Source organism: Mobiluncus porci (genome assembly GCF_009695935.1).
Lineage (GTDB): Bacteria > Actinomycetota > Actinomycetes > Actinomycetales > Actinomycetaceae > Mobiluncus > Mobiluncus porci.
The window spans coordinates 1-82,464 of record NZ_VUMY01000014.1; the positions used below are offsets into that span (position 1 = coordinate 1).

The window sequence follows — 82,464 nt, forward strand, 5'->3', positions numbered from 1 at the left end:
TGTTTCGCAGTCCACCCAAGCTCTAACAACTCCAACGCATACTCACGCACAGCCGAACCAGACCACCTACCACCCAAGAGCGCAACTCCCTTCCAAAAAAACGTTGCACTCATCATCTGACACCGCAATAATGGCAGTGCGAGCCGTTTTCTCCTGGGTTAGGACTCTGACTTCCCGGACGCGGCAAAACACAAGCCATATTTTCGCGAAAGCGCGGGCGTGAAGTAAGATTGGAAAGCTGTAATCAACCGCGGAAAAGCCGCGGGCGCAAGCCGCGAGGACTAATGCGTGTGCGGGCGCAAGAGACTATTAAACGGAGAAACTGTGAAGAGCACTGTTGAAAACCTGAACCCGACCAAAGTGAAGTTGGCAATTGAGGTCCCCTACGAAGAGTTCAAGCCCGAGATGGACAAGGTTTTCAAGGAATACGCGGGACAAATCAACATCCCCGGGTTCCGTCGTGGACACGCCCCGGCGCGCGTAATCGAGTCCTACATCGGACGCGGCGCTGTTATTGAAGACGCCGTGAACCACGCCCTGCCAGAGTATTACGGCCAGGCTATTGAGGAAAACAAACTCGCCCCGATGGGTAAGCCCGAAGTCGATGTCACCGACACCCCGAATGTGGAAGGTCCCGCGGGTGGGGATCTCAAGTTCACCGTGGAGGTCGAGGTTCGCCCCGAAGTGAAGCTTCCCGATTTCTCCAAGCTGGAACTCGAAGTGGAGGCGGTTGACGTTGACGCCAAGGACGTCGAGGAGGAACTCAACAATCTGCGTCGCCGTTTTGCCACCTTGAAGTCTGTGGAACGCGCCGCCAAGAAAGATGACTTCGTGACGATTGACTTGGTCACCAAGGTTGACGGCGAGGAAATCGACAATCTGGCTCAGGTCTCCTACCACATCGGAGCCGGCGGGCTGGTAGAAGGGCTTGATGACGCCCTCAAAGGCATGAAAGCCGGAGCCTCCAAGGACTTCGAAACTCAGTTGAAGTCGGGCCCGCACGGCGGGGAGACCGCTACCGTGACCGTCACCCTTGACCAGGTCAAAGTCCAGGAACTTCCCGAAGCTGATGATGAGTTTGCGATGATGGTTTCCGACCACGACACCATCGGGGAGTTGAAGCAGGAACTAGAAGAAAACGCCGCGCGTCAAAAGCGTTCGGAACAGGCCATTGACGCTCGCGACAAGCTTGTGGAGAAACTCCGCGACGAGTTGGATTTCCCGCTCCCGGAAGGACTTTTGGAAGAGTCGATTGCGGCCCAGACCGCTGAGGACGCCAGTGACGAGGATAAGGCACGGGTACGCGAGTTGGTCGAGAAAGACCTCAAGGTCCAGATTATTCTCGACACGGTGGCCGAGCAGCGCCAGATGAATGTCACTCAGCAAGAGCTCCTCGAGTTCGTTTTGCAAACCGCTCAGGCTTACGGCATGGACCCGTCGATGCTGTTGCAGTCAGCGGAACAGAACAACCGCATTCCGGCTTTCATCCAGGAGATTGCCCGCAACAAGGCGATTGCTAACGCCTTGGGCGAGGTGAAGGTGAAGGACTCCCAGGGCAAGGCCGTGGACTTGAGCGACTTCGTTGGTGCTGATGATGAGGATGACGACGAGGAAGCTGAAGTCGAGAAGAAACCTGCTAAGAAGGCTGCTAAGAAGAAGGCTGAGTAAAGCGTAGCCGGTGGGTCAGACCTCTCCGACGTAATGAACGAAGTGAATGTAGTCGGAAGGGTCTGACCCTAGGGCGTAGCGAAAGCAAAGCCTTAAACCGGCTGCGCCGCCGGGGTCGCACCCTTCTGGCTACGTTGCTAGCGCAACTACGCCAGAGAGGTTCGACCCGCGTCGGCTACGCCTATGGACTCGACCCGCGTCGGCTACGCTCAGGTGACTCCGATTAGCCGATAGCGAAAAAAGCGAGGCCGGAGCGCCACTGGCGAGAGCAATCCACTAAGGTTAGAGTGACAACTTAGGAGGAAAAGTGCCCCAAAACGCGAAAGACGACGCTATCAGCGCGCCGATGAATGATTTCATCTACAAGCGCTTGTTGAAAGAACGCATTATCTGGCTCGGAACCCAGGTCGCCGAGGACAACGCCAACGCGATTTGTGCCCAGCTACTTTTACTGGCTGCCGAGGATCCCGATTCAGATATCTACCTTTACATCAATTCCCCTGGCGGTTCCGTTACCGCGGGTATGGCGATTTACGACACGATGCAATACATCAAGCCCGATGTCGTGACCGTGGCGATGGGGATGGCTGCTTCTATGGGGCAGTTCTTGCTGACCGCCGGGGCGAAGGGCAAACGATTCGCGACCCCGCACGCGCGCATTTTGATGCACCAGCCGCTTGGCGGCGTGTCAGGGACCGCCTCGGAGGTGCGGATTAATGCTGACCTCATTTTGGCGATGAAGAAGGAACTCGCGGAGATTACGGCCGAGCGTACGGGTCACACTTTGGAAGAAATCACCAAGGATGCTGACCGTGACCACTGGTACACAGCCCAGGAGGCTTTGGAATATGGTTTCATCGATGCGGTCGTGGAGAATGCTGATGCGGTTGGTGAGGCTCGTGACGCCGCGGAGAAGGGGGAATAACCAGTGAACTACCAAGGTGATTTTGCCGCCGCGGGCGGCTTGACTATGCCGGGAAACAGTGGACTCATGATGCCGATGAGCCGCTACGTTTTGCCGAGTTTTGAAGAGCGTACCGCTTACGGGTACAAGCGTCAAGACCCTTATGCGAAGCTGTTTGAAGATCGCATTGTTTTCCTCGGGGTCCAGGTTGATGATTCCTCGGCTGATGACGTGATGGCTCAGCTCTTGGTGCTGGAAAGCCAGGATCCCGATTCGCTTATCACGATGTACATCAACTCTCCCGGCGGATCTTTTACTGCGATGACAGCGATTTACGACACGATGCAGTACATCAAGCCAGAGATTCAGACTGTCTGTTTGGGTCAAGCGGCCTCCGCGGCGGCAGTTTTGCTTGCAGGTGGTGCCCCCGGGAAGCGTCTGGCGCTCCCGAACGCCCGAGTTCTGATTCACCAACCGGCCATCCAAGGCGCACAGGGACAGGCAACCGATTTGGCGATTATTGCCGAGGAAATCGACCGGATGCGTACTTGGCTCGAAGAGACTTTGTCGAAGCATTCCAACCGGACTCCGGAACAGATGCATGCAGACATCGACCGCGACAAGATTTTGACCGCCTCGCAGGCCAAGGAATACGGCCTTATTGACCAGGTTTTGAGCCCCCGCAAGGGCGTGACGTCGAATAACTAGCCTAGCCAACGGGTCAGACTCTCCGGCGTAATGAACGAAGTGAATGTAGTCGGAAGGGTCTGACCCAATGCTTGCAATTTTGCTTCGCAAAATTGCGCACCGCTTCCTTGGTCTCGGCAATGCTCGAGCGAACTCGGCATTGCTCTCGACCTGCATCGCGTTGGCGTAGCGAAAGCAAAGCCTTAAACCGGCTTCGCCGTCGGGGTCGCACCCTTCTGGCTACGTTGCTAGCGCAACTACGCGAGAGAGGTTCGACCCGCTCCGGCTCCGCCTTCCAATTCAGCCAAAAGGCCCGTTTCAACGCGAGTTTTCGCTCTTTTACCCTTAGAATCATTAGGTAACCGTTTCCAACCGAGGGGTGTTCATGTCTCGCCCAGCCGAGTCTGTTGATTTACTAAAATGTTCTTTCTGCGGGAAGTCACAGCGTCAGGTTCGCAAGTTGATTGCTGGACCCGGTGTCTATATCTGTGACGAATGTATCGAACTGTGCAATGAGATTATTGCCGAGGAACTCGAGGGAGATAATTCCCCTGGTCTGGAGGTTCTTCCCACCCCGCACGAAATCTTTGACTTCTTGGAGCAATACGTTATCGGCCAGGAAAACGCCAAGCGAGCCCTTTCTGTGGCGGTTTACAACCACTACAAGCGGGTTCGCGCCATGCGTCGTAATGAAGACACCGGTATGGAGATGACGAAGTCGAATATTCTCTTGCTCGGTCCGACCGGAACCGGAAAAACCCACCTGGCTCGTACGCTCGCACGCTTGCTGAAAGTCCCGTTCTGTATTGTTGACGCGACGGCCTTGACCGAAGCCGGATACGTGGGCGAGGATGTAGAAAACATCTTGCTGCGCCTTATCCAGGAGGCAGACGGCGACATCAAGAAGGCCGAACGCGGGATTATCTACATTGATGAAATCGACAAGATTTCCCGCAAGGGCGAAAACGCTTCGATTACTCGCGACGTCTCAGGCGAGGGGGTTCAGCAAGCTCTGTTGAAGATTATTGAGGGCACCACCGCCTCGGTGCCGCCCCAGGGGGGACGCAAGCATCCCCACCAGGACTTCATTGAAATCAACACCTCTTCGATTCTCTTTATCGCTGCCGGTGCTTTCGCGGGGCTGGACGAGATTGTAAAGGCTCGTCTCGGACAGCGTTCCACCGGTTTTGGCTCGGATTTGAAGTCAGTCAAAGAACACGGGGATTTGTTCGCGAAGGTAACGCCGGACGACCTGCACAAGTTTGGGTTAATTCCCGAGTTCATCGGGCGGCTTCCCGTGATTACGAACGTGTCGGCGCTGGATGTGGACGATTTGGCTCGCGTCCTGACCGAACCGAAGAACGCGATTTTGAAGCAATACCAGCACCTGTTCGAGCTCGACGGAGTGAAGCTGACCTTTACTGACGAGGCGATTCACGCAGTGGCGGAACTTGCGGAGAAACGCGGAACCGGAGCGCGGTCGCTGTCGACTTTGATGGAGCGGACCCTGGCGAGAACCATGTTTGACCTGCCGTCTCGAGATGACGTTGCCGAAGTCATTATCGAGCCCGAATGCGTTCTCGAGGGCGAGGCTCCCACCATTGTCCTGCGTGACCTGCGTGCCGAGGCGAAGTCGGCGTAGTGAAACGATGTGGGCGTGTTTTGTCGTTCCAGCGGAGAGGAAAAAATGGAAGCCGAAGGTATCTTGAGTAACCCGCCGCAGACGCCCGACGAGTTGAAAGAATATCGCGCCACCATCGATAACATTGATGCCGCCTTGGTGCATCTTCTGGCGGAACGGTTTCGCTGCACTCAAAAGGTGGGTGAGTTGAAAGCCCGACTCGATCTTCCCCCAGCGGATCCTAAACGTGAGGAACGCCAGGTGGAGCGCCTCCAGGCGTTAGCCGAAGAATCAGGACTTGACCCCGATTTCGCGAAAAAATTCCTTCGGTTTATCGTCGATGAGGTTATTCGGCATCACGTGGCTTTAAGGGGGTAGGCGTAGCGGGCGGGTCAGACCCTTCCGGCTACGTTCCCTGCGGTTACTACGCACAGTCGAAACCGTCCCTACAAGCCGCGTAACGAAAAAGACGAAACCGTCTCCCCTGCTGCGCTAATCCCCGGAATCCTCGCGATGCGGGAAGGTAAGCATATTCTTGAAATAGCCCGTAACCTTAGATAAGTCGGGCATAGAAGCTATTCCTGCCATCACGCCGGACTTTTCTTCGAGCTCGGGGGACTCTACGTCCTTATAGATGTCGGCGATCTCCGTAACGCATTTTTCTAGGACAACCGAACGGCGTATCTTCATCGAAGGAGTTAACATTCCATTGGCCTCAGTGAAATCGAACGGCAGGATACGGAATTCGCGAATAGATTCGGCGCGAGACACGCCGGCATTCGCCTTGTCAATCGCACGGGAAATCGAGGCTTGAACTGCGGGATGGTGGGAGGCAGAGGTGACATCCATCGGCTCGAGACCCTTCTTCTTGAGCCATCCCGGCAGCATTTCCGCGTCGAGTGTCACCAAAGCGCCGACGAAAGGTTTGCCTTCCCCGACAACCATGATCTGAGAAATCAAGGGGTGGGACTGCAACGGTTCCTCCAAAGTCGCCGGCACTACGTTCTTTCCGCCCGCGGTCACCAATATTTCTTTCGCGCGTCCGGTTATGGTAAGTAATCCTGACTTATCCATAGTCCCGAGATCTCCGGAATTCAACCAGCCATCGGCTTTGAAAACTCCATCATTCTTATCAGAGCGCAGGTATCCCGGACTCACCGTGGGGCCTTTGAGCCAAATCTCTGACTGGGGGGTAACTCGAACTGTTGCGGAACAAACCGGTGCCCCGACAGTACCGATACGGTTCAAATGTGTTGTGTTTACCGTAATCGGTCCGCAAGATTCAGTCATACCGTAGCCTTCAAGAACGCTTAGACCAATTCCACGATAGAAATGCCCCAGACGTTCCCCCAGCGCGCCTCCTCCGGAAATAACAAAGCTGCATTTCCCGCCCAGAAGCCCCATAATTGTGCGGTAAACCAGTTGCTCATAAAACGCGTGGCGCAGGCGAAGCCGCCGTGAGGGACCCTCCGGAGTATCGAGCGCCCTCGAATAGGCAATGGCGGTGTTAACAGCGCGTTTGAAAACCATATGCTTCGGTTTTGAAATGCCTGCCTGAGCGTCTGCAGAATTGTATATTTTTTCAAGCACGCGGGGGACAACTAAGAGGTAGGTCGGCTTGAACGAGCCAATGTCCGGAAGCAGGTTCTTAATATTTGGGGCATGTCCGAGAACTCCCTCCCCACTAAGCATGAAAACTTCCAGGAGTCGGGCATACACGTGAGCCAAAGGCAAAAACAACAGCAGCCTCGCCCGCGGATCCCTAGAAAATTCAGGCATCCACTCCATATTCGACCACACCAAAGTCGTGAAATTCCCGTGAGTGAGGACGGTTCCTTTCGGATCCCCAGACGTTCCCGAAGTGTAGATAATCGTGGCCGGTGAGTCCATGTTGAGCCCCTTGCGGGCTTCGTCGACCCGGACCTGCGCTACGGTTCGCCCCGCTTCGTGTAGGGCCGCAATTGCCCCGAGATCCAAAGATAAGACCTTGACCTGGCGGTTTACTTTGGCAGCGGCGGCTTCGATGGCTTCGGCGAGGCGCGCGTTTTCAGCAAAGGCTATCTTGATGTCAGCCTCCTTGATGACCACCCCGATCTGGTGGATTGAAGAAGTCTCGTACAGCGGCACATTGACCGCCCCCGCGCTCCAGCAGGCGTAATCGAGCAAAGTCCATTCATAAGAAGTGTGAGCCATAATCGCCATGTGCGACCCTGGTTCGAGACCGAGAGCAATGAGCCCGCGGGAGACGGAATCGACCTCATCAAGGAACTGCTTCGCGGAGATCTTTTGCCACTCGTGGCCGAGCCCGGCCTTGCGTTCAATAAGTGTCCCTTCGGGGTTGCGCTTTACCCGGTTCAACAAGAGCTTCACAATATTCCAGCTTCGCGGGATATCAACGGGGGAGGGGTTGTGAGCCTCCATCGTGCCGTCCGGCAGGGTCTTCACTTTGAGGGGAGAAATAAAGTCCTGGGCTTCCGCCATTTATGCTCCTTGCTAGAGTTTTTATCCCTTCTACTTTACCTTTGGTGGGCTGTCAGGTGGGAATCCTCATGGATTGGGGGTCTGTCTACGTCACTGGCGTGCCAAAAAACTACGATTTTTGAATTTATTGTCATATTAGGCAATAAATTCAAAAAAAGGAAGAGCTAGGTACGGGTCTCCGGTTATTTGGCCGGCTCCGCGATGTTACGTGGCGGCGACGGCGAAGCCGACACATCCGCCACGTAACATCGCGAAAACGTTAAGGGACGGCAATGATTTCTCGTCATAGGCGGAGCAGCGCAGGTTGTTACTTGACAGGTTTCGCGGGAGGCTCTCCGAGTTCAGACACTGCAACCTGCGGGCCTTCGACGGATGCGCCCACGAACTCAAGCGAGCCCTCAACGTGGTTGGCCGCGACAAGGTCTTCCCGTGATGCCTCCGCCAAAGCCGCATCCGCCTCGGGGAACTCCACGGTTGCCGAAACAAACGGCGTGCGCTGGGAGACCTTGGCATCGGACTTCACCTTGCGAAGCACTGACAGGGCTCCGCCGGCAACCCGCAGAATCTCGGGATTGCCCGCGGCTGCTTCGAGTGCGTCGGTGGTCGGCCAGGAGGCTAGATGTACGGATCCCTCGCGGTACCAAGACCAGACCTCTTCGCACGTAAACGGCAAGAACGGGGCGAGCAACCGAACAACGGCATCAATCGCCAAGGCCAGAGTCGCCCGCGCCGAAGTCACGCCCGCCTCATCGGCCCAGGAATCAACCCCGTAAGCGCGGTCTTTCACGAGCTCCAAATAGTCATCACACAGCGTCCAGAAGAAGCTTTCGGTCGTCTCGAGCGCCCTGGCGTGATCCATTGCGTCAAAAGCCTTGGTGGCACTTTTAATGACCTCCACCAGCGAGGCAATTAACGCTCGATCAACCTCAACGGTCACAAGCGAAGGATCAAGAGTCAGCTCACCGTCCCCGACCATCGACAACGCAAACTTCGAGGCGTTCAAAAGCTTAATCGCAAGCCGCCGCCCAACCTTCATCTGAGCCTCGTCAAAGGCCGCGTCCGTCCCGAGCCTTGCCGAAGCCGCCCAGTAACGCACCGCATCCGAGGAGTGCTTCTCGAGCAGCCCCATCGGGGTGACGACGTTGCCCTTGGATTTGGACATCTTCTTGTGGTCCGGGTCGAGAATCCAACCCGACAAGGCGGCTTGCCGCCACGGCAGCTCATCAAACTCGAGATGAGAGCGCACCACGGTCGAGAACAGCCAGGTTCGAATGATGTCTTGACCTTGGGGACGGAGATCCATCGGGAAAGTCGCGGCAAACAAAGCATCGTCAAAGAGGCAACCTGAATAAATCTCGGGCGTTAACGAAGAAGTCGCCCAGGTATCCATAATGTCAACCTCGGCCTCAAAACCGCCGGGTTTGCCCCGCTGGGATTCGTCAAAACCGGCGGGTACGTCAGTGGTGGGATCAATCGGCAAGACAGCTTCGGAAGGTATCAGCGGGTGGTTATAATCGGTTTCTCCCGATTCATCAATGGGATACCACAATGGCAGAGGCACCCCGAAGAAGCGTTGGCGAGAAATCAACCAATCGGAGTTCAACCCGTTCACCCAGTTCTCATAGCGAACCCGCATGAAGTCCGGCACAAAATCCAGTTCCCGCCCGCGAGCCAAAAACTCCTCGCGAAGTGTCCCGGACTTGCCCGGACGGGTGAAATCCGCGCCACCATTACGGATATACCACTGGCGAGAAGCCACAATCTCCAAGGGCTTGTCTCCCTTTTCATAGAAGTTCGTCATACGCTGGGTCGGTTTCGGCTCTCCCAGCATTTCCCCGGAAGCTTGGAGCGCCTCCACCACAGCCTTGCGGGCTGAGAACGTTGTCTTTCCGCAAGCCGACTCGAACAAAGCCCGGCCCCGCTCGGAAGTCACCCAGTCGGGAACCTCGGCGGTAATCCTCCCGTCTTTGCGGATAATGACGCGAGTCGGGAGCTGTAAATCCCTCCACCACTGCACGTCGACGAGGTCACCAAAGGTACAGCACATGGCAATACCCGATCCCTTGTCGATTTCCGCCATGGGGTGGGCCAAAACCGGCACGCGCACGTCAAATCCCGGCGAAGTCACAAAAGACCCGAAAACATCTTGGTAACGCTCATCATCGGGATGAGCCACCAAGGCACAACAGGCCCCCAGAAGCTCCGGACGGGTGGTCTCGATAACAATGTCGCCCTTCCCGTCTTCGCGGTGGAAAGCCAAGGAATGATAAGCCCCGGGATAGTCGCGAGCCTCGAGTTCCGCTTGGGCGACGGCCGTCTGGAACGTGACGTCCCAAAGTCCTGGGGCATCCGCTTGATAAGCCTCGCCGCGCGCGAGATTGCGCAAGAAGAAAGTCTGGGCAACCTTCTGGGCGCGGGCTCCAATGGTTTGCATCGTGTAGGACCAGTCGATGGAAAGCCCCAGGGTACGCCACAGTTCCTCAAACTGCTTCTCGTCCTCGGCGGTCAACTTCTCGCACAGTTCCACAAAATTCTTGCGGGAGATGGGAACCTGGTCGGCGTTCTTGATGGACTTGCCTTCCCCGCCCTCGTACGGCGGCTTGAAGTTGGGAACGTAGGGCAGCGACGGGTCGCAGCGCACCCCAAAATAGTTCTGGACCCGCCGCTCGGTTGGGAGCCCGTTATCGTCCCAGCCCATCGGGTAAAACACGTTCTTCCCGCGCATCCGCTGGTAGCGGGCTACGAGATCCGTGTGGGTATAAGAGAAAACGTGTCCGACGTGGAGCGACCCGGAAACTGTGGGCGGGGGAGTGTCAATAGAATAGACCGCCTCGCGGGTCGTTTCCGGATTGAAAGCGTAGGTCTTGTCCTCAGTCCAGCGAGCGCGCCACTTGTCTTCAATGCCGTCAAGAGTAGTTTTTGCCGGAACTTTCGGAGCCGGCAAAGTCGCCGGATAAGCAATCGTTTGCGTCATCGTTTTCTTTCTATCAGTGGGTTACCGTCACTAGTTTACCCGTTTGGGTCGGGTTCCTTTAGTCAGCAAGCTGACTCTCCCGACGTTAGCTTTTTGCCGCCTTGGCATCTTGAGCCATCGCGCCTTCAACCATGCGGACAACCGCCGCGGAGAAACCCGCGTCTTCGCCCGCGAGCAAGCCAGCGATGGTCGAGCCACCTGGTGAAGATACCGCGTCAACGAGCTGGCCAGGGTGCTGGCCCTTGCTGAGTCCGTCTTGAAGCATCAAGGCCGAGCCCAGGAGCATTTGCGTCGCTGACTCGACTGCCTGGGTCTTGGTGAGGCCCGCCGCCACTCCGGCCTTGGCCAGGGCTTCAACAAAGGTGAAGGCCCAGGCGGGGGCGCAACCCGCTAGGGCAGTGAAGGCGCCAAAAAGCGTTTCTTCAAGTTCAATCGCGTGCCCGACCGAGTTGAACAGGTCAAGAACAAACTCCTTGTCGGCTTCAATGGCGTTTTCTCCCGCACAAACCGCGCTCATGGAGGCTCCCACCAGGGCGTTGATATTGGGCATCACTCGAATCACTCGCGCACCTGATTTGAGGTCGCCCTCAAGGCTGGCCAGCGGCACCCCACCGGCAATCGAGATGAGGAGCTTGTTCCCGAGAAGCGGCTTAACCTCGGCGAGAACCGAGCCGATGTGTTTCGGTTTCACGGCGATAAGAACCGCGTCGACTTTTTCGAGGAGTTGTTCGTTGTCAGCGAGCTGCGTGGCGCCGAATTCGGTAGCGAGACGGTTTTTCCCCGGCGCGCCGTCCGTAAAGAACAGGTCGGCAGCCTTGATGAACCCTGCCTGCAACGCTCCCGAAGCAATCGCCGAGCCCATTGCCCCCATGCCAATAAATCCCAGCTTCATATTTTCGCCTTCCTAAAATGCTTACGTCGCCGCAGTCGGTACGTTTCTCAGTCGCGCAAGTGGGGTCCCGCTCTGTTTTTCTAAGGAACAAGTTCCTAAGAAAAACTACGAGCACCCACAGGCTCCTTCGAAACTGCCCTCTCTGCGGCTCAGCGGAAGTGTATTCTCTCTATAGGGTAAGTTTATTAGGGAAGGTAAAAACCCTGAAATTCGAAAGGCGAAAGATGATGAAACCTGGACCGGTTCAACCCGCGAAAGCACCTGCGGACACGCAAAGTTTTGGAATCAACTATCCCCAAGCGGCCAACCCGCGAAAGCCCGGGAGGGCGCTCGTGACCGGTGCCTCTACCGGAATCGGCTGGGAGACTGTGAAACAGCTTACTGAGGCAGGCTGGAAAGTGCTCGCCACCGCGAGGCGCGAGGATCGCTTGGCTGCGCTTGCCTACGAGACCGGCTGCGAGGCTTTCGCGGCTGACCTCTCCGAGCCGACCCACGTCGAGGCCTTGCGCGAGTGGGCTCTTGCTGACGGGGGCAAAGTAGATGCCGTGGTAAATAACGCCGGCGGGGCTCTCGGGATGGATAGCGTTCTCGACGCCGATCCGGAGCGCTGGCAGACCATGTACGACGTGAACGTTCTCGGAGCCTTGCGCGTCACCAAGGCGTTTTTGCCAGCTATGCTCGCAAACGGCGGAGGGGATGTCCTGTTCGTGACCTCGATTGCGGGACACGGCACCTATCCTGGGGGAGCCGGCTACACCGCGGCGAAACACGCGGAAGTGATGCTTCCCGAGACTCTGCGCCTCGAGCTTGTCGGCAAGCCGGTTCGGATTATCGAGATTGCTCCCGGTCTCGTCCAAACCCCAGAATTTTCGCTGAACCGCTTGGGCGACAAGAGCAAGGCCGAGGCAGTTTATGAAGGGGTGGATCACCCGCTCATCGGCGCAGATATCGCCCGCGCCATCGTCTGGGCGCTTTCGGTTCCGCCGCACATGAATATCGATTCGATGACCATCAAGCCCGTTGAGCAAGCGTCCTCGACTTTGAAGAAACGTCTTGAGCATTGATTTAAGGTTTTGTTTTAGTCAGTTGAACTTTCGGTTTATCAAAAGCAGCGAGCCGTCGCCGCAAAGCGGAGCGCACAACCGAGGAATCGGCGACCTCCCCCCATTAACGCAACCAGCCTAACCCACTGGTCGCCGCCCGGAGGTTGCAGCGTGCAGCGCAAGGCGACGGCGTTTACCAGATAAGGTTTAACACATGTCGAGGATTGTTGTTATTGGCGCCGGCATGGCTGGCCATGCCACTGCGCTCGGCCTCAAACACCGCCTCGGGGCAGACCACGAGGTCATCGTCGTGAGCCCGGGAGCGCAGTGGATTAACCCCGACTCCCTGCCGCATATTGCTACCGGTCTCCAGTCTCCCGAACACGAAACGGTGGCTCTGGGTTCGCTTTATCGCCACAAAGGGATTATTTATCATCAAGGGCTTGCCCGCACCGTCTACCCCCGAGGGTACCGTGATGACCCCCGTCCTCAAGTTGAGATCACCTTCACCGGTTCCCCGCTCGCGAGAGAAACTGCTCGAGTTCCCTACGATTTTCTCGTGGTGGCCACCGGCCACGATATTGACCGCGTCGCGGGAATCCCGAGCGAAGGCACAACCATAGCCACCTGCGTTATTGACCGACTCGACTCCGCAGTAGCCGGTGAATCTGAACTGCGCCGACTCATCTCTGAACTCCAAGATTCCCCGCCGGGCGACAAGCCACGCGTTATCGCCGTCGGGCGGTCGGCGCGAGGAATGGGCGGCTATTACGGGGCGTTGGAATACGCCCTCGCAGTTGATGGGGTGCTTCGCTCCGAGGGGCTGCGCAGCCGGGTTCAGCTACATTTCTTCGATGCGGGACGACCCTGGCTCTACCTCACCAGCGCGAATCCCGAAATGGAGGAGGCTACTCGCGAGGCAGTAGAGCGTTTAATGGAACGCTTCGGCATCTTGTTGCATCGTGGAAAACGTTTGACGAGCATTAACGGGACCCGCTTGAGATACGTATCCGCGCAGGGGGATGACGCCCCCGAAGAAATCGCCTGTGACCTGCTGGCGATTGAGGCCTCGCGGGTTTTGACTCCACTGGCGGTGAAGAGTCCGGCGGGGGAAGATTTGAGCGCTGAACTGTATGACGGGTGGGGACGATTTCGGGTGGACGCGACTCGGGAGGATCGCGCCGGCGGAGAAAGTATCTCCGGTCTTCCCCAAACATTTAGAAACCCGACTTTTCCGAAAATTTTCGGTATCGGCTCCGCCATCGCCCTGGATGCGAAGGCGGTGGGGGAGACGGACTCCCGCCAGGAAGTGCCGGAACCGAGCCAGACCCGAGATATGGCTCATCTAATGAGTCGCGAGGTCACCGCACAAATTGTTAGTGAACTGACCGAGGAACCGCGCTCCGACACCCCCGAGAATCTCGCGGAGATGGAGAATGTTTTGAGCCTGGAATGGGATTATTCCCTGTTTTCGCTGCGGGGTTTCTATGCCGAAATCGGTTTGACCAAGTCAAAGGAACCGAAACAAACCCTAATTGTCCACCAGGGCCTGTTTGCCTATTGGTCGGTTCGGATTGAGCGTTTCTTGGAGCGGTATCGCGCCAAAGGGCATCCGCTGTGGTGGCTATTGCCGAGCTGACGCGCGCGGCTACGCCTCGTCGTCCGCAACGGCCTTCGGGAACTTTTCGGCCAAGTGCTCAAAAAAATCCTCCGAAGCCTCGAGGGCACAACGCACGTGCTCGTCGAGTTGCGCGTCCGTGAGCCCGCTGCGGTAACTGATGGGGAGCTCGGTATGCACCATCAATTCGCGCTCATCAGTAACGCGGGCGTAGGTTTTCGGCCAGTAGTACTCCATATTCCAACGGTTGCAAAGGGAATTCACCAAGATGAAGTCATCCAGTTCTGGATTGGCTCTCCAGGTTCCGCGCACGCAAAGCACCGAGTCGTTCTCGCCGGTGACCTGGAAGTAATAGACGCCGTTTTGCCAAGCTCCGCCAATGTCTCCGTCGTGGTTAACCTGGTAGGACCAGCCGTGTTTTTCGAGAATCTTCTTGATACGGTCGCGGCTTAAAGGGGCTAGAGTGTTTCGCTCGACGCTGCGGAAAAAATCATTAAAATCAGTCAACCTGGCCCCTCCTTTCCCAGTTTCCTCCGATTTTACCTTTTCCAGGCGAAACATGCGAAATGTTTGTAAAGTGGTTTTGTGGGAAAAAGCCGTGTGGAACTCGTCTGGGCCGGTAAAACGTCCCCGACTTTCCCGCCCTCTGACCCGCCCGTTTATCGTGTGGCTGAATTTTATCGCGGTGCAAGTAAAGAGTCGGTGTCCCACAAGGATGATGCGGAAAATCCCGAGAAGTCCTTGGTGAAGCCGACTGGCTGTGAACCCGATTACGGGGTCGCCAATCGAATCTACGCCGGAGAAAACCTCGCAGTTTTGGGCGGACTTCACGCCGAGTTCGCGGGGAAAATCGATTGTGTTTACATTGATCCGCCCTTCAACTCCCAGGCCGATTACTCCCAAAAGATTTTCCTTCACGGGCGGGCGCGAAAAAGTATCACCTTGAAGCAATACGGCGATCGGTGGGACGACGCAGACTACCTCCAGAACATGTTCGAACGACTCACGGCCTTGCGGGAGATGTTGGCGAATACCGGATCGATTTTTGTCCATTGCGACTGGCATGCGGCCCCGGCGCTACGTCTCGTGTGTGACGAGGTTTTCGGGGCGGGCAACTTGTTGAACGAAATCGTGTGGGTTTACGGCTCCGGAGGGGGCTCGCGGCGGCGGTTCGGGAGGAAACACGACACGATTTTGTTCTATGCGCGAGACTCTCGTCACCATTACTTTGACCCCGATGCGGTAAGAGTGCCGTATCGGGCCACGATTGCCGCGAAACGTCGCGATTTATTTAATCCCGCGGGAATGGTGGCTCCGGATGTGTGGGAGATCTCTCGGCCCCCGAATCATTCCTCGTCTTGGGTGGGGTATCCGACCCAGAAGCCGCTTGCGGTCGTTGAGCGAGCCTTGAAAGCGGCGTGTCCGCCGGGGGGATTGGTGCTGGATTGTTTTTCCGGTTCGGGCTCGACTTTGGTCGCGGCCGCGGGACTGGGGATGCGGTTTATCGGGGTGGAGGAGAATCCTCTCGGAATACATCTAACTCGCAAGCGCTTGGTCTCGGGCGGCGTTCCCTTCGGGGTGTGGCGCGAAGAACCGATGGGGAAGGGTTTGGCCGCTTCATCTGCTGAAACGCTAAAGCACGACCCCATCGTTTCAGGGGAGATGATTGACTGGGTGGCGGTGGATCCGGACTATTTCAAGCGCGGAGACGGAGTTTTTGCCCCGACCTCGTTTGAGATCCCCCAGCGTGAAGACCTTGCTGCCATCCCTCCCACAGGTAGGGGACTCGCGATGATTACAGAAGTGACTGGTACGGACCATTTCGTTAGGCTGGAACCATGAGCAATAACGCGAAAGATCCTAGTGGTAATGAGCAAAGGGAAAACCTTGAGCCGGAAACCCCGCGGGTAAACCCCTACGAGGGCTGGCTTGGCTTCGGGAAAGACCGCGTCCAAACCGGACGCAGTGTGGCTCTCGTGATTTTCGCGGTCGTGATGATTATCGGCGTGGCACAGAGCCTGTTGGGAGACAAATTTCCGCTCGCTAATTTCCTCGGATCGTTTTCGGAGGGGAAATCCTCCGCCCAGCCCGCCCCCGACAAAACCGCTAAGGTAGGCACCGCGAAGACGGCGAATCCGACCGGAACTGCCCTGTCTGCTCTTGAGGACTTGAAGGTGAAAGACAAGGATCCTTTTAATGACTTCAACCGCAATCGGCTGTTTGGGGAAGGCTGGCTCGATCTTGATGGGGACGACTGCAACACGCGCAATGAGGTTCTCGCCCGCGACCTTAAAGACGTGGAATACCGCCAAGTGAATCCGCGAAATTGTGTCGTCCAGTCTGGAACTCTAGAAGATGATTACACCGGAAAAACCATCCAATTCCTGAGAGAAAAAGGCAGTTCTGACAAGGTTCAGATAGACCACGTGGTCGCGCTCGGAAACGTGTGGCGCACGGGAGGTCAGCACCTTGACCAGGAAACTCGGAAGAAAATCGCCAATGACCCGCTGAACCTGATAGCGGTGGACGGGGAAACAAACCAGGACAAGGAGTCCCAGGACGCCTCCGACTGGCTCCCCCCGAATGAGGCTTTTCACTGTGAATATGTCGCCCGCCAAATCGCGGTGAAGACGAAATACGGGCTGTGGGTGACTCCCGAGGAAAAGAAGGCGATGAGCGAAGTCCTTGCGGGTTGCCCGGATGAACCCCTCCCGGGGGAGTAAGCGACCAGCCGGCTATGCTCGACCCGCCGGATACGCTGGCGATTTTGAACACCTGTTGACAAGGTGGAGTTTGTATCAACACAACGATTGTATTGGTACAAACGTCAGCGAGTCTGGCAGTAGGTAGGACCTACATTGTTCCGTTGGGGAGGGGGGACCGGTCGGCTCGTTGGAGGGTGATTCAGTAAGTGCAGCGGTGTTAGCTCTTGAATTTGTAAAGGCGGATCGCGCCGAAAAGCTCAGCAAAACCGAAGCGCTCAATCTTGTGAAGAAAACCTGGCGCGGTTGAACGTGTGGCTACACCTCGATGACTTTGAGGGTGGAGACTTCAGCAATGGGGCTAAAGTCGGCGTCCTGGGTGAACAGAGGGAGATTGTTGGCCAGTGCGGTGGCGGCAATCCAGAGGTCGTTGACGTTGATGCGTCGACGTGACTCTCGGAGTTTTACCCGCAACTCCGCCCATAATTCCGCCACACGTCGATTCACTGGCAGCAGTTCCACATCTGCGAGAACTTGGAGGGTCCCCATGCGTCGCGCCCGCGTGTCCACGTCCAAGGCTGCCAAAACTCCGGCATAGAGCTCCGAATAGGTGATGGCGCTTACAAAAATTTCCTCGGGGAGGCGCTCTACATTGAGTGCGCGACCCGATTCGCTGGCGATAAAAACAGAGGTGTCCAACAGGCCGTGAGTCATCAGTCGATACCGCCCAGCTCGTCGAGGTCCTGGTCAAATTCATCGAGTTGGGCACGCAAGCCCGAATCGGCGGGTTGGAATCGGCGCAGGAATTCGGCGCGTGTGAGGTAAGCTCGTCCGCTCGTGGGGATGGGTCCAAGCATTGCCACGGGATGCCCGTTTACCGTTACCGCGAGACTTTCCCCATTTTCGGCGCGTTTGAGCGACTCGGAGGTGTGGTTGCGCAGATCTCGAGAAGCCAAAACTGCGGGTGTAGCATTCATGTCACAAGTGTAGCACTAATGTGATAGTCTTGGTCGCTACACCACTCTGGGTCGCTACGCCGTGGGGTCAGACCCTTTCGGCTACATTCGCTTCGCTCATTACGCCGAAGAGGTCTGACCCGCCGGCTGCGCCTTGCACCACGAGGGCTGACCCGCTCCGAAGAGATCTGACCCGCTCCGAGGAGGGCTGACCCGCCGGCTACGCGATGCGGACGCCCTTCGGGAGGCGCTTGACCGGCACGCGAAGGCGCGCCCAAGCCAGCCAAATCGCGCTGGCGGCCAAGACCGCGTGGAAAATCATGCCCCAATACCACGACTGTCCCAGGAACTTAGAGTAATTAGCGCCGAAAACCTCGTTATCTAGCTGGGCGGCTTCACGAATTGGAACCAATTCTATTTTTCCGTCTGGCCCGACATAGCAGTCGTCATAGACTGATAGTTGGGGCGGTTTCACGTCTTGAGCCCGGGCGAGGAATTCGGACCCGCTGGGAGATTCTAAACGCTGGCTGGCAATCCTGCCGGCTAAAAAACCGAGCATGGTATTTCCGCCAGGAACCCCGTATAGGGGGCCTTCTATAGAAGAATTGTGAGGTCCGGTGCCGATTGCGGCGTCGGAGAGAATCGCGACTGGCGAGCTTAGCAACAGCCACCAGGTGCGATTCGTGTGAGATAAGTATTTTTCGCTTTTTTCAACTTCGCACTTCCACCCAGGGTCTTTATTCAGCCCGGGATAGCGAGAGTCTTGATTGTAATCAGGATTAGACCACGGGTCGCTCGGCCCGTCATAGTTCATAGAGTGGAAATCAAATTCAACCCGTTCGGTCATCGCATTTGCGGTGAAGATGAAAGTGAGCGGCCCCCCAATCATGAGCAGTCCGACCAGGAGGTAAGTCGCCAAAACCGAGGCTACCGGACGGGAGTTTAGCGCGGAGGCCCCGATACCAATCGCACAAACGATAAACACTTCTGCGAGCATCACGGCTACGGCCTTGACAAACATGACCCACCCGAGTTGATTCGTCCCCACCAGAATCGCGAGCGGCACGGCTCCAACAAGGACGAACACCGCTCCAGAAATCCAGGCTGCCAGGAGCTTCCCCCACAAAAGTGCGCTCGGGGTTATCGGCGTGGCCTGGAGAATCGCCAGATTCGCGGTCTCGCGGTCCCCGTTAATGGTTGTGGAGGCTAGCGCGGGGGCAATCGCTAGGGACACACCCAAGGTAAACAGCAGCATTAACGCGAAACTCCACTGTTTCGCCTGGTATAGGGCGGTAGCCAAATCGGCGGGACTCATCCCGTTATGGCTCCCAAAGTTGGCGTAAACCGCCAACATGCCAATCCACATGAGCGTCAGGAGAATAACCCACACGACCATCGCTGCAATCCACTTCTTTGAGCGCGCCCGCCCAAGCAGCTCAAGTTTCATCACGGTCTCAACGGCGTTAAATGCGCCGGGGAGCCGGTGGGGCGCGGGTTCTCTTGGCCCGGTGGATGAGGTGGTCTGATTCAACAAGGAGTCTTCAACCATGTTCCCGCTCATTTGCGTTCCCCCATATCGACTTGGAGATAAATCTCTTCGAGGCTGGGTTTGCCTGGCGCCGCCCCGAAACCACTCACCTTCACCCCAGCCGCGACTATCCGCGCCAAAATATCGGCGGCCTCTTCGGGACCCGCGGCGTTGAACTCGTAATCGAGACAGCCCGCGGGGGTGAAAACGGTGAAATCTTCGGCCTCAATAAAAGCCCTAAACGCCGCCGAATCCAGCACCGAAAGGCGGTACCGCGACCCGACAGCTTGACCCTCGATGAGCTCAGACAAAGCAGAAGTGTCCACCACCCGACCTGCTTTCACGAACACGGCATCATCAATGGTGCCCTCGAGTTCGCTCAAAACATGGGAGGAAATCAGAACCGCCACTCCGTCATCGGCTTGCTCACGCAACAACTCTCGCAACTCGATGCGAGAACGCGGATCCATTCCCGCGGCGGGTTCGTCAAGCAGCAGCACACGGGGGTGGTTCAGTAAGGTTCTCGCCACCCCGAGACGCTGTTTTTGGCCGCGGGACAACACGTGGGCGAAACGATCCGACATATCTTCGAGGTGTACCTGCTCCAACAGCTCGGCCGAACGCTGTTTTGCCGTCGCCTTGTCGAGCCCGTAAAGCTGCCCGAAATAAGTCATGATTTCCTCGACGCGTAACTCGCCCCAAGAACCGAAGGTATCGGGGAGCCAACCAATCAGGGAGCGCGCTTCGCGGGCTTTAGTCCCAATGTCCAGCCCGGCCACGGAGACGGTGCCAGCATCTGGAGCCAGCATCCCTGAGAGCATCAGCATCAAAGTGGTTTTGCCAGCGCCATTGGGTCCGATCAGGCCGGTGATGGTGCCGGGACGCAAATGAATATCGATGCCATCAACCGCTCGGAAAGCCCCAAAATTTCGCACGAGTCCTTGCCCGCTTAATAATGCTTCCATGTATTCAGTATCCCCTAAGCCGCTTTGCGAGTTTAGTGTCATGATACTGGATTTGTTGAGCAAACAGTGACGGCAGCCAAGTTTGTTGAATGGAATCATTTTAGGCCGTACCTATCGACAAACCGTGTATCTATGGGTATGCCCGCGAATGCTAAAATAATTCTTGCGGAAATGACATGAATAAACCGTTTTCTGTTCCCGCGTTAGCGATTGAGGATCCGAACCTGGGTACAACCTGAAATCACAATGATTAAGGCTTTGTTGAATTATACTAGTAATGATTATCTATCTGGCAGAGATTTCTACACCAGGTAATCTGCTACTGCCGGAAAAGGGGGAGAAATATGAGATTTTCTTCTATGGTGAAGATGACCATGGCGGCGGTTATTGTCTTGGTCGTGCTGAGTCTAGCGGCTCAACTGAGCTCTATCATTGCCACTAACCAAGTCAGTCAAGCTCAATCAGAAGCCGCGCAGCGCCAGACTGCTATCAATGCGCTTAAGACCGCGAATACTACCCTGACAGGCAATGCTCGGGTTTATGTGGTTTCCGGTTTGACTGAATCCTTGAGTAATTATTTCAATGAACTCTACGTGGTGAGAAATCGGGACTTTGGAGAGAAACTTATCAAGGAGCACGGCGGCACTAAGGAACAAAACGATCTGGTGGCGGCGATGAAAGAAAGCGCCGAGGGAACCACCGAAATGGAAATCCACGCAATGGCTTTAGCAGCGCTCTCCCGCGGTGAAGATCGGGCACTACTTCCCTTAGATTTGCAAAACTATGCTTTCACTGCGGAAGAACAGGCGATGACCCCAGAAGTGGCGGGCGCGGCGGCTAGAAATATTGTCTTCGGTCAAACCTATATGAATGCAACGAAATCGGTGGAATCCCCCATAAATTCTTTGACCTTGGCAGAATCCAATACCGCCAGCGGCAACAACCAGATCGCGCGTGCTACCACCATACAAAAAATCGCCGTCTTTGCCCTGATTGGTCTGTCATTCCTGTTGGCGGTGGAAGTAATTGTCTTCCTCATTATTGTGTTGCGGACGGTAAATAGGCCTCTTTCCGGACACACCTTGGCTCTTCGCGAACACGACGCCTACGATCTTGGGTTCCGTCTGCGTGAAGATCGTGGGGTTCCGGAGATGCGCGAACTGGCTCAGGCTCTGAATTCTCAAAACGCGCGGGTGGCGAGCCTGATTGACTCGGTCGGTAGCACTGCCGGTGACTTGAACGACAATGCTGGTTCGTTGAATACCACCTCAACCGAACTCGATAAGACCGCCGAAGATACGCGTGAACGTGCGGCACAAGCGGCTAGGCAAGCCGGGGAGCTCGCTACCAACATGGATACTTTGAGCGCGGCCATGGAACAGATGCAGACAGCGATTCGCCAAATTTCCGAGTCCGCCACTTCAGCCTCCGAGGTGGCTCACGAGGCAGTAGAATCGGTGGCCTCCGCGACTAAGGTGATTGACACCTTGAGCGAGTCTTCTGCCGGCATTGGGGAAATCACCCAATCCATCACCTCCATTGCGGAACAGACCAATCTTTTGGCGTTGAATGCGACCATTGAAGCGGCCCGCGCGGGAGACGCTGGTAAAGGCTTTGCCGTTGTAGCCGGTGAAGTGAAGGATCTTGCCTCCCAAACGGGACAAGCCACTGCGGATATCTCCGAGCGGGTGGCCTCCATTCAGGAGGACTCCGCTAAGGCCGCTGAAGCTGTGGCGCAAATCTCGGAGATTATCCAGCGGATTAATGACTCTCAGGCAACCATAGCCTCGGCGGTGGAAGAACAAACCGCTACCACAAACGAGATGTTTGGGGTGGTGCGCGGGGCCGCGACCACGACCCAAGAAATCGTCGGCTCCATCGAGACTGTTTCTCAAACGGCGGAGAAATCTGCGCAAGCCTCCCGAGCCACCTTGGAGTCAAGTCAAGCAGTGGCGGCTTCTTCGGAGAGTCTTCACGAACTAGTCGGCAAGTACCATCAATAAGTTAAGGGCGGTGTAAATCATGAAGAAACTGGTCAACAATCCCTCGAACTCGAAGGCTTTCTTAAAGAAATCGAAACTGCTCTACCTGGGGCTAGCAACGTGTCTGGCGGTGTCACTAACGGCTTGCGGGGGAGGATCTAAGACTGGCACAGTGGTTTCCTATGACATTTCGAAGCTGAAAGCTGACCCCACCGTGGCGGCAATGGTTCCTGCCGAGAATAAGGACACGCTGAAGGTGGGAATGAATATTCCCTATACTCCAGCGGAGTTCTTTGATGAAAACAACAAACCTGTAGGCTACGAGGTGGATGCTTTAAACGCTTTGGCGAGGGTCATGGGAGTGAAGCAACTGGAGATTATACAAGAAGATGACTTTGATGCCCTCCTTCCCGAGGTTAATGCTGGAACCTACGATATGGTTGTGTCTGCTATGACCCTGACTAAAGAACGCATGAGGAGCACTAACATGGTTTCTTACGCGAACGCCGGTTATGTCTATGGAGCCAAAAGGGGTAATCCGAAACAATTCGACTACGCGAACCCCTGTGGCTTCAAGGTGGGAGCCCAGGCTGGCACCTCTCAAGCAGAAATGCTCCAGACCTCTAGCGATGCCTGCGTCACCGACGGTAAACAACCGCTGACGATTGTGACTGATGCGGATCAGGACAAACTGGTAGCACAGGTTGTCGATGGTAGCTTAGATGCTGTAATTGGGGAAAGCCCCATCATGAAATACGAGGAAGTGAACAACGAACAATTCTCTACAGTAGGCGAGATTCTTGGGGTTGCTCCGCAAGGAGTGATCACTGCGAAAAACAACGAAGCGCTCGCTAAAGCGGTACAGGCCGGTCTGCAAAAGATGATGGATGACGGGACTTTGAAGGAAGTCTTCAAACCCTGGGGTCAAGACAGCATTGTCCTGAATTTCGCCACTTTGAACCCGCCTATCATGTGAACGCTGAGGGCGTGTTTCACTGATCCACTTTTTGAGTAAGCCGTCCGCTGACAAGCGGATATTTAGAGGATCCCGACGAAGGTTCCACAAAGAATCTTCGTGATCATTGCGACCGGATACGCCATTGCGTAGCCGAGGGATACACGGGGATCATTATTGGTCTGGTCATTAGCGAAACCGAGAACCGCGGGCTGAGTTTGGGCTCCTCCCAAGAATCCGGCTAGTTTCGTTCCGCCCATCTTGGTCACGAAACGCATGGTAATAAAGAGAAGCAATCCGAATACGGTCGTGATGACAATGCCGAGAAGAAGGATCTTCCACCAGTCTCCTCCAGTGAAAGCGGTTTGGATGGAGCCTCCAGCATTAACTCCTGCTTGCGCTAAGAAGAGCAGCAGGCCGATTTCCCCGATAACCTGGCCGGTCGTGTAGGGCAAGGTGGTGACAAATGGTCCGATTCGTCCAATTCGTCCCATGATCAAACCCACAATGAGAATTCCTGCGGCGTAACCGACGCTGAAAGTCCCCCCAGCAGGGTTCGGAATTGGAATCTGGCCAACGAGGAACCCTAAGGTCATGCCAATCCCGAGAGCTACTGGATTTAGAGAAGTCAGACCGCGGGTGGAATCGCCAAGATATTTTGTGACTTCGGTTATGTTCGAGATGGGGGAAACTACCCGTAGACGGTCGCCAAGCTGTAAAACCAAATCGGGATACGCCACCATGTCCACGTCCCCGCGACGAACCCGCGATACGGTTGCTCCGAAACGATCTCCCATATTAAGCTCGGAGATGGTTTTACCCGCTTTAGAGACATCGGAAAGCGTAATGCGTCGGTAGTCAAGATAGGTACGATCAGTTTGCAAAGAGTGGGAAGAAGAATGACCGAGGTCGTTAATGATAGTCTGAACGGAAATGGCTTCCCCCACGATAGTCAAAAGATCCCCCTTGTTGAGAGTATCTGACATATTGGGTCGGGTGATGGGTCCGGTTTCGCCACGGCGTAGACGGGAAAAAGCCAGCTTCTCGTTAAACCGTTCGTAAATATCTCCCAGGCGTGGGCGGGAATCTGTTTCCACCCGAATGGTTTTTGACACTAATGGAGAGGGGGCATCTTTGTCGTTTTTCCCGCTCTTTAGAGCGAAGATGGAGAAAAGCAACATGCCAAGAACGCCGTAGAGATAGGAAATGGAATAGCCTACAGTAGCGGCGACCGAATCTCCTGATTTTTCTCCGACGGCTTCGAGCATAGGTGTGTTTGTGAGCGCTCCGGCCAGTGTGCCGCCGATTTGACTTATCGACATTCCAAGCAAGGAGCCTAACCCTACTGCCAGAGCGCTAACCGCTATATAAGCCGCTACTAGGACTAGAATTGATTTCCAGGCGGTTCGCATGGTGGCGAAGAAGCTAGTGCCGGAGCTGCAACCGATTGAAAAAGCGAACAGGGACAGTCCCAGCACGGCGATTTCTTTTGGGATAGAAAGCTCATATCCTTGGGATTTTCCCCAAGCTGAAATCGCGATTGCTAGGAAGAGCACAGCGGCGGCACCTAAAGAGACACCTTTAATTTTGATGTGGCCAATTGCCATCCCAATTCCGAGCAAAACTACGAGAAGCACAACGGGCTGTACCGCAAAATATGCAAACAAAAGCATCCTCCTGTAACTCTGTTGTCCTCCTGAACCGGCGGCGATTTGCTGCCAAGAGTCACTAATAGTCTAGCGGTTTTATCGCATGGTGAAGTCAGACTCGTCATTGTCTTTCAAAGCAGGGTGAGTTTCTACCAAGTCTCGATTTTCCAGCCAGTTCCGGTCGGTGAGCATTCTGGCCGCGGACAGGCCAATTCCGATTGCGAGTATCACTACAGAGACCTCTATCAGGGAGGAAGTCGCTTTGGTAAAATCACCTTGGTTCAAGTGAGTTAAAGCAGCGTAGAGTGGCACCCCAGGAATCATCAAGACAGCGGCGGGCACGGAAAGAGACACCCGGGAGTACGTGAAGTTTGACAAACGAGACACTAAATCTGCTGCCAAACCAATTGCCAGAGCCTCTAGGCCGACAGCAAACTGCCAGTCCATGCCGTTTTCCACCAGCAGAAACCGAAGAGGGTTGAATACTGCGCAAATCAGACCCGCATAAAAACATAGTGGTCTGGTGGAATTAAACAGCATGGCGAAACCTGCAGAGGCGACGAAAGAACACAATGTGCGCATGAGGTAAAGCCATTTACCCTCCAGAGGAGGAACGTTTGGGGGATCTACTGTCCAGTTAAATGCCAGAGAAACCAGCCAAACCGCCGCACCAGCGGATATGACCAGCATTACGGTGTAAACCATCCTGGATATTCCCGCAGAGAGATCCATTCGCAGTAAATCCAGCATGGAAGTTATGAGAGGAAAACCCGGAACCAGGAATAAAACTGCGGAAACGATTCCAGCGCGAAAACCGATGGTATCTCCGGAGATCCAAGGCGGCAAAGCGATAATTTCGTAACTATTCATGAATAGAAGTAAAAAGTGGTTTAGTGCTGTTGCGAGTCCTACGTAGACAGTGGCGCCAACGAATCCGGCTGCAAGCCAGACCCCGAAATGGTTCATCTGACGGTGCAGCATGACGCGGCGTAATAATTGACCAGAGGCTGCGGCGAAGCCGGCAATGAGACATTCGGCCAGACCTCCACGGTTGAGGAAACAGAAGCAAGCACAAGCGATTCCGGATGCTAATATATTTTCGAGGGATCCGTATTCAGGGGGATAGGCATCAATTCGATCCAGGATTCGATTTGCCTCTTGCGGTGTAGTCCCCGGTTCTAGGTTCTGCGTGAAAGAGCGTAGGCGGTCAAGTTTGGCGGCGTTAGTCCCAAAAATGCGTTGCTCAGAGATTTCGGTGCGGGAGAAAGGCCGAAGATAGACTGTGGAACTGATTTCGCCAAAGGTTACTAAAACGTGATGCTCTTCAGCACCCATAGCGGCAGCAAGCCGAGCCATGGATACTTTAATCCGATAGGCCGAAGCGCCGCAGGTCTGTAAAACGTGGCCGAGCCTCATGAGGACTTTAGACTGCTCAGTGAGCTGGATCCGGACGCGCTCGTATTCCACCAGGCGTTCAGAGTCTAAACCTAGAATCGGGTCGGCAGTGTAGGGAGTGGGTGCGAATGCTTGGTCTTTTTCGTGAGGGAAAAGGACGTTCAGCGTGCCTTGGATTCTGCGATTTATGGAGTTGAAAGTCGTTTCAATGCTACGTAGTCGTCTAAACATCATGTAACTAGTTAACCCTCTTGGAGGGGTTTTAAATAAGGACTTATGACCCCGGTGGCTCACTATTATGACAGCTATAGCGTCTCAAATAATGGCTCGTTATCCACTATGTGAGATTTTTCGATTTTTTTTTGGGTTCCTCCATGGAGGTCGTTACAGTTAACCCCATGAGTGCGAACCATCAAAAAACCCCCGGAGCCGCAGCCCCGGGAAGCAACTTTACGGAGAACCCGGAAAGCGGGGAAGTCATGACGGGCGCCCAAGCCGTCATCCGAACACTCGAAGAACTCGGGGTGGTCGATGTGTTTGGCATCCCCGGCGGTGCCATCCTCTCGACCTTTGACCCGCTGTACGACTCTAAAAAGTTGAACTTTATCCTCACCCGCCACGAGCAGGGAGCCGCCCACGCCGCGGAGGGCTACGCGAAATCAACCGGTAAAGTCGGAGTCGCTTTGGTGACCTCCGGACCAGCGGCGACGAACCTGCTGACGGGACTCGCCGATGCGATGATGGACTCGGTGCCTCTGGTGGCCATTACCGGCCAGGTCGGGAAGGAATCCATCGGCACGGACGCCTTCCAAGAGTCCGACATCGTGGGGGCCTCCATGCCGCTAACCAAGCACGGTTTCTTGGTGATGGATCCCCAGGAGGTTCCCGAGAAAATTGCTGAAGCCTTCCATATTGCCTCTACTGGACGCCCCGGGCCGGTTCTGGTGGATGTGTCGAAAACGGCTCAAGTCGGCAAGATGACTTTCAACTGGCCGCCAAAACTCAACCTTCCCGGCTACAAGGTTCCCGGCAAGCCCTCTCGTCAACAGATTTCCGCGGCAGCGGCAGAGATTGCGGCCGCGCGCCGTCCGGTGCTCTATGTGGGCGGTGGGATATTTTCGGCAAATGCTACCGATGAGCTCGCCCAACTCGCGGAAATGACCGGCGCGGCGGTGGTCACCACCTTGACCGCCCGCGGCGCTTATCCCGATGAGGACCCGAAACACATGGGAATGCCGGGGATGCATGGTTCGGTTTCCGCGGTACTGTCGATGCAACAAGCCGACCTCTTGGTGGCACTCGGCACCCGCTTTGATGACCGCGTCACCGGAGACACCTCGACCTTCGCCTCTCACGCGAAAGTCATCCACGTCGATATTGATGCCGCTGAAATCGGGAAGATTCGCGAAGCGGACGTCCCGATTGTGGGGGACTTGAAAGAGGTTCTCGGTGCGCTGTTGCGCGAACTCCCCGGAGCCTACAAACAGTACGGGAAACCGGATTTGTCCCCGTGGATTGCGAGCCTCACAAAGCTCAAGGATAAATACCCGCTGTATTTTGATGACGTACAAGACGGTCTCGTCACCCCGCAAAAGGCCATCAAGGTGCTGGGGGACATTGCTGACGAGGACACCATCTATGTCACCGGCGTCGGCCAGCACCAAATGTGGGCTTCCCAGTTCATCACCTACCGTCATCCTCGAACCTATATTTCCTCTTGTGGACTCGGCACGATGGGCTTCGGAGTGCCGGCCGCGATGGGCGCGAAAGTGGCCAACCCCGACCGGGAAGTGTGGCTGATTGACGGGGATGGTTCCTTCCAGATGACCAACCAGGAGCTCGCCACCTGCACTCAGTCGCACATTCCCATCAAGGTCATGATTATCAACAACTCCTCGCTCGGCATGGTGCGCCAGTGGCAAACCCTGTTCTACAACGAGAGATATTCCCAGACTGACCTCCACGACGGGGCGCGCGACGCCTCCGAATGCGGGAGAGTGGGGATTCCGGATTTCATGATGCTCGCGAAGGCCTACGGAGCCGAGGGGATTCGGATCACGAAGCCCGAAGAGCTGGAGGAGGGTCTGAAGAAGGCTCATGAAATCAACGACCGGCCGGTAGTGGTGGAGGTTCTGGTGAGCCCCGACGCCATGGTTTTCCCGATGGTTCCCGCCGGCCAGACTAATGACAAAGTTTTCTATACGGCTAACAAAGTCGTGACGTGGGAGGACTAAGAGAGATGAGTAACACACACACTTTGAGCGTGCTGGTAGAAAACAAACCCGGCGTTTTGACCCGCGTGGCGGCCCTGTTTGCGAGGCGCGCCTTCAACATCACCTCGCTCGCCGTGGGAGAGACCGAAAAGCCCGAGATTTCGCGGATCACGATTGTGGTCGATGTTTCCGAGGTTCCTTTGGAGCAGGTCACCAAGCAGTTGAACAAGCTCGTGAACGTTTTGAAGATTGTTGAACTCGAGCCGGAACGGGCGGTAGAGCGCGAGCTCATGCTTATCAAGGTGGCAGCCGACGATTCGAACCGCACCGCGGTTTTGCAGGTTGTGGAACTGTTCCGCGCCCACGTGGTTGATGTCGCCCGCGAGACCCTGGTTATCGAGTCTATCGGCTCGCCGTCCAAACACGCTGCCTTGCTGAGGGAACTCGGGCCTTACGGGGTACGCGAGATTGTTCAGTCCGGTAACGTGGCGATTGGGCGCGGCTCGCGTTCGATTACCGACCAGATTTGAGCGAGTCCTGAAAATGGGTTTTTGAGAGCAAGAAAAAACTCACCTAGAATTTGACAGTCGCCAACTATTAAAAGGAGAAAACCATGGCGGAAATTTATTACGAAGATGACGCGGATCTCTCGGTCATCCAGTCCAAGAAGGTTGCGGTTATCGGCTACGGCTCCCAGGGTCACGCCCACGCGCTGAACCTGCGCGATTCCGGGGTTGACGTGGTGGTCGGCTTGCGGGAGGGCTCGAGCTCGCGGGCGAAGGCCGAGGAGCAGGGCCTCACCGTGAAAAGCGTGGCTGATGCGGTCAAAGAGGCCGACGTCATCATGATTCTGTTGCCTGACCAGGTGCAGGGCGCGGTTTACCAGGCTGAAATCGAGCCGAACTTGAAGAGTGATGCCGCGCTGTTCTTCGCACACGGTTTCAACATTCGCTTCGGCTACATCAAGCCGGGTGCGGGCCACGACGTCTGCATGGTCGCCCCGAAGGGCCCCGGCCACGTGGTGCGCCGTACTTTCGTTGCTGGCCAGGGCGTTCCTGACGTTATTGCCGTGGAACAAGATGCCTCCGGTAACGCTTGGGAACTGACCAAGGCTTACGCCAAGGGTATCGGCGGAACCCGCGCCGGTGTCATCAAGACAACCTTCACCGAAGAGACTGAAACCGACCTGTTTGGCGAACAGGACGTCTTATGTGGCGGCGTGTCGAAACTGATTGAATACGGTTTCGAGACTTTGGTGGAGGCCGGCTACCAGCCGGAGATTGCCTACTTCGAGGTCTGCCACGAGTTGAAGCTCATCGTTGACCTCATCAATGAGGGCGGTCTTTCCAAGATGCGCTGGTCGATTTCCGACACCGCCGAATACGGCGATTACGTCTCCGGTCCGCGCGTGATTACCCCGGACGTGAAGACCCACATGAAGGAAGTTTTGTCCGACATTCAGGACGGGTCCTTTGCCAAGCGCTTCATGGACGACCAGGCTGCCGGAGCGCCGGAGTTCAAGAAGCTGCGCGCCGAGCACGAATCACACCAGATCGAGAAGGTCGGCGGGGAGCTTCGCAAGATGTTCACCTGGAACACGAACAAAGACACCGATTACGTCGAAGGACATGCCAGTCGCTGAGCGGTTAGGTGTGGCCGGCGCGGGTCTGACCCCAGCGGCTCTGACCCCAGCGGCGTAGTGTTTCAACAGCCCGTTCTGTCGGGCTCGCGTCGCTCGACCGGCTCGCGCGGGACGAAAGGGGAGGTTTCCCCTCGCGATGTGCGATTTTATTATCGCACATCGCTCACCCCTCAGTCCCGCGCCGAGTCCGGTCTTCCGCTCCGCGTTGCCCTGGTTGGGTGCAAACGTTGCGTTTGAGCGTAGCCAGAAGGGGCTGACCCCGACGGCGTAGCGACAGGCGAGCAGATGGAACGTAATCGGTGGTTTGAATAAAGGACGAGAGATGAAAAAGTTGATCCCCATTTTGGCGTTGACCTTGGTCACCGCCATGTGGGGTTCGACCTTTTTTATGATTCGCACGGATGCGCTAAGCGAGCTCTCTGCCTCCGATTTGCTCACCGTCAGGTTCTTCATGGCGGCGATTTTGGCCACTGTCATTTGGGGACGCGACCTCCTCAGAGCCGATCGAAAAACCCTGGCGCTCGGTTTTGGCTTGGGCCTCCTCTACGGGATTGCCCAACTCGTGCAAACCATCGGTCTCTACACCACTGATGCCTCGGTATCCGGTTTCATCACCGCGATGTATATCGTCATAGTTCCGGTGGTGGCTCTCGTGGTGTTTCGGGAACAGTTCAAGCCGATTACCTGGCTATGGGTAGCCTTGGCGGGGGTGGGGCTTGCTGCCTTGTCATTAAAAGGATGGAGTTTCGGAACCGGCGAGTTCCTGACTTTCGTAGGGGCAATATTTTTTGCAATCCAAGTTGCTGGTCTTTCCGTGGTGGCACCGGGCCGTTCCGCGGGGGCACTCACGACGCTGCAAATGTGGGGAACTGGCGCGGTGTCTTTCTTCCCGGCGGTATCTGACGGGATTCAACTTCCCCAAAGTGGTCTCGTCTGGGCGGAGCTCATCTACATGGCGACGGTCTGTTCGGTAGGGGCCATCTTCTTGGAGACCTGGGCCCAAGCGCGAATGTCATCCACGGAAGCCGCGCTGATAATGGCGACAGAGCCCCTGTTCGCGACCCTTTTCGCAGTCACGTTTGGCGGGGAAATCCTGACCTTACGCTTGGCTATCGGCGCCGCCTTCATCATGACCGCCATTGTTTCCGCCCAACTCACCGGCGTTAGACCCGACGGAATACTTGAAGATTCAACAAAAGATAAAGTAAGGATAGAAGTATGACAACGATTGATTTGGCGCTGATTCCGGGTGACGGCATCGGCCACGAGGTCGTCCCCGAAGCCGTGAAGGTCTTGAAAAAGGTCCTCGACGGGGCGGGGATCGAACTCAAAACCACCCAGTATGACCTCGGCGCGGCGCGCTATCACCGCGACGGCGTGGTCTTGGACGATGAAACCGAAGAGGCCCTGAAGCATCACGACGCGATTTTGCTTGGTGCGGTGGGCGACCCCTCGGTGCAATCCGGAGTGCTCGAGCGCGGGCTCTTGTTGAAACTCCGTTTTGACTTCGACCACTACGTGAACCTCCGGCCTTCCAAGTACTACCCCGGCGTCCCGACGCCTTTGGCGAACCCCGGCGACATCGACTTCGTGGTCGTGCGCGAGGGCACCGAAGGGCTCTATGCCGGCAACGGCGGCGTGGTTCGTGAAGGCACCCCGCACGAGATCGCGACCGAGGTTTCGGTAAACACCCGCTTCGGGGTGGAGCGCGTGGTCCGTTACGCTTTCGCCGAGGCGATGGCGCGGCACAAGCACCTCACCTACGTACACAAGCACAATGTCTTGGTAAACGCCGGTCACATGTGGCGGCGCACCGTCGAGGAAGTGGGCAAGGAGTTTCCTGAGGTCTCGGTGGATTACCTCCACGTCGATGCCGCCACGATTTTCTTGGTCACGAACCCGAGTCGCTTCGATGTGATTGTGACTGATAACTTGTTTGGTGACATTTTGACTGACGAAGCCGGTGCGATCACCGGTGGTATCGGGCTCGCAGCTTCGGGCAATATCAACCCGGACAAGACTTTCCCCTCCATGTTCGAGCCGGTTCACGGTTCCGCTCCGGATATTGCGGGTCAGGGTAAGGCCGACCCGACCGCGACGATTTCCTCGCTAGTTTTGATGCTGAACCACCTTGACCAGTCCGACCTCGCCGCCAAGGTGCAGGCCGCGGTCGACAAGGACATGGCCGCTCGCGCCCAGGCCGCCGAGACTGGAAGTCCGCTCGTTCGCTCGACTTCCGAGATTGGCGACGCGATCGCGGCTAATCTATAAGCAACCCTCAACTCGAAAGAAGAACAAAATGAGTAACCTCGAAGAACTCGCTACACAACCCCTGCCGCCAGCGGACGAACTCGCCGGACGCTGGGCCGCCCAAGCTCACGACCACAAAGCGAGCGACGGAGAATACCAGCGCATCATGAGCGATCTCGCCTTTGGCAAGGATTTTTCTGACTACATGGCTCACGCGATTTGGACCAAGGACGGCGGTTGGGGAGAGAAAACCCTGCAACCCTACGGGCCGCTGCCGGTGACGCCGGGAACTTCCGTCCTCCACTACGGTCAGGAAGTTTTTGAGGGCCTGAAAGCCTACCGCCGCGCGGATAACTCGCTGTGGCTGTTCCGTCCGGCTTTCAACGCGAACCGTTTCAACCAGTCGGCCCGCCGTCTGGCGTTGCCGGAACTTCCGGTAGAAGACTTTGTCGGTTCCTGCGTTGACCTGGTGCGCCAAGATGAACGCTGGGTTCCCTCTGAGGACGGGGCGACGTTGTACTTGCGTCCCTTCATGTATGCTTCCGAAGCGTTCCTCGGGGTACATCCGGCCGCGGAGGTCACCTACCTCAATATTGGTTCGCCTTCCGGCTCCTACTTCCAGGGCGGTTTCTCACCGGTGAGCATCTATGTTTCCGAGGACTATCACCGCGCGGGTCCCGGCGGCACCGGCGAGGCCAAGACTTCCGGCAACTACGCCGCGTCGCTTCAACCCCAGGAAATCGCTTACGAAAAAGGCTATGAGCAGGTCTGTTTCTTGGACGGTGAAACCAACACCTATATCGACGAGCTCGGGGGCATGAATGTCTTTGTGGTCTATAAAGACGGCCACGTTGCTACACCCGCCTTGACCGGCTGCATCCTCGAAGGCGGCACCCGCGGAGCCATCAAGCAACTGCTCGCTGAGGAAGGCGTGGACGTCCGTGAAGAGCGCATTGCGTTGCAAGAGCTTCTTGATGACATCAAGTCCGGTAAGATTTCGGAATTTTTTGCCTGCGGGACTGCCGCGGTCGTCACCCCGATCGGTAAGCTCGGCGGGGAGGGCTTCGTTGTCGACGTCCCGACCGGGCCGCTCACCAAGCATATCCACGACCGCATCACTGACATCCAGTGGGGGAGAGCTGAGGATACCCACGGCTGGTGCTACCGCGTGAAATAACACCGGTTATCGGAAAGATAGGCGCGATGGTAGCGCCTAGAACAGGCGATTTTTGAATTTATTGCCTAATAAGGCAATAAATTCAAAAATCGTAAGAGTTATGCGCGGCAATATCGGAATATAGTCCTCGCGCGGTTTGAAAAACCGCGCGAACTTGCCATATTCTAAATAAAGGGCAAAGTCGCCCAAGAACAGAAAGAAGTGAGGGTCTCAAGTGTTGGTAAATCTTTCCTCTTGCGGAATTCTTCCGGAACTAACCGCGCGATATGCGCCAGGAAGCGCCGAAACCACCGGAATAACCTACCAACCCTGGTCGATTATCCCCTTCGTCCTGATGTTGTTGGCCATCGCGATTTTCCCGCTGTGGCCGAAAGCCGCGAAATATTGGGAGCGCCACGCTTTCCAATTCGCCTGGTCTCTCATTCTCGGCGTTCCGGTCGCTATCTGGCTTGTAGCCGGTGGCGAAGGCGGTTTTGTCATTGAAAAAATGTGGGAATACGTCCAGTTCATCATCCTGTTGTTCTCGCTCTTTGTGGTCTCGGGTGGTATCTTCCTTGCTGGCGATATTCGCGCCACCCCGCGCAACAATACGATTTTCCTCGGTGTCGGCTCGGTTCTCGCCTCCTTTGTCGGTACGACCGGTGCAGCGATGCTCTTAATCCGACCGGTTTTGAACACCAACAAGGAGCGCACTCACAAGGCGCATACGGTGTTGTTCCTGATTTTCATCGTGGCAAACTGTGGCGGACTACTGACCCCTCTCGGTGACCCGCCGCTGTTCCTAGGTTTCTTGAACGGGGTACCCTTCGTTTGGACTTTCGGGCTGTGGAAAGAATGGTTGTTTGTCAACGGACTCTTGTTGTTGAGTTTCTGGGCTATCGACACGAAGTTCTACGCCATGGAGCCGAAAAAAGCCATTGTTGCCGACGAAACCGAGCGTCAGCCGCTTTCCGTCCGTGGAGGGCTGAACTTTCTGTGGCTCGCGGTCATCGTCGCGGCTGTGGCCGCAGCGCCTTCCATCGATCTCGCGGCCATTGAACAAGGCGCGGCCAGCGGTCTCGACTTCGTGCCGCTAAGAGAAATCCTCATGCTCGCCGCCGCGGGAGCGTCCTATGCTCTGACCAAGAAATCAGTGCGTTTCGGGGACAACGAGTTCGAGTGGGGGCCGATTATCGAGGTCGCCGCGCTCTTTATCGGGATCTTCTTAACCATGATGCCGGCGCTGCGCTACCTCGCCCAAGTCGCCCCGCATCTGCCACTAAACCGCGTGACGTTCTTCGCGTTCTCCGGTTCGCTTTCCTCTGTCCTCGACAACACCCCGACCTACCTGACGTTCTTCGAGATGGCGCGCACCTTGGAAATTCCGGGCGCGCCGGTCGTGGCGGGGGTTCCCGAACCGTACCTGGTGGCCATCTCTCTCGGGTCAGTTTTCTGCGGGGCCATGACCTATATCGGCAACGGGCCGAACTTCATGGTGAAATCGGTGGCGGATTCCCGCGGAGTCAAGATGCCGAGTTTCGGAGGTTACATCTTGAAATCTCTCGAACATCTGCTTCCGATTCTTCTCGCCATGTGCCTCCTGTTCATTGCTGAGGGCCTAGTGGCGAAACTCTTCGGTGTGCTCTGCATCGTCTTCGTTCTCGGGATTGCAGCGAAGGACCTCGTCAAGGCGCGGCAAGTGAAATCTGCTGCTGCCTAAGTAAAACACAGCGTCGCGCTACCCGCGGGTTCACGCGTCAGAAAGCTGCTGGGTTTTAGCGACTGGTGAAATTCCACGTAATATAGGGACATGGCAAACACGCTTGATAATCCGGTGGAAATCTACGACACGACCCTGCGCGACGGGGCCCAAATGGAGGGAATTTCCCTGTCCATTAAGGACAAGCTCCAGATTGCGGGGGCCCTTGATGACCTCGGGGTTTGGTTCATCGAAGGCGGCTGGCCGGGCGCTATCCCGAAAGACACGGAGTTTTTTGCGATGGCTCAAACCCAGCTCAGCTTGAAGAACGCCACCTTGGCGGCTTTCGGGTCCACCCGCAAGGTCGGGACGAAAGCAGACGCGGACCCCCAGGTCAAAGCGCTTTTGGATTCGGGGGCTCCCGTCGTGACCCTTGTGGCGAAGTCAGACCTGCGCCACGTGGAGCAGGCACTCAAAACTACCGCGGAAGAAAACCTCCAGATGGTTAGCGACACGGTGGAGTTCCTCACGAAACAAGGACGGCGCGTCTTCCTCGATCCGGAACACTACTTTGACGGCATCAACTTTGACCCGAAATATGGCCTCGAAGTCTTGAAAGCCGCGGGCGAGGCCGGAGCCGAAACCGTGGTTCTTTGCGACACGAACGGCGGCAGCCTCCCGCACTCCATCCATGAACGCGTCTTGGAAGCCCGCGCTTTCCTTGACGAGGCCGGGTTAAAAGGTCTCAAAATCGGGATCCACACCCACAATGACACGGGTTGCGCGGTCGCAAACGCGCTTGCCGCGGTCCGGGCCGGTGCCGTCCAGGTGCAAGGGTGTGTCAATGGATATGGCGAAAGAACCGGTAACGCCGACTTGCTGACCCTGATTGGGAATATCGAGATTAAGCTCGGACGGAAATCCCTCCTTGGTGAAAACGGTCTGGCGGAGCTCACCCGCACGTCCCACCGCGTCGCGGAGATCACGAATTTGAAGCCGAGCCGGCGCCTGCCCTATGTCGGCGACTCCTCCTTTGCTCACAAGGCGGGTTTGCACGCCTCGGCGATTCGCGTCGACCCGAACCTCTACCAGCACATTGACCCAAGCATTGTAGGCAACGACATCCGGATGCTCGTCTCCGAGATGGCCGGTCGCGCGAGTGTGGAATTGAAGGCCAAAGAGATGGGAATCGACCTTTCCGGCACGCCGTTCCTCACGGGACGGGTCGTGGAAGCAGTGAAAGAGAAAGAAGCCCACGGCTATGTTTTCGACGCGGCTGATGCTTCTTTCGAGTTGCTGGTGCGTTCCCAAGGTGGGGACCTGCCGAGTTATTTCGAAGTCGAAACCTGGCGAACCCTGGTTCAAGCGGGAGGGACTTGCGAAACCAGCAAGGGCCAAGCCCTGGCAGAAGCCACCGTGAAACTCCACACCGCCGCGGGACGTAGGGTCGTGACCGGAGAAGGTAACGGCCCGGTTAATGCCCTGGACCATGCGCTTCGCGGGGCGCTGATGGATGTGTATCCGGCGCTGGCAGACTTCCAACTGACTGACTACAAGGTCCGGATTCTCGACACAACTTCCGGAACGGACGCGGTCACCCGCGTCTTAATCACCACGACGAACGGGGAGCGCGAGTGGACTACGGTCGGGGTCGGGGAGGACATCATTGAGGCCTCCTGGGAGGCGATGGTGGAATCCGTGACGTGGGGGCTCATGAAACTCGGGGTGCGACCGGTAGCCTAATTTCTGTAACATTTTGTTGAAATACCAATCACAAGCAAATTTGCCAGACAATCCTTCCAAAAATCAGGACTAAAGTCCCAGACAATTGCGGGGGAAATGCCGATAATCTCTAGGGATAACATGCACACGTATAGCTACTGTTCAGGGCCTTAGACTCGAGTGGAACTGCCATCGGGGTCACTCGACCCCCTCGGGTTTCGAAAGGCTCAGGGTAGCAAGCGATAACAAAGGAAGTGGGCTATGGCAGAGAAAACGGCACCCGCAGAGGTGACAACTGCAAAAGCAGACAAAAAATTTCCCCTAGCGAAGAAGATTCTTCTAATTAATTTGTCCTCTGTCCTGGCGCTGGTCATAATTACGTCAGTTTTTTGGGGAAGTGTTGCTGTTACAAGCGGATACACCGATCAAAAACTGGCATCCGCTGGAACCTCAGATTCCATCACCACCTTGGAACGCGACTGGCAACAAGTCGGTTATTTGAAGACTGGCGGTCTCTATGCAGTGCATCGTCAAGATCCTTCAACTCCGGCAATATTCGAAAAGTACACCAAGGCAATGGCCGTTTTCAAGGAAAAGCTCCAAAATCTTGACACCAGCGCTATGAACCAAAATCAACTAGTGAAACTGGAGGAGGTTAAAGCTGCCTTCAGCGAACTTCAGACCCTTAGTGATGAAGTTTCTTCGGCATCCGCTGCTTCCCCCACTGGTCTTTACGAGGCTGCGCTTGCTAACGAAGAACAGATTAATGCCACTTCCAAAAAAATCAACGAAGCAGTGCTGGATATACGCACGGATTTGCGTAAGCAAAATGAAGCGATGACTTCCCAAACGAGAGCTATTGAACCTATGGTTTATGCCTTCCTTGTGGTGTTTACCAGCTTGTTTATAGCCATCTTGTTAGTTCTGTATGTGACATTCTCGAAAGGGGTTTCTCGCGCTGCAGGAGAGTCTTCCCAAGCTCTTCACCGGTTTAGTGAAAAAGATTTGACTCCCACTCCAAAACGCTATACTAACGACGAAGTTGGTCGACTAGCAGACAAACTCAGACATGCCTCCACGAGCCTGAGTTCTGTTTTCAGCGAAGTAGCCGCTACAGCCCAAGAAGTGAATGCTACCACAGCTAAAATGTCCCAAGATGGCCAGATGATTGTAGACGAGATCACTAACGCAGGGGATATGGCTCAGTCCGTGGCTGCCGCCGCAGAACAAGTCTCTTCCAATATCGCTACTGTCGCCGCTGGAGCTGAAGAAATGGGAGCCTCCATCCGCGAAATCGCCTCGAATGCCAACGAGGCGGCTCGGGTCGCTGCTGAAGCCACGGAAGTGGCGCAGCGGACAAATGAAACCGTGGTTAAACTTGGTGAATCCTCTCAGGAAATCGGAGAAGTTATCGAGACGATTACCGCGGTGGCAGAACAGACCAACCTGTTGGCCTTGAATGCGACTATCGAAGCGGCCCGCGCCGGAGATGCCGGTAAAGGCTTCGCCGTGGTTGCCTCCGAAGTGAAGGATCTTGCGGCAGAAACCCAAAGTGCGACTTCGAAAGTTGCCGAACAAATCCAACAGATTCAAGCCGACACCGGTCATGCTGTGGAGGCAATCAGCCAGATTAGTGACATCATCTCCCAGATCAACGACTTCCAGTCCACCATTGCGGCCGCGGTAGAAGAACAAACCGCGACGACTAACGAGATGAGCAAATCGGTCCAGGAAGCCTCCCAAGGATCCACCGAAATCGCCGCCAACATCAGCGAAATCGCAGATAATACAACCAAGGCTTCTGACAACCTACGTGACGCCGTGGAACGCGCTTCTGGGCTCACCGCCCAGACTAACCACCTCAATAGCCAGCTTGGCGAGTTCACATACTAAGGGGTAAGACCATGACTGACGGAAGAAAAACATTGAACAAGACTGAAAACAGCACTACTCAAAAACCTGCCAAAGAACATCGTCGCACCACCCTACTAAAACGTATGCTACTAGGTTCTTTGCCAATAATTATTGGCGTCGTGTCTTTATCCGTGCTGATGATCCTATCGGGTCGAATCATTTTTTCCCAGGTTAATAGCTTTCTGAATGCTGCCACCTCAGTAGAAAGAATGTCAGTCATCGAATCTGAAACCTACCAGGTCGGAAAGTACCAGTATGCGTATGCGCAGTCAGTTTTAATGGGGCAAGCTAACGATAATTATGCGCAGCTCCGCGACGAGAATCTCAAATTGATAGAAGAATCTCTTCAGCTGGTGGGTTCTTTCACTACCAATCCTGACGACCAAGCAATGCTTGATGATCTTATGGCTTCGACTGAGAAACTGGGAGAACTCATCGAGACCTCCAATACAGAGTTAAACTCTTCGAAAGGCTCCAACTCCGACACTTTGAACAACGTTCTGACTAAAGAAATTAGCGCTCTTGTTGCGAAGTTGGACGAATTCAAACCGTCTTTGCTCGCCGCTCGGGAGGAAGCGAAAAGCACCTTGGATGCCGCCATCATCCGAAACATTATTATCCAGGTTATTGCCATCTTGGTGCAAGGAGGAATCGCTGTCGTCCTGATGGGACGAATCCGACGCAGTATTGTGAGGTCTGTGACCTCGGTGGAGGATTCTGTGAGAGCCTTATCACAAGGTGATTTGACTCATGACGCGGAAGTGCTGTCAAACGATGAAGTCGGGGATATGTCTAGAGCTATGAATCTGACAGGTGCGACCCTGCGAGAAGCTTTCAGAGCGTCGGCTGAAGCATCCCAAAACGTCAGTAGCCAATCTGCTGAGGTGACGGAGTTGACTGCGGACACGGAAGGTTTGGCGAGAGAAGCGACGGAACAAGCTGCAGTCGTAGCGGGAGCCGCGGAGCAAGTTTCTCAAAGTATTCAGACTATAGCGGCAGGTTCTGAACAAATGGGTGCATCCATTCGGGAAATCTCGTCAAACGCCAACGAGGCGGCTCGAGTTTCCCAAGAGGCTACCGCCGTGGCTGCTTCCACGACAGAAACGGTGGATAAACTCGGAAAGTCCTCGAAAGCAATTGATGAAGTTGTCCATACGATTACCGGCATTGCTGAACAAACGAATCTGTTGGCTCTTAACGCCACCATCGAGGCCGCTCGCGCGGGAGATGCCGGTAAAGGCTTCGCGGTTGTGGCCGGCGAGGTGAAGGATCTGGCCTCGGAAACCGCGAAAGCAACTGAAGAAATCACGGTGAAGATTGCGAAAATTCAGGAAGACACCGAGGGTGCTATCGCGGCGATGAAGCGGATTAGTGAAATCATTTCCCAGATTAATGATTTCCAGACCACTATCGCTGCCGCTGTGGAGGAACAAACTGCGACAACTCAAGAAATGTCGCGTTCCGTCTCGGAAGCAGCAGCGGGTTCCGCAAACGTAGCAGCAAATATAACCACCTATGCGGAAAGTTCTGCGGGAGCAATTGAGCCGCTCAAGATGCTGGGTGCTACAGCAACCGAGTTGAAGACTAAGGCCGAGGCGCTGACGGGGAAGATCAACCAGTTCAAATATGAGTAGGGGTTGGTCTATAGCCCTGCCTGAGACTTAGGTCTTAGGCGAGGAATCTCGAAACGGCGAGTTTGAGCAAGTTGCTGAACTCGCCGTTTCGCGTTTTTAGGGTTTGACCGGCAACTCACTCAGCGTAGCAGAGCCAAAATTTCCCCTGGTGCACTAAACTAAATAACAGGTCGAGTTTCGGAAAGGAGGCGCTCGTGATTGGTTCGGTGCAAGAATTCGCCGATTTGATTGCTTCGGAGAATGAAGACGATTTTCTCCGCGCCACCACCGATATCGCGCCGACTTTCGTGTGGGAAGAAATTATCCGGAAACGCCCGGATCTGGCCGAATTTGTCACTCAATCCGCGACGATTCCCGACTCTGTTTTGGAAACCGTCGCCTTAGCCGCGCCGTGGCGGGCGCGCTACCTGGTGGCTACCCAAGAACGAACCCCGCCGAGTATTCTCGCGAAACTGGCTCATGATGGGGATTCGCGGGTGCAAAGAGCCGCCTTGGCCAATGACGCAACCCCGCTGAAGGTTGTGGCGCAGCTGCGCGATGACCGCCACGAGGAGATTGCCAAACTGGCGAAGCTAATTTGGGAGGATCGTGCTGAAAAACGGGCTGGTAAACATTCCTCCAAGGGAGACCGCCTGTGGGACGTTCCTCACGATGAGGCCGGAAAGAACCAAGCCACAGCGGTGGCCTACCGAACTTATTTTGATGAACTAGTGGCTGCTAAAGGAATGACGTCTGCGGACGTGGTGCGCGGCTTTGACCCGCGCGACCCCGAGCTGCCACTTGCTCCCGAAGATCCGTGGGTGGTGGCGCCGTGGGGAGACGAAGAGTATGTAGTCGGCTCTCAACGAGGCAGCGAATTTGCAATCTACGATATGGTTGATTCCCTCGAAGAAGCGGTTGACCTCGTATATCGACTTTGTACAGAAGTTCTTCCGGTGGGGGAGCTGCCCGCGGATGCACCCCAGCGGGGCCAGAAAACCGGAATCGGGATTGACGCGCGGACAATTTCTCGCGGTGGAAAGCCAGGATCGAATGAGCTCCACACCGGGGATTTGCTCGACTGCTTTGATGATGACAAGGCTCAGTTTTTGTTTGCCCTCGGAACGCCGCTCGCAGCGCGGGGAATGAAACTTGACCAAGCCAAACCTTACCGAGTTTTTGAAGTGCGAGCGCCCCTGCCGATGGCGGTGTTGGAAGGACTCACCGCTGAGACTAACGGCAACCCAGGTGGAGGGGCAATTGTAGTCCTCGATCGGCCACTGCGATGGTATTTGGATCAAGGCTTTCTCCTGGAATTAAAATAGGCAGATATGTATGTCTTAACATATAGAGCTATCTGTATTTACGGTATTTATCCAGGCTGTAAGGTGTAAATTATTTTTCGACTGACTGTACTAATTCAAGAAAGGAAGCTGAGTCATGTCGGAAAAAGAGAAAGTTGCCCTAGCTGATGGACAGCAGTTTCGCCCCGGATTGGGTTTGCGAATCAAGATTATAGCAACAATTGTTTTGGTGGCATTGGGTGCTATTATAGTTTCGTCCGCCGCTACCATCGGGATTAGCTCATATCGAGCCAATTCCACGGCACTGACGGAAACCACCTTGCGTGGGACCGATTTTGAGGACAAATTGCGTTTCTCCCAAGAGTGGGCGAGAATTCTCTTCTCCATGGTGGGAACCGTGCATGACCAGGAAACCCTTGACAATTTGGTGGGTCAGTTGGAACAGGCCAGGGCAGATCGCGTCAAACTCATCGAAGAGGCTGAAGCTCGCGGGGTGCCCCAGCAGCTTCCTACCTGGAACAAGTACAAAGAAGACTATGACAAGTGGATGGATCATGTGATGAATACCATGATTCCGGCGGCTAATCCGAATGACATGACCGCTTATTCCAATATGCTGTGGGATACTTCCCCGACTGGTTCCAGAACTTTGATTAAAAACTTCGTTGCGGATTACGAACAAATTCGCGTCGAATTCAACGACATGATTAAAGCTAAAAATGCTGAAATTGCAGCTCAAGGTATGACGATTATCATAATCTGCATCGTGGTTACCGTCTTAGTTTTCGCGCTGGGATTGATCATTGCTTTCGTCTTTGCGGGACGAATCGAAAAGAGCGTCAAGAATATTCAAAATGCGTTGCAGATTGTGGCGGAAGGGGACTTGACCCAAGAGGACAAGATCTTGAGCAGCGACGAGCTGGGCGCAGCCACAGTAGAGCTCCAGCGGGCAAAAGAATCATTGCGTCACCTCATCAGCGCCGCCGATGAAGCGGCTGCGGGAGTAGTGGGACAAGCCGAGCAAGTGTCTAAGCAGTCCGCTGATGTTACCGAGGCTGCGAGTGCTTCGGCAGAACAATCCATCACGGTTGCCGCCGCCGCGGAGCAGGTCTCGAACTCGATTGACTCGGTGGCTGCCGGCGCTGAAGAGATGGGTGCCTCCATTCGCGAGATTTCTTCCAACGCCAACGAGGCGGCCCGTGTTTCTCAGCAGGCCACCGAGGCAGCCGCGCGGACTAACGAAGTCGTGTCTCGCCTCGGGACTTCTTCTCAGGAAATTGGGGAAGTCATTAAGTCCATTACTTCCATTGCGGAGCAAACTAACCTTTTGGCCTTGAACGCTACCATTGAGGCGGCTCGCGCTGGAGAAGCCGGCAAGGGCTTCGCCGTGGTCGCTGGGGAAGTGAAGGACCTGGCTGCGGAGACGGGAACCGCTACGGAGGAGATTTCCAAGCGGATTGAAACCATCCAGTCCGATGTGGCTGATGCCGTAAGTGCCATTGATGAAATCAGCAATATCATCTCCCAGATTAACGACTTCCAGACCACAATTGCCGCCGCGGTAGAGGAACAAACCGCTACCACGAACGAAATGTCGCGGTCGGTGTCGGAAGCTGCCGAAGGTGCGCAATCCATCGCTGGCTCGATCCACACGATTGCTGGCGGCGCACAAAAAGCCGGTGAAATGATTGTTGACATGTCTTCACGCATTCAAGACATCAACAGTGGTGCCTCCAACCTGCTCAGCCGTATCGAGTCCTTCAAGTACTAGGTCTCGACCCGCGACTCGGGTTACTCGCCAGGAGTCGCGCAGGGGACGATCGCTCGGAGCCGCCTGGGGGTTGGCCCGTAAGGTACTCACTAGGGCGACGCGGAGACGCGATGGGGGAGGGTGCTCCCTCGTAGCTGCGAGAGCCTTCCCGAGCGACGACGTGAAGTCACGCCCACCTCAAGAGTAGATACGGATTACCGCTGGGCGCGGTTGATGGCGGAGATGACGGCCTTGTAGGCGGCGCGAATCGTTGAGGGGTCGATTCCCACGCCCCACAGCACCTCCCCATCCACAACCGCCTCCACATACGCGGCGGCGCTCGCGTCGCGTCCGGCGCTCATGGCGTGCTCTACATAGTCCAGAATCCGCACCTCCAGACCCATCTTCTCGAAGGCATGGACGAAAGCATCGACCGGCCCGTTGCCGACCGATTCCATCTGGACTTTCGCGCCGCGATCATTTAAGGAGATAGAGACCTCAGTGTCGCCGCCTTCTGCGGTGGGAACGCTCGACACGTGCGCGCCGTCGAGGAAGAAACGACCCCAGTGTTTCCCATCGATGCCGGCCTCCGAGGCGGGGAGGTATTCGTCTGCGAAAATCTTCCACAGGTTGTCCGCGGTGAGTTCCCCGCCGAACTTGTCGGTGGTCTTTTGGACGATCCTGGAAAACTCGATCTGGAGTCGACGCGGCAGGTCGAGGTGGTGCTTTTCTTTCATCAAGTAGGCGACCCCGCCCTTGCCGGACTGGGAATTGACGCGCACGACCGCCTCGTAGTTGCGCCCCACATCGTGGGGGTCAATCGGGAGATAGGGGAGTTCCCAGATGACCGCGTTTTCGTCTCCACCAGCGGCCTTGACCTTTTCTTCGCGGGCGGCGAAGCCTTTCTTGATGGCATCTTGATGAGATCCGGAGAACGAGGTATAGACGAGTTCGCCGACATAGGGCAAGCGCTGCGGGGTTGACATCCGGGTGCAGTGTTCCACCGTATCGCGGACCTCGTCGAGGTTCGAGAGGTCAAGTTGTGGGTCAATACCTTGACTAAACAGGTTAAGCGCGAGAGTGACTAGGTCAACGTTTCCGGTGCGTTCGCCCTGCCCGAGCAAGCAGCCCTCGACGCGGTCCGCGCCCGCCATCTGGGCAAGCTCCGCGGTGGCGATGCCGGTGCCGCGGTCGTTGTGGTTGTGGGCGGAGATACAAACGAATTCGCGTCGGGAGATGTTTCTCGAGAAGTATTCGATCTGGTCGGCGTAAATATTCGGCGTGCAGCGTTCCACGGTTGTGGGAAGGTTCAAGATGATTTCGCGCTCAGAGCTCGGCTGCCAGACATCCATGACGGCTTCGCAAACTTCGAGGGCGAAATCGAGTTCGGTGTCAACAAAGATTTCCGGAGAATATTCGAGGCCGAAAATCGTCTCGTCATCAAGGATTTTTTCCGCCTGGGCCACGACCTCGCGGGTGCCTGCTACCGCCAACTCCACGGTCTGCGGCTTGTCATTGTGGAAGACAATGTCGCGGAAAACCGGCGCGGTCGCGTTATAGATATGTACGGTAGCGCGCGGGAAGCCCTTGATGGCCTCGATGGTTTTCCCAATCAAGTCTGAGCGGGACTGGGTGAGAACCGAAACCGTCACATCCTCTGGGACCGCGTCGTCTTCAATTAGGGAACGCACGAAGTCAAAGTCCGTTTGGGACGCTGAGGGGAAGCCAATCTCAATTTCCTTGAAGCCAATCTTTACGAGGAGGTCGAACATGGCGCGTTTCCGGGCGGGATCCATGGGCTCGATGAGGGCCTGATTGCCGTCGCGAAGGTCGGTCGACAGCCAACGCGGCGCTTTCGTGATGCGGTTTCCTGGCCAAGTCCGGTCGGGGAGAGACACGGGATTGGTTTCCAGGAAGGGGCGGTATTTCCCAAAAGGCATACCGGAAGTTTGTTGACGGTTGGAAAATCCAGAGGTGCGCATTTATATATCCTTTTCTACTGTTGCAAGACCTTTTTCCTGCCGAGCATAGGTTTTAGCCGCGCAGGTGGTCTCGGCATTAGAGCCCTACGCGGCAAAGCAACAGCAGCAGGTTTTGCGACATGCTTGCATAGTATCACGAAAACTGGGGACACTGTTTCTTGGAGAAACTATGGGGTCGGGCCTCGGCGCCGCGGGTGCAGGCGTAGCCGACGGGTCAGACCTCGGTGGCGTAACGAAGTGTAGCCAGCAGGGTCTGACCCCGGCGTAGCGTCGTAAATGTGGCGCGGACTAAGCGGCTAAGATAGAGGGCAAAAAAAGGGGTAAAAATGTTTGTTCCTGATGTTGAGTCGGTGGGTAGCCTCTTGTGGCTCACCGCACTTGTCGCAACCCTGCCAATTGTGGGGTTCTTCGCCCTGGTGGGGGCGATGCGGATGCGCTCCCACCTAGCCGGCTTGATCGCCTTGGTACTTGGGATTTTGCTGGCGATTGTGGCCTTCCGGATGCCGGTGGACATGGCCCTTTCCGCCGCCGCGCTTGGCGCCTTGAACGGTCTTATCCCCATCGTGATCATCGTGATTGCCGCGGTGTGGCTCCACAAGTTGATGGAAGCCACGGGGCGGGAAGTGGACTTACAGAAAGTTTTTTCCGCGGTAGGAAGCGGGGATCTTCGCCTCCAAGCGATGCTGATTGCGCTGTGTTTCGGGGGACTCCTCGAGGGGCTCGCGGGCTTCGGAGTGCCGGTCGCGATTGTGGCGGCGCTGTTGATGGGGCTCGGTTTTGAGCCGAAAAAAGCCGCGGTGATTGCCCTCGTCGCAAATACTTCCCCCGTGGCTTACGCGGCTTTCGGAGTGCCGATAACGACCGCTGCCTCCTTAATGACCAGCGGAACCCCGACTGAGAATGCCGCGGATATTGCGACCTATGTTTCCGTGCTGGAGCCCGGGATTGCCTTCGTGATGCCTTTCATGCTGACGTTGCTGATTGATAAAAACCACTTCAGCCAGATGTTTCCCCTCGCTTTCATTATGGGGGTAACCGAAGGCGCGGGACAGTTCCTGACCTTGCGTTTTATCTCTTTTGAGCTCGGGGGAGTCCTCCCGCCGATTGTGACTTTCCTCGTGATTGCGCTGTTGGTGAGGCTCTATCAGCCGGACACTCCAGAGGAATTCCTCACCGCGCGCCCCGGCGATCTGCGCCTCGACAGAGTCGCTTTGGCGGTTATGCCTTACGCGCTCGTTATCCTTGTTTTGTCCGTGGGGAGGCTTGTGCCGGTGGTGGCGGGTGCCCTGTCTGCAACAGACCTGCGGGTGGCGTGGCCGGGACTGGCCGGGAGGGTGGCTTCCGCCGTCGAACCGGAAACCGCCACCAACACCGGCAACGTGGTGATTCCGATTCTTTCCCAGCCGGGTGTCTTGATTGCTGTGGCCGCCATCGTTACCGGCATTGTGTTCACTTTTGCCAACGAAGGCGGGAAATATGCGCTGGGGTGGCGGCGAGTGCTGGGGGAACTCGGAGCGGCGATTTACTCCATGCGTTTTTCCGCGGCCACGATTGTTGAAGTCATCGCCTTGGCCTATGTCATGAATATTTCGGGTATGGTCTTGACGATTGGGACCTTACTGGCCCGCACGGGCATTGCCTTCTTGGTCTTGTCCCCAATGATTGGCTACCTCGGAACCGCTGTCTCCGGCTCCGCGACTTCCGCCAACGCGCTGTTCGCAGCCCTCCAAGAAACCACCGCTTTACAAATCGGCTTGCCCGGGGCCTTCGCAGTCGCGGTCAACACGGCCGGGGGAGTTATCGGGAAACTCATCGCGCCGCAGTCGCTCGCGATTGCGGCCGCGGCCATGGGGGAGCCGGAAAAAGAAGGCGAACTCTTGGGTGAGGTTATCGGCTGGTCGCTTTATCTTCTGCTTTTCGCCGTGTTCTTCTGTGTCGTCTTCGGGCTGCTTTTACTCGGGTGATACACCCCGGATAATCTTTACTTATTGCTACAAGTAACCTATTATAAAGTAAAGATTGGGGGTGGGGGATGTACGATTACAGCGGACTGGAAAAGCAACTGCGGGGGCTCGACCTAAACCGGTCTGGCCTGGGGAAACGCCTCGGGATTTCCTCTCGCACCATTGCAAAGATTGCCAAAGGAGAGAAACTTTCTCGAAAGGTGTTGGAACGAATCGCTGGGTTCTTGGGGGTCGCTCCCGGGGATCTGTACGAAGAGAAATCCGATAACCCACTGCTCCAGGTGTTGCGTGAGGAAAAGTCGGCAGGAATTTCCGGAGGCATATATCACGAGCTCCAGGTGAGGCTCACCTATAACTCCAACCACATCGAGGGGAGTCAGCTTACCGAGAGTCAAACCCGACTGATTTTTGAAACCAACACAGTTGGTCTGGACGAGGCGATTTCGGTTGATGACATTTTGGAGACAGTGCACCATTTCCGCGCGATCGATTACTGCATTGACCACGCGGAAGAGCCCCTGACCGCGGATTTCATCAAGGAGTTGCACCGCATTTTGAAGCATGACACCACGGCGTCTCGACTCGGCTGGTTTGCGGTGGGCGATTACAAGACTCGACCGAATGTGGTTGGCGGGAGGGAAACCACCCCTCCACGGGATGTCGCTGGCGAGATGCGGAAGTTGCTCGAGTGGTATGGCACGCTCCCATCGGCGAATATTCACGACATCATCGCTTTTCACGGCCGTTTTGAGCGGATTCATCCCTTCCAAGACGGAAACGGGAGGGTCGGGCGGCTGATTGCTTTTTGGCAGTGCCTCGCCGAGGGTATTGTGCCATTTCTGATAGATGATTCAAAAAAGAGGTTCTATTACCGCGGCCTCGCGAACTGGGACGAAGAAACAGTATGGCTCACTGACACCTGTCTCGATGGGCAGGACACCATGCGTGCCATCCTTGAGGCCTTCGACATTCCGATGGGGGATGAGTAGTCGACGGAGTCGGCGCAGAAAGTGCAGTTATGCTCAGAGCGCCGGCGTATTTGGCAGTGCGCTGAGCATAGCTACGTTTTAGGTTTCTATTTATAGAAATTCGTGAAGGTGGTGTGTTTGAAAACTTCGCCGCTGACGCAGTCGAGGCAACCGAGAACGAAGCGCATCTGATGCCTGGATTGATATGGCTATTAGCTGTATAATAGCAATATGGGGACTCTGCGGTTTTCCTGAGATGAGGACAAAGCAAAGACGAACATTGCCAAGCACGGTGTGAGTTTCGATGAGGCTTGAAGCGTTTTTTGGGATGTTTTCGCCTTGGTCATACCTGATCCGGACCAATCCATTATCGAGGAAAGGTTTGTAATCCTGGGTTTGAGTGAGAAGACACGGCTCCTGGTTGTTTATCGTTGTTACCTTGAGAATAATGGGGTGATTCGCGTTATTTCGGCGCGGAAAGCCACCAAGTGTGAATCGAAACAGTATGAAAGGCGAGAAAAATGCGTAAAGAATATGATTTTTCCAAAGCCAAGGCGAATCCTTATGCGAAGCAGTTGCGCAAGTCGATAACCATGCAGGTCAGCGTGGAGGCGATTGATTATTTCAAGGAGCTGGCTGCGAAAACTGGCGTGCCTTACCAGAATCTCATCAACCTTTACCTCACTCAATGTGCTCATGAGCGCAAGGTCCCCGAATTCGTTTAGGAAGCGTCGATGTATCTCGGATCCTGTTTCTAGAAATTTACCATTGGGGACGGGCAAGAATGGTAAATTTTTTTACCATTCTTGCCCGTCCTCAATGGAAAATGAGTCAAAATGCACGTCCCCATGACTCATTTATAGAAGCTCGAGAAACTGGTCATTGCAGCATAAGACGGGCAAACGGCCAATGGTTGATGAGCCAGGTGTCGTGGCTGGCAAGGATTAGCGTGCCGTTCCAGGAGGTTAGAGCGTTTTCCAGGACTTGCACGAAATCCAGGTCGAGATAGTTTGTGGGTTCATCCACAATCAGCGCGGCGTTTTGTGAGGCAATCCTCGATAGCGCCAGCGCGAACTGGGCGCGTCGCAGGTTACCCGCGGATAACTTCCCCAGGGGGATATTCCAAAACTTCGGATGCAAGATACCTTTACCCGCCACGCCAACGCCTTTCTCCCAACAGTCTGCAGGGATGGCTGTGTCAGTCCGTTCGGGAAGGTCTTGCCCGATCAACACCGTCTTGCAGTTGCAGTTCACCAGCCCCGATGCGTCATCTGTGGGCGGCGCACCCGCTGCTATCCAGTCCAACAGGGTCGTTTTCCCGCTCCCGTTGGGTCCAGTGACAAGGAGTTTCTCGCCAGAGGCGAGTTCCAGGTTCACAACGGCAAGACGTCCCGGGACACTCGCCTCGCGGACACTCAAAGCAATTCCGGCGCCGAGGTGAACCGGGGGAATCTCAATCCCGAAGTGTGCGAACCTGGGCTTCATTACCTCGCGTCTCGACAGTTGCTCCAGCCGGGTGCGGTCATCGTTTTTGCGCCGAGTTGAGACCTTGGTAGCTCGGTCGGCAAAGAAGTTTTGGGCTGCTCCAATCTCGGTGCGCGGCTTGAACTTTATGTGCCCGACCACCTCGGAAGCCTCTCGGTGTGCGCTTAGTTTGCGTTTTTCTTCTTGCTGGGACTCGTAAATGCGCTGGTAGCTCTGCCGCGCCCTCTCCTTTTCTCGCAGGTAGTCGCTGTAACCACCGCGAGTCTCCCAGACGCCTTGCTGATTCTCACCCCGAGCCAGAGCCAGCCCTTGCCAAACCGCTGAATCAAGATCAATCACGGAAGTGGCGACCTGTTCAATAAAATCCCGGTCGTGACTGACGAAAAGCACCTCGGCGGGCCACTTGACCAGAGTCTCGATAAGCGTCTCGCGGCTGACGGCGTCAAGGTGGTTGGTGGGTTCATCGAGAACCAGCGCGGCGTCGTGGTCATTGAGGATTCCAGTCAATGCCAGGCGAGCGAGCGTACCCGGGCTCAAGGTTCGCATTGGGCACGAGGTGTCCAAATCGGCAAGTCCGAACTGTCCCAACAATTCGCGTTGGGTGCTTTCGTAATCCCAAGCGTTCAAGGCGGTTAGCTCCTCGAGTAAGAGGGAATATTCCTCGGGGATTTTCGCGCCTGGGTTGTCTGCAAGCTGGCCAGAAAGTTCCTCGAAACGCTTGAGTTTCGCACTTATTGAACCGGATTGTTGGTCAAGATAATTCGCCACAGAAGCATCAGACTCTGGAAGTTTGAAGAGACACCGCGCCCGGCTTGGTTGCGTCACCGAACCGGCTTGCGGTTCCAAGTCACCAGCTGCGAGGCGCAGCAAAGTGGTCTTCCCACACCCATTCGGCCCCACAACCGCCAGGCGCTGACCCGGTGAACAGCGCAAAGACACACGGCTCAACAGGGGAGTGGCGGTAAAAGAAAAGGAAATGTTATCAAGTAAAAAGGGCACAGTAACTCCAATCGCAAAGTCTGACTTCGATAAAGAGTTACTTTGTCATGGGGCTATTTTACCGGATAATGCCAGGACCGGTGGCTAATTAATCAAGTCCAAGCTCGGAGTGGGATCCAGTGCGGCTGAGTGTCAAGACAAGAACATCTTCATAGATGCGGTAAATCAGCACCCAGTCCGGCTCGATGTGGCAGTCACGGAAGCCTTTCCAATTTCCGGTGAGCGCATGGTCGAGGTATTTCCTGTCGAGTGCTTTGCCCTGTATTTCCTGTCGAGTACTTTGCCCTGGGCGAGTGTGTCGACAACGACTTCCAACGCGGCAAGGCTCTTACCTTGTTTCTTCAGTCGCTTCAGGTCGCGTTTGAAAGCTCCTGTCGGTTTGATGATGTATCTACTCATCAGCCTCGTCATCGTCCAAGTTGAGGTCAGTGAGCATTTCTTTGAAGCTTCCGTAGCCCTTCACGCTCTCGTCGTGGGCAATGCGCTCGGATTCTTCCAGGGCTTCGCGGGTCTCGGGATTGGTCAGCCGCACCGAGAAGGGGATACCGCCGACTTGGATAATCTTGGCGAAATACATGCGGATGGCGGTCGGCACGTCAAGTCCGTTGCCTTCAAGGATTGACTCCACGTTGGATTTTACCTGCGGATCGATTCGCGCCTGCACCAAAGATGTATTCATTTCAACCACCTCCACGTACGTATGTATTAATTATACATCGATTTAGGTGTGGTGGTGTGGTGAATTAAGGGATAAGGAGGGTCATTGTTTGAGTCTTGCCGCCGAAAACGTAGTTATGCTCAGAGCACCGGCAGAAAAAACGGTGCTCTGAGCATAACTACGTTTTCGGTTCCTACTTGTAGGAGTTCGCGCAAAAATGAGTCAAAAAGCACGTCCCCATGACTCATTTGTAGAAGTTCGCGAAGGTGGTGTGTTTGAAGATCTCGCCAATCACGCAGCCGAGGCGCCCCAAAGCAATCCGCGAAGCGTGGAGGTCGATAATCTCAATCAGGTTCCCGTCAGGGTCGCGGAAGAACGCCCAGTCTGCCCCGGAAGAGTGAACTGGCTCGTTCATGAACTCCACGCCCTCCCGCTTCAAACGCGACACCCAGCCGGGAACGTTAGTCACATTGAAAGCGATGTGGGTATATCCCGGACGGTTCCAATCCTCGCGATAGGCTCCTGGCAGTTCCGGGTCGAACTCGAAAGGATTGGGCTTGTCCGAGCCCGGCAAGGGCGGATCAAACTCGAAAACTTCCAAGACATTCCCGGACCGCGAAGCCATGAATCCCAGCCGAACGAGCCGCAAGCCCTCGGTATGATAGAGCCTCTCCACGGGCTTCAAATCGTCTCCGGTAATCTCGAGGTAGTTCATCAACTTCATCCCGAACACGCGGTTATACCACTGCACCGACTTCTCAAAGTCTGTCACGGTAACCCCGCAGTGTCCCAGGCCCCAGTTGATGCCCCGACCTTCCCACAGGGCTCGCAACTCGCGCTCTTTGCGGACAAGCCACTCTTCCTTGCCGACTTCACGCAGTTCGCCCACGTTCTTGACGGCCTCGGAAATAGCCCAGCCGGTTCCAGCCAGAACCGCGACTTTTGCGCCGGTTTTGACGCCAAAACGCAACAGTTTACTTAGCATAATCACCCACCGCCATCATTAGTGCGCCGAGCTCCGCGCCGTATTCGGGGGAGCCCTCCATCGTGAGCCGACCTGCGGCGGTCGCCTCCAACATGTCATCAGTTTGCAACAGCGTCCCGAGAGCGGAGAGAACCGAGTCGAAACGCATCGTGAAGAACGCCGCCGCGCGGGTGTATTCTCCGCGGAAAGCCTTGGATTTACCGGCTTTGATGCGGATATAGGCCCCGAGTTCCGGATGTCCGTCCACCGAGTAGGCGTAAACGCGATCGGGGGAGGGCTCAGTCCACTTGCGGACGTCGGGATGTCCGGCCTTGTTGAGCTGGCTAATGCCGGTCGTCAACAGGTAGAACATACATTTCGTCAGCAAGTCTCTTTCGGCCACGGTTGCGGGAGCCGAGGTTGAACCGAGCAAGCTCGACATCGCCAACAGCGCTTTCACTGTCGCGACCAGCAGCTTGCCGTTCGAAAGCGCCCCGCGCATCTTCGGGAGATTGACCTTGCCCTTGAAGAAGTCGTTGAACTTCTCGGGGCTCGGGAACTCAATCTCGAGATTCGGAGCGGGATGCGCGCCCAAGTGCGGCTGCAGGTCAGCGCCATCCACCACGAGGTGAGTGGCGTACCGTTTCGGCCGCCCATCAATGCTCGACCCCGCCTCGGTCAGGCAAGAAATCTGAACCACCCCGCGCTTTCCCGCGAAAGCCCGTCGTAGCTCCGGTTTCTCGGCCACAATAGGCTTCAGCAAGGGGACAACGGCGTTGAGGAACACGACACTGGTGTAGCGAACCTCGTCATCAATCGCCGGATTCGGTCCCATCGGGAAAGGCTTCTTCGCAGGTTTCTTCTCCGAATCCTTTACCTGATTCTTCGTCTGTCCCGCTCGCGCCTTGGCCCCAGCCTTGGGCTCAGCTTTCGCCTCGTCTTTAGCGGAGGACTTCTTCTCAGACTTAGGGCTAGCGGGCGCAGGCTTCTCAGCAGGCGCCTTGGGAGCCGTAGCCTTGGTCTCGGCCTCCTGCTCCTGGCTCGCCTTACCGTCTTTGGCCTTCTCCGGTGGGGTTTCTTTTGTCTTAGTTTCCGACATTGTTCCCCCTTAGAACTCGTCTTCCCAGTCGTCGTCCTCCTCGAAGTCCATGTGCATGACTTCGCGAGCCGCGGCGACACAGCCGTTTTCGTCCCAGCCGTAGTAGGAATACAAATCCTCGGGCTGGCCGATAACGGAGAACTCGTCGGGGATACCCAGCTTCTTCAAGACGTATCCCTTGCGGGTGGTGGCGCCCACATCAGCCACGGCCGTCCCGAGACCGCCGATGATGTTGTGGTCCTCAACCGTGATGATGCGCCGGGTTTCGGTAATCGCCTTGGTGATGGCCTCTTCATCAATGGGTTTCAAGGTGTGAATGTCCAAGACGCGAACCGAAAGGCCGTCCTCTTTAGCCAAGATGTCGGCGGCCTGGAGCGCACGCCACACGCCCGAACCGGTCGCAATAAAGGTCAAGTCTGTGCCTTCGCGCAAGGTGTTGGCCTTCCCGAACTCGAAAGTCGGGATTTCGTCGCGGTAAACTACCTGGTCAAAGCCGCGGTTCAAGCGAATATAGACCGGACCCTCATGTTCGTAAGCGGCCTGGACACAGTAGGCCGCTTCGAGGCCGTCCGCCGGACACATCAAGACGAGGTTCGCAAAGGACCGCAAGATAGCGATATCCTCCGTGACGTGGTGGGTGGTTCCGGCCGCGCCGAAAGACAGCCCTGAGTGGGTCCCGATAATCTTCACATTCAGGTTCTGGTAACAGATATCGGTACGCACCTGTTCACAAGCACGCATCGAAGCAAAAGCCCCGAAAGTGGAGACGAAAGGAATCAATCCTGCCTTCGCCAGCCCCGCGGAAACCCCGAAGAGGTTTTGTTCCGCGATTCCCACGTTATAGAAACGATCGGGGAATTCCTTGGCGAAAACCGCAATCTTCGTGGATTTCGCGAGGTCTCCGGAAAGCCCCACAATCTTCGGGTCTTGTCTCCCGAGTTCGACCATGGTTTGACCGTAGACTTCCGCCGTCGTCAAGTTCACGGCATCAATAGAGGTGTATGTCAGTCCGCCTGCCATTGTTTTCTCCTTTCCCCTTATTTCCCAGCCTGGACCATCGCGAGACGTTTCTCGTGATGTCTCTTCAGAGAATCTTGGGCTCGCTGGTATTTGTCGTCATCAAAAGCGCCGTAGTGCCAGGTGTAGTCGCCTTCCATATAGTCAATGCCTTCGCCTTTGACCGTATCGAGAAGGAGCATTGTCGGTTTGCCCTTGATGGTTCGGGCCTTATCAAAGGCATCCACGATGTCTGGCATGGAAGAGCCCTTGACGTTGATGACTTCCCAGTTGAAGGCCCGCCACTTGTCTTCGAAAGGCTCGAGTCCCATAACATCGGCGGTCATGCCGTCAATCATGGCGTGGTTGACATCAACCATGCCGACGAGATTATCGAGCTCCCAGTTACCGGCGCTCATCGCGGCTTCCCACACGGAGCCCTCATTGCATTCCCCGTCGCCCATCAGGCAGTAGGTGCGCCAGTCTTGGCCGAGTTGGCGCGCCCCCAGAGCCATCCCGACGGCGATGGCGAGGCCGTGGCCGAGGGAACCGGTCGAGGCTTCGAGGCCCGGAACTTTCTTTGCATCAAGGTGCATCCCGAGGTGGGATTGGATATGGGAATAGGTTTCCAGCCATTCCTTCGGGAAACAACCCAGGTCAGCCAGGACCGGCGCCATGCCGACCCCGATATGGCCCTTGGACAGCACGAAGCGATCGCGAGCGGGATCGTCCATCTTTTCGGCCGAGAAATTCATCTCGTGGTGGTACAGGGCAATCAGGGCATCCATTGCTGACATGGAACCGCCGATGTGGCCGCCTCCGGCCCAGCGCACGGTGTCTAGGGTCAGCATCCTGACGCGATAGGCATCGTCTTCAAGTTGCTTCCATTCATCTTTGCTCAGTGGCATTTTTCACTCCTCTTTGAGTCTTAGTAGTTTCTGGGGCGCAGCCGACGGATCGGACCTCTTTGGTGTAGTGACCAAAGGAAACGGAACCAAAAGTGATCCGGCCCAGACGGCGTAGCCTTTTTAGGCCTGGGCGAGAATCTCGCGGGACTTGTTGCGAACCACGCCCATCGCCTCGTCAGCAACCTCACCGATGAAGTCCACATCGGCATCGGTTAAGGCTGTGTTGGTGAAGTGGTTATGGTGGTTGGTCATAAACACGCCCCGTTTCACACACTCTCCCACAAAAGCTTGGTGGAGCAGGAAGTTCGGATCTTCCTTGCCGTCCAAACCGGCAATGCGGTGGTAGAACAGGGAAGGTTCACCGCTGAAACGATAGTCGAAACCGTGTTTCTTTGCGACTTCCGTGAGGCGGTCAATGATCTTCACCCCGTAATCGTGGCAAATCTTGGGCGCATCAATGGTTTTCATCTTGTTGATGCAGGCAATAGCCGCGGCCATCTGCGGGGCACTCATCCAGTAGGAACCGGTGCACATGACCGAAGCGGCTGCATCCTTCAAGGATTCGACACCGCAAAGGGCAGAAATGTTGTGGCCGTTGGCGAGTGCCTTACAGAAGCACTCCAAGTCGGCTTTGAAACCGAAGTGGTAGTCGGAGCCTTTGACGTCCAACCGCCAGCCGCAACGTACGTCGTCCACAATCAACACGATGCCTTCGCGGTCGCAAATCCGGCGGATCTTCTCCCAGTAGCCAGCGGGCGGCAGGACGTTGTCCTCAAACACCGGATGGTGGTAGGGAGTGGCGATGAAGGCTGCAATCTCGCCTTTGTATTCGCTAGCGAGTTTCTCTACCGCCGCCACGTCGCCCCAGTTCACCATGAGTTTGGGTAAGACTTCGGCCTTGGCGACGCCAGGGGCGCCGTAGCCTTGGGTCCAGCCGATTACCCCGTGGTATCCGCCGTTGACCGCAATAAACTTGTCGCGACCCGTTGCCGCGCGGGCGACCATCAAGGCGAAGTTGGTCACGTCGCCGCCGTTCTTGGCGAAGAAGGCCCAATCGGCCATCTCGACGGTGTCAACCAGGAGTTCCGCCAGGTCAACCATCAAAGTGCCCGGTTGAACCGCGCAGTTGAGCGTTTTCATCTGTTCGATGGCCGCGTTGTCGACGTCGGGGTCGTTGTACCCGAGAATCATCGGGCCGTAGGCGCACATCAAGTCGATGTAGCGGTTGCCGTCCACGTCCCAGAAGTACGCCCCGTCTGCCTTGGAGGCAAACAGCGGGTAGGCGCTCATCGGCATGAAACAGCCCTCGGCGGGTCCGAGGTGTCCGTAAACGCCACCGGGAATCACCTCCACGGCTTTCTCGTACCATTCGTGGCTCTTAGTGTGTTCATAAATTGGCATCATTTGTGTATTCCTTCCCCTAGCTCAAGTAGAACGGCACCAGGCCGAGCAGTTTGTTCATGTTGTCGAGCAGCGGGACGAAACCGCCGAGTTTGATGAGTTCGCGGCCGATTGCCGGATAGGACGCGAGTTCCCCGCGTAGAACCTGGCCGGTAGTGTCGAGGTCGGCGAAGCTCATGAAAGCGTGGCGTCCGTCTGGGCCAGCGGCCTTGGGGTGATCTCCATCGAGAACATGGGTCTTATGGTCTTTGATGACCAGGGTCAAAACCGGACCGTTTTCGATCTTTAACGCCACCGTTCCGTCGCGCATTCCTTTCGCGACGCTCTTGCCTTTCGGGTCGAAGTTCGCGATTTCCGCCAAGGCATAACCCGCGACGTGGAGGGTCAACAGCGAGTTGACGCGCTTGAAGTCCTCGTCAGCCAGGAGGGCAGGAGTGGGACGCAAGTAGTAGGACAAGCGATCTGTGAGTTTAGTAAAGGTGCCGGTCAAGTACTTCAACTTGGTGAAGCCTTTCATCGGCACGGGAATCCCAGAACCGGCAAACATCTTGTTGACCATCACTGGAACGGGGAAACCCAAAGTCATATCGGAAGGACCACCTCCTTCGAAGAACTCGACCTTCCCGTCACCAAGCTTCAGGCGAACCGAGCCAACCCCGGTGGCCTTGAATTGGATGGTGAGCGGGGCGTGATTGAGCAGCGCCCGAGACTTTTCGTCCAGTTCAGGCAGCTTCCCAAGCGTGCGTAATACGGCGCGTAGATTGACGCTAGCCAGTGCTGTTTGATTCATAAACCCACCTCGTCGTGTGTTTGTAAGTGAACTTTCGAATCAATTATACGTTCAACTCGTGACGAAGAAAGGTACTTTGGTCCCGATTTTTTTAAGATTTCTTTGCCGAGGATGTTCATTCGTGATGTTTGAGCCGTTTTTGGAAGCAGGGGCGGAGGAGCGGAGGAAATTCATTTCGGGCGCGCCGGAAGTTAGAATGGAGATTCAGCGGCTCTGATTCCGGTTAGTGAATCCATTAGCAGCCAGTTAATGAACACGAAGAAAGAGGAGAAACCCCAGTGGCATCACAACTCGAACAAGTCATCTCTTTGGCGAAACGGCGCGGATTCGTCTATCCCTGTGGCGAGATTTACGGCGGGACGCGCGCCGCTTGGGATTACGGCCCGCTCGGGGTAGAGCTGAAGGAAAACATAAAAAAGGCCTGGTGGACGTACATGGTTCGTTCCCGCGAAGACGTGGTTGGGCTCGATTCTTCGGTGATCTTGCCGCCGAAGGTGTGGGAGGCCTCCGGACACTTGAAGGCCTTTACTGACCCCCTGATTGAATGCCTTAGCTGCCACAAGCGCCTGCGCCAAGATGAGCTCCAGGAACAATACGCGGCGAAACACGGCATCGAGAACCCCGACGAGGTGGACATGGCAGAGGTGCCCTGCCCGAACTGTGGGGTGAAAGGCAAGTGGACCGAGCCGCGGGCGTTTTCGGGCTTGTTGAAAACCTACCTCGGACCAGTTGATGACGAGTCGGGGTTGCACTTCTTGCGCCCCGAGACTGCGCAAGGCATTTTCATCAACTTTGCCAACGTGATGACCACTGCGCGGATGCGTCCGCCTTTCGGGATTGGCCAGATTGGAAAGTCTTTCCGAAACGAAATCACCCCGGGGAACTTCATCTTCCGGACTCGCGAGTTTGAACAGATGGAGCTCGAGTTCTTTGTCGAGCCCGGGACAGACGAGGAATGGCACCAGTACTGGATTGACCACCGTTTTGCCTGGTACACGGATTTGGGGATTGCGGCGGAGAACTTGCGGTTCTATGAACACCCGAAAGAGAAGCTTTCGCATTACTCCAAGCGCACCGTGGACATCGAGTATGCTTTTGGTTTTGAGAACTCGAAGTGGGGCGAGCTCGAGGGAATCGCGAACCGTACCGACTATGACCTCGGGGTTCACATGAAGGCTAGCGGCCAGAAACTCGACTATTACGATCAGGCCAAGGACGAGCGGTGGGTCCCGTATGTGATTGAGCCTTCGGCGGGGCTGACCAGGTCTTTGATGGCGTTCCTGGTGGAAGCCTACACCGAGGACGAGGCGCCGAACACTAAAGGCGGGGTGGATAAGCGCACGGTTTTGCGCCTAGACCCGCGCTTGGCTCCGGTGAAGGTCGCGGTTTTCCCCTTGTCGCGCAAGGACACCTTGCCGGATGTGGCGCGCTCGATTGCTGCGGATTTGCGTAAGTTCTGGAACGTGGAGTACGACGATGCCGGAGCGGTGGGGCGGCGTTATCGTCGCCAAGATGAGATCGGGACGCCATACTGTGTCACGGTGGATTTCGATTCCTTGGAGGACCACGCCGTCACCGTGCGCGAGCGTGACACCATGACCCAGGAGCGCATCCCGATGGAAGGTTTGACGGCTTATCTGCGAGACCGGCTTCCGCTTTGCTAGTTTGGGACGACAAAGCACGCCCCCATCGTCCCACTTAGGGGTTTATGTGGCCGTTTGTAAAGTTCCACAGCTGCGAATCGGCGGGTTGACGTTTGCTACCCCAGTGGCTTTGGCGCCGATGGCGGATGTGACGAATGCGCCGTTTCGGGATTTGTGCCTAAAGTTTTCCCGCGAAGGATTACCGGTTGATTTTGCTCAGGCGAGCCACGAGAGGGTGGACTCGGATTCGGCTGGCTCCTTTAATCAGGACGTCCCCAGCCCGCTGACACAGCTCGAAGGTATGTTTGTCGGCGAAATGGTCACGGCCAAAGCCCTGCGTATGGGATCGGCGCGATCCTGGGTGATGGTGAAATCAGGGCCTCTGCAGGCGATTCGGTCAATTCAGTTATATGGGGTTGTCGCTGCGGATTTGGCTTGGGCGGCTAGAGAGCTGGTGCGCCGCAATTTCGCCGATCATATCGACCTGAATTTCGGATGTCCCGTTCCGAAGGTAACCCGAAAAGGCGGAGGCTCGGCTCTGCCATGGAAAACCTCGTATTTCGGGGAGATTGTGGCTGCAGTTGTTGAAGCCACTTCGCGAACTGCGGAGGAATCAGGGCGGACGAGGGCGGTTCCGGTGACAGTCAAAATCCGCACCGGCATCGACGCGGAGCACCTCACTTACCTCGATGCGGCGCGCACCGCCGAGGACAATGGTGCGGCCGCGGTGACACTTCACGCCCGAACGACCTCGGAATATTATGGTGGCCACTCACACTGGGAGGCGATTGCTCGGCTGGTTGAGGCTGTGGATATTCCAGTTCTCGGTAACGGCGACGTATTTAGCGCGGCGGACGCGGTTGAGATGTTCGAGCAAACCGGATGTGCGGGAATCCAAGTGGGTCGTGCGGTCCAGGGTAGGCCCTGGATTTTTCGTGAAATTACCGCCGCTCTGTGGGGCGAGCCGGTACCTCCCGGCCCCACCCTTGGTGAAATCGTTGCGGTGGCTCAAGAACACGCCGCGGGGCTGGTGGAACATTACGGCAACGAACTGGCTGCTTTGCGGGATATGCGAAAACACTTGGGGTGGTATTTTCGTGGTTTCGGGCTCGGCGGAGAGACCAGGTCTCGGCTGGCGAAAGTGGAGACGTTGGGCGACCTCGAGATGGCACTTACTGAACTCGTGGATCGGCTCTCCCCGGACACTCCCTATCCACAAGCGGCTACCGGGACTCACGGGAGATCACGCACCCAGCGCAAAGTCCGGCTCCCCGAAGGGTGGCTGGATTCTCGGGAAATCGACGATGCTGCCCGGGAGATACTGCATCTGGATGACGGCTCGGATCCGTATGCGAGCTAGCTGCCTGCCGACATAAAAGTATTCCCGCAGGTAAACTAGTTTTCCCTATTTTGGTTCAGAGGTTCTTCACGAAGTTGTAGTCGACCTTGCTGATGTAACTCGGGTGATTTTGGCAATCGCTGCCATATATGGCAGCGATGCCCGAATTTTCCCGACTTACGTCGTCGCCCCGAGTTAGACGGGCTCTTTATAGCGAGGAAAAGGTAAAGTTGAGACGTGAGTGAGACCGGCATTTATCCCCCCGAGGTGCATGAGCGTTTTGTGACGGAGACCCACAAACGCGGTAATCGCACCGATTTCGAACGAGATCGGGCGCGGATTCTCCATTCTTCGGCGCTTAGAAGGCTGGGTGAAAAAACCCAGGTTCTCGGACCTATCCAAAACGATTTTTCCCGGACTCGTCTCACCCACTCCCTCGAAGTCGCCCAGGTCGGTCGCGAACTCGGTAAAGGACTCGGGTGCGATCCGGATGTGGTGGACGCGGCGTGTTTGGCTCATGACCTGGGGCATCCCCCCTTCGGTCACTCGGGGGAGCGCGTACTGGACGGGCTAGCAAAAGACATCGGGGGCTTCGAGGGTAACGCCCAGACCCTGCGGTTGGTGACGAGGCTGGAACCGAAAGTGGTGACTGACGCAGGCGAACCGGCGGGCTTGAATCTTACTAGGGCCACCTTGGACGCGATTGCGAAATACCCGTGGTGTCGCGGGGAAGGACCGAGCGGCACAGCGAGCCCCAAATTCGGGGTATACAGCGAAGACACAACAGTTTTCGAGTGGCTACGCGCCGGCGCTCCGGAAGGGTGGCGCTGCCTGGAGGCTCAGGTAATGGATCTTTCCGATGACATTGCTTACTCGGTCCACGACGTGGAGGACGCGGTTGCGCTCGGAACCGCGAGCCTGGGTGACCTAGAGAAAGACCCTGTTCTCGGCGCGGTAGTGGAGGCCACTGAGCAATGGTATACCGTGGCTTTCGATCCGGCTCGTTCTGGGGCGTTCACGACTGACGACATTGCGGCGGCCTACCAGCGGCTGCGCCAGATGCCGTTTTGGCTTGAAGATCCCGTCACGGACTACCGCTCCCAGGCAGCCTTGAAAGACATGACCTCCCAGCTCATCGGCCGTTTTTGCTGGGCGACCCACGAGGCGACCCGCGAGCAATACGGGGAAGACCCGCTAAGTCGCTACGAAGCAAATCTCGTCGTGCCGCGAGACACCCGCGCGGAAATCCTCTTGCTCAAAGGGATCGCGGTCTTCTATGTGATGGCACCTAGGGAAACCACCCACGACCATCTGTCCCAAAAACAGCTCCTGTCTGATTTGGTGTGGGCTTTGTTGGAGCGTCAGGAAAATGCGGGCAGTGGGGAAGGTGTGTTGCAAGAGCCATTTTTGTCCGCGTGGCGCCGCGCCGAAGACCACCCGCGGGGTCGAGATGCCGGCAGGCTGCGGGCAGTGATTGACCAGGTGGCGAGCCTGACTGATGTTTCGGCGAGTGCTTGGCATGCGCGACTGGTCGGGATGTTCACCGAACCGGTCTAGATTGTCCCTCGCGCACCGGCTCTGACGAGTTTTCGCGGCGTGTCGCGCGGGTCATCAAAATTCAATAAAATGCCCCTATGGCTTCCCTCTTTGATCGCAACGACATTCAGAAAGTGCGCGAAGCTAACCCTATTGAACAAATTGTGGGCGATTACGTGACTTTGCAACGCGCCGGCGTGAATTCCATGAAGGGGCTCTGTCCTTTCCATGACGAGAAAACCCCGTCTTTCAACGTCACCCTGGGATCTAACCTCTGGCATTGCTTCGGTTGTGGTCTCGGTGGGGATGTCATTGATTTCGTGATGCGGATAGAGGGCTTGACTTTCCCAGAAGCAGTCGAGTTCCTGGCGCATAAATCTGGCGTCACCTTGCACTACGTGGAGGGAGCTCAGGCCAGCCGGCCCCGCGTCGAGCCCGGAACCCGCCAGCGTTTGCTGGAATGCAATCGGATCGCTCAAGAGTTCTTCACCTCCCAGCTGTTGACCCCGGGCGCCGAGGCGGCGCGGGCTTTCGTGGAGGGGCGCGCGTTTACTTCCCAGGATGCCATGAGCTTTGGGATGGGATATGCGCCTGCCGGATGGGATAATATCCTGCGCCACCTGCGCGGACGCGGGTTTACCGATGAGGAAATCCGGACCGTGGGACTTGCGAAATACGGCCAGCACGGGTTCTACGACGTGTTTCGAGACCGCGTGACCTGGCCCATTAAGGACACTACCGGGGCGGTGCTGGGTTTTGGGGCGCGGCGCCTTGATGACTCCAACAAGGAGAATCCGAAATATATCAACACGCCGGAATCCCCGATTTACCACAAATCTCAGGTTCTGTACGGTCTGGATTTGGCGCGGAAGGCGATTGGTGAACAGCGGCGCTGTGTCATCGTGGAGGGCTACACCGATGTTATGGCCGCGCATTTATCGGGAGTGACCTGCGCAGTGGCGACTTGCGGGACCGCGTTTACGGACGAGCACGCCCGAATCGTGAGGCGCCTGATTGGGGCGGCCGCGGACGGAGCCTCTTCTTTGAAGATGCCCGACGGTTCGGCTCCTCGCGGGGGGGAGGTTATTTTCACTTTTGATGGGGACGCCGCGGGGCAAAAGGCGGCCTTGAAGGCTTTCCGAACCGACCAGGATTTCGCCGCCCAGGCTTTTGTGGCCGTGGCCGCAGGGGGTCTTGACCCCTGTGACCTGCGGATTCAACGCGGACCCGGTGCGGTGCGAGAGCTCGTGGCGGGACGTAAACCGTTGTTCGAGTTCGTTTTGAAAACCATTATTGGTGGTTTTGACCTTGATAATCCCGCCGGACGGGTGGAGGCCTTACGGGCTGCGGCGCCGATTGTGGCGGAGATTCGCGATGTGGCGCTGCGTCGCGAATATGTGACGCGACTCGCGGGTTGGCTTGGAATCGGGAATCGGGAGGCTTGGGAGACCGTGAAGGCTGCCGGCAATTGGCTGCGTTCTCAAGGAAGGGATAGCTTCGCTGGTGAGTCAGTGACCGCCGCGGCCTCGGGTCAGCTTCCGGCGCGGCTGGACGCTCGAGTCGAAACCGATCCGGTGTGTCGGGCAGAGCGAGATGTGTTGGTGGCGGCCTTGCATTTTCCAGGACTCGCGGTTTCGACCCATTTTGATTCGCTTCCACCCGAGAGTTTTACCCAGCCAACTTTGCGGGAGATTTTTGCGGTTCTGTTGGCGGTCGGTGGGGTAGGGGAGTATGCGCGACTGTTGGAAGCCTCCGCGGCGGAGGGAGTCGCGAATCCGCCACGGGTAGCGCTAAACCGCTGGGCCGCGGCAGTAAAAACCCAGGCCGGAAGGCTTTTAGGTGGGGTGTTGACCGAGTTGGCGACGCGTCCGGTGCCGGTTCGCTCCGAGGAAGAGGCCGCGCCGTGGGTTACGAGCGCGGTGGAGTCCCTAGAGCGCATGTATTTGAATCGGGAAATGGCGGGATTACGGGCCAAACTCAATCGCCTCGACAAGGGTGATCCGGGGAAGGCTGCGGTTTTTGCCGAGTTGATGGAACTGGAGAATCGGGTTCGGGCCTTGGATCCGGAGTATTGAAGACTGGGTTTGCGGGCCTGTGGCGGGGATTCGTGTCGGGTTTTCCCCTGATGCTTTTTGCCTAACAATTACGATTTTTGAATTTATTGCCTAATAAGGCAATAAATTCAAAAATCGTAAGCTGTAGGCGCGATACTTGGAATAGGAGACCCTATCCTACGCTCGGATAACGAAGTTCCAACTCTGCCAGGGGGAGCTGACCTGGCGCAGAGGCAGGTCCGCCTACGGTCACGAAAGTGCCCCAGTTCCCGGCCTGCGGTCCGGCAAGGCGCGTGGGCTTGCCGAGCGCACCCATGCCAATCAGGATCGTGGGAATATGGACGAGCTCATAGGCAAGGCGACCGGCTTGCTGGAGGGTGGCGAGCTCCGCGGGTGTCGTCGGGGTGTAAGCCGCTTTCGCCACATCGGCACCGAGCGCGGCGTGGAGTTTGAGGAGATCAACAACCGCTTCGACCGACTCCGGAGAAGGCTCCCAGAAGTGGCGCGAAAGAATCACCTTGGCACCCCCACGGTGGAGCTCAGCCACAAGCTTCGAAACCCGCTTCGCGTTGTCTTCCTGGATTTGGGGGTTGGCTGCTACCTGGACAAGAGTCTCCGCTGTGGCGCCAATCAAGGGATAGTTAGATTCCACGTCAACAAAATCGCTGACTGTTCCGAGGTGTTTCAAGAGATTCTCATAGGCATCTTGGGAAATCGGAACCTGACCGCCCTCGGTTCGGAACGTCGCCAGGACCGGGCGGTGCGCCAAAGAGCGGGCATGTTTCATTATCGCCTCGGCGCGGGCAAAATCCTCTTTTTTGCCCATAAACGCACCATTCGCGGCCCAGGCGCCGTCAAGCCGAATCTCGACGAGTTCGATGCGGGGGTGCAGGTCAGCAAGAAGCCGGTCATAGCCCAGCAACCCCGGGTTCAACGAGGTGATAAACGTGGGCCTTCGCCAATCGGCAAACAGTTCGGACATATCTCAAGTTTAACCGCGCCCGTGTCGGTTCAAGGGATTTCTGACCCAGCGTGTGGATTCGTCTAAATTTAGTTTTCAAAAAGTTCCTTGGGAATCTCGGTCAAAGGCTTCCCCCAATTCTGCTCTCCAGCGCGCGAACTCCAGGATCTTGCAAAGTAGAGAGATTCGTGGGGGTTATCGGAAAGACGGTAGCACTGGTGTCTTTTGAGGTGCTCCTTAAGATTGTCAATGGCTGTCTTGGCGTTTTTTTTGATATTTTTCCCTTTTACATTTTTTACATTTCCCCAACAACACACAACAGGAGCTGATTCATATTTTTTATCATCTAAAATTTCGACTGCAATTTTGTGGGCTGAGTCTTCCATCAACTCTTCGTCACCGAGCCTAGTACTGTTCCCCTCCACCGTTAAGAAAAGGTTGCAAATCAGAATGTGTTGATGCTCGGTCGGAGTAAATCCTTTAAAATCATCCTTGAATTTCCCTGTTACAAAATCGATAAATTTATCAATTGTTCGATCTGAAGGCTTCTCGGTGCCACCTTTACTTGGGTTGAGACCAATAAAAATAATTGGCTTAGATTCTTGATTTTTTATCAGGTCGTATCGATAACGAAATCTTCCATCTGAGAATGGAATACACTTAAAACCTCGGTGTTCCATAATTACTCTCCTATTGTTGTTTCTTCTTCAAAGTCATCTTCGGGGACAATTTCCTGCCACCAGTTTTTCCCAAACGGAACAAGGCCGCTTACACGAAACCGTTCGGAGAGGCTAGAGACGGAACCTGACGTGAAAGACGGGTCGGCCAGTTCATAGACATAGCCGTGATATTCCTCGAGCATGGTAGCAAGCTCCTGGAAAGCTAACAGTTTCCAGGGCGCCTCTCCGATCCGTCCAAAACCGAGCACCACCAGTGGGTTTAGCCACGCAAGTTTCGTGAGCAGCCCGTGGAGGAACAGCATGTTATAGGCGAGGGCCTCCCTCTCGAATCGTGCGTTGACCAGGTCGGTTCGTTCCTGTGCCAGGGGTAGAGGTTGACGCGAATCACCCGCCGTACCGGAATAGGCCAATAGGTGTCTTTGAGCCGAAGCCGCAGGGCTGTCCGTCCTTTGCTGCTGATCATCTTGAGGCGGTTCATTTCAAAATCGGGGATGAGGAAGTCTTCCAGCTCTATCTCGTCGGTAAACCATTTGTTGTGGTTGGCCTCGCCTTGGTGTGGCTCAACATACACGAGGTCCAGTGCCCCGGCAGGTGCTCCGGCAAGACGCTCGCTTTGCACGAGGCAATAATGCTCGTCGGCCCGGTTGAAGCGCAGGTCGGTGTGTTTTTGATAGGCTTCCATATCCTCGATTTCGGTTACGAGCGTGCCCGAGGTGCGACTTCCGTAGAGCCAGGCATCGACAGCCTGGAGCACCTCGGCGCCAAGTCGGGTGTTTTCTATGTTCACCTCTTTCAAAATATGTGGCTTTGCGAGCTCGAAAGAGTACGCAGCGGGGTTGGGATAGTTACGTGGAAAATCTTTAAAATATTTCATGCTTTCTAGTGTTAGCCCCAGGTGCGTGAGAGTTCAACTGACATACCCCGCGATTTTTCCCACCGGATCCGTGAGCGTTTTTCCAGGTTAGGTTCACCTTACCGGGCTCTTCCGAATGGGGTTTCCCTGGATCGAAAAAAATCCCGCCCTTTTCCGTGTGTGTCTTATGGGTGGCAATTGACAGAGTAAAAGCGTGCAGCCTGTTAAGCTGTGCGCGAACAGAAGGCTACGCTGAGACGTGTTGGACTCGTCGTAATCGTTATCAAACCAGCGGGTGCGGAGGCTGCGAAACGGATAGAATAAAGAAAAAACACCAAGCAAAGGGGCAATTGTGGCCGAATTTTTTTACACTGATATGCTCGCCCACGGCGAGGACACCTATACCTACCGCAAACTGACCAGTGACGGCGTTGAGGAGGTGGAAGGCCCTGACGGTCGTAAGTTCCTCAAGGTGGCTCCCGAAGCCTTGACACTGCTCGCTGAAACCGCCTTCCACGACATCTCCCACTACCTGCGCACCGCCCACCTCGAGCAACTCCAAAAGATCCTGAACGACCCGGAGGCCTCCGGAAACGACAAGTTCGTGGCGATGGACTTGCTCCGTAACGCGAATATCGCCGCGGCAGGCGTGCTGCCGATGTGCCAGGACACCGGCACAGCTATTATTAAAGGCGAGCGTGGCCAGCACGTTCTCACTCCGGGACCTGACGAGGAGGCGCTGTCGCGCGGCGTCTACAACGCCTACACCAAGCTGAACCTGCGTTATTCCCAAAATGCGCCCTTGTCTATGTACGAGGAAAAGAACACCGGCTGCAACCTCCCGGCGCAAGTTGAGCTGTATTCCGAAACTGAGCAAGACCGCGCCAATGAGTACCGTTTCTTGTTCATGGCGAAGGGCGGCGGTTCGGCGAATAAGTCTTACCTTTACCAGATGACCAAGGCGATTCTCGATCCGGAGCACATGATGCAGTTCCTGGAGGAAAAAATCCGCTCACTTGGGACCGCAGCCTGCCCGCCGTATCACCTGGCGATTGTGATTGGTGGCACTTCGGCGGAATTCACCTTGAAAACCGCGAAATACGCTTCGGCGCACTACCTCGACGGGCTGCCCACGACTGGCGGGGAAGATGCCCACGGTTTCCGCGATCTCGAGATGGAAGAAGAAGTCCTCGAACTCACCCGCAAGATGGGGATCGGCGCCCAGTTTGGCGGCAAATACTTCTGTCACGACGTGCGCGTGGTGCGCTTGCCGCGCCACGGCGCGTCCCTGCCGGTCGCGATTGCAGTGTCCTGTTCGGCTGACCGCCAGTGTGTCGCGAAAATCAACAAGGATGGCGTCTTTATTGAGCAACTTGACATGGACCCGGGTCGCTTCTTGCCGGAACCGAGCGAGGCTGAGGTCGGGGCTGCGGATGAGGCCGTGAAGATCGACCTAAACCGCCCGATGAAGGATGTCCTTGCTGAACTCAGCAAGTACCCCATCAAGACCCGCCTGTCCTTGACCGGCACGCTTGTTGTCGCGCGCGACCTAGCACACGCGAAGTTGCGGGAACGCCTGGAAGCGGGCGAGGAACTTCCCGATTACTTCAAGAACCATCCGGTCTATTACGCCGGTCCTGCTAAGACCCCGGAAGGAATGCCTTCGGGATCTTTCGGGCCGACGACCGCCTCGCGCATGGATCCCTACGTGGATCTCTTCCAGGCGCATGGCGGCTCGATGATTATGCTCGCGAAGGGTAACCGCTCCGCCGAAGTCACGGAGGCCTGCCAGAAATACGGCGGGTTCTATCTCGGTTCCATCGGGGGGCCGGCGGCGGAACTTGCGGCCCACTCCATCAAGCATGTCGAGGTTTTGGAATACCCCGAGCTCGGGATGGAAGCAATTTGGAAGATTGACGTTGAGGACTTCCCGGCCTTCATAGTGGTCGACGACAAGGGCAACAACTTCTTTGAAGGACTCGACAAGGTGGTGCTGACGATTAAGATGCCGCCGAAGAAAGCCTAAACGCTCCTATTGAATCGGGGGACGTGCTCTTTGATGCAAAAATGAGTCAAAAAGCACGTCCCTTTGACTCACCAGGGGATTGAGCCTAAAAGATGAACTTTTTTAAGAGTAAAAACCCCGACTAAATACACTTTCAAAAACAACTCGTTTGCGCTACACTTTTAATGTCCAACTCATGAACCCATGAGCTGTTTACAACGATGTATGCACACGGAGGGTTTTTACAATGATTATCGGTGTACCCAGGGAAATCATGCATGGCGAAGATCGCGTCGCGGCCACCCCTGAAACAGTCAAAGAAATGGTCGATGCCGGACTCACGGTCCTGGTCGAAGCCGGAGCAGGGGAGGGATCCTTCTTCCATGACCCCGAATATGCGGCGGCTGGTGCCGAGATGGTGGCGGACTGCGAGGAAGTTTTCCGTCGCGCCGACCTTATCTTGAAAGTCAAGGAGCCGCTGTTTAATGAAGCCAAAGGTCGCTCCGAGATTTCGATGATGCACCAAGGCCAATACCTCATCACCTTTATCCACCCGGCCGCCCCCGCGAACCACGAGATGGTCAAGGAAATGGCCTCCCAGGGCGTTATTTCGCTGACTCTCGACGGCGTGCCGCGCATCTCGCGGGCTCAAAACCTCGACGCGCTCACCTCCATGAGTACTTGCGCGGGCTACAAGGGCATCATCATGGCAGCCGACCGCCACCCGGCTTTCCTGCCGATGATTCACTCTGCGATCGGGCGCATTGATCCGCTACACGTCCTTGTGATTGGCGTCGGCGTGGGCGGTCTTCAAGCGCTTGCCACCGCGAAGCGTCTCGGTGCGGTAGTTCACGCCGCGGACATTCGCCCCATGGCTGCCGAACAGGCGACCTCTCTTGGGGCTAAGCCGGTTGACCTCCATGTGGATCCAGCAAAGGCCATCGGGGAAGGTGGCTATGCTCTCGAACTCCCTGAAGAGGAACTCGAAAAGGAGCGCGCGGCTCTGGCTGAAGTCTTGCCGGATATGGACATTGTCTTCTGTTCCGCGCTGGTGCCGGGCTGTCTCGCGCCGAATCTCATCAGCGAAGACATGGTGAAAACCATGAAACCAGGCTCAGTTATTGTCGATATCTCCATTGACCAAGGCGGCAACTGCGCCATCACGCCTCCCGGTGAGATTGAAGTGAAACATCATGTGACCTGCATCGGCATCAAGAACATTCCGGGGATGCTCCCGAAGAGCTCCACACTCATGTTCGCGAAGAACATTGCAAACTTCGTTAACTTCCTCGTTCACGACGGCCAGATTGTCCTCGACCGAAACGATGAAATCATCGCGAAGACGCTCACCACCATCGATGGGCAAATCGTCCACGCCGGAGCGCGCGAAGCGATGGGCCTCGACTAAACGATTAACACTTCAATCAGCGGGCTGGCTCGGAATCTCGGAAATCTTTGAGGAGCCGCGCCAGCCCGCCACAATTAAGGAGGATAAGATGAGTGTTTTCCAAGGGATTCTCTTGGTTATTCTGATTGTTTTCACCCTCGTCGGCTACAAGCTCATTTCCCAGGTCCCGAGCCTGTTGCACACGCCCTTAATGAGCGGAATGAACGCCTTTTCCGGCGTGACCATTCTCGGTTGTCTCTCCGCGACCGGAGCGGCCGTTGCGATGGGGTCGAAAGCGCTCGGGATTCTCGCGATTATCTTGGCGATGGTGAATATCGTCGGCGGCTTCGGGGTGACCGACCGGATGCTTCGGATGTTCGACAAGAAGAAGCCAGCAGGGGAGGCGAAGTAGCCATGACAATGATTCTTCCTTTAGTCGCAGCCGAGACCTCCGGCACCGCGAGCCTCTTTGCGGGGCCGAACTCCCCGGCCTACTATGTCATCTCTGCCGTCCTCGTGATTCTCGTCCTAGTGGGCTTGAAAATGCTCTCCTCCGTGAAAACCGCAGTAAACGGCAACCTCCTCGGGGCCTTCGCGATGCTCGCGGCGATTGTGGCGACACTGTGGAATTTCGGGCTGCTCTCCGCAGTCGAGCTCTACGTGGCGATGCTCATCGGAGCCGGCTTGGGTGCGATTATCTGGCGGAAAACTAAGATGATCCGGATGCCCCAAACCGTGGCGCTTCTAAACGGCTTCGGCGGCATGGCCTCGATGATTGCTGGCATCCTGACCCTGGTCCTCCACCCCGATAACAACACCTTCGCCCTAGTCACCGCCGGTTTGGCCGTGGCCGTCGGCGGGGCGACCTTTTTCGGGTCAATGATTGCTGCCGGAAAACTTCAACAGATTCTCGCCCAGCGTCCCGTGGTTCTTCCCGCGCATTCAATCTGGGTCGCTTTGACTTTGGTTTTGAGCCTCGGCGCGACGGTCGCCTTTGCCTTCCCGCCGTTCAATGTGCCGGGCGTGGCCCAGACCGTTCTCATCGTGGTTGAGGTTATCGCCGCGAATCTCTTCGGATATTTGCTGGCGGTGCGTGTTGGCGGGGCGGATATGCCCATCACCATCTCCTTGCTGAACTCGCTTTCTGGCGTGGCCGGAGCCATCGCCGGGCTCGCAATCTCGGACCTGCTCCTGGTTGCGATCGGAGCGATTGTCGGGGCGTCGGGGCTCTTGTTGACCCAGATTATGTGCCGCGCCATGAACCGGCATTTGCTCGACATTCTGCTCGGGAAGACTTCGGTCGGCTCGGGCTCGGCTGAGGCCAGTTCGGCTGAGGCCGGTGCCGTTCCGCCAGATGCAACCCAGCAAGAGCCATCTGTTCAACAAGGCGCATCCGAAAGCATCGCTGCTGGTGAACCCGGGGAGATGCCAGATTCGGGAGTCGAGGCGGAAAAACCGGAATCCCTTGCTGAAACCGCCGCACCCGCGACACCCGCTGCGACTTTGGAGCCTACGGATGGGGGCGCGCCCGCCGAACCCACAACCGCCACCGCTGAAACCGACCCGCAGGAAACCATCGCTGGCTGGATCGGCGAGGCCTCGCGAGTCATCATTGTCCCGGGCTACGGCATGGCTCTGGCTCAGGCTCAAGAGGAAGTCAAGCGGCTCTATGACTTCATGGAGCGGGCCGGAAAGACGGTTGACTTCGCGATTCACCCCGTGGCGGGACGGATGCCCGGACACATGAACGTGCTTTTGGCGGAGGTCGATGTCGATTATGACAAGCTGCGGGAGATGCAGGAGATTAACGATGAATTCGCTAGTGCCGACCTTACAATCGTCGTGGGTGCCAACGACGTCATCAATCCGGCAGCCAACACTGCAGAGGGAACGCCGATTTACGGGATGCCGGTGTTGCGCGTGGGGGAGTGCCGGCGCGTAGCCATCTTCAACTTCGATTTGAAACCCGGTTACGCCGGAGTCGACAATCCGCTCTATGCCAGGGCCAAGACCAATCCGGAAGCGGTGGCGCTGGCCCTAGGCGATGCCGCGGAGACGCTGGCGGGACTGAACGCTCGTCTTGCTGGCTGAGCCACTCTGGGACGATGGGGGCGTGCTTTACCGTCCCACGGGACGGTAAAGCACGCCCCCATCGTCCCATAAACCTGAAAGGTTCCTGGGGGTTTCCGAAAGAGAGCGTGCCCAGGTCGGCTGTCACGGCGCGCAGTGTGTAATAATCGGGACGATGAGAACTTTCCGAGATGAGGCGATTGTGCTTAGAACCCAGGATTTGGGTGAAGCCGATCGTATCGTGACCTTGCTTACCGCGCGAAACGGGTTGATTCGCGCGGTAGGGCGCGGAGTTCGCAAGACCAGCTCGCGCATCGGGGCGCGTCTCGAACCTTTCGGAGTCGTCGACATCCAGGTTCGCCGCGGCAAAGGCGGGCTGCACTCTATTGAACAAGTCGAAACCATCGCCCCCTACGGGCGCTCGATTGCCCACGATTATGCGCTTTTCACGACCGCAAACTTGATGGTAGAGACGCTCGAACGGGTCAGCGAGGAAGCCTGGGCGACCGACCGCTATTACGGGCTCACGATCGGAGCCTTGCACGCCTTGGCTCTGGGACGCCACGAGCCTTCACTGGTTTTGGATTCTTATTTGCTGCGCCTGCTGGGACTGGCGGGCTGGGCCGCGAGCTGCTGGGATTGTGCGACTTGCGGAGCGGCTGGCCCCCACCCTTATTTCAATCCTTCCGCAGGTGGCGCAGTGTGTGTCAATTGCAAGCCAAACGGGGCTGTGACGGTTGAGGAAGATACCATGCTGCTTTTGGCGGCGCTGTCGGTCGGAGACTGGGCCCGCGCGGATGCGAGCGAGTGGTCGGCACGTGCCGAAGCACATGTCCTCACCACGACGTTTGTCCAGTGGCATATTGAACGGCGGCTGAAGTCGCTTTCGGTGTTGGAAATTGCGTAAGCGCTATGAACGAAAAATCTTGGGTACGCGAGATTCCGGCTCCTTTTGCTCCGGAAGCGCCAGCTTTGCCCGCGGAACTCGAAGTTGGTGCAGTGGGGCACGTCGCCATCATTATGGACGGCAACGGTCGCTGGGCGAACGCGCGAGGGCTTGATAGGACAAGTGGCCATGAGGCGGGAGAGTATGCGCTGATGGACACGGTTGCCGGCGCGGTCGCGGCCGGAGTACGTCACTTGTCCGTTTACGCATTTTCCACCGAAAACTGGAAGCGAACACCGACGGAAGTGCGGTTTTTGATGGGGTACTCTCGCCGGGTGTTGCGGGCGCGGCGCGATGAATTGAACGAGTGGAACGTGCGGGTGCGCTGGAGTGGGCGCGAAGGTCGATTGTGGAAATCTGTGCTCGCCGAGCTTCGCGAGGCCGAGCGGCTGACCGCGGAGAACACCGGAACTGAGCTCATTATGTGCCTCAACTATGGCGGTCGCGCCGAGCTTACCGACGCGACAAGGGCCGTCGCAGCGCGGGTGGCGCGTGGCGAGCTGCGACCCGAGCACGTGACCGAAAAGACCCTAGCCCGTGAGCTTTACTTGCCTGATCTTCCGGACGTGGATTTGCTCATTCGCACGTCTGGCGAGCAGCGCACCTCGAATTTCTTGCCGTGGCAGGCAGCCTATGCCGAGCTGGTTTTCGCGCCGGAGGACTGGCCGGACTACGGGCGCATGCAACTGTGGCGGGATTTGCTGGCTTTTCAGTCACGTGACCGGCGTTTCGGTGGGGCGGTGAACCGGCCTGCCGAGCGGGGAAGCTGGGTTATTTAATGAATGAGTGTGCATGAATGTACGGCGAAAACCCGCAACACTGTAGCAAACCGCTTCCGCTTTTGCATTACCCCAGTTCACGGGCTCGATAAAATTTCTAGTTGACCGCAGGAGGTCTATAACCGTACATTCGTGCACGCCTCTGCGAAAATCGCGGCCCGATTTTACCGGTTTGGGTCTCGGTCATGACTCTCTCGGGTTTAGGGTGGAGTTATGGACAATGAAGTTTTAGTTTTTGTAAATGGCAATTCGGTTGACATCCCGCGGCTAGTCGAGTGGACGCCTAAGGACCTGTTCGTGGGCGGCGCCTGGGAAGCTGGCGCTGGTGGTGAGCGCTTTGCGGTTATAAACCCGGCGACCGGTGCGGTCTTGGCGAAAGTGGCCTCGGCGGGTGTCGAAGATGCCGCGGTGGCGCTTGACCGAGCCGACGCGGTGCAAGAGAAATGGGCTGCGACCGCCCCGCGGGAGCGCGCCGAAATCCTGCGCCGGGCTTTTGAGCTGATGGACGGGAAATATCGTCCGGTTTTGGCCGCAACCATGACCCTTGAGATGGGTAAGCCACTCGGTCAGGCGAACGGCGAGGTCACCTATGGGGCGGAATTTTTCCGCTGGTTCTCCGAGGAAGCCTGTCGGGTGCGGGGGGACTATTACCGTTTGCCCGAAGGCGCGCTCCAGGCGATGGTGGTGAAACGCCCGGTGGGACCTTGCGTGTTTGTCACCCCGTGGAATTTCCCGCTGGCCATGGGGACCAGGAAGATCGGTCCGGCTTTGGCGGCGGGCTGTGTGTGTCTGTGGAAGCCGGCACGGGATACACCTTTGACCGCGTTGCTCTTGGCACGAATCATGGAGGAGGCCGGCTTGCCCGCGGGGGTTTTGTCGGTGTTGCCGACCACCCATTCCGGGGAGGTAACCGAGAAATTGTTGCATGATCCGCGGGTGAGGAAGCTCTCTTTTACGGGGTCAACAGAAGTCGGTAAGTCTTTGCTGAAACTCGCCGCTGATCAGGTGCTCCGCACCTCGATGGAGCTCGGTGGAAACGCACCCTTCGTGGTTTTCGACGACGCGGATATTGACCGCGCGGTAGAGTCGGCGATGGCCACCAAGATGCGCAACATGGGTGAGGCCTGCAACGCCGGGGATCACTTCTTTGTGCAAGACGGGATTTACGACGAGTTCGTGTCGAAGTTTTCCGCCGCGATGCAGGCGCAAAAAGTCGGCGACGGACTGGACGACGGAGTGGAAGTTGGCCCTCTCGTCAACCGGTCGCAGCTTGAGAAAGTGTCCGGGATGGTCGAGCGTGCCGTGGCTGCGGGAGCGAAAGTCGCTGGTGAACCCAATGTTCCCCAAGGCTACGGCTTCTTCTTCCCGCCCACCGTCCTGACCGACGTTTCGCCGGATTCGGAAATTGTGACCGAGGAAATCTTCGGGCCGGTCGCCCCTGTCGTCCGTTTCGATACAGAAGAAAACCTGGTGCGGATGGTGAACTCCGACAAGATGGGTCTTGGTGGTTACATCCACACGAGTTCCTGGGAGCGGATTATGCGGCTTGCCGAGAAAATCGAGATCGGGATGATTGGGTTCAACGCCGGCACCATCTCCAATGCTGGCGCGCCTTTCGGGGGAGTCAAGCAATCCGGTCTCGGGCGCGAAGGCTCGACAGAAGGAATCGAGGAATACCTCGAGACAATTTATATCGGTTTGCCTGCGCCGAAACTGGCTTGAGAACTGGGCGGCGACCCTAACTCGAGTGTGCCATACCGAAATCGTAGTTATATTCAGAGCACTGCCATATGCTCCGGTGCCCTGATTATAGCTACGTTTTAGGAGCGAGAATTCCTTGACTCGCGACTATACAGGGCACGTCTAGATGAACAAGGACGGGTCGATGTTCATGTCCGGGCTCACTTCGCGCTTCGCCTTGCGGAGCTTCGCCGGCACACCAATCGCAATGCCACCTGCGGGAACGTCCTTGACAACGACCGCGTTCGCACCAATCTTGGCGTCATCACCAACCGTGATGGCGCCAAGCACCTTCGCGCCGGCACCAATCATGACCCGGTCGCCGACCGTGGGATGACGCTTGCCCTTGACCATGCGCTGACCCCCCAAAGTCACGCCGTGGAAAATCAGACAATCCTCTCCCACAACTGCGGTTTCGCCAATCACCACGCCGGTGGCATGATCAATAAACAGCCGCCTACCGATACTGGCTGCGGGGTGAATATCGACGCCGGTCATGGTGCGTGTCGCTTGCTGAATCAGACGCGCCACAATCCGTAAACCCGCCTTCCACAGCCGATTCGCGAGTCGGTGGGCCCAAAGTGCGTGAACCCCTGGGTATGACAGAGCCACCTCGAGGCGATTGCGCGCGGCAGGGTCGCGCTCCATAGCGGTATCGAGGTCTTCCAAAATCAAATCCCACACCCGCATCCGTGTTGCGGGTATATGCGATGGGGGGACAGGGTGGCTAGCAAGAAAATTCATCGATTTTACTTTACCTGAGTTTTGGGTTTGGTGCCGCCACGCCGTTTGTTTTCGGGGTTTTGATTTGGGGTTTGGCGGGTCAGACCTCTTCGGCGTAATGAGCGAAGCGAATGTAGCCGAAAGGGTCTGGCCCCGACTGCTAAACCGGCTGAAACCTTCCCGCTACGCCACGAGGGTCAGACCCTTCTGGCTCCGCTTCGTTACGCCACCGCGACGAAGGTCGAGTGAAGTGCCGAGCTCGCTCGAGCATTGCCGAGGCCAAGGAAGCGGTGCGCAACTTTGCGAAGCAAAGTTGCAAGCAGAGAGGTCTGACACGGTGGCTTCGCTTCGAGGTCTGACCCGGTGCCTACGCCTTATTCGCCGATTCCCTCAAAAAGCACTGTCGACAAATACCTCTCGCCCGTATCCGGCAAAACGGTCACAATCGTCTTTCCGGCGTTTTCCGGACGCCCCGCCAACTCAGCCGCGGCGGCCAGATTCGCGCCGGAAGAAATCCCGACCAGCAGGCCTTCTTTCGAGGCCGCATACCGAGCGGTTGAAATCGCGACTTCCGAAGGAATGGTAAGATATTCATCCACCACGGAGCGGTCAAAGTTGCCGGGAACAAAGTTAGCGCCGATTCCCTGAATCTTGTGGCCCCCGGCTTTACCGTTCGCCAGGAGTGATGATTCGGCAGGTTCCACCGCGATAATCTGGACGGCAGGGTTCTTTTCCTTCAGAAACTTCCCCACTCCCGAAATCGTCCCGGCGGAGCCTACGCCGGCGACAAAAATGTCGACCTTGCCGCCCGTCTGCTCCCAAATCTCGGGACCGGTAGTGCGATAGTGCGAATCCGGATTTGCGGGATTGTCGAACTGAGCGGCATAAACCGAACCGGGATGCTCCGCGAGGTACTTCTCCGCCGCATCCTTGGCCGCCTGCATCCCGCCCGCGGCGTCGGTCAGCAAGAGCTCCGCCCCAAATGCGGCCATCAACTTGCGCCGCTCGATGCTCATCGATGCAGGCATGGAAATCACGACTTTATATCCGAGAGCAGTCCCAACCATGGCCAGAGCTACGCCCGTGTTTCCCGAGGTGGCCTCGACAATCGTCCCACCGGGCTGTAACTTTCCGGAGGCCTCAGCGGCGCGGATAATGGCAAGTCCGGGGCGGTCTTTCACGGATCCGCCGGGATTGGCTGCCTCGTACTTGGCGAGAACCATGCAGTTGTCGCCAGCGATTTTGTTGATGCGAACCAGCGGGGTGTTTCCGATGAGCTCGGTAATGTCTTTAGCGATGTGCATGATTCCTCCTTTATAGAATCTCGATTAGTGTATTTCGCAACGTGAATGTTGCGTAAACATTATGACGCAATAATTGAGATTTTTAAAATTCTCGGAGTTCAAGCCGGTTTTTCCACGGTTTGGATGCCGTCGGGCGTGAGGGTAATCGCGGTGGCGAGTTGCTCGGAAAGAGCGGTAGCGAGTGCGGTTTCGTCGATGTCAGCAAGGGCTATCCGGAAAGTGGCGCGCTCTTTCCACTCGATTGATAATGGCACTAAACCGCGAGACCGCAGCCATGATTCCAGCGCGGGCGCCTTGCTGAGTTCCACTTGAAAAGAAACCACCGGAAGTTGCGAAACCTGCAGGCGTGGCGCCCCGTCAAGCACCGCGGAAACCGCGCCGGAATAAGCCCGTACCAGTCCGCCGGTACCGAGCTTAATCCCACCGAAATACCTTGTCACTACGACACAGGCATTACTTAATCCGGATCCGACCAGGACATCCAACATGGGTCGTCCCGCGGTTCCGCTGGGTTCCCCGTCATCCGAAGAACGCGTGACCGGCATGGCCCCTGATTCCCAGCCTTCGGGAAGGAAAGTGAAGGCCGAACAATGATGCCGCGCGTCGGGGTATTTCCGCCGCTCAGCCTCGATAACCTCCCTTGCGGTTCCCTCCGAATCCGCGCGCGCCGCGAGGGCAATAAACCGCGAACGCTGGATCTCGAGCTCCGCGCTCATTGTTTTGTCTAGGGTTGTAAAGTCCATGAATTCAGGTTACCAATTTGCGTCGTTGAAAAGAGATGTCGTAGCAGCTCACAGCTCTGTCCTGGGCGGCCACTTTGGTGTCTTTCTTTTGAGAGGAAGCTTTAAATCAAATCGTTTTGAACTGGGATTATAAAAATTGAGCGCGGAAAAATACTTTTCAAAGTGGCCACCCAGGACGCGACGACCTAAACCGGTTTGGTGAAAACAGACGAAAGTTGCTATTATTGAACGTCTTGTGATGATTGACAAATGAAAGGAGCGCAGGGCGATGGCAGTTCCCAAGCGCAAAATGTCCCGCGCCAACACTCGTACTCGTCGTTCCGCATGGAAGGCGAAGTTGACGCAACTTGATAATGTAAAGGTGCAAGGCCAGGAGGTCGCGATTCCGCGCCGTTTGGTCAAGGCCTACCAGACTGGTCGTTTGACCGTCGAAGACTAGAACGTCTCATCCGCGTGTCGCCTGGCTTGCTGCCGGGCGTTACGTGTTTAAACGACTAGGAGGAAGTCACCCAATGAATGTTCAGCAAGAGGCCAGCCTCCGTCCTGAGGCGGTTATTTTCGATTTGGATGGCACCCTAGTCAACTCCGCGCCGCTGGTGATGGAGTGTTTTCGCCTTATGGTTCGCGACCTGTTCGACCCCGAGAGAGAAGCGGAGTTAACAGACGCGCAGTTGCTGACCTATCTCGGCCCGCCCCTGATGGATTCCATGTATGACATTGATCCCGCTGCTAGCGAGGAGAAGGCCGCCGCAATGGTGGCGAAATATCGGGAATATTACCTGCCTCGGGCCGAGGAATCTCCGTTATTTGAGGGAATTCCGGAGCTGCTTGAGTCCTTGAAGGGGCGAGGAATTCGCCTCGCGGTGGCGACTTCAAAACTCGAAAAACCCGCCCGGAAGATTCTCGACCACCACGGGGTGTTGGAGGCGTTCGAGACCGTGGGCGGGGCGAGTTCTGATTTGCGGCTTTCAACAAAGGCAGAGGTTCTGGAGGAGACTCTCGCGCGCCTGGGGCTCGGAGAGACTCCCGAGCGGGCTTTGATGATTGGTGACCGGTTCTATGACATTGAAGGAGCTGCGGCTTGCGGAGTTCCGGCCGTGCTCGTCACCTGGGGGAAGACCGCTGGCCAGGGAGAGGAACAAGGCGCGGTTGCGGTTGTCGGAACAACCGAAGAATTGTCAGAGCTTCTTAGCGAACAGTAGCTGGGAGAAGCGAGATGACGAGTAAGCAGCCTACCGGATGGTGGGACGAAGAGGGCCCGAACCTGGTCATTCAAGGCGATAATCTTCCGGTCTTGCGTGAACTTCCCGATGAATCTTTCCAGCTTATTTATATTGATCCCCCTTTTAACACGGGTAAAGTACAGTCCCGAGTTTCGCTAAAAACCCGGAGGATTGACAATCTGGGGGAAGGCTCTCGAGTCGGTTTCAAAGGCCAGACTTATGAGACTATCCGAGGAGCCGCGACTTCCTATAATGACGAGTTTGCGGATTACTGGGGCTTTCTCAGTCCGCGTCTCGAACAGGCCTATCGGGTGCTCGCGCCAACCGGAACCCTGTATCTTCACCTGGACTATCGCGAAGTCCATTACGCGAAAGTGGCTCTGGACGGGATTTTTGGGCGCGAGAGTTTCTTGAATGAGATTATCTGGGCCTATGACTACGGGGCGCGTGCGAAACGCAAATGGCCCGCGAAGCATGACAATATCTTGGTCTATGTCAAAGACCCGAAGCATTATTACTTTGACTCGACCTCAGTGGATCGGGAACCATATATGGCTCCGGGGCTCGTAACTCCCGAGAAGGCGGCGCGCGGGAAACTGCCGACCGACGTGTGGTGGCACACGATTGTTTCCCCCACTGGCAAGGAAAAGACCGGATATGCGACCCAAAAACCGGAGGGGATTCTGCGCCGGATTATCGAGGCTTCTTCTCGAGAAGGAGACTGGGTCTTGGATTTCTTCGCCGGATCGGGGACGAGTGGGGCAGTGGCGGGAAAACTCGGGCGGCGCTTTGTGATGATTGACGAAAACCCCGAGGCCGTGGCGATTCAGCGGGAGCGGCTCGCGGCGATTTCGGGGCTCGGGACGGTCGAATACCTGGGTATTGCCCTGTAACTCGTGCGATTTAGGCCATCGGTGGCAATAGTGGCAGCAAGGCCCAAAATCTTCCGAGTTCCAGAGACACCGGCGAGTATTGATTGCCGCCGCCGTTTCGCTATGCTTGACGAGTGAATGAGAAAACCCAAGTAAAACCCGAGGTCTTAGCGCCGGCCGGAAATCTCGAGGTGCTGCGGGCCGCCGTGGATTTCGGCGCCGATGCCGTCTATGCGGGCGGGAAAGACTTCGGGATGCGTTCGCGGGCCAAGAATTTCTCCCTTGATGACTTCCAAGCGGGGCTGTCCTATGCCCACGCCCGCGGAGCGCGCGTTTATGCCACCGTGAATATCGTCCCGGACAATGACGAGATTGCGCCGATGAATGACTACATGGCGGCGCTCGCGGACCTCGGAATTGATGCGCTTATAGTCTCCGACATCGGGGTGTTGATGTCTGCCCGCCAAGTCGCTCCCGAAGTCGAGATCCATATTTCCACCCAAACTGGGGTGATGAACTTTCAGGCCGCGAGGGCGCTCTCTGAGCTCGGTGCCACACGGGTCGTGCTCGCCCGCGAGATGAGCTTGTCGGCGATTCGGGAGCTGCGCGCGCAGACCCCGGAAGACCTTGAGATTGAGGCCTTCGTCCACGGGTCAATGTGTATGGCCTTCTCCGGACGCTGTATGCTCTCGAAATACCTCATCAACCGCGACGCAAACCACGGGGATTGCGCGCAAAGCTGCCGCTGGAAATATCACGTGGTGGAGGAAAAACGCCCTGGACAGTTGTTTGGAATCGAAGAGGACTCGCGTGGGACGTATCTGTTTAACTCCCAGGATATGAACATGATCGAGCACGTCGATGACCTTCTTGATGCCGGAGTGTCGAGTCTCAAAATCGAGGGTCGCGCCAAGGGGGCGTACTATTCTGCAGCAATGAGCAATGCCTATAAGTTCGCGGCCGAGGCGTGGTGGGAGCAGCGCGCCGCCGAGGTCGCGCACGGTCTCGCACCCGCACCGGTGGAACTCCCGCAATGGGTGAAGGATGAGCCTTTCAAAGTCACCCACCGGGAATATTCCACGGGTTTCTATTATCCGGAGGCCCCCGCGAGGGAGTCGCTCACGCGCGGAAGTTACATCAGCGATTGGCTCTGGCTCGCCACTGTGACCGCGTATGATGCGGTTTCCGGTCGAGTGACGGTGATGGCGCGCAACAAGATAGTGCCGGGAACCGAGACCGAGATTTTGGCTCCCGAGCGTCCTCCGATTCGGTTTACAGTCCCGAGCGAAGGAATTCGGGATGCGGCGGGGCGAGACATACTGGAAATCAACAATCCGGCTAACGAGTTTTCTTTGCCTTGTCCGGAGCCAATCCCTGTCGGTGCCATGCTCCGCGCCCGCGCGTGAGAAGATGCTCGGTTCTTAGAAATGGAGCGAACGACGGGAATCGAACCCGCGTAATCTGCTTGGAAGGCAGAGGCTCTACCATTGAGCTACGTTCGCGTGCCCAACAAGTTTACCTGTTTTGTTCGGTTTCGTTCAAGTCGAAGTTTCGGTTAAGATGGAATGTACCTTTTACGGGGTGTAGCGCAGCTTGGTAGCGCGCCTGCTTTGGGAGCAGGATGTCGCAGGTTCAAATCCTGTCACCCCGACGAGTGAGCACCCGCGAAAGTTTACTTTCGTGAGGTGCGAGCGAGGATGGGGTGCGCAATCACAAAGAGGTTGCTAGCACCCCGACTTTTTGGGGTTAAAGGACAAATTGTGTGTTTTTTATCCGGGATTTTTGTTGTTGTAGAGCCTTAAAGTCGGGTTGAAAGTTGGTTTGGCTGAACTTTGGGGTCGGTCAAATTGTGTGTCTGTTTTCCCGGGTTTTGCTTGTGTTGGCGGGGGAAAGTCGGGTTGAAAGTTGGCTGGTTCATGCTGAGGGCATGAACATGATGAAATGCCCGGAGTGTGGCACTCCTTTGAAACGTAATGGAAAGACTGAAGCGTCCTGGGTTTTGTTCCTACCTGTTTTTGAGAGGATAGGAACATGCCTAGAAGGTATTCACAAGAGTTTAAGGATCGCGCGGTGCGGATGGTCGTGGATCGTTTGGCTGATGATCCCTCC

The 82,464-nt window shown here is 56.3% G+C and carries 68 protein-coding genes, 2 tRNA genes and 2 pseudogenes; 43 read left to right on the forward strand and 29 right to left on the reverse strand.

All coding sequences use genetic code 11. The features are described from left to right. Positions 1 to 324 precede the first annotated feature (324 nt). The 5 genes from tig (at position 325) to FYJ63_RS07935 (ending at position 5,258) form a co-directional block, all read left to right on the forward strand. Positions 325 to 1,668, forward strand: a complete 1,344-nt coding sequence (tig, locus tag FYJ63_RS07915) for a trigger factor (protein WP_338106883.1) — start codon at positions 325 to 327, stop codon at positions 1,666 to 1,668. A 346-nt stretch (positions 1,669 to 2,014) separates the two neighbouring features. Then, entirely contained in the window at positions 2,015 to 2,593 is a 579-nt protein-coding gene (locus tag FYJ63_RS07920; protein WP_154545627.1) for an ATP-dependent Clp protease proteolytic subunit, read from the forward strand. Positions 2,594 to 2,638: 45 nt separating this feature from the next. Then, positions 2,639 to 3,280 (forward strand): ATP-dependent Clp protease proteolytic subunit, encoded by a 642-nt coding sequence (locus tag FYJ63_RS07925; protein ID WP_154545629.1) that lies wholly within the window; start codon positions 2,639 to 2,641, stop codon positions 3,278 to 3,280. A gap of 364 nt (positions 3,281 to 3,644) precedes the next feature. Next, complete coding sequence (gene clpX / locus FYJ63_RS07930) at positions 3,645 to 4,901, forward strand: ATP-dependent Clp protease ATP-binding subunit ClpX (protein WP_154545524.1); 1,257 nt, start codon at positions 3,645 to 3,647, stop codon at positions 4,899 to 4,901. Between the two features lie 45 nt (positions 4,902 to 4,946). Further along, entirely contained in the window at positions 4,947 to 5,258 is a 312-nt protein-coding gene (locus FYJ63_RS07935) for a chorismate mutase (protein WP_154545526.1), read from the forward strand. A 114-nt stretch (positions 5,259 to 5,372) separates the two neighbouring features. Here FYJ63_RS07935 and FYJ63_RS07940 read toward each other — a convergent pair whose 3' ends face one another. The 3 genes from FYJ63_RS07940 to proC all read right to left on the reverse strand — a co-directional run bounded on the left by FYJ63_RS07940 (position 5,373) and on the right by proC (position 11,227). Then, positions 5,373 to 7,361: an AMP-dependent synthetase/ligase gene (locus tag FYJ63_RS07940; protein ID WP_154545528.1), complete on the reverse strand. Its 1,989-nt coding sequence runs from the start codon at positions 7,359 to 7,361 to the stop codon at positions 5,373 to 5,375. Positions 7,362 to 7,668: 307 nt separating this feature from the next. Beyond that, the gene (gene valS / locus FYJ63_RS07945) at positions 7,669 to 10,335 is read right to left on the reverse strand and encodes a valine--tRNA ligase (RefSeq protein ID WP_154545529.1); all 2,667 of its coding nucleotides are present in this window, start codon (positions 10,333 to 10,335) and stop codon (positions 7,669 to 7,671) included. Positions 10,336 to 10,420: 85 nt separating this feature from the next. Further along, the gene (gene proC / locus FYJ63_RS07950) at positions 10,421 to 11,227 is read right to left on the reverse strand and encodes a pyrroline-5-carboxylate reductase (protein ID WP_154545531.1); all 807 of its coding nucleotides are present in this window, start codon (positions 11,225 to 11,227) and stop codon (positions 10,421 to 10,423) included. A gap of 227 nt (positions 11,228 to 11,454) precedes the next feature. Between proC and FYJ63_RS07955 the strand changes: the two genes are divergently transcribed. Both FYJ63_RS07955 and FYJ63_RS07960 read left to right on the forward strand, forming a co-directional pair. After that, entirely contained in the window at positions 11,455 to 12,291 is an 837-nt protein-coding gene (locus tag FYJ63_RS07955) for an SDR family oxidoreductase (RefSeq protein WP_407717229.1), read from the forward strand. A gap of 193 nt (positions 12,292 to 12,484) precedes the next feature. Beyond that, positions 12,485 to 13,909 (forward strand): FAD-dependent oxidoreductase, encoded by a 1,425-nt coding sequence (locus FYJ63_RS07960; protein WP_154545535.1) that lies wholly within the window; start codon positions 12,485 to 12,487, stop codon positions 13,907 to 13,909. A gap of 9 nt (positions 13,910 to 13,918) precedes the next feature. Here the strand turns inward: FYJ63_RS07960 and FYJ63_RS07965 are convergent, their stop codons facing one another. Beyond that, complete coding sequence (locus FYJ63_RS07965) at positions 13,919 to 14,395, reverse strand: type III secretion system chaperone family protein (RefSeq protein ID WP_195839366.1); 477 nt, start codon at positions 14,393 to 14,395, stop codon at positions 13,919 to 13,921. 78 nt (positions 14,396 to 14,473) lie between these two features. Here FYJ63_RS07965 and FYJ63_RS07970 point away from each other — a divergent pair, with 78 nt between their 5' ends. Then, a complete protein-coding gene (locus FYJ63_RS07970) occupies positions 14,474 to 15,730 on the forward strand; it encodes a DNA-methyltransferase (RefSeq protein ID WP_338106884.1) in 1,257 nt (418 codons plus the stop codon). After that, complete coding sequence (locus tag FYJ63_RS07975) at positions 15,727 to 16,611, forward strand: HNH endonuclease family protein (RefSeq protein WP_154545539.1); 885 nt, start codon at positions 15,727 to 15,729, stop codon at positions 16,609 to 16,611. The genes FYJ63_RS07970 and FYJ63_RS07975 overlap by 4 nt, the downstream gene beginning before the upstream one ends. A 297-nt stretch (positions 16,612 to 16,908) precedes the next feature. On the opposite strand, the gene FYJ63_RS07980 is transcribed toward FYJ63_RS07975, so the two are convergent. The 4 genes from FYJ63_RS07980 to FYJ63_RS07995 form a co-directional block, all read right to left on the reverse strand. Beyond that, positions 16,909 to 17,304: a type II toxin-antitoxin system VapC family toxin gene (locus tag FYJ63_RS07980; RefSeq protein ID WP_195839367.1), complete on the reverse strand. Its 396-nt coding sequence runs from the start codon at positions 17,302 to 17,304 to the stop codon at positions 16,909 to 16,911. Then, the gene (locus FYJ63_RS07985; protein ID WP_154545541.1) at positions 17,304 to 17,567 is read right to left on the reverse strand and encodes a type II toxin-antitoxin system Phd/YefM family antitoxin; all 264 of its coding nucleotides are present in this window, start codon (positions 17,565 to 17,567) and stop codon (positions 17,304 to 17,306) included. Before FYJ63_RS07985 ends, FYJ63_RS07980 begins: the two co-directional genes overlap by 1 nt. A gap of 199 nt (positions 17,568 to 17,766) precedes the next feature. Next, positions 17,767 to 19,107, reverse strand: coding sequence for an ABC transporter permease (locus FYJ63_RS07990; RefSeq protein ID WP_154545543.1), 1,341 nt, complete (start codon positions 19,105 to 19,107; stop codon positions 17,767 to 17,769). Continuing rightward, a complete protein-coding gene (locus FYJ63_RS07995; protein WP_154545545.1) occupies positions 19,104 to 20,039 on the reverse strand; it encodes an ABC transporter ATP-binding protein in 936 nt (311 codons plus the stop codon). The genes FYJ63_RS07990 and FYJ63_RS07995 overlap by 4 nt, the downstream gene beginning before the upstream one ends. A 344-nt stretch (positions 20,040 to 20,383) precedes the next feature. On the opposite strand from FYJ63_RS07995, the gene FYJ63_RS08000 reads away from it, so the two are divergent. Both FYJ63_RS08000 and FYJ63_RS08005 read left to right on the forward strand, forming a co-directional pair. After that, entirely contained in the window at positions 20,384 to 22,042 is a 1,659-nt protein-coding gene (locus tag FYJ63_RS08000; RefSeq protein ID WP_154545547.1) for a methyl-accepting chemotaxis protein, read from the forward strand. A 19-nt stretch (positions 22,043 to 22,061) separates the two neighbouring features. Beyond that, positions 22,062 to 22,997, forward strand: a complete 936-nt coding sequence (locus FYJ63_RS08005) for a transporter substrate-binding domain-containing protein (protein ID WP_154545549.1) — start codon at positions 22,062 to 22,064, stop codon at positions 22,995 to 22,997. Between the two features lie 62 nt (positions 22,998 to 23,059). Here FYJ63_RS08005 and FYJ63_RS08010 read toward each other — a convergent pair whose 3' ends face one another. Together FYJ63_RS08010 and FYJ63_RS08015 are read right to left on the reverse strand one after the other, a co-directional pair. Beyond that, the gene (locus FYJ63_RS08010; protein WP_154545551.1) at positions 23,060 to 24,643 is read right to left on the reverse strand and encodes an aspartate:alanine exchanger family transporter; all 1,584 of its coding nucleotides are present in this window, start codon (positions 24,641 to 24,643) and stop codon (positions 23,060 to 23,062) included. Between the two features lie 78 nt (positions 24,644 to 24,721). Beyond that, on the reverse strand, positions 24,722 to 26,254 hold the full coding sequence (locus tag FYJ63_RS08015) for a threonine/serine exporter family protein (protein ID WP_229770071.1): 1,533 nt from the start codon (positions 26,252 to 26,254) through the stop codon (positions 24,722 to 24,724). Between the two features lie 164 nt (positions 26,255 to 26,418). Here FYJ63_RS08015 and FYJ63_RS08020 point away from each other — a divergent pair, with 164 nt between their 5' ends. From FYJ63_RS08020 to FYJ63_RS08075, 12 genes are all read left to right on the forward strand, one after another. Next, positions 26,419 to 28,254, forward strand: coding sequence for an acetolactate synthase large subunit (locus tag FYJ63_RS08020; protein ID WP_154545553.1), 1,836 nt, complete (start codon positions 26,419 to 26,421; stop codon positions 28,252 to 28,254). A gap of 5 nt (positions 28,255 to 28,259) precedes the next feature. Continuing rightward, the gene (gene ilvN, locus FYJ63_RS08025) at positions 28,260 to 28,763 is read left to right on the forward strand and encodes an acetolactate synthase small subunit (protein ID WP_154545555.1); all 504 of its coding nucleotides are present in this window, start codon (positions 28,260 to 28,262) and stop codon (positions 28,761 to 28,763) included. Positions 28,764 to 28,846: 83 nt separating this feature from the next. Continuing rightward, on the forward strand, positions 28,847 to 29,875 hold the full coding sequence (gene ilvC / locus FYJ63_RS08030) for a ketol-acid reductoisomerase (protein WP_154545557.1): 1,029 nt from the start codon (positions 28,847 to 28,849) through the stop codon (positions 29,873 to 29,875). 322 nt (positions 29,876 to 30,197) lie between these two features. Next, positions 30,198 to 31,097 (forward strand): DMT family transporter, encoded by a 900-nt coding sequence (locus FYJ63_RS08035; RefSeq protein WP_154545559.1) that lies wholly within the window; start codon positions 30,198 to 30,200, stop codon positions 31,095 to 31,097. Next, complete coding sequence (locus tag FYJ63_RS08040) at positions 31,094 to 32,146, forward strand: 3-isopropylmalate dehydrogenase (protein ID WP_154545561.1); 1,053 nt, start codon at positions 31,094 to 31,096, stop codon at positions 32,144 to 32,146. The genes FYJ63_RS08035 and FYJ63_RS08040 overlap by 4 nt, the downstream gene beginning before the upstream one ends. A gap of 28 nt (positions 32,147 to 32,174) precedes the next feature. Beyond that, positions 32,175 to 33,302: a branched-chain amino acid aminotransferase gene (locus FYJ63_RS08045; protein WP_154545563.1), complete on the forward strand. Its 1,128-nt coding sequence runs from the start codon at positions 32,175 to 32,177 to the stop codon at positions 33,300 to 33,302. 295 nt (positions 33,303 to 33,597) lie between these two features. Beyond that, complete coding sequence (locus FYJ63_RS08050; protein ID WP_277026239.1) at positions 33,598 to 35,001, forward strand: sodium:proton antiporter; 1,404 nt, start codon at positions 33,598 to 33,600, stop codon at positions 34,999 to 35,001. A gap of 90 nt (positions 35,002 to 35,091) precedes the next feature. After that, positions 35,092 to 36,723 (forward strand): citramalate synthase, encoded by a 1,632-nt coding sequence (gene cimA / locus FYJ63_RS08055; RefSeq protein WP_154545565.1) that lies wholly within the window; start codon positions 35,092 to 35,094, stop codon positions 36,721 to 36,723. Positions 36,724 to 36,963: 240 nt separating this feature from the next. After that, positions 36,964 to 38,595 (forward strand): methyl-accepting chemotaxis protein, encoded by a 1,632-nt coding sequence (locus tag FYJ63_RS11215; protein ID WP_229770072.1) that lies wholly within the window; start codon positions 36,964 to 36,966, stop codon positions 38,593 to 38,595. Positions 38,596 to 38,606: 11 nt separating this feature from the next. After that, the gene (locus tag FYJ63_RS08065; protein WP_154545567.1) at positions 38,607 to 40,250 is read left to right on the forward strand and encodes a methyl-accepting chemotaxis protein; all 1,644 of its coding nucleotides are present in this window, start codon (positions 38,607 to 38,609) and stop codon (positions 40,248 to 40,250) included. Between the two features lie 194 nt (positions 40,251 to 40,444). Continuing rightward, positions 40,445 to 41,554 (forward strand): TNT domain-containing protein, encoded by a 1,110-nt coding sequence (locus tag FYJ63_RS08070; protein WP_287847784.1) that lies wholly within the window; start codon positions 40,445 to 40,447, stop codon positions 41,552 to 41,554. Between the two features lie 115 nt (positions 41,555 to 41,669). After that, the gene (locus tag FYJ63_RS08075; RefSeq protein ID WP_154545569.1) at positions 41,670 to 43,304 is read left to right on the forward strand and encodes a methyl-accepting chemotaxis protein; all 1,635 of its coding nucleotides are present in this window, start codon (positions 41,670 to 41,672) and stop codon (positions 43,302 to 43,304) included. 194 nt (positions 43,305 to 43,498) lie between these two features. Here FYJ63_RS08075 and leuA read toward each other — a convergent pair whose 3' ends face one another. Continuing rightward, positions 43,499 to 45,265, reverse strand: coding sequence for a 2-isopropylmalate synthase (gene leuA / locus FYJ63_RS08080; protein WP_154545571.1), 1,767 nt, complete (start codon positions 45,263 to 45,265; stop codon positions 43,499 to 43,501). Between the two features lie 326 nt (positions 45,266 to 45,591). Between leuA and FYJ63_RS08085 the strand changes: the two genes are divergently transcribed. The 4 genes and pseudogenes from FYJ63_RS08085 (at position 45,592) to FYJ63_RS08100 (ending at position 48,922) form a co-directional block, all read left to right on the forward strand. Then, positions 45,592 to 47,229: an L-lactate permease gene (locus tag FYJ63_RS08085; protein ID WP_154545573.1), complete on the forward strand. Its 1,638-nt coding sequence runs from the start codon at positions 45,592 to 45,594 to the stop codon at positions 47,227 to 47,229. A 68-nt stretch (positions 47,230 to 47,297) separates the two neighbouring features. Then, entirely contained in the window at positions 47,298 to 48,218 is a 921-nt protein-coding gene (locus FYJ63_RS08090; protein ID WP_154545575.1) for a Fic family protein, read from the forward strand. 309 nt (positions 48,219 to 48,527) lie between these two features. Beyond that, positions 48,528 to 48,788: pseudogene (locus FYJ63_RS11505) on the forward strand (BrnT family toxin); the annotation flags it as partial. Next, positions 48,719 to 48,922, forward strand: coding sequence for a CopG family antitoxin (locus tag FYJ63_RS08100; protein WP_154545577.1), 204 nt, complete (start codon positions 48,719 to 48,721; stop codon positions 48,920 to 48,922). The pseudogene FYJ63_RS11505 and the gene FYJ63_RS08100, both read left to right, overlap by 70 nt. A 154-nt stretch (positions 48,923 to 49,076) precedes the next feature. On the opposite strand, the gene FYJ63_RS08105 is transcribed toward FYJ63_RS08100, so the two are convergent. The 10 genes and pseudogenes from FYJ63_RS08105 to FYJ63_RS08145 all read right to left on the reverse strand — a co-directional run bounded on the left by FYJ63_RS08105 (position 49,077) and on the right by FYJ63_RS08145 (position 57,497). Further along, entirely contained in the window at positions 49,077 to 50,681 is a 1,605-nt protein-coding gene (locus FYJ63_RS08105; RefSeq protein WP_338106885.1) for an ATP-binding cassette domain-containing protein, read from the reverse strand. An 88-nt stretch (positions 50,682 to 50,769) separates the two neighbouring features. Then, positions 50,770 to 50,946, reverse strand: coding sequence for a type II toxin-antitoxin system YafQ family toxin (locus tag FYJ63_RS11510; protein WP_407717246.1), 177 nt, complete (start codon positions 50,944 to 50,946; stop codon positions 50,770 to 50,772). Positions 50,947 to 50,948: 2 nt separating this feature from the next. Then, positions 50,949 to 51,092: pseudogene (locus FYJ63_RS11515) on the reverse strand (type II toxin-antitoxin system RelE/ParE family toxin); the annotation flags it as partial. Beyond that, positions 51,073 to 51,360: a type II toxin-antitoxin system RelB/DinJ family antitoxin gene (locus FYJ63_RS08115; protein ID WP_154545579.1), complete on the reverse strand. Its 288-nt coding sequence runs from the start codon at positions 51,358 to 51,360 to the stop codon at positions 51,073 to 51,075. The gene FYJ63_RS08115 and the pseudogene FYJ63_RS11515, both read right to left, overlap by 20 nt. Positions 51,361 to 51,583: 223 nt before the next feature. Continuing rightward, a complete protein-coding gene (locus FYJ63_RS08120; RefSeq protein ID WP_154545581.1) occupies positions 51,584 to 52,324 on the reverse strand; it encodes a VOC family protein in 741 nt (246 codons plus the stop codon). Further along, positions 52,314 to 53,402 carry a hypothetical protein gene (locus FYJ63_RS08125; protein ID WP_229770074.1) on the reverse strand — a complete coding sequence of 363 codons (1,089 nt, stop codon included), beginning with the start codon at positions 53,400 to 53,402 and terminating at the stop codon, positions 52,314 to 52,316. Before FYJ63_RS08125 ends, FYJ63_RS08120 begins: the two co-directional genes overlap by 11 nt. Positions 53,403 to 53,411: 9 nt before the next feature. Continuing rightward, positions 53,412 to 54,422 (reverse strand): transketolase family protein, encoded by a 1,011-nt coding sequence (locus FYJ63_RS08130; protein ID WP_154545583.1) that lies wholly within the window; start codon positions 54,420 to 54,422, stop codon positions 53,412 to 53,414. Between the two features lie 17 nt (positions 54,423 to 54,439). Then, the gene (locus FYJ63_RS08135) at positions 54,440 to 55,306 is read right to left on the reverse strand and encodes a transketolase (RefSeq protein ID WP_154545585.1); all 867 of its coding nucleotides are present in this window, start codon (positions 55,304 to 55,306) and stop codon (positions 54,440 to 54,442) included. A 120-nt stretch (positions 55,307 to 55,426) separates the two neighbouring features. Beyond that, on the reverse strand, positions 55,427 to 56,710 hold the full coding sequence (locus tag FYJ63_RS08140) for an aminotransferase class III-fold pyridoxal phosphate-dependent enzyme (protein ID WP_154545587.1): 1,284 nt from the start codon (positions 56,708 to 56,710) through the stop codon (positions 55,427 to 55,429). A gap of 16 nt (positions 56,711 to 56,726) precedes the next feature. Beyond that, entirely contained in the window at positions 56,727 to 57,497 is a 771-nt protein-coding gene (locus FYJ63_RS08145; RefSeq protein WP_154545589.1) for a hypothetical protein, read from the reverse strand. 278 nt (positions 57,498 to 57,775) lie between these two features. Between FYJ63_RS08145 and FYJ63_RS08150 the strand changes: the two genes are divergently transcribed. The 4 genes from FYJ63_RS08150 (at position 57,776) to dnaG (ending at position 64,090) form a co-directional block, all read left to right on the forward strand. Beyond that, entirely contained in the window at positions 57,776 to 59,161 is a 1,386-nt protein-coding gene (locus FYJ63_RS08150) for a glycine--tRNA ligase (protein ID WP_287847794.1), read from the forward strand. A 46-nt stretch (positions 59,162 to 59,207) separates the two neighbouring features. Beyond that, positions 59,208 to 60,500 carry a tRNA dihydrouridine synthase DusB gene (dusB, locus tag FYJ63_RS08155; RefSeq protein WP_338106886.1) on the forward strand — a complete coding sequence of 431 codons (1,293 nt, stop codon included), beginning with the start codon at positions 59,208 to 59,210 and terminating at the stop codon, positions 60,498 to 60,500. A gap of 216 nt (positions 60,501 to 60,716) precedes the next feature. Next, positions 60,717 to 62,036, forward strand: a complete 1,320-nt coding sequence (locus tag FYJ63_RS08160; RefSeq protein ID WP_277026185.1) for a deoxyguanosinetriphosphate triphosphohydrolase — start codon at positions 60,717 to 60,719, stop codon at positions 62,034 to 62,036. A gap of 77 nt (positions 62,037 to 62,113) precedes the next feature. Then, positions 62,114 to 64,090 (forward strand): DNA primase, encoded by a 1,977-nt coding sequence (gene dnaG / locus FYJ63_RS08165; protein WP_154545591.1) that lies wholly within the window; start codon positions 62,114 to 62,116, stop codon positions 64,088 to 64,090. A 151-nt stretch (positions 64,091 to 64,241) separates the two neighbouring features. On the opposite strand, the gene FYJ63_RS08170 is transcribed toward dnaG, so the two are convergent. From FYJ63_RS08170 to FYJ63_RS08185, 4 genes are all read right to left on the reverse strand, one after another. Then, positions 64,242 to 65,051, reverse strand: a complete 810-nt coding sequence (locus tag FYJ63_RS08170) for a type I 3-dehydroquinate dehydratase (RefSeq protein WP_154545593.1) — start codon at positions 65,049 to 65,051, stop codon at positions 64,242 to 64,244. Between the two features lie 68 nt (positions 65,052 to 65,119). Then, positions 65,120 to 65,710: a DUF1643 domain-containing protein gene (locus tag FYJ63_RS08175; protein WP_154545595.1), complete on the reverse strand. Its 591-nt coding sequence runs from the start codon at positions 65,708 to 65,710 to the stop codon at positions 65,120 to 65,122. Between the two features lie 2 nt (positions 65,711 to 65,712). Beyond that, positions 65,713 to 65,961 carry a hypothetical protein gene (locus FYJ63_RS08180; protein ID WP_195839368.1) on the reverse strand — a complete coding sequence of 83 codons (249 nt, stop codon included), beginning with the start codon at positions 65,959 to 65,961 and terminating at the stop codon, positions 65,713 to 65,715. Between the two features lie 8 nt (positions 65,962 to 65,969). Beyond that, on the reverse strand, positions 65,970 to 66,584 hold the full coding sequence (locus tag FYJ63_RS08185; protein WP_154545599.1) for a hypothetical protein: 615 nt from the start codon (positions 66,582 to 66,584) through the stop codon (positions 65,970 to 65,972). A gap of 331 nt (positions 66,585 to 66,915) precedes the next feature. Here FYJ63_RS08185 and FYJ63_RS08190 point away from each other — a divergent pair, with 331 nt between their 5' ends. The 7 genes from FYJ63_RS08190 (at position 66,916) to FYJ63_RS08220 (ending at position 75,472) form a co-directional block, all read left to right on the forward strand. Then, entirely contained in the window at positions 66,916 to 68,589 is a 1,674-nt protein-coding gene (locus tag FYJ63_RS08190) for a fumarate hydratase (protein WP_287847799.1), read from the forward strand. Between the two features lie 226 nt (positions 68,590 to 68,815). Further along, entirely contained in the window at positions 68,816 to 69,976 is a 1,161-nt protein-coding gene (locus FYJ63_RS08195) for an NAD(P) transhydrogenase subunit alpha (protein ID WP_154545601.1), read from the forward strand. Between the two features lie 88 nt (positions 69,977 to 70,064). After that, entirely contained in the window at positions 70,065 to 70,367 is a 303-nt protein-coding gene (locus tag FYJ63_RS08200) for an NAD(P) transhydrogenase subunit alpha part 2 (RefSeq protein ID WP_154545603.1), read from the forward strand. An 8-nt stretch (positions 70,368 to 70,375) separates the two neighbouring features. Continuing rightward, on the forward strand, positions 70,376 to 72,046 hold the full coding sequence (locus FYJ63_RS08205) for an NAD(P)(+) transhydrogenase (Re/Si-specific) subunit beta (protein ID WP_154545649.1): 1,671 nt from the start codon (positions 70,376 to 70,378) through the stop codon (positions 72,044 to 72,046). A gap of 154 nt (positions 72,047 to 72,200) precedes the next feature. Further along, the gene (gene recO / locus FYJ63_RS08210) at positions 72,201 to 72,932 is read left to right on the forward strand and encodes a DNA repair protein RecO (protein WP_154545605.1); all 732 of its coding nucleotides are present in this window, start codon (positions 72,201 to 72,203) and stop codon (positions 72,930 to 72,932) included. Positions 72,933 to 72,937: 5 nt separating this feature from the next. Beyond that, entirely contained in the window at positions 72,938 to 73,750 is an 813-nt protein-coding gene (gene uppS, locus FYJ63_RS08215; RefSeq protein WP_154545608.1) for a polyprenyl diphosphate synthase, read from the forward strand. A gap of 213 nt (positions 73,751 to 73,963) precedes the next feature. Beyond that, positions 73,964 to 75,472 carry an NAD-dependent succinate-semialdehyde dehydrogenase gene (locus FYJ63_RS08220; RefSeq protein ID WP_154545610.1) on the forward strand — a complete coding sequence of 503 codons (1,509 nt, stop codon included), beginning with the start codon at positions 73,964 to 73,966 and terminating at the stop codon, positions 75,470 to 75,472. 141 nt (positions 75,473 to 75,613) lie between these two features. On the opposite strand, the gene cysE is transcribed toward FYJ63_RS08220, so the two are convergent. From cysE to FYJ63_RS08235, 3 genes are all read right to left on the reverse strand, one after another. Then, positions 75,614 to 76,180, reverse strand: coding sequence for a serine O-acetyltransferase (cysE, locus tag FYJ63_RS08225; RefSeq protein WP_229770079.1), 567 nt, complete (start codon positions 76,178 to 76,180; stop codon positions 75,614 to 75,616). A gap of 407 nt (positions 76,181 to 76,587) precedes the next feature. After that, positions 76,588 to 77,517, reverse strand: a complete 930-nt coding sequence (cysK, locus tag FYJ63_RS08230) for a cysteine synthase A (RefSeq protein WP_154545615.1) — start codon at positions 77,515 to 77,517, stop codon at positions 76,588 to 76,590. Between the two features lie 98 nt (positions 77,518 to 77,615). Further along, entirely contained in the window at positions 77,616 to 78,233 is a 618-nt protein-coding gene (locus tag FYJ63_RS08235; RefSeq protein WP_229770075.1) for an IMPACT family protein, read from the reverse strand. Between the two features lie 295 nt (positions 78,234 to 78,528). Between FYJ63_RS08235 and rpmF the strand changes: the two genes are divergently transcribed. From rpmF to FYJ63_RS08255, 4 genes are all read left to right on the forward strand, one after another. Then, on the forward strand, positions 78,529 to 78,699 hold the full coding sequence (rpmF, locus tag FYJ63_RS08240) for a 50S ribosomal protein L32 (RefSeq protein ID WP_154545619.1): 171 nt from the start codon (positions 78,529 to 78,531) through the stop codon (positions 78,697 to 78,699). 73 nt (positions 78,700 to 78,772) lie between these two features. Next, positions 78,773 to 79,462 carry an HAD family hydrolase gene (locus FYJ63_RS08245; RefSeq protein ID WP_154545621.1) on the forward strand — a complete coding sequence of 230 codons (690 nt, stop codon included), beginning with the start codon at positions 78,773 to 78,775 and terminating at the stop codon, positions 79,460 to 79,462. 14 nt (positions 79,463 to 79,476) lie between these two features. Then, a complete protein-coding gene (locus FYJ63_RS08250; protein WP_154545623.1) occupies positions 79,477 to 80,376 on the forward strand; it encodes a DNA-methyltransferase in 900 nt (299 codons plus the stop codon). 113 nt (positions 80,377 to 80,489) lie between these two features. Then, a complete protein-coding gene (locus tag FYJ63_RS08255; RefSeq protein WP_338106887.1) occupies positions 80,490 to 81,761 on the forward strand; it encodes a peptidase U32 family protein in 1,272 nt (423 codons plus the stop codon). A gap of 22 nt (positions 81,762 to 81,783) precedes the next feature. Here FYJ63_RS08255 and FYJ63_RS08260 read toward each other — a convergent pair. Beyond that, a tRNA-Gly gene (locus FYJ63_RS08260) sits at positions 81,784 to 81,857 on the reverse strand. Positions 81,858 to 81,932: 75 nt separating this feature from the next. On the opposite strand from FYJ63_RS08260, the gene FYJ63_RS08265 reads away from it, so the two are divergent. Next, positions 81,933 to 82,006: transfer RNA gene (locus FYJ63_RS08265), tRNA-Pro, on the forward strand. Positions 82,007 to 82,464 lie beyond the last annotated feature (458 nt).

Excerpts from the sequence above, each read along its gene's own strand:
- proC (WP_154545531.1), bottom strand. The coding sequence starts at position 11,227 with ATGAAGCTGGGATTTATTGGCATGGGGGCAATGGGCTCGGCGATTGCT.
- FYJ63_RS08130 (WP_154545583.1), bottom strand. The coding sequence starts at position 54,422 with ATGGCAGGCGGACTGACATACACCTCTATTGATGCCGTGAACTTGACG.
- FYJ63_RS07980 (WP_195839367.1), bottom strand. The coding sequence starts at position 17,304 with ATGACTCACGGCCTGTTGGACACCTCTGTTTTTATCGCCAGCGAATCG.
- FYJ63_RS08195 (WP_154545601.1), top strand. The coding sequence starts at position 68,816 with ATGATTATCGGTGTACCCAGGGAAATCATGCATGGCGAAGATCGCGTC.
- FYJ63_RS07960 (WP_154545535.1), top strand. The coding sequence starts at position 12,485 with ATGTCGAGGATTGTTGTTATTGGCGCCGGCATGGCTGGCCATGCCACT.
- uppS (WP_154545608.1), top strand. The coding sequence starts at position 72,938 with ATGAACGAAAAATCTTGGGTACGCGAGATTCCGGCTCCTTTTGCTCCG.
- ilvN (WP_154545555.1), top strand. The coding sequence starts at position 28,260 with ATGAGTAACACACACACTTTGAGCGTGCTGGTAGAAAACAAACCCGGC.
- FYJ63_RS08125 (WP_229770074.1), bottom strand. The coding sequence starts at position 53,402 with ATGTCGGAAACTAAGACAAAAGAAACCCCACCGGAGAAGGCCAAAGAC.
- cimA (WP_154545565.1), top strand. The coding sequence starts at position 35,092 with ATGGCAAACACGCTTGATAATCCGGTGGAAATCTACGACACGACCCTG.
- FYJ63_RS08120 (WP_154545581.1), bottom strand. The coding sequence starts at position 52,324 with ATGCTAAGTAAACTGTTGCGTTTTGGCGTCAAAACCGGCGCAAAAGTC.
- FYJ63_RS08235 (WP_229770075.1), bottom strand. The coding sequence starts at position 78,233 with ATGAGCGCGGAGCTCGAGATCCAGCGTTCGCGGTTTATTGCCCTCGCG.
- leuA (WP_154545571.1), bottom strand. The coding sequence starts at position 45,265 with ATGCGCACCTCTGGATTTTCCAACCGTCAACAAACTTCCGGTATGCCT.
- valS (WP_154545529.1), bottom strand. The coding sequence starts at position 10,335 with ATGACGCAAACGATTGCTTATCCGGCGACTTTGCCGGCTCCGAAAGTT.
- FYJ63_RS08090 (WP_154545575.1), top strand. The coding sequence starts at position 47,298 with ATGTACGATTACAGCGGACTGGAAAAGCAACTGCGGGGGCTCGACCTA.
- FYJ63_RS08015 (WP_229770071.1), bottom strand. The coding sequence starts at position 26,254 with ATGATGTTTAGACGACTACGTAGCATTGAAACGACTTTCAACTCCATA.
- FYJ63_RS07920 (WP_154545627.1), top strand. The coding sequence starts at position 2,015 with ATGAATGATTTCATCTACAAGCGCTTGTTGAAAGAACGCATTATCTGG.
- FYJ63_RS07995 (WP_154545545.1), bottom strand. The coding sequence starts at position 20,039 with ATGGAAGCATTATTAAGCGGGCAAGGACTCGTGCGAAATTTTGGGGCT.
- FYJ63_RS08250 (WP_154545623.1), top strand. The coding sequence starts at position 79,477 with ATGACGAGTAAGCAGCCTACCGGATGGTGGGACGAAGAGGGCCCGAAC.
- FYJ63_RS08035 (WP_154545559.1), top strand. The coding sequence starts at position 30,198 with ATGAAAAAGTTGATCCCCATTTTGGCGTTGACCTTGGTCACCGCCATG.
- cysE (WP_229770079.1), bottom strand. The coding sequence starts at position 76,180 with ATGCGGGTGTGGGATTTGATTTTGGAAGACCTCGATACCGCTATGGAG.
- FYJ63_RS08065 (WP_154545567.1), top strand. The coding sequence starts at position 38,607 with ATGACTGACGGAAGAAAAACATTGAACAAGACTGAAAACAGCACTACT.
- FYJ63_RS08045 (WP_154545563.1), top strand. The coding sequence starts at position 32,175 with ATGAGTAACCTCGAAGAACTCGCTACACAACCCCTGCCGCCAGCGGAC.
- FYJ63_RS08200 (WP_154545603.1), top strand. The coding sequence starts at position 70,065 with ATGAGTGTTTTCCAAGGGATTCTCTTGGTTATTCTGATTGTTTTCACC.
- FYJ63_RS11215 (WP_229770072.1), top strand. The coding sequence starts at position 36,964 with ATGGCAGAGAAAACGGCACCCGCAGAGGTGACAACTGCAAAAGCAGAC.
- clpX (WP_154545524.1), top strand. The coding sequence starts at position 3,645 with ATGTCTCGCCCAGCCGAGTCTGTTGATTTACTAAAATGTTCTTTCTGC.
- FYJ63_RS07925 (WP_154545629.1), top strand. The coding sequence starts at position 2,639 with ATGCCGGGAAACAGTGGACTCATGATGCCGATGAGCCGCTACGTTTTG.
- recO (WP_154545605.1), top strand. The coding sequence starts at position 72,201 with ATGAGAACTTTCCGAGATGAGGCGATTGTGCTTAGAACCCAGGATTTG.
- ilvC (WP_154545557.1), top strand. The coding sequence starts at position 28,847 with ATGGCGGAAATTTATTACGAAGATGACGCGGATCTCTCGGTCATCCAG.
- FYJ63_RS08145 (WP_154545589.1), bottom strand. The coding sequence starts at position 57,497 with ATGAATCAAACAGCACTGGCTAGCGTCAATCTACGCGCCGTATTACGC.
- FYJ63_RS07955 (WP_407717229.1), top strand. The coding sequence starts at position 11,455 with ATGAAACCTGGACCGGTTCAACCCGCGAAAGCACCTGCGGACACGCAA.
- FYJ63_RS08205 (WP_154545649.1), top strand. The coding sequence starts at position 70,376 with ATGATTCTTCCTTTAGTCGCAGCCGAGACCTCCGGCACCGCGAGCCTC.
- FYJ63_RS08185 (WP_154545599.1), bottom strand. The coding sequence starts at position 66,584 with ATGAAATATTTTAAAGATTTTCCACGTAACTATCCCAACCCCGCTGCG.
- FYJ63_RS07985 (WP_154545541.1), bottom strand. The coding sequence starts at position 17,567 with ATGAATGCTACACCCGCAGTTTTGGCTTCTCGAGATCTGCGCAACCAC.
- FYJ63_RS08115 (WP_154545579.1), bottom strand. The coding sequence starts at position 51,360 with ATGAATACATCTTTGGTGCAGGCGCGAATCGATCCGCAGGTAAAATCC.
- FYJ63_RS07940 (WP_154545528.1), bottom strand. The coding sequence starts at position 7,361 with ATGGCGGAAGCCCAGGACTTTATTTCTCCCCTCAAAGTGAAGACCCTG.
- FYJ63_RS08170 (WP_154545593.1), bottom strand. The coding sequence starts at position 65,051 with ATGTCCGAACTGTTTGCCGATTGGCGAAGGCCCACGTTTATCACCTCG.
- dnaG (WP_154545591.1), top strand. The coding sequence starts at position 62,114 with ATGGCTTCCCTCTTTGATCGCAACGACATTCAGAAAGTGCGCGAAGCT.
- FYJ63_RS08005 (WP_154545549.1), top strand. The coding sequence starts at position 22,062 with ATGAAGAAACTGGTCAACAATCCCTCGAACTCGAAGGCTTTCTTAAAG.
- FYJ63_RS08100 (WP_154545577.1), top strand. The coding sequence starts at position 48,719 with ATGCGTAAAGAATATGATTTTTCCAAAGCCAAGGCGAATCCTTATGCG.
- FYJ63_RS08175 (WP_154545595.1), bottom strand. The coding sequence starts at position 65,710 with ATGGAACACCGAGGTTTTAAGTGTATTCCATTCTCAGATGGAAGATTT.
- FYJ63_RS08020 (WP_154545553.1), top strand. The coding sequence starts at position 26,419 with ATGAGTGCGAACCATCAAAAAACCCCCGGAGCCGCAGCCCCGGGAAGC.
- FYJ63_RS07935 (WP_154545526.1), top strand. The coding sequence starts at position 4,947 with ATGGAAGCCGAAGGTATCTTGAGTAACCCGCCGCAGACGCCCGACGAG.
- FYJ63_RS08135 (WP_154545585.1), bottom strand. The coding sequence starts at position 55,306 with ATGCCACTGAGCAAAGATGAATGGAAGCAACTTGAAGACGATGCCTAT.
- FYJ63_RS08245 (WP_154545621.1), top strand. The coding sequence starts at position 78,773 with ATGAATGTTCAGCAAGAGGCCAGCCTCCGTCCTGAGGCGGTTATTTTC.
- FYJ63_RS08000 (WP_154545547.1), top strand. The coding sequence starts at position 20,384 with ATGAGATTTTCTTCTATGGTGAAGATGACCATGGCGGCGGTTATTGTC.
- FYJ63_RS08085 (WP_154545573.1), top strand. The coding sequence starts at position 45,592 with ATGTTTGTTCCTGATGTTGAGTCGGTGGGTAGCCTCTTGTGGCTCACC.
- rpmF (WP_154545619.1), top strand. The coding sequence starts at position 78,529 with ATGGCAGTTCCCAAGCGCAAAATGTCCCGCGCCAACACTCGTACTCGT.
- FYJ63_RS07975 (WP_154545539.1), top strand. The coding sequence starts at position 15,727 with ATGAGCAATAACGCGAAAGATCCTAGTGGTAATGAGCAAAGGGAAAAC.
- FYJ63_RS08075 (WP_154545569.1), top strand. The coding sequence starts at position 41,670 with ATGTCGGAAAAAGAGAAAGTTGCCCTAGCTGATGGACAGCAGTTTCGC.
- FYJ63_RS08140 (WP_154545587.1), bottom strand. The coding sequence starts at position 56,710 with ATGATGCCAATTTATGAACACACTAAGAGCCACGAATGGTACGAGAAA.
- cysK (WP_154545615.1), bottom strand. The coding sequence starts at position 77,517 with ATGCACATCGCTAAAGACATTACCGAGCTCATCGGAAACACCCCGCTG.
- FYJ63_RS07990 (WP_154545543.1), bottom strand. The coding sequence starts at position 19,107 with ATGAGCGGGAACATGGTTGAAGACTCCTTGTTGAATCAGACCACCTCA.
- FYJ63_RS08040 (WP_154545561.1), top strand. The coding sequence starts at position 31,094 with ATGACAACGATTGATTTGGCGCTGATTCCGGGTGACGGCATCGGCCAC.
- FYJ63_RS08220 (WP_154545610.1), top strand. The coding sequence starts at position 73,964 with ATGGACAATGAAGTTTTAGTTTTTGTAAATGGCAATTCGGTTGACATC.